A 115343-nucleotide genomic window follows, 5' to 3' on the forward strand; every position below is an offset into this window, starting at 1 on the left:
CGGCCAATGCTCAGCGGACCAATTTCCCGAATCGACCTGTTAACTCTGACAGGTCAACTCCATGTTGTAGAACCATCCGCTGTCAGCGCGATGGTAAATCTTCGTTAATTTGGCCGCCATTTGTCTCAGCCTTGATAAAATAAACGCTCCGTGAGGAGCGCCTCAATCACATCACGAATCAATGCTCCTCCAATTCGAATCCAAGCAGAAACCTGAGAGTCTTCCGTGACCAATTTGAACGATACGCTACGGGGTTTCGCGTCGGGGGCGGTCGACTGGAATAAACGTCCGGTCGCGTTGCACTTCGGCGCCGCGCAGGCCGCGATCGGCCATCTGCTGGCGCTGCAGCACGCGAGCGTTCAGGAAGGCTTGATGTCCGGGATTCGCGGGAGTCTGACCTGCGTGTCGACCCGCCACGACCTGCCGCCCGGCGTGTTGCTCGGCATTCCGGTATCGATCCGGCTCGTGACCGACCGCGGACAACCGCATATGGTGAACGCGATCATCAGCGACGTCCAGATCGGACAAAGCGACGGCGAACTCTGCGTGTACCAGTTGACCGTGTGCGATGCGTTGTCGCTGATGGACAAGCGCACCAATTCGCGCGTGTTTCGGAAGCGGAACGTCGTCGACATTCTCATCGCGCTGTTCAACGAGTGGCAGCAGCGCAGTCCGGCTCTCGCGCGCGCGTTCGAATTCGATCTTTCCCACCTGCGCGCCGACCGCTATCCGCCCCGCGAATTGACGCGGCAGGTCAACGAGTCGGACGCGTACTTCGTGCGTCGCCTGCTGCGTCGCGAAGGGATCACCGTGTTTGCGAAGGCCGGCCCGGCGAAGCGCATGCAGAACGTTCACGACGAAACGCCGGTGCATACGCTCGTATGCTGCGACGATCCGATGTCGCTGCCTCAAGCGCCCGCCGGCACGGTTCGATTGCATCCGCGTGACGGCGGCACCGAGCAACGCGACACGGTCACGCTGTTCGCGCTGCACCGGCAACTGGTTCCGGGCAAGGCCGGCCGTCGTGGGACTACAAGAAGGCGAGGATAGACGAATCGACCGTCGGCTCGAGTCTCGATCAGGGCGAGTCAGGCAACGACCTGGCCAAGTTGCTGACCGACGTCGCGATCGACATCCCGCACGCGGGCGATTCTTGGAGCGATCACGAGCGGCTCACCCGCGCGCGCATGCTCGCGCACGAGTTCGAAGCCGAACGCTATGACGGCGTCAGCAGTGTGCGCGATCTTGCCGTGGGTGCGTGGATCACGCTGACGGGCGCACCGGAATGGGACAAGCAACTCGACGACAAGCGCCAGTTCGTGATCACGTCGATCGACCACGCCGTCTGGAACAACCTGCCGAAAGGACTCAACGAACGCGTGCAGGCGCTATTCGCGGCGAGCCGCAATCTCGCGCAGGCAGCTCCTGCGTTACCGGCCGCGCTCGCGGAGGATGCCGATACGCGTTACGAGAACACGTTCAGTTGCGTGCGCCGCGGCGTGCCGCTTGCGCCCGCGTACGATCCGCGAACGGACTTGCCGCCCGTGCATCTGCTGACGGGCACGATCGTCGGCGCTGAGGGCGAAGAAGTGTTCTGCGACGAGGACGGCCGCGTGGGCGTGCGGATTCACGGCCTCGATCCGGCGGACCACGCGCACGCGCAGGGTGTGGGCACCAACGACAATGCGGGCGATAGCGCGCCGATTCGCGTCGCGACGAGTCTCGCGGGAACGAATTTTGGGGCATCGTTTCTGCCGCGCGTCGGCATGGAAGTCCTTCTCGGTTGTGTCGGCGGCGATCCGGACCGGTTGGTGATCATCGGGGTGCTGAGCAACGGCGCGCATCCGCCGGCGACGTTCAGCCACACGGGCCGGCTGCCGGGCAACCGTTACCTGTCCGGCATCAAGACGAAGGAAATCAAGGGGCAGCGGTACAACCAGCTGCGCCTCGACGACACGCCGAATCAGATCAGCGCGCAGCTGGCGAGCGAACATGCGCATTCGCAGCTCAATCTCGGGTACCTGACCCAACCGCGCGAGAACGGCCACGGGAACGACCGTGGCGAGGGCGCGGAGCTGCGTACTGGCGCGGCGGCGGCGCTGCGGGCGGCGCAAGGCATTCTGTTGACGACCTACGCGCGCACGCAGGCGAGCGGCGGGCAACTGGACCGCGACGAGCTGATTCGGTTGCTCGGCGAATGCTTGGCCTGCGGATCAAAACGCCGGCGCCGCCCGTCGCGTTCGAAGCCCGTCACCAGGCGTGACCTCAGATCGTCGCTGTGCTCTGTCATTGCGTCCACCTCCTCGTTCAAGTGGACACAATCGTCGCCCGTCTAGCCTCGCAGGAACAGGGCGTTGATCAATGATCGCTTACGGCGAAGGCGAGCAGCGTCGGGTGGAAACGAATGGCGTCGCCCTGGCGTTCAAGGACGGCGCTCTTCAGGTTATCGTAGAGGACGACCCTACCGAGGCCGCCCCAGCGCGTGAAGGCGCCGATATGGCCGCGCAGGAAGTTCTCCATACGCGCATCGAGGAAAAAGCGCAGATACAGTTCGCGCGAGTACGAGAGCACCATCACGAAGGCCATCAAGGGCCGGCGCGCACGGCCGATATGCAAGTGACCGAAGTGCCCCCAGTCGCATTGCATCTGTTCGCCGGGCAACGTGCGCAGCCGCAGGTACGCTTCGGCAGGCGGGCGTGGCCGGTGCAGAGAGATCAGATGTCGGAAGTGCGTGGGCCGGCCCTGATAGCCGCGCTCGCGCACCATGCCGTAAAGGCGGCTGGCGGTGAGCGTGGGATACTTCTCCAGCGTTTGGCGAATGAATGGCAGGTATGGCTCGATCATCGAAGGCCGCGGCGCCGGTCCATGACGCGGCAGACCAGCTTGTGCGAGCACCCGTTTGACGGTGCCGCGATGCACGTGCAATTGCTGCGCGATCGTGCCGCAGCGCCACTTCTCGACGTGGTAGAGCCGCAGGATATGGGCTTCGAGTTCAGCGTCAATCGTCACCTTTAGAGCCTCCTCGGAATCGGTAGATGCAGTGAGGAACTCGACGGCGCAACGGGCCAAGGCGCACGAATGGCGAACAGGCGCAGCCGCATCGATGGCAATGCGTTGTCGCCGGCGCCGATGCCGCGACACGACTGTGAGTGACAGCGGCGCGCATCGAGTCCGCTGGCAGTAGAGCACTGGGCCCCGTCGCAGGTGAACCGTGATGCGTCACTTTATTGTGTCGCGCTCGATAACGACGGGCGCGCTGCGCATGGGCAAGACGCCCGCGGGGAGAACTCTGGTAACGCTGAGCCGCTTCGCGCAAGCTCGCGCGCCGGGCCGCTTGCGCACAGCCGCCGGCGCAATAGATCTGGCCTCGATCGCAGCGGCGGCAAATGAACACCTGCGCCCGGCAGCGGGCGCACAGGAAGAAGCGGCCCGTGGGCAGCATCGGCGGTCCCCGTGGAACGCCGATGGCAGGTCGATATCGACAGGGTCCGCCCAGCCGTGGAATACTGCGGCTGCACGTGTCCCTGTGCTTGGCCCCGTGGCCCCGCACCTGTGTCCAGTGTGGCGCGACCCCGGGGTGAACTTGGCGGTTTGACCGGTGTCGCGCCGGTTGTTTCTTCGGCGGTGTGCCTTTCTACCGCAACCGATCCGCGCCGTCATCCCTCAACGCGCTTTGCGCGTCTGCACTCGCCCTACGGGCTCCCTCCGACGCGCAAAGCGTCAGGCATCCGCAGCGTCGCTACCCCGCAAACATCATCTTCCAAGCACGGCCACTTCAAACGCTCAATTCCAGAACGCCGTCGTTTAGTGTCGGATTTGGACCGGCGTTCACAATTGACACACAGTGCCGGCAATACCCGCTTGCGGCGCTGTGCGAGGTCCTTTGCGTGAGCGTCAACGGCTATCGTGCGTGGAAGCGCGGCGGCACGCCCGAGCGTCAGCGGCTGACGGCCAGGTACAACCAGCCTTCAGCCGTCGCCAAGTAGGTGATGTCGCTCGTCCAGACCTGATTCGGCGCCAGCGCCGTGAAGTTGCGCTCGAGCAGATTCGGCGCGACCGGCAGACCATGATTCGAGTTCGTCGTCGCGATGTACTTGCGCTTGTGCCGGGCACGCACGCCGTGCTGCGCCATCAGCTTGCGAACGCGCTCCTTGCTCACGCGTACGCCGCGCGCAACCAGTTCTTTCCACATGCGCGGCCAGCCGTATTCGCCTTTCACTTCCGCGTGAATCGCCTTGATGTGCGCCAGCAGTGCATCGTCGCCCACGCGACTGCGCTGCGGCTTGTCCTGAGCGGCGCGTTGCCGTCGCTGGTGAAAGCCGCTGGGGCTGACTTTCAGCACTTCGCATAACACCGAAATCGGCCAGTGACAGCGATTGCGTTCGATGAAGGCGTACTTCACGTTGAGTCCTTCGCGAAGTACGCACAGGCCTTTTTTAGGATGTCGCGCTCCATCTTCAGCCGCGCCACTTCGGCACGAAGTCTCGACAACTCCATCTGCTCCGGACTTACCGGCTTCGTGCCAGCTCCGCCGAGCTTGCCTTCCTGTTCAGCTTTGAACCAGTTGGAAATCGATTGTGTCGGCACGTCCAGCGTCGCGGCCACCGCGGCAACGCTCTGGCCTGCCTTGACCAGCCGAACGGCTTCTATCTTGAATTCGAGCGTGTAGCGCGCCCGCTTCGTCTTGTTCATCTTCTTGACTCTCATTGCTTGAGTTTAAACGCTCAGCAAGGGATTCGTTTTTCGGGGGCAAGCTCATCCTACGCGTCGCGCGAGGTGGCAAAGTGAATGCCGCCGCTAAATATCACGCCAATCAACATCATCACAATCCAACCCCACGACGACCACGCTATTGGGTCAGCCTTCATCCACTGGACGTTCGCAGCCGTGATTACTCCAATTGCGACTGCTAGAGTGAGCGATAGTGCCCAAAAGGCGATTTTCTTTCCCATGCGGATTTCCCAATTTAACGCGCTGTTCCTGTTTTGCTATTGGAAGGGGTTCAAGACGCGAGCGCCTGTTCCTGCAAAGTCGTCGACGTTGCGCGTAACGACCGTCAGGTCATGGATCAACGCGGTTGCCGCAATCAACTTGTCCAGTGCGTGCTCCGGCTGCGGTACTCGCAGACGCCCCCACACCTGACCAATCTCTTCATCAACCGGCAGGATGTTTTGTCCGAACTCTTGCAACACCGTGTTCAGCCACTTTTCGAGGCGCGTTGCCTGCGGTTCATCCCCTCGATGTCGAATCAGTTCGACGCCTCGCCGCAACTCACCGACCGTCACAACGGACAGGTACAGGTCGATATCGTCACGCGTCGCTGCATGGAAGAAACCCAACACGCCCTTGTTTGCCCGACCTTGTTTGCGAATCTCGCTGATGACGTTGGTGTCAACCAAATACATGCCCTGCCTCGCCGTCTTCCACTCGCACGAAATCGGCGTCATCACCCACATTCGGCATCGCCATCAGCACTTCCGCGAAGGTCTTGCGTTGCGGCCGGCGCAGGGCCTTCGCAAGAATCTCGCGATGCTCGGCTTCCGCGCTCCGGCCGTGCGCCGCCGCGCGCTCTTTCAGGCTCTGGACAAGCGCGTCATCCAAATTCCTCACCACAAGATTTGCCATGCTTACCTCTCCATCAACGATTGCTATCAATGATAGCATCATCCGGAGGAGATGCAAGCATTGCAATCACCTTGTTATCGGCCTCGGGGGCATTTTCTGAGTGGCTAGAGTGGCTGCACACGAACAACGTCGAGGCCGCGCGCTCGTTGCTCCAACTCCATGCAGCAAATGAGTTGCTGGCTGAGTCAGCATCGACCGGATTAACCCTCCGAGAATGCCCCCGTCAAGCTCGACCATCGTCTCGCGCTGACCCGCCCCTCACGGGGCGGGTCAGCGTCACAGCCAATGCTCGAGCACGAACTCGAGCACCTGCAGCACCGCGAGCAGCAAGCTCAGCCAGCGATCCAGGCGCTTCATGGCGGGTCTCCATTTTCGTTTCGGGAGACCGGCAGGGTGCTCGACGCTGCGCTTCAGGCGGACTTGACGACACGCTCAAAACCCGGCCGCAGCCGGGCGCGCAACCTGCCTATCCGGCTTCGAGCTCGCTGAAACTGACGCGAGCGGGCGCCCCCGGTCCGACGAACTCCGCTCGCTTGATCGCCAGATCGAACAGCTCGAATTGCGCCTGGAAGATTTGCAGGCCGACGAAGGCACCGCCGATATGGCCGCCGCCCCTGCGGTGACGCGGCCGGGTCGCGAAGGTGTAGGCCGCAAGCCGTTGCCCGATCACCTTGAGTGCGAAGTGCGCACTCATCTGCCCGCGGACGATGACTGCCCCGATTGCGGCGGCAGCTCAAGCCGCTGGGCGAGGACGTCGTGGAACAACTCGAATACGTGAGGGCGCACTTCCCCGTGATTCGTCACCGCCGCCCGAAGTTGGCCTGCGCGCGCTGCGATCGCATCGTGCAGGCCGCAGCGCCAAGCCGCCCGATCGATCGGGGCAGTCCAAGTCCGGCGCTGCTCGCACACATCGCCGTGTCGAAGTTCGCGTACCACATCCCGTTGCACCGCCAGGCAGTCATGTACGCGCGCGACGGCGTCGAGGTCGATCCGGGTGCGATGGGGTATTGGATGGGCAGCATCACGGTGCTGCTCGCACCGGTGGTCGACGCCGTGTCACGGATCGGCGTAATGGAGCCTGGGAAGATCGGCGTAAAGGCGCCACTTGGAAGGGTTGGGAAACGCAGTTTCGAACGCCGTCAAGAATGCTAGTTTTTGCCGCGTTTTTCAATGCCTGAAACAGGCGATTCCGGCATCGATTTGGGCACTCGATAACTGTCTGGGCACTCGATAACTGTCGCCGTCGAGGATGATCCGGTAGGCGCCGTGGCGCAGCCGGTCGAGGGTGGCGGCGCCGAGCATGCGGTTGGCCGGGAACGCGTCGCCCCATTCGCTGAAGTCCAGATTGCTCGTCAAGACCAGTGAACCGCGGCGCTCATAACGCTCGGCGACGAGGTCGTGGAACGCTTCGTCATGCGGCGCCGTGATGGGTTTGAGGGCGAAGTCGTCGACGATGATCAGCGGCACGCGCACCAGTTGCTGCAGCCGGCGCTCGTAGTTGCCGACGGCGCGCGCGGCATGCAGCGTGTTGAGCAGCTTGGTTTGCGTGAGGAACAGCACGTCGTGCCCCTGACGCGCGGCGCAGTGGCCCAGCGCCTGCGCCAGATGCGACTTGCCGACGCCGGTGGGGCCGGCGATCAGCACGTTGGCGTTCTCCTGTAGGTAACGGCCGGTGGCCAGGTCCTGGATGACGGCGCGGTTCAGTTTGGGCAGCCGATCGAAGTCGAACGACTCGAGCGTCTTGCCGGGCCGGAAGCTCGCGCGCGCCAGCCGCGTGCTCAGCTTCTTGTGCTCACGCCGGGCGATCTCGTCCTGGATTAGCAGCGCGAGAAACTCGGTGTAGGCGAGCTTGCCGTCGATGGCTTGGCGGTTACGTTGCTCGAGCGAGTCGAGGATGCCGGACAGGCGCAGTTGTTTGAGCATCGGGCTCAGTTCGGGAATCGGATTCATGTCGGGATCTCAGTGGCTCATCATGGAAGGCAGGTCACGGCAGAAGCGGCCGCCGCGGGCATAGGTGTCGGCGACGTCGATCAGATCGGGCTGGACGGGCTCGGCCAGTTGATCCAGGCCCTTGTCGAGGATCGTCTTGATGGTGCGGTAGCGCGGGCTGCTGAAGGACATCGCGCGCTGACAGGCGGCTTCCAGACGAGCGGCGCCGACCTTCGCTTCGAGCCGCAAGATGCCCTGCGCGCCCCGCAAGTTGACCAGCACTTGATCGTTGAACAACGCGAGGATCACGGCATGGCAAGCCGGGCCGATGCGTTTGGCTTCGGCCAAACACCATTGCGGGTCATGCATCTGCCAAGCCTGGGCTTCGGGCGGCAGATGATCACGCACGGTGGAGCGAGCGCCAGGGCGATGTAGCCGCGGGTGCGCGGCGACCAGCTCATGCTCACGAAACAGTTGCACCGTGGTGTCCGTCGCCTTGAGCCACAACGTCTGGCCCACGAGCTTGCACGGCGCCGAGTACAGCCCTTTATGGAACTGCACGTGGCAGTCGCGGTGCACGCTGACCTTGGTCCATTCAGCGAGCACCGGCGGCACATCGGGCAACGCCGCCAGTAACGATCGCTCGAGCGCAAAGCGCGCCAGCGGCTGTTCGCGCGTCGTGCCGTGTAGGCGATTGCCGGCTTCGCTCATGATCCATTCGCGCAATTGACGGTTGGCATCGGCGAGATCACGAAACTCGCGCAAAGGAGCAAAGGACTTCTTAATGTATTTGACTCCTGATTCGACGATCCCCTTCTTCTGTGGGTCACGCGGCGGGCATGCATCGATCTTGAAGCCATACCCTTCGGCCAGTTCGGCGTAGGAGCGTTGAACTTCCGGGTCATACATGCAGGCCCGTGTGATGGCGCACTTGGCGTTGTCGATCACGGTTCGCGCCGGGACGCCACCCCACCAGTCGAATGCTCGGCGGTGACAAGCAAGCCACGTCGCTACCGTTTGATCGAGCACGAGCTCTGCGTATTGGTGGCGTGACCAGCACAACGTAGCGACGAAAAACCAGGTCTTGACTGGCTTGCCGGCGGCGTCGAGCAGTTGCGGGCCGGCGCCGAAGTCGATCTGCACGGCGTCGGCCGGTGCGAAGTCGAGCACCGTGGTGGCCGGAACTCCGCGCTCGACGACCAGCGCTTGCAGGAAGCGCCGCACGGCCGAGTAGCTGCCGCTGTAGCCGTGATTGCGCTGCAGCGCGCTGTGGATCGTGGTGCCTTGGATGTCGGCGTGGAACCATTGCGTGATCAACTCGCGAAACGGCTCCAGCGTCGACACGCAGGTGCGCGGCAGTTGCGGATTGCGGCCGAACATGCCGGCCAGCACGGCGTCATCGGGCAGTGGCCGGGTGGGGGTGAGCCAATCGTGCTGGAGGGCAGCCTGGCGGATGGTCGCTAACTTCTTGCGGCCCATCAGCCCGGCGCGGGCGATGTCGCGATCGGAATCGCCCTGGCGCATGCGCGCGAGGACTTGGCGGTACTCAAACACTTCGAACCTCCGGTTACTCACGGCCCCTCCGAGCAAAAAGCTCGAAGGGTAACCAGTTGATGGAAGTTCGAAACGCGTTCCCGATTACGGCGGGGGTGGCGCCATTACGCCGATCATCGGCTGGCGCCTTTACGGCGATCCTGGGGTGGCGCCAATACGGCGATCATCCGCTGGCTCCATTACGCCGATCCTGAGGTGGCGCCAATACGCCGATCCCGGTTTGGCTCCATAGCGGCGATCATTGACATCGGCGGCTCGCAATTTCGCCAGCAGCACTGCGTGCAGTCGATCCCACACGCCGGCTTGCTGCCAATCGCGCAGCCTGCGCCAACAACTTACGCCTGAGCCGCATCCCATTTCGGACGGCAAGTCGCGCCAACGAATGCCCGTCTTCAGCACAAATAGGATGCCCGTCAAAGCCGCGCGGTCCGTTACTGGCTTGCGACCGGGATACTTGAAGCGGCGCGGCTTTGGCGGAGGTAGCAGTGGTTCGATCAGTGCCCACAGTTCGTCATCAATGATTGGCTTACCCATCTCCTTGGCCCGTCTATCACGACGACCAGGGTTAACAGAATGCTGAAAAAGTTAACAGCCACTTGGGCTCTTTTTGAAACCATCTCTTAGATGAGCCGTGGGAGTGGACTGACGGCCGCAATGCAGCGAATGGGAAAGTCGATCACCGGTTGCTGAAATGCCTGGGCTGCGAAACTGTTTTCTATTGGCGCAGTAGTTGGGATTCTGAGGACTGGGACATACGAATAGGTGTGGATGGGACACAAGAGATGTATAACCCCGTCACTGTAACGACTTACCCGATGCCCGACAAAAGCAACGACCGGCCAGACTGGATTTGGGATTTATCAAGCATAGACCCACAGCTCGCCACGATTTTGACGCAAACTTACGACGCGAAATCAACAGGGGCGCTGATTCTGGCTGCGGTAGGGCTAAGGACCGCGCTTGATCGAGCGACAGAGTTTCTAAAGATCGACCCGGGCTTGTCGCTGGAAAAGAAGGTCGACGTTCTGAAGAGCAACGGTTTCATTGGCGAGACTGAGGCGATTGTGCTGGCCACCGTAGCGAACGCTGGAAATGCGGCAGCTCATCGCGGCTGGTCGCCGAATGAACCCGAGTTCCGCGAATTGCTCACCGCGCTGGAGCAATTTGTCGCCCGGACGGTGGTGAGCGGAAAATCAGTCTATGAGATCGCGAAGCGCATTCCGCCGCGGCATCCGCGCCCCGGGAAGGCTCTGCCGGAATAGGTCGTGAGCATGACGCCACGAAAGTACGCCCATGTGGACAGGAACAAATTTACGCAAATTTTTAGAACAAATTCATGCAAACCAACGCAAAAGGAATGCCAGTTCCAGTTAGCTTCAGTGATTTGACATAACGTGAATTATCGACATAACTGGGATGTAGCCGCTAATTTGTACCGTCCACTTCTGGCTAAGTTCAAATGTTCGGCTAGTCGAACGACTGCGCGAACGCGGACCGGAAGGTCTCGTACGCTCGAAGCAAGGAAATGATGCGCCGGCTGATGACCGACGCGGGCCTGGTGGGTACTGCGCCGGCAGAGCCAAGTCCCCGGACCGCCTCCATCACTGGATTACGGGTTCTCCCCCGGCCACCAAGGCTCCGGCGCGGCCCGGATCAGATAGTCATCCAGATTCTTGCCCTCCAGCCATTTCGGGCAGGCGCCGCGGCCCGTCCACGATTTGCCCGATGACGGATCGTAGTATTTGGCCGGCAGCTTCTTCGGCTTGTCCTTCACGAAGCCCGCGGCCCTCAGCAACTCCAACTCCGTGATGCCGTACTGCTTCACCTGTTCCCGAATGGCGGCCAGTACATCCGCCTTCTCTTTCTTCCGGGCTTCCTCGAGAAGCAAGTTGACGTGGCCGAGCTGCTTCTGCAGCGAATGAATTTTGCTGGTTGTCACGTGATATGTGTCTTTATCGATACGCCGCCCGCGCTCCGACGGGCGTGCGGATTTCTATCGCTATTGTGGAGTCTGCTCGGACTTTGCCGGTTGTGACGGCGCCTTTGCCGGGCGACGCGCCTTCAACATTCGCGCGCGCTTCGCATCGGCCGGCGACACCCGCCCCGCTTCGCCGCCCGTCAAATCAACGCGCACAGCGCCGTCGACGAGGCACGTCCAGTAACGATTCCCGCGGCACCAGGTCTTCATCGCGTCCCGCAACTCCGCCTCGTTCGAGCCGAGCTCTTGCGCCCGATTGATCAAGTCTTCGAGTATGCCAACCTTGAGCGGAACCTTGGGCGCCGGATTTCTCGGGAAAGCCACGGGAAACCGCTTCTGGAGTTTCGCGATCGTCAACAGCACCGGATCCGTCGAGCTCGGCGAAGTCGCCTGCTTGGCATCCCGCTTCCGCGGTTTCTTCGCCGCGCGTTCCCGTTCGGCGTCTCTCGCAAGTTGATCGCGCAACGACGCAAGTTGCTCAAAGCCCATAACTTCCAGCCCACTAGAAAATAAGCCGAGATTGTAGCAGTCGACGGCGCGGCGTTCTCGCAATCCCATCGGCGAGCGTCCATATCGACATTGACAACCGCCTTCGATGAGGCGCATCCGAGACAGAGCTGGCGACGCCGCCGCCGGAACTCGTAAAGCTCACACCACGTATCGCAGCCATCATCCGACTTCCGGCACCCAAACCAGAAACAGCATAGTGAAGAACCGCAGCAAGCGCAGCCGAGCCTCGCAGCCATCGCCCGCGCATCGCGCGGCCTACCGACTGCGGACCGCATGCCCGAGGCGCGCGTGGCCACAGATAAGCACGCACGCGCAATGCTCGGCGCGCCGCGCGTGCCGCATCGCCTGCCACGCCGCCCGACGCACCGATCGTCGATGCCGCACGGTCGCCGCGTGATGAAATCACGATCAAAACGCTATTATCGCGTCCGTTGCCTCCATTCGGGCGCGCGCCCGCAGGCCGTCCGTTCATTCCGCAAAACGACACGACAACGACATGACAAACACTCTCGAACGCGTGGATGGCGCCGCGCGACATCTGGTTGCGGCCCGTCGCACCGGCGTCGCCGGCGCGCTTCTGCCGGACGCCTGCCGGCCCGACGACATCGAAACGGCCCTCGCGATCCAGAGCCGCGTCGCTGAATGGCTGGGCGAGCCGGTGGGTGGATGGAAATGCGCGCTGCCGCCACCGGGGCGCGTCGTGGTCGCGCCGATCTTGTCGTCGACGATCCACATGTTTCCCACGTCGGCCGGCCCGTTCCGGGTCGTCGCCGATACGCCGACCGTCCGGATCGAACCGGAAATCGCCTTCGTGCTCGACCGCGATTTGCCGCCCCGCGGCAGGCCGTACGACGAGGACGAGGTGCGCGGCGCGATTCGCGAGGTACGTCTCGCAATCGAAGTGCTCGGCTGCCGCTATGCGGATCCGTCGCACGCGACCGTGTTTGAATTGCTCGCGGACGGCCAGTTCAACCAGGGTTTGTGTGTCGGGCCAGCCGTATCCGACGGTCTGCACGCCGCGCTCGACGTCATTGCGCTCGAATTTCGAGGCGGGCTGAACTGGTCGATCGATGGCCGCCATCCGGACGGACATCCGTTCAAGCCGCTGCTGTGGCTCGTCAATTTTCTCGCCGCGCGCGGCGAATCCGTTCGGGCGGACCAGGTCGTGACGACCGGATCGTATGCCGGGGCGATTGACGTGCCGCTTGGCCAGGAGCTGACGGTGCGATTCGGCCAACTCGGCAACCTGTCGGTGGCGCTGGTCGCCTGAGCCGCAAGCCGGGCGCGAATGCGGCACGCCGGCGCACCGTTTGGCCGCCGCAACGACTTCAGGCGATTGCGGGCGCGTCATGCCGAGCAATGGCGCGCGACGCGTGCGTCGGCGTGCGCGTCCGCGGCGCGTGTGCCGCCCTTCGCCCGCATAGTACGCTACTCCAGTCGATATTCCGCCTGCGCACGCATCGTGCCCGACCATTGCGCCGCATGGCCTCCGACGCGCGATCGGTCGACAAAATTCGCAAAAAATGAACGCTCGCACGCGCGCGTTGGCCGGCTCCGGATCAGATCAAGGCAAAATACGGGTTTTGAGCCCGTCGGGCTCAGATACGTAATGCCGGAACAGGACCTTCGACGCCCGCCTGTGGCTCGTCCCGCGTCCGGGAGGATAGCTCGCCGTCCAGGCGGGCCCATTGGAGCTTTTCCCCATGACCGAACCGAACATTTCATTCGCCGGCAGACTCTCGCTTGCCTTCGGCCTGTTCTTTTCCGTGCTCGGCGACCGCGAACTCGCGATCCGCGCGCATCGGCTGCGTGAAGCCGATGCCCCACCGGCGCCGGCCGCGGCCCCCGTCGCGCCGCCCCAACCCGCCGCGGCGCCCGCGCCCGAAATCATCCGGGAAGCGAGCCCGGACGCCGCGCTCCAGCTGCTCGGGCTGCTCCAGCGCGACGCGCGCTTGATCGATTTCGTCGAAGAAGACATCGCCGGCTATGCCGATGCGGACATCGGCGCCGCCGCGCGCCTCGTGCACGACGGCTGTCGGGCGACGCTGCGCGAGCATTTCACGATCCGTCCCGTGCGCGACGAAGCCGAAGGCACCCGCGTGACGATCGGCGAAGGCTTCGACGCCACCGCTATCCGTCTCACGGGCAACGTCGTCGGCAAGCCGCCGTTCAACGGCAGCATCAGCCATCGGGGCTGGCGCGTCGACGCGGTGCGTCTGCCGAAGCTGAACAAGGGGCACGACGCGACGATCGTCGCGCCGGCCGAGGTGGAGCTATGAGCGAGCCGCGCTATTCGATCGGCATCGATCTGGGCACCACGCATTGCGCATTGTCGTACGTGGATCTCGCGGCCAGCGACGGCGAGAAAACGAGCCTCCGCGTGCTGCCGGTCGCGCAGCTCACCGCGCCAGGCGCGATCGAATCGTCCGATCTGCTGCCGTCCTTTCTCTACCTGCCGCACCCGAACGAACTCGCGCTGGGCGATCTCGCGTTGCCGTGGGCGGCCGAGCGCGATTTCGCGGTCGGCGAACTGGCGCGCAGCCGCGGCGCGGGCACGCCGATTCGTCTGGTGTCGAGCGCGAAGAGCTGGCTGTGCCATCCGGGCGTGGACCGTCGCGCCGGCATCCTGCCGAGCGACGCGCCGCCGGAAGTCGCGCGCGTGTCGCCGCTCGAAAGCTCGGTGCGCTATCTGACCCACCTGCGCGAAGCATGGAACCACGCGCATCCTGACGCGCCGTTCGATCAGCAGGACATCACCGTCACGATTCCCGCTTCGTTCGATCCGGCCGCGCGCGAATTGACGGCCGAGGCCGCGCAGGCGGCTGGCTACGCGCGCATGACGCTGCTCGAGGAGCCGCAGGCGGCGCTCTATAGCTGGATCGAGAAAAGCAGCGGCGCGTGGCGCAAGGAGGTGAAGGTCGGCGACATTATCCTGGTCGTCGACGTCGGCGGCGGGACGACCGACCTGTCGCTGATCGCGGTCGTCGAACGCGACGGCAACCTCGAGCTGCATCGCGTCGCGGTCGGCGAGCACATCCTGCTCGGCGGCGACAACATGGACCTGGCGCTCGCCCACGTCGTCGCGCGCAAGCTCGCCGGGCAAGGCACGCAGGCGGATCCGTGGCAGTTGCGCGCCCTCACCTACGCGTGCCGCAGCGCGAAGGAAACGCTGCTGAGCGATCCGGCGACGGATGCGGTGCCGCTCGTCGTGCCGAGCCGCGGCTCGAAGCTGATCGGCGGCTCGATCCGCACCGAGCTGACTCGCGCCGAACTGACGCAAACGATCCTCGAAGGCTTCTTTCCGCAAGTCGACGCGTCGACGCGGCCCGTGAGCCGCACGCGCGCCGGCCTGACGCAGCTCGGCCTGCCCTATGCGCAGGACGCCGGCATCACGCGGCATCTCGCGGCCTTCCTCGGCCGGCAGGTCGCCGCGCTCGCGGAGCTCGACGGACTGCAGCACGCGCAAGACGGCGCGGCGAGCTTCCTGCATCCGACCGCGGTGCTGTTCAACGGCGGCGTATTCAAGTCGCCGCTGCTCGTCGAGCGCATTCTCGACACGCTGAATGGCTGGCTCGCCGCCGACGGCGCGGCGGCGGCCCGTCTGTTGGGCGGCGCGGATCTCGACCTCGCGGTGGCCCGCGGCGCCGCGTATTACGGCTACGTGAAGCGCGGCAAGGGCGTGCGCATTCGCGGCGGCACGGCCCGCGCGTATTACATCGCGATCGAATCGGCGATGCCGGCCGTGCCGGGCCTCGAGCCGCCGATCCAGGCGCTGTGCGTCGCGCCGTTCGGCATGGAGGAAGGCACGGACGCCGCCTTGCCGCACCAGGAATTCGGCCTCGTGGTCGGCGAGCCGGTGCACTTCCGCTTCTTCGGTTCGTCGGTGCGCCGCCAGGATCAGGTCGGCACGCTGCTCGACTTCTGGTCGCCGGACGAATTGCAGGAGCTCGAGGAGATCGAGGCCACGCTGCCGCCCGAGGGGCGCACGCCCGGTGAAATCGTGCCGGTGAAGCTGCACGCGCGCGTCACGGAGGCCGGCACGCTGGAACTCGAGGCGTTGCAAAGCGGCACGAACGAGCGCTGGAAGGTGGAGTTCGACGTGCGCGGCAGCGCGAATGCCTGACCGATGAAACCGTTCATTGTCGGCATCGATCTCGGGACGAGCAATACCGTCGTCGCGTACGTCGAGACGGGCGGCGATGCGATCCGCGTGTTCGACGTCGACCAGCTCGTCGCGCCCGGCGAGGTCGGCGCGCGGCCGCTGCTGCCGTCCGCGCGCTATCACCCGGCAGCGGGCGAATTCGCGCCCGGCGATCTGCGGCTGCCGTGGCGCGACGCCGAAGGCAGCGAAGCCGTCGGCGCGCCGCCGCCCGCCGTGATCGGCACGCTCGCGCGCTCGCTGGGCGCGCAGGTGCCGGGCCGGCTCGTGGCCAGCGCGAAAAGCTGGCTGTCGCATGCATCGGTCGATCGACTCGCGCCGATCCTGCCGTGGGGCGCGACCGACGCCAACGGCAAGGTGTCGCCGGTGGCCGCGAGCGCCAGCTATCTGGCGCACGTGCGCGCCGCGTGGAACAGCCGTTTCCCGGATGCGCGGCTCGAAGATCAGGACGTGGTGCTCACCGTGCCTGCGTCGTTCGACGACGGCGCGAGCGCGCTCACGCTCGAAGCCGCGCGGATCGCGCAACTGCCCGCGCTGCGCCTGCTCGAAGAGCCGCAGGCCGCGTTCTACGACTGGTTGTTCCATCATCGGACGACGTTGCGCGAATCGCTTGAGCAAACGCGGCTCGTGCTGGTGTGCGACGTCGGCGGCGGGACGACCGACCTCACGCTGATCAAGGTGCACGTCGAGGACGGCGAGCCGCAATTGACGCGCATCGGCGTCGGCGATCACCTGATGCTCGGCGGCGACAACATGGATCTCGCGCTCGCGCGCCTCGCCGAGACGCGTCTCACGCAGGACGACGCGCGTCTGTCGGCCGCGAGTCTGTCCCAGCTCGTCGAGCGATGCCGAACGGCGAAGGAACGCCTGCTCGATGCGGCCCCGCCCGACACGGTCGGCGTCACGCTGCTCGGCTCGGGCGCCCGGCTCGTCGGCGGCGCGCGCAAGACGGAACTGAGCCGGGAAGAGGTCGAGCGGATCGTCGTCGACGGGTTCTTTCCCGCCAGCGGTCCGGACGACCTGCCGCGCAAGCCGCGGGCCGCGCTCGTCGAGTTCGGCCTGCCCTACGCCGCCGACCCGGCCGTTACGCGGCACATCGCGGCGTTCCTGCATCGGCTCGCCGCGCAGTCGCGCGATGCGCTCGGCGCGCCGGACGCGGCGAATCCGACGCTGCCGATACCCGATACGCTGCTGCTCAACGGTGGCGTGTTCCGCTCGAAGGCGCTCGCCGACCGCCTTGCGGACGTGCTCGGCGACTGGCGCCGACAGCCATTGCACGTCTTGCAAAACGATCATCCGGACGTGGCCGTCGCGCGGGGCGCGGTCGCATACGGACTCGCGCGCGCCGGGCAGGCGCCGCGAATCGGCGGCGGCTCGCCGCGCAGCTACTTTCTCGTCGTCGACGACGATGCTCAGGCGTCGCGAGGCGTGTGCGTGTTGCCGCGCGGCACTGCGGAGGGTCATGAGGTGCATCTCGACGATCGCGTGTTCGTGTTGCGGCTCGGGCATCCGGTGCGTTTCCATCTCGCGTCGACTGTCGCCGACAACGCGTGGCGCCCGGGCGAGCTCGTGGATCTCGCAGCGGGCGACTTCGTCCGCCTGCCGCCCGTGGCGACCGTCGTTCAGCAGCAGGACGCGGGCGGATCGCGCGAGCGGCGGGTCAAGCTGACGACGTCGCTCACGGAGGTCGGCACGCTGGACATGCACTGCATCGCGACGGACGACCCGTCGCAACGGTGGCTGCTCGAATTCCAGCTGCGGCGCGAGCGTGCCGAAGACGGGGCGGCCGACGCGCCGTCTCATCCGTCGCTCGACAAGGCGGTCGAACTGATCGACCGCTCGTTCGGCGCGCGCCTCGCGAACGTCGATCCGAAGGAGGTCCGGCGTCTGCGCGCGCAGCTCGAGCAACTGCTCGGCCCGCGCGAGAACTGGGACATCGCCCTCCTCCGCGAACTGTTCGGCGCGCTGTGGGCGCGCGTCGGCCGGCGACGGCGCTCGGCGGATCATGAGCGCGTCTGGCTGAATCTCGCCGGCTATTGCGTGCGGCCGGGGTTCGGCTACCCGCTCGACGATTGGCGCGTCGCGCAGCTCTGGACGCTGTTCGACGACGGCATCCAGTACGTGAACGAAGGGCGAGTCTGGTCGGAATGGTGGACGCTGTGGCGCCGCGCGGCGGGCGGACTCGTCGAGGAGGCGCAGCGCCAGGCGCTCGACGCGATGGCCTGGCTGCAGGAGGCCGCGGGCGCGAAGCGGCCGAAGCTGCCGTTCGATCCCGCGAAGATCGGCGATATGGACATGGTCCGCCTCGCGGCGTCGCTGGAGCGCGTCGCCATCGATCGCAAGATCGATCTCGGGGAACGGTTGCTCGCGCGGTTGCAGCGGCCGACGGAGAATCACCAGTGCTGGTGGGCGATCGGACGCATCGGCGCGCGGCGGCCGCTGTACGGCAGCGCGCACGGCGTCGTGCCGCCCGACGTGGCGAGCCGCTGGCTGGACGCGATCCTCGCGGTCGACTGGAAGAAGGTCGAGCCGGCCGCATTCGCCGCGGTACAGATCGCGCGCATGACAGGCGACCGTTCGAACGACTTGACGCTCGACGTGCGCGACAAGGTCGTGCGCCGGCTCGCGTCCGTGAATGCGCCGGCTGCGTGGAGCCAAATGGTGCGCGAGGTCGTGACGCTCGACAACGCGGATACCGGGCGCGCGTTTGGGGAATCTCTGCCGGCCGGGCTGAAGCTGGTCAAGCTGGTCGCCGGCTGATCGTCCGGGCGCGGGCCGGCCGACGTGCTATGCGGTTTGCGAGTTGAATTTCCCGGCGGCGGTCGGGGGAGCGGAACTGTTCGACTGCCATCGCCGTTTCATGCAGGCGTCGGGTTGGCCTGCCGGCGAGCACAACCGCTCCTCTAGGGCGTGTTCACACTATCGAAGGGCTTCGACAATCAGGGCGAAGTTGATAAAGGCAATGAACATCAGATCGAGTTTGTCGAAGCGCGAGAAGATGCGACGAAAGCCCTTCAATCGACGGAACAGCCGCTCGACTTCGTTGCGACGTTTGTACATTTCCCGGTCGTACTCCCAAGGCTCGACGCGCGTGCTCAACGGAGGAACGACCGGGATGAAACCGAGATCGAGCGCGAGCTGTCGGGTTTCGTTACCTTCGTACGCCTTGTCCATCAGCAGGTGCAGCGGCCGATTCGGCGGTCCCAGGCGCTCGAGCAGTGCACGTCCGTGCGGCGCATCGCCGGCTTGACCGGGCGACAGTGCGAACGTTATGGCTGTTCGAGCATCCGCGGCAACCATATGAATCTTGGTTGTCCATCCTCCACGGGACTTGCCGATAGCTTGGGGTCCATTTTTTTTAACGCACCGGTGCCGTCAGGATGAACCTTCACGATCGTGCTATCCAGCGATACCGCTTCAATTCGGACGCGAATAATCTGTGCGCGCTGCAACTCCGTGAACACTCGGTCCAGTACGCCGTTGCGAGACCAACGATTCATGCGCGTGTAGATCGTATGCCAGCGACCGAAACGTGGCGGCAGGCCGCGCCATTTACATCCGTGCTCAGCAACATAGAGGATCGCGTTGAGCACTTGCAGGTTCGGCAGGCTCACATTGCCTCGCTGTCGCGGCAGGCAATGTTCGATCTGTTTGTATTGGGCTTCGGAGATTTCCATCCCCGAAGCATAACCTTAAATCAATGTAGTGTGAACACGCCATAGGCGGCATCGCGGATGCCAATAGTGGTGGGCGCAATGATCGTATGCCGAATTGAACTGACTACCACTTCGCTAATTATTGTGTCACCCAGGCGGAGTTGACGCAGATATTTCAATCCACTTCGAGCACGGTACAGGTGGGTCGCGCGAGCAGTTTCAGGATGGGCCATCGTGCGGAGCTTGCACGACTTCTGCAATCCGAACTTCGAGCGCGTCCGGATGCGCAGGATTCAGCAAGTAGTGGTACGCGAAGGGCACCGTCCGTCTCCACGTGAATAACTTGGCTTCCGCCACGATGCTCGACATCTCTGACCTTGACGCGACACCCGTACAGCGGATGCCAGCGATAATGGACTTCGACTTCCTGCCCGATATGGGCAGAATGAGCGCGAAATATAGAGCTCGCGTAAAGGCAGGCGCGCTCGATCTCGAATTCGTGTTCAAATCCCAGCGGATCACGCACAACGACCTTCAGCCGGATGTCGAGCCGGTACCCGTCGAACCCGCCCCCTGGTACGGGCGGGTCGCGGCCGGACTTGCCACGTCATCGTCGCGACGGGGCAGCCCTTTCAGGTGCGAAGCTCCAGCCGAGCAGGCTGCGCTGAGTAAGGTTGCGTGGTGCATCGGGGAGCGATACGTGCGACTGCGGCGCGCCGCACGACGCGGGCCGTGGTCGCGGCCGCGCCGCACGGAAACCACCTCGCCGCCCGCTGCCGGAATCGCGCCGAAGCGTCGCCCACCCGTCCGCTACGGCGCGAATCGCAACGTATGCCGCGCGTCGCCCGGCAGGAACGGCGTCGGCTCCGCGCGCACCCAGGCATCATGGCCCGCCAGGAAGAACGGACTGAGCGGATGCCCGCTCTGTCCGCCCGGCATGTTGAAGATCCCGAATTCCTCGTGCCCCGGCGATACGACCATCCGCTCGGACTGTCCGAAATCCGGCGCGGCGACGCGCGGCATGTGCGAATCGCCCGGCATTTGCGCGGCCGGCGCCGTCAGCCGGCTGCCGAGCAGCGGCAGGCTGCCGGCGAACGGATGCGCGATCCGCAGTGTGTTGCGCGCGCCCCAGCTCGCCTGCGCGAGCGGCGCGCCGTCGGCGGTAAGCGCGGCGATGGTCCGGTCGATCGCCATCAATTGGACGTCGCGCCAGCTCGACGCGCCGGCCGGCAGCCAGCCCGGCGGCTGCGTGTCGAGCAGCCGCGCCACGACGGCCGGCCAGCGCGGATTCGCCAGTTCGTAGTCCGCGCCCGGATCGACTTGCTTCAGGCGTGCGTTGAGCCCGTCGAACGTGACGTCGTACAGCCGATACAGAAAGCCGCGCGCGAGCGTATACCCGACCGAATCGACGCTCGCCCTGCCCGTCCAGCCGTTCGCGAGCAGCCGGCGGAATTCCGCGCGCGACGGATGGCCGGCGAGCGCCGCGTCGTCGAGCACGCGCAGCGCACGGTCGCGCCACTGCGCGATGAACAGCGCGCGATCGTCGAGGTCGATGCGATACGCCGCTCGTTCGTCGGTGCGGCCGAGCGCCGTCAGCCCGTCGCGCAGTTGGGTCGCGCGCGCGCCGAGGTCCGTGCCGCCGTCGCCGATCAGCCGGTACGCGTCGCCCGCCAACTGCCGGTTGTTCGCGGTCCACAGCTGGCCGCCCGACGGATCGACGACGCGCGGATACGCGTCGGGCGGCAGCAGCGACCGCCACGCCGGGCCGTCGTTGCCGCCGCGCGGCGCGCGCCGATCCGGCAGCGCGCCGGCAATGGTCCAGCCGATCTGTCCGGCGCGGTCGCCGACCACGATGTTCTCGGCGGGGATGCCGAGCGTATTCGCCGCGCGGATCGCGCCGTCGACGTCGACGGCGTCCGCGAGCCGCGCGAGTCCCAGGTTCACCGCGCCGGGCGACTGCGCGACCCAGTGCACCGCATAGAGCCGGCCGTCGATTTCCCGCACCGGCCCGGCCGTCGTTTCCAGCACCGTCAGCGCGACGGGCGCGCCGCCCCGCACCCGGATCGATTCGACGTACCGGCGCGCGATCTGACGCGCGCCGCCCATCCGGAACGCGCGCGGATCGTCGCCGTCCCGCTCGAGCGGTACGAGGTCGAGACAATCCGCGTAACCGACCGTGAAGCCCCATGCGACATGCCCGTTGCTGCCGGCGACGATCGCCGGCAGCCCGGCGAGCGTCACGCCGACGGCTCGCCGGACGGGCGCCGCGCCGGCCGGATACGTGAAGGCCGCGCGATACCAGGTGTTCGGCAGGCCGAGCACGAGATGCATGTCGTCGCCGACGATGGCCGCGCCGCGCGCGCTGCGGCTGCCGGCGATCGCCCAGTTGTTGCTGCCGACCGACGACCGGAAGTCGAGCGACGCCCGCTTGGCCGCGCCGTCGCCTGCGGCGCGGAACCAGTCGGGCGCGGCATCGGGCAGCGGCGCGGGTTTTTCGTCGACGCTCGACGCATCGAGCGGTGCGTCGAATCCGCTCGACGATGGCAGCAGGAAGGCGGCCTGCTGCGACGTCGCGTGTTCCGCCAGCCAGTTGCGCGCGATGTCGCGCGATGCGAGCGTGCCCTGCACCTGGAAGTACATCGCCCAGATCACGAGCAGCGAATCTTCGGGCCGCCACCGCGTCGGCCGCTCGCCGAGCAGCGCGTATTCGAACGGGCGCGCGCGGAGCGCGGCGAGGCCGTCGTTGACGCCTTGCGCGTAGCGTCGCAGCAGGCGCTGCTCGTCGGGCGACAACTGCGCGAACGCGGCGGCCGCACGCGCGCGAAACCGGAACAGCCGGTGCTCGCGATCGAAATCCAGCGCGGCGGGCCCGAGCAGCGCCGCCAGCTCCCCTGCTCCGGTCCGGCGCAGATAGTCCATCTGGAAGAAGCGGTCCTGCGCGTGCAGGTAGCCGATGCCGTAGGCGGCGTCGAAGCGGTCGCGCGCGGCGACGGTCGGCACGCCGGCGGCGTCGCGCTCGATCGTCATCGGGCCGCCGAGCGCCGGCGCGCGCACGTCGCCGTCGAGCTGCGGCAGGCTCGCGCGCAAGAACAGCGTCGCGCCGGCCGCGACGAGCAGCACGCCGAGAATGATGAGGCCCGGCAGTATCTTGAGCCACCGCCGCAGGCGGTTCGTGCGAGAAGTCATGGGTACGCGAGTTCGTGAAATGGGACGGTGGGACGAGACGGCGCCGCGCCGCCCGTCTGCGCTGCGGAACAGGCAGGCGGCGCGACGTGCGGCGCCGGTCGGTGTTTCGGGGCGGCTCAGCGCTTCGAGATCAGATAGCTGCCGAGCGCCAGATAGTCGATGTCGGTTTTCATGAACGTGTTGATCGCGTCCTGCGGCGTGCACACGATCGGCTCCGAATCGTTGAACGACGTGTTCAGCAACAGCGGCACGCCCGTCAGCGCGTCGAATTCGGAGATCAGCCGGTGGTAGCGCGGATTGTCTTCGGCGTATACCGTCTGCGCCCGCACCGTGCCGTCGAAGTGCACGACGGCCGGAATCTGCTCGGCCTTCTCCGCGCGCACGCGCGACGTCGTCAGCATGTACTTGCCGGCCGCGACGCTCGCGCTGCCCTCGAACCATTCTTCCGCGCGCTCGCCGAGGATGCTCGGGCAGAACGGCCGATACAGCTCGCGGTGCTTGACCTTCACGTTCATCAGCTCGCGCACCGCCTTGTTGCGCGGGTCCGCGAGCAGGCTGCGGCCGCCGAGCGCGCGCGGGCCCCACTCCATCCGCCCGTTGAACCAGCCGACGATGCCGCCGTCCGCGATCAGCTTCGCGACTTCCTTCTCGATGTCGACTTTCCGGTACGCGAGGTTCGTGCGCTGCAGGACCGTCTCGATCTCGCCGTCCGAATACTCGGGGCCGAGATACGCGTGGTTGAACACGTATTCGCGCGGATTGCCGAGCACCTGATTCCAGATCAGGAACGCCGCGCCCATCGCGGTGCCCGCGTCATTCGACGCCGGCTGGATGAATACGTCGTCGAACAGCTTCTCGCGCACGATCACGCCGTTCGCCGCGCAGTTCAGCGCGACGCCGCCCGCCATGCACAGGTGCCGGTAGGTCGTGCGATCGAACTTGCGCAGGATGTGCAGCAGCACCTGCTCGGTGAGCAATTGCAGCCCCGCGGCGACGTCGACATACGCCTGCCAGTTGTCGGTATTGAAGTCGACGGGCTCGTGGCGGCGCGGCAGCCCGAACAGCGCTTCGAGCGTCGTGAAATCGGGCGATTCGTGGCGCAGCACAGCGAGATCGACCGTCATGTCCGCCTTGTCGGTGACGATCCGCGAGAACAGGTCGATGGTCTTCGCGCCATCGCCGTAAGCGGCGAGCCCCATCACTTTCGACGCGTCGTACTGGCTGAAGCCGAGATACTTCGACAGCTTCTCCCACACGAAGCCGAGCGAGTTCGGGAACAGGAAGTCGTGCACCTTCGTGAGCGTCGCGCCGTCGCCGTGATAGAGCGACGTGCTCGCCCACTCGCCGATGCCGTCGATCACGAGCACGGCCGCCTTGTCGAACGGCGACACGTGGAACGCGCTCGCCGCATGGCAGTCGTGGTGCGGCAGGAAATGGAATTCGCCCTTGAAGCCGGCGTCCTCGATCAGTTGCCGGCGCGACGACAGCACGCCTTCGGCGAAATTCAGCCCGCCTTCGAGCGTCTGATAGCTTTCCTTGTCGAGCGGCCATGCGTGCGCGCCGCCGTTCGCCGAGCGCCACGACGCGACGCCCTTCTGCAGGATGTCCGGGCTGAACGAGTAGCCGATGTGCGCGCACGCGTCGAGGCCGATGCCCGCCGCGTCGAGACACTTGCGGATCGCTTTCCACGGCAATTGCCCCGTCGTCTCCGGCGTCGACAGCTTGCCGTGCTTGATCCGGTTCAGGCGCTCTTCCTCGATCGCCATCACCACCTGGCCATCCTTGACGAGGCAGGCGGCGGACTCATGATATGCAGCGTTGATGCCTAGTATGTACACGTTGACGTCCTTTCTGGTTGTCTCGATGGTCCGCTTCTCGATGTGTGCGCGTTCCGGCCGGCGGCAAGCCGGAACGCGCCGTCATTCGCGTCAGGCACGCTCGGTCAGCAGCGCTTCCAGATAGCGAATGGTCGGGTTCTCGTAAAACTGGCGCAGCTGGATCTTCACGCCGTAACGGCGGCCGACCTCGGCGACCATCTCGATCGCTTTCAGCGACTGCCCGCCCAGCACGAAGAAATCGTCGGTCACGCCGATCTGCTCGACTTGCAGCAGGCGCGCCCACACGTCGATCAGCTCGCGCTGCAGCGCGGTGCTGGCCGCCTGCCTGCCCGGCCGCTCGTCGACCTCGATCACCGGCAGATTCCGCGCGTCGACCTTGCCGCTGTCGGTCAGCGGAATGGCGGGGATGAAGTGGACCTGATCGGGGATCATGTAGTCCGGCAGCGACTCGCGCAGCCAGGCGCGCACGGCGTCGCGCGTCAGGTACGCAAGGGGCGCGACGTCTCGTCCGGACGCGTCGGCTTGCTCGGCGGCGGCATCGCCGCCGGCGCTCGCGAGCCACACGCGCGCCAGCCCGAGCGCCGCCGCGAGCCGCCGCCACTGCGCGAGCCGCGCCGCGCGCGCGGCGGGCGACTTCGCCGGCGTGCCCGCCGCCGCATCGTCGAGCACGTACAGCGCGTTCGGCTCGACGCCGTCGTCCTGCTGCGCGAACGCGAGCCGCAGCGCCGCGTCGCGGCCGAGCACAGGCGCGGCGGACCGCGCATCGCCGCCCGCCGTCGCCTCGACTCGAAGCGGCACGGCCTGGCAGAACGCCGTCACCGCGCTCGCACGGTCCGTCACGACGAGCTGGCACGCCGGGAAACGGCGCGCGAGCTCGTGCGCCGAATCGTCCGGATTGCCCGAACCGTCCGGCGCCAACGCGAGCGCCGCCACGGCGAGTTCCGGCCGCTGCTCGAGCGTGAAGCCGTACTGCGGCGCGCCGCCCGGCCCGGCCGTCACCTGATGGTTGCTCGCCGTCTGCTCGACGTACGCGACGAGCCGGCCGCCATGCGCCGCATCCTCGCGATACTGGAGCGCGGCGGCCGCGATCGCCGGATGGCCGCGCAGCGCGCTGCCGATTTCGTCGAGCTCCACGCGATTGCCGCGGATCTTCAACTGCTTGTCCGCCCGGCCGTGGAAGTAGATGACACCCGCTCGATCGCCATGCCCGAGGTCGCCCGTCCGGTACAGCCTGAGCGGCGCGCCGTCGACGACGACCTCGACGAACGCGCGCGCCGTGCCTTCGTCGTCGTTCAGATAGCGCCGCGCGAGGCCCGGCGACGCGACGCAGATCTCGCCGATCACGCCGCGCGGCACCGGCTGCAGATGCGCGTCGAGCACGTGGAGGCTCGCGTTGCCGACGGGCCGGCCGATCGGCACGGTGTCGCCGGCGAACGGCTCGGCGCAGTCGAAGCGGCTTGCGTCGACGGTCACTTCAGTCGGACCGTAATGGTTCGCGAGGCGGCAGTCGAACGCGCGCGCGAAGCGCTCGGCCAGGCCGCGATACAACGCCGCCGCACCGCAGATGACCTGCCGCAGCGACGCGAGGCCCGAGATTTCGCCACGCTCGCGCGCGTCGACAAGCGTCTCGAGCATCGCCGGCACGAACTGGGCGAGCGTCACCTGCTCGCGCTCGATCACGTCGGCGAAGCCGTGCGCGCTCTTGAGCGCGTCGTCGCCCATCACGACGACGCGCGCGCCGGACGCGAGCGGCCAGAACACGTCCTGGATGAAGACATCGAACGTGAACGGCGTATGGAACAGCACGCGGTCGCGCGCGTCGAGGCGATAGGTCCGCTGCAGGTCCGCGAGCATGCTGACGACGCCGCGATGCTCGATCTCGATGCCCTTCGGCGCGCCGGTCGAGCCGGACGTGTGCAGGATGTACGCGAGCTGGCGCGGATCGACGGGCGGCGGATTGCGGTCCGAATAGCCGCCGAGCGCGCCCATCACGTCGTCGACGCACACGACGTCGTACGGGAACGCGGCGAACGCGCGCCGCTGGCCGCTGTGCGTGAGCGCCCAGCGCGCGCCCGCGCTGCGCAGGATCGCGTCGACGCGCTTTTGTGGATACTGCGGGCCGATCGGCACGAACGCGCCGCCCGCCTTCAGGATCGCGTACAGCGCGACGATCATCTCGACCGACGGCCGCAGCATCACGGCGACGTTGTCGCCGCTCGCCACGCCGAGCGACAGCAGATAATGCGCGAGCCGGTTGGCCTGCCGGTTCAGCGTCTCGTAGTCGTACTCGACGCCCTCCGCGACGAGCGCCGTGCCCGCCGGCGTGCGGGCCGCCTGCTCGGCCATCAGCGCATGCATCGTCGCCGTCGCATCGTAGTCGACGCGCGGGCCGTGCAGCGCCGCCGGCGGATTGCCGTTCGCGCCGACCATCGTGTAGCGATGCAGCGGCCGGTCCGGGTCGTCGAGCACCTGATCCATCAGCGCCGTCATGTTGTCGAGCATCTGCTCGATCGTCGACGCGTCGAACAGATCGGCGTTGTAGATGCAGCTGAACATGATGTCGCTGCCGAACTGGTCGACGACGAAGTTCAGATCGAACCGCGACGACTTGTTCTCGGTGTCGACGACGTTCTCGAGGCTGAGCGCGAGGCCGTCGAACTTCAGCCGGCCCATCAGGTCGCTCTTGTTGTTCTGCACGCCGTACATGATCGAGAACAGCTTCGGCCGCGACAGATCCTTCTCGTGCTGCAACTGCTCGATCACCTGGTTCGACGGATAGTGATAATGCTCGAACGCCTCGAGCGTGCGCTGCGACACCTGCGCGAGCAGCTCGCCGAACGTCATGTTCTCGCCGATCGTGCAGCGGATCGGCATCGGCGTCGCGAACAGGCCGAGCAGCGGCTTCAGCCGTTCGTCGGCACGCCCCGCGATCGGGCAGCCGATCACGAAATCGCGCTGACCGCTGATGCGGCTCAGATAGCAGTCGAGGATCGCGAGCTGCAGCATGAAGAGCGTCACGTCGTGCTGCTTCAGGTATGCCTCGATCTTGCGCACGACGCCGCGCGGCAGCCAGGTTCGCAGCGCGTCGCCGCGGTACGACATCAGGTTCGGCCGCGGACGGTCGGTCGGCAGGTCGAGCGGCGGCGGCAGCGTGCGGTACATGTCGAGCCAGTAGCGCTTGTGCTCGTCGAACGCGCCCGAGCGCAGTTGCTGGTGCATCCATTGCACGTAGTCGAAATAGCCGACTTCGAGCGCCGGCACGTCCGGCGCGCGCCCCGCCGCGTGCGCGTTGTACAGCTCGCTCAGCTCCAGCATCAGGTTGATCAGCGACGTTTCGTCCCAGATGATGTGGTGCACGACAAAGATCAGCTGATGGAAGTCGCCCGCGTAGCGCGCGACGTGCAGCCGGAACAGCGGGCCGTTCGCGAAATCGAACGGCGCGGTGCCGAACCGCGCGCCGAGCCGGTTCGCCTCGTCGATCGCGTCGGCGCCGGTGAGCGTCGTGCGATCGAGGAACACATCGTCCGCGCGGACGTCGATCGCCGGATCGACGATCTGGATCGGCATGCCGTCGCGATAGTCGAACTTCACGCGCAGCACGTCGTGCCGGTCGAGGATCGTCCGCCACGCGGCGACGAACGCGTCGCGATTCAGCTTGCCGGTGAAAAACAGGTCGGCGACGCTGATGTTGTAGACGGGGCTCGTCGGGTCCATCTGGTACGCGTACCACTCCGGCACCTGGCACGGCGCGAGCTCGTAGTGCGCGCGCGCGGGCAGGCGCTCGACGCGCGCGGGCCCGGCCGTGTCCGCCGACGCGCGCAGCGCGTCCAGCGCCGCCGCGACATCGCGAAGCTGAGGCGACTGGAACAACGCGCGCAGCGGCAGCGCGACGCCGAACAGCGTGCGGACCCGCAGCGTCAGTTCGGCCGCGAGCAGCGAATGGCCGCCGAGCTCGAAGAAGCTGTCGAGCGCGCCGATCTCGTCGACGTCGAGCAACTCGCGCCACAACTCGGCGAGCCGCGCCTCGGTCTGCGTCGCGGGCGCGACGTGCTCGTGGCGGCGGAAGACATCCTGATCCGCCGGCTTCGGCAGGCGCTTGCGGTCGACCTTGCCGTTCGCGTTCAGCGGGAATTCGTCCATCAGCACGAACGACGCGGGCACCATGTAGCTCGCGATGCGGCCCGCGACGAACGCGCGCAGCTCGGGCACGGTCGGCGCCGGATGGCGATGCGGGATCACGTAGCCGAGCAGATACAGGCGATCCTTGCCGTCGCGCGCGGCGACCACCACCGCCTGACGCACGTTGTCGTGATCGCCGATCGCTTTTTCGACTTCGCCGATCTCGACCCGCTGACCGCGGATCTTCACCTGGAAGTCCTCACGGCCGAGGAACTCGAGGGTGCCGCCCGGCCGGTAGCGCGCGAGGTCGCCTGTTTTGTACAGGCGGCGGCCCGGCTCCGGCGAGAACGGGTCCGGCACGAACGCGCGCGCGGTGCGCACCGGATCGCCGAGATAGCCGCGCCCGACGCCGACGCCGCCGATGTAGACCTCGCCCGTCACGCCGACCGGCACCGGCTCGAGACGCTCGTCGAGCAGATAGGTCGTCAGGTTCGGCAGCGTGCCCTGGATCGGCACGTACGGGAACGCGGTCGACATCGGCTCGCGGATCCACAGGTGGCTCGTGTCGTCCGAGCACTCGGTCGCGCCGTATGTGTTGACGACGGGAATGTGCGGCGCGCACGCGAACCAGCGCGCGCACAGCGCGGGCGTCAACGCTTCGGCGTTGCTGACGTACACGCGCACCCGGTCGAGCCGGTGATGGCCCGGCCGCGCTTCGAGCTCGTCGATCAGGATCTTCATGTGCGACGGCACCGATTCGAACACGGTGACGCCGTCGGCGTCGAGTTGCGCGAGCAGCTGCTGCGGGTCCCACGCCGCGTCGCCCGGCATCACCGCCGTGCGGCCGCCGGCCAGCAGCGCGACGAGGTATTGCCAGATCGACACGTCGAAGGTGGTCACCGCCATCTCGGCGACGACGTCGTCCGCGCCGATCGCCAGGTCGTCGATCTTCGCGAGCAGGTGATTCAGCATCCCGCGCTGCTCGATCATCGCGCCCTTCGGCTGCCCGGTCGAACCCGACGTATAGATCACGTACGCGAGCGACGACGGCGCGAGCGGCAGGAAGTCGATCGCCGCCGCCGGCTCGCGCAGCAGCGCGTCGAGCGCGATGCGCGCCGCCTGCGTCGCCAGCGCGTGCGCGCGCTCGGCGCTCGCCGCGTCGTGCACGACGTAGCGCACGTTGCCCAGCTCGGCGATCCGGTCGAGCTTGTGCGCGGGATCGTCGGGATTCATCGGCGTGAACGCGACGCCCGCCTTCAGCACGCCGAGCATCGCGACCAGATAGTCGAGATTGCGGCCGACCAGCAGCCCGACCAGATCCTCGCCGCGCGCGCCGGCCGCGAGCAGATTGCGCGCGACGCGATCGGTCGCGCGGTCGAGCTCGCCGTAGGTCAGCGACGCATCGCCGCAGGTCGCCGCCACGCGCGCCGGATGCAGCGCGGCCTGACGCGCGAACAGATCGCGCACGTAGACGCCGTCGGGCAGCGGCAGCGACGCCTGGTTCAGCGTGCGCACCTGGTACGCGCGCTCTTCGTCGCCGAGGAGCGGCAGCGCGTGGAGCGCGCCGTCCGGATGCGCGGCGACGCCGCCGAGCAGGTTCCGGTAGTGATCGGCCATGCGCCGGACCGTCGCGGCCTCGAACAGGTCGGTGCTGAACTCGAAGCCGCCGTGGAGCCGCCCGTCCTGCGCCCAGGTCGCGAGATACAGGTCGAACTTCGCGGTCCGGTGCTCGGGCTCGACGCTCGTCGCGGCAAGGCCGTCGAACGCGGCCGGTTCGAGCGCGTCCGCCTCCTGGTACGAGAACATCGTCTGGAACAGCCCGCTGCCGTCGCGTTCGCGCCGCGCGTTCACGCCGGCCGCGATCTCTTCGAGCGCGACGTCCTGATGATCGAACGCGTCGAGGCAGGTCGCGCGCACGTGCTCGAGCAGGCTCGCGAAGGTCGTCGACGGATTCGCCCGCACCCGGATCACCAGCGTGTTGACGAAGAAGCCGACGACCGACTCGAACTCGGGCCGCGTGCGGCCGAGCGCGGGCACGCCGATCAGCAGATCGTCCTGCCGCGCGTAGCGCGCGAGGAGCGCCGCGTACGCCGCGAGCAGCAGCATGAACATCGATACGTGATGCCGTTGCGCGACCGCCTGCAGCCGCGCGGCGAGCGCCGCGTCGAGCTCGAACGAGAACGCTTCGCCGCGGCCGCTCGCTTGCGGCGGGCGGTTGAAATCGGTCGGCAGTTGCAGCACGGGCAGCGTGCCGTCGAGCTGCGCGAGCCAGTAGTCGAGCTGGCGCTCACGTTCGCCGCCGTCGAGCACGCGGCGGTGCCACGCGGCGAAGTCGCGGTATTGCAGCGCGCGTGGGGACGCATCGGCAGCGGCGCGCGCCGATGCATCGCCGCCGCGCGCCGCGTTGTAATGGCGTGCGAGGCTGCGCTGGAACAGGCCCGCCGACCAGCCGTCGACGACGATGTGATGAAACACTGACAGCAGCACGTGCTCGTCGTGCGCGCGCTTCACGAGCGCGAACGTCGCGAGCGGGCCGCGTTCGAAATCGAACGGCGTGTCGAGCGCGCGGCGCACGAGCGCTTCGAGCGCGGCGTCGCGCGCATTAGGCGCGAGCGCCGACAAGTCGTGCGCGTCGAGCCGCGGCTCCGCTTGCGCGGCGACGACCTGCATCGGCGTCTCGCCTTCGACGACGAAGGTCGTGCGCAGCGATTCGTGCTCGTCGAGCGTGCGCGCGAGCGCCGTGCGCAGCGCGGCGGCGTCGAGCGGCCCGGCGAGCTTCAGAAGGTCCGGCAGATGGTACGCGGTGCTGTCCGGATCGCGCTGATGCAGATACCAGAGCCGGTATTGCGCGCCGGACAGCGGCGTCGCGCGCGCGTCGATCCGCTCGATCGGCTCGATCGGTTGCGCGGCTTCGTCGGGCGCGGCGTCGCGGCTCGTGCGCAGCCGCTCGACGAGTACCGCGAGCGCGCGCACCGTCGGGCAGTCGAACAACGCGGCGACAGGCAGCCGCACCGCATACATCGCCTCGACGCGGCTATTGATGCGGATCGCGAGCAGCGAGCTGCCGCCGAGGCTGAAGAAATTGTCGTCGACGCCGAACGTGCCGTCGCCGAGCAGCTCGTGCCAGAGCGCGAGCAGCGCCGCTTCGGTCGCCGACAGCGCGGGCGCGGCCACGACCGAATCGTTCGCCGCGAGCAGCAGCGCGCGGCGGTCGACCTTCTGGTTCGCCGTCAGCGGGAACGCGTCCATCACGACGACCTGGGCCGGCACCATGTGCGCGGGCAGCCGCGCGCGCAGGAAGTCGACGAACGCCGCGCCGTCGGTGCCGGTGGCCGCGCGCGCGCCGGCCGGCGCTTTGTCGAGGGTCACGTAGCCGATCAGCGGATTGCGCGCATGCCGCGCTTCGCCCGCGAGCACGACCGCCTGCGCGACTTGCGGATGCGATTCGAGCACCGCCTGGATCTCTTCCGGCTCGACGCGGATGCCGTCCACCTTCACCTGGAAGTCGGTGCGGCCGAGGTAATGGAGGCGTCCTTCGAGGTCGTAGCGGACCAGATCGCCGGACCGATACAGCCGCGCGCCGGGCACGACGGCGAACGGATCGGCGACGAAGCGCTGCGCGGTCAGCGCGGGCCGCCCGTGGTAGCCGTGCGCGACGCCGACGCCGCCGATCCAGAGCTCGCCCGGCATGTCGGCGGGCACCGGATTCAGGCATGCGTCGAGCACGTGCAGATGCGCGTTCGCGACCGGCCGGTGCAGATAGACTTCGCCGTCTTCGAGCGCGCGCTCGACGTCGATCCGGTCGACGATGCTGCCGATCGAGCATTCGCTCGGCCCGTAGATGTTATAGAGCGCGATGCGTCCCGCCGTCGCGCGATGCCATTGGCGGATCGCCTCGAGCGTGACCTTTTCGCCGCCGATGCTGACGAGCCGCACCGCGCCGAGCCCGGCCGCGCCGCCGCTTGCCGCGAGATGCTCGCTCAGCACGCGCCAGTACGCGGTCGGCAGCGTGAGCACGCTGATCCGCTGCGCGCGGCACGTATCGACGAGCGCCGGCACCGAACGCTTGACGCTTTCGTCGCCGACGTACAGCGACGCGCCCGCGCACAGCGGCGTGAAGATCTCTTCGAGCGACGCGTCGAACGTGAGCGGCGCGAACAGCATCGCGCGATCGCCATGCGTATAGCCGAAGCGCTCGACGACCGTGCCGATGTAATTGACGATGCCGCGATGATGGAGCACCGACGCCTTCGGCGCGCCCGTCGTGCCCGACGTGTAGGTCAGGAACACGCCGTGGTCGGGCGTCGCATCGACGGCCGGCGCGGCCGCGGCGCGCGCGCGCCACGCCGCGCCGTCGAGCGCGAGCCGCTTGCCGTCGAAGCGCCCGAGCGACACGCCCGCCGACGCGAGCACGTGGCGGCAGCCGCTGTCCGCGATCACCGCGTCGAGCCGGTCGGGCGGCAGCCGGACGTCGACCGGGAAGCAGATCGCGCCCGCCTTGATCGTCGCGATGATGCCGAGCACGGCGTCGACGCTGTGCTCGGCCTCGACGCCCACCACCATCCCCGGCCGCACGCCCGCTTCCCACAGGATGCCGGCGAGCCGGTCGGTCCGGCGCGCGAGCTCCGCGAAGCTCAGCGTCTGCCCCGGCGACACGAGCGCCGGGTTCGCCGGCGCGACCGTCGCCCAGCGGTCGACGAGCCGGTGCAGCAGCGCCGGGCCGGTCGCGCCGCCCGCCTCGGCGAGCACGTCGCGGTGGTCGACGGGCGCCGCGTTGCGCAGCCGGTCGACGATCGCCTGCTCGTCCGCCGTCAGGAACGCGAGGCGCCCAACGGCCTCATCGGCGTCGGTCGCCACGCCGTCGAGCAGCGCGCGGAAATTGTCGAGCCAGCGCGCGACGGCCGGCGCATCGAAGCGGTCTGCCGCGTACACGCACGACAGCGTGAGCCCGTCCGCCGCTTCGCGGAACGTGACCGACAGGTCCGCGACCGGCGCTTCCGGCGCGCCGTCGAGCAGCTCGGCGCGCAGGCCGTCGCTGTCGTTGTCACCGTCCGCCGCGCGCGCGTCGTGCGCGAGCGGCTCCGACTGCAGGTCGAACATCGTCTGGAACAGGCTGCCCGTCGCGTCCGTGCACTGCTCGGCGATCCGGTCGAACGGCAGCGCGTGATGCCGGTACACGCGGCGCAGATCGTCGCGGACCTGCCGCAAGAGCGCCGCGTAGGACAGATGCGGCCGCACGCGCGCGCGCACCGGCAGCACGTTGACGAAGAACCCGACGAGATTCTCCAGCTCCGCGCGTCCGCGATCGTTGTACGGCATCCCGACGACGAGATCGCCCTGCCCGCTCAACCGGTGCAGCCATGCGAAACAGGCGGTGATCAGCACTTCGTACAGCGACGCCTGCTCGCGGCGCGCGAGCGCCTTCAGCCGCGCGAGCGTGTCGGCCGGCCACGCGATCGACAGCCGGCGGCCCGCGCGCGCCCCGGCGTCGGCGCCGTGACGCGCGACGGGCAGCGGCGCGCGCGCGGGCAGCCCGCGCAGGTAGTCGCGCCAGAACGCGCGCAGCGCATCTTCCGAGCGGGCCAGCTCGCGCTGCGCCCAGACGCTGTAGTCCTGGTACTGGATCGGCAGCGGCGCGAGCCGCGGCGCACGCTGCGCGCGCTGCGCCGCGTAGCATTCGAGCAGATCGCGCAGGAACACGTTCGCGGACCACGCGTCGACGACGATGTGATGAAAGCTCACGGCGAGCACCGCGCTGTCGGCCGCCGTCTGGATCAGCACGAGCTTGAAGAGCGGCCCCGCGGCCAGATCGAACGGCTCGACGGCCATCCTCGCCAGGTAGTCGCGGACGAAACCGTCCTGCATCGACGGCGGGTTGCCCGTCAGGTTCATCTGCAGCAGGTCCGCTTCGCGCGCGTCGCTGTCCGGCGCGTGCTGACGCGGGCCGTCTTCCGTATCGACGAACCGCGTGCGCAGGATCGCGTGCCGCTCGACCACCGCCGACACGGCCGCGCGGAACCGCGCCGGATCGAGCGCGCCGGTCACGCGCAGCGCGCCGACGACGTTGTAATCGACGCTGCCGCGATCGAACGCCTGCACGAGCCAGAGACGCTGCTGATACGGCGACAGCGGAATCGGCGCGCCGGCCGGCGCGCCGGGAATGCCGACATGGACGCCGGCCGCGTCGAGCGCGCGCGCGAGCGCCGCGAGATCCTCGGCCGCGAAAAAGTCCTTCAGCGCAATCTCGCGCGCGAGGCGCGTCTCGATCAGCGCGACGGCCCGTGCGGCTAGCAGCGAATGCCCGCCGAGCGCGAAGAAGTTCGCGTGCGCGTCGTCGACGGGCTCGCCGAGCAGCTCGCCCCAGATGTCGGCGAGCGCGCGCTCGGTTGCGGTGCGCAGCGGTGTGCGCGGCGCGTCCGCGTCTGCGTTCGACGCGCGCGGCGCGGGCAGCGCCGCGTAGTCGACCTTGCCGTTGCTCGTCAGCGGCAGCGCGTCAAGCTCGACGACGTGCGCCGGCACCATGAACGCCGGCAACTGCGCGGCGACCGCGCGCTTGACGCGCGCCGCGCGATCCGGCGCGCTGGCCGTGTTCGCGCCGGCGCGAACGGCCGGCGCGAACACGACGTACGCGACGAGTTGCGGGCCGGCTTGCGGATGATCGACCGTGGTGACCACCGCGTCGTACACGCCGGCGTCCGATTTGACGGCATGCAGGATTTCGCTCGGCTCGATCCGGTGGCCGCGAATCTTCACCTGATCGTCGGCGCGGCCGACGTAGTCGAGCTCGCCCGCGTCGTTCCAGCACACGAGATCGCCGGTGCGGTACATCCGCGCATCGGGCGCGCCCGCGAACGGATCGGCGACGAGGCGCGCGCGCGTCAGCGCGTCGTTCGACCGGTAGCCGCGCATCAGCGATGCGCCGCCGATGTACAGCTCGCCGGGCACGCCGCGCGGCGCGAGCTGGCCGTGCCGGTCGAGCACGTAGATGCGGACATTGTCGAGCGCGGCGCCGATCGACGGCGGCTCGCCGCTGGCGCCTTGCGCGACTTCGCCAGCCGTCGCGACGACGCTGTTCTCCGACGGCCCGTAGTGATTGAACAGCCGGTAGCGGGCGCCGGCGGGCGCGCGGCGCGTGAGCCGCTCGCCGCCCGTCAGCAGATACGCGAGGCTCGGCGAGCCGGGCCAGCCGTCCGCGAGCACCGCGTGCGCAAGCGGCGTCGCGACGAAGCAATGCGTGATGCGCTGCGCGGTCAGCCAGTCTTCGAGACGGCGGGACGACTGCCGCGCCGCGTCCGGCGCGAACCAGACGCTCGCGCCCGTGCACAGATACGGCCAGATTTCCCACACGGCGGCGTCGAAGCCGATGCCCGCCGTCTGGCTCGCGCGGATCGACCGCGGCGCGTCGTGCAGCCCGTACGCGCGCGCATGCCATTCGCACAGGTTCGCGAGGCCCCGGTGCGGGATCTCGACGCCCTTCGGCGCGCCGGTCGTGCCGGACGTGTAGACGATGTACGCGAGATCGTCCGGCGCGGTTTCGATATCGAGATCGCCGTCCGGCAGCATCGCGGCTTCCACCGCGAGCGCGTCCCACCAGACGGGCGCGGCGGCGTCCGGCGTCTGCGCGGGCGCGGCGTCCGGCTCCGTGACGACGAGCCGCGCGCCGCTGTCCGCGACGATGCGCAGCTTGCGCGGGTCCGGATAGCGCGGGTCGATCGGCACGTACGCGGCGCCCAGCTTCAGCACCGCGAGCGCGGCGAGCGCGAACGACGGGCCGGGATGCATGCACAGCGCCACCGCGTCGCGCGGCGCGACGCCGAGCGCTTGCAGCCGGCGCGCGAGCCGGTTCGCGACCGCGTTGAGCACCGAATAGCCGATGCGCGCGCCGTCTTCGCCCGCGATCGCGAGCGCGTTCGGATCGGCGTGCGCGATGCGTTCGATCTGCCGATGCACCGGCGCGCCGGACCACGGCGCGGCCGGCCCGGCGCCGAGCCGCAGCAGCGCGTCGGCTTGCGCGTCGCCGACGAGCCGCGTGCGGGCGGGCGTCAGGTCCGGCGTTTGCAGCACCTGTTCGAGGATCAGCCGGTATGCGTCGAGCAGGCTTCGCGCCCGCTCGACGCTCAGCGCGGCGCGCCGGAAATTCATCGCGATCCGCATGCGCGCGTTTGCGTCGGGGCTGCAGCGCAGCGTCAGGTCGAATTTCGCGCTGCGGTCGGGACGGCGCTCGACGCCGAGCTGCGCGTCGCCGAATGCGCGCGGCGGCAGCCCGCGCTCCTCGAAGTCGAACATCGTCTTCACGAGCTCGCCCGCGCCGTCGCGACGGTCGCCGCCCGCGAGCGCCACCATCCGCTCGTAGCTGACATGCGCATGCCGGAACGCGCCGACGCACGCGTCGCGCCATCCGCGCACCTGCTGCTCGAACGCGTCCGCGTCGCCCACCTCGACGCGAATCGGCAGCACGTTGACGAACATGCCGATCATGTCCGCCGTGTCCGGCAGATCCCGGCCCGCGTATGCGATGCCGATCAGCACGTCGGCGTCGCCGCCGAATTTCGCGACGAGCAGGCCGTAGGCGGCGAGATACACCGTCGATTCGGTCACGCCCCAGCGCGCCGCCGCATCGCGAATGTTCTCCGCGAGACCGGCCGGCAGCGTGTCGCTGACTTCGTCTCCGGACCGCGCGCCGGGCGCGTCTTGCGTGTTGTGCGTGTTGTGCGTGTTGTGCGTGTTGTGCGCCGCGCCCGCGCGGGTCGTGCGCAGCGCGGCGATGCCCGCCGGCAGTTCGCCCGCAAGCTGCGTCCGCCAGAACGGCAGCGACGCGGCCTCGCGTTCGCGCGCGGCCTCGGAGCGGCTCCACACGCAGTAGTCCGCATAGTGCGGGGCGTCCGGCGCGTCGAGCGCCGCCGCGCCGGCTGTCCCGGCGTGCAGGCCCGCATAGCGCGCGGCGATATCGTCGAGCAGGATCGCAATCGAGCGTCCGTCCGCGACGATGTGATGAAGATTCAGCAGCAGATAGCCGTCGTCATCGGCGAGCGGCAGGTATGCCGCCCTGATGAGCGGACCGGTCTCGAGATCGAAGCGCTGCGCTTCCCACGCATCGATCCGCGCCTGCACGGCCGCGTCGCGCGCCGCCGCCGATGCGCCGCCGACGTCGGCCGACAGCCGCTCCACGTCGACGGGGAACGGCGGCAAAACGACCTGACATGCTTGGCCGTCATGCTTCGGGAAGCACGTGCGCAGCGCTTCGTGGCGCGCGACGGTCTGCGTGAGCGCGGCCGCGAGCCGGTCGAGATCGAGCGCGCCGCGCACCCGGAGCGCGCCGCAGACGTGGTAATCGGCGCTGTCCGGTTCGAGCGTCTGCAGCAGCCACATCCGCTGCTGCGCGGGGCTGAGCGGCGCGCGCGCGGGCCGTCCGGCGCGCGTGAGCCGCTCGGGCGGACGGATGAGCGCGGCGGCCTCGCCGCGCAGGTGCGCGGCGAGCGCCGCCACCTTTGAATGCGCGAACAGGTCGGCAATCGACACCGTGATGCCGAGCCGCGCGCGAATGCCCGACGCGACGCGCGCGACCAGCAGCGAATGGCCGCCGAGCGCGAAGAAATCGTCGTCGGCGCGCACCGGGCCGCAGCCGAGCACATCCCGATAGACGCTCGCCACCGTCTGCTCGACCGGATCGGCAAAGACGGGCTCGTCTCCGGCTTCGAGCGTCGGAGACGGCAGCGCGCGCCGGCTGATCTTGCCGTTCGCATCGAGCGGCAGCGCGTCGACGATCACGAACGCGGCCGGCCGCATGTACGACGGCAGCCGGCTATCGACGAACGCGCGCAGCGCCGCTTCGGTCAAGCTCGGATCGCCCGCGACGTATGCGGCGAGCAGCTTGCCCGACGGTTCGCGCTCGAACGCGATCACCTTGCATTGCGCGACGCCCGGATGCGCGGCGAGCACCGCTTCGACCTCGCCCGGCTCGACCCGGAAGCCGCGGATCTGCACCTGGTCGTCCGCGCGGCCGACGAAATGCAGCCGCCCGCTTTCGTCGAGCCGCACGATGTCGCCTGTCGCATACATCCGTGCGCCGGGCGCGTCCACGCCGGACGCGTCCGCGTCGGGGGCCGGCACGAAGCGCTCGGCCGTCAACGCGGGCCGATTCAGATAACCGAGCGCGAGGCCCGCGCCGCTCACGTACAACTCGCCGCTCACGCCGAGCGGCGTCGGCCGCAGTTGCGCGTCAAGGATGTGCAGCGACTGGCCGCGAATCGGCGCGCCGATGTCCGGCAGCGGCGCGAGGCGGTCGTGCGCGTCATCGCCGTGAGCCGACGCGGGCGCCGGCTCGACCGCGCCGCTCGTCGTGACCACGGTGTTTTCGGTCGGGCCGTACGCGTTGATCAGCCGGAAGCCGTCGTCCGCGCGGCCGCGCGCCTTCAACTGGTCGCCGCCCGTCAGCAAGAAGCGCAGCGCGCGCGGCCGTGCGGCCGCCGCGATGAATGCCTCCGCGAGCGGCGTCGGCATGAAGCAATGGCTGATCGCGTGCGCGTCGAGCCAGCGTGCGAGCTCGGCCACGTCGTGCCGCGCGTCCGGCGCGGGCTCCGCGAGACTCGCGCCCGCACACAGCGCAGGCCAGATTTCCCACACGGCCGCGTCGAAGCCGGGGCCGGCGAGCATCGCGGCGCGCGCGCCGGCGTCGAGCGCGAATGCGTCGACGTGCCAGTCGACGAGATTCGCCAAGCCGCCGTGCGTGACGAGCACGCCTTTCGGCTGGCCGGTCGAGCCGCTCGTGTAGATGCAATACGCGGGCTGGCCCGCATTGAAAGCGATGCGCGGCAGCGGGCGGCTCGCCTGTCCTGCGAGCGTCGCGTCGTCGAGCTCATCGAGCTCGTCCGCGCAGACGATTTCCGCGCCGGCCGCGGGCAGGCTCGACCGGTCGCGGCGCGTGGTCAGCACGAGATTCGCGCCGCAATCGTTCAGCAGATAAGCGAGCCGCTCGGGCGGATTCGCGAGGTCGACGGGCACGTAGGCCGCGCCGACCTTGAGCGTCGCGAGCGCGAGGAGCGTCTGCGTCGCGCGCTCGCCGACGGCGACGACGACCCGGTCGCCGGGCGCGACGCCGTTGTCGAGCAGCACATGGCCGAGCGCGTCGGAGGCGCGCGCCAGTTCGCCGTACGTGAGCGTGCGTGCGGTGCCGGCAAGCGCGATCGCGTCCGGCTGCCGGGCGGCCGTGCGGCGGAATCGATCGACGACGCTGTCGCCGCCTGCGCCGGCCGCCGCCCCCTGCGCAAGCGCTCGATGGGTCAGGTTGCGGCGCAGCAGCTCGCGCTCCGCGGCCGACACGTGCGGCACGTCGCCGAGCCGCGCGGGCGCGGCGTGCGTGAGCGCCTCCAGCACGCAGCGGTAGTTCGCGGCGAGCCGCTCGATCATCTCGGCCGAGTGGCGATCGGCGCGGTAGCCGATCGACGCCGCGAGCTCGCCGTCGTCGTCGATCAAGGTGAAAGCGATGTCGAACGGCGCGCGGTCGTGCCGCGATTCGCACGACGTCAGCGTCGCGCCGCCCAGCGCGAGCCGGCCGCCCGCGTCGCCGAGCGCGAACGGCGACAGCCGGTCGCCGGCGTCCGCTGCGTGATCCGATGCGCGTGCATCGGCGCGCGCCGCGCTCGGCGCGAGCAGCGAGATCACGGTTTGCACGAGCGCGCCGTCCTGCGCGCCCCGCTCGACCGCGAGCGCTTCGGTCAGCACGGGCAGCGGCAGCGCCTGATGCCGGAGGCCGCCGACGATCGCGTCCTTGACATCGTGCAGCCAGTCGGCGAGCGGTTTGCGATCGTCGAGCGCAATCCGGATCGGCAGCACGTTCGCGAAATAGCCGATCGTGCGTGCGTCGGCCGCGCGCGGGCGGCCGTGCGCGGGCATCCCGACGACCACGTCGCGCTGGCCGGCGTAGCGGCCGAGCAGCAGCGCGCCGGCCGCAAACAGCACGTGATAGGTCGTGAGGCCGTGCCGCTGCGCGAGCGTGCGCACGGCATCCATCGTCCGCGCGTCGATCGCGAAGCGGTGGGCGCGCGCGCCGACGCCTGCGGCGGGCGCGGGCGTCGAAATCGACGTCGAGGTCGACGTCGACGGAAACGCGGAGCGCGCGGGCATCCCGCGCAGCCGATCGCGCCAATACGCGGCGTGCCCCGCCGCTTCCGGCGAGTTCAGCCAGCCGCGCTGCCATGCGGCGAATTCGCGGTAGCCGCCGGGCGCGGCGAGCGACACGTCGGCGTCGCGCGCGAGCGCGTCGTAGAGCTGCTTCAATTCGGCGACCAGGATATCGAACGACCACATGTCGACGACCGCATGATGCAGCGCCAGCGCGACATAGGTCGCGCTCGGCCCTTGCGCGAGCACCGCGCGCCACGTCGCGCGGCTCAAGTCGAACGGCGCGGCGAGCGCGTCGCGCGCCGCTTGCAGCGCGGCCGCGTCGTCCGCGCAGCGGACCGTCGATTGCTGCAATGCGTCCGCTTCGCGCGCGACCGGGCGGCCGTCGATTTCGGCGAACGTCACGCGCAGCGCGTCGTGGCGCGCGGCGAGGCGCGCCAGCGCGAGCATGAACCGCTCGGGATCGAACGCGCCGTCGACGGCGGCGACGAAGCCCTCGTTGTAATCGCGCGATTCGCGATCGGCCTGCTGGATCAGCCACAGCGCCGCTTGACCGGGCGTTGCGTCCCAGCCGGCCGCCACCGAGGTCGACTCGAATCCGGCCTCGGCAGTCCCCGAAGGCGCGGCTACTGCTTCCGATGGCACCTGCGCTGCCCGCGCCGCTTCATCCAACGTGGCCATCGCCCCTGCCGACCCCGCCGACTCTACCCACGCGCCCTGCGCGAGCGCGCCGATCTGCGCCGCCAGCTCGCCGAGCGTCGCGTCGCCGAACAGCAGCTCCGCGGGGGCATCGATCTTCAGCGCCGCGCCGAGTCGGTGCTGGACGTTGACGAGCGCGAGCGAATCGAGCCCGAGCGCGGCGATGGGCCGCGTCAGGTCGAGCGCGTAGAACGGCGTCTTCATGATTTCGGCGAACTGGCTCAGCACGAAGCCGTCGACGATCCGCGCGAAGCCGTCGCCGCGCGCGGCGGCAAGCATCGCGTGCAGCTCGGCGAACGGCTGCGCGGCGGCGCGCACGCCGGTCTCGCCGGGACGCACGTCGTGGAGCGTCTTCAACTGCCCGTCGTCGAGCTCCGCGCGCACGGCGCCCCGCTGCACCTTGCCGCTCGACGTCTTCGGAATCGAGCGCTCCTTGATCAGCACGAGCCGTTCGAGCGCGAGCCCATAGCCCGCCGAGATCCGTTCGACGATCGCCGCGGCGATCTCCGCGCACTGCGCGGCCGGCGTGTTGCGCCGCACCTCGGCGACGACGGCGAGCGCCTGCGTCGCGGCGTCGTCCGGCCCGGCGTCGTCGCCCGCGAGCGTAAACGCCGCCGCGCCATCCGGCACGAGCGCCGGATGGGCCGCGGTCGCGGTCGCTTCGAGATCCGACGGGTAATAGTTGTCGCCGCGCAGGATGATCACGTCCTTGCAGCGCCCGGTGACGACGAGCGCGCCGTCATGCAGGAACCCAAGGTCGCCTGTCGCGAGATACGGCCCCGCACCGTCCGCGGTGTGGTTGCCGAAGGTCTGCGCGGTCTGCTCCGGATGGTTCCAGTAGCCTTGCGCGACGTGCGGCCCCTTGACCCAGATCTCGCCGACTTCGCCGTCGCGGCGAACCGCGCGGGTGTCGCGGTCGACGATCGCCACTTCGCAGCCGGCGGCGGGCCGGCCGCAGCCGACCCGCTGAAACACCGTCCGGCGGCCGGCCGACGACATCATCGTTTCTTCGATCACGCCGCTCGGCGCGTGCCCGCTCGATCCGGCGACGAGGAGCGTCGCCTCGGCGAGACCGTAGCTCGGCCGGAACGCTTCGCGGCGAAAGCCGCACGCGCCGAAGCGCGCGACGAAGCTGTCGAGCGTGCGCACCGAGATCGGCTCCGACCCGTTGACCGCGGCCGTCACGCTCGACAGATCGAGCCCGTCGAGCTGCTCGGGCGAGATTTTCTCGACGCAGAGCTGCCACGCGAAGTTCGGCGCGACGGTCAGCGTCGCCCGGAAACGCGACACCGCCTGCAGCCAGCGCAGCGGATTCGCGAGGAAATCCATCGGCGCCATCAGGTACGTCGGATAGCCGACGTAGACGCCCTGCAACAGCGTCATCAGCCCCATGTCGTGGAACAGCGGCAGCCAGAACACCGCGCGGCTGTCGGGCGTGTTGCCGCAGGTCGTGCGGATCATCTCCTCGTTCGCGAGCAGATTGCCGTGCGACACCATGATGCCCTTCGCCTGCCCCGTCGAGCCGGACGTGTATTGCAGGAACGCGACGTCGTCGCGCGCGGCCGCGTGCGGCCGGCAGCCGGCCGGATCCACGTCGCCGAGCGCGTCGACGACGACGAGCTCGACCGCGCGAAGCGGCGGATTCCGCTCGATGAACGCGTGAACGGACGCGTACTGCTTGCGGCACAGCATCACGACGCGCGGCTGCGCGTCTTCGATGATCTTGCTGAGCCGCTCGAAGTGGTGGTTGTTGCGCGGCGCGTACGCGGGCACCGCGATGAAGCCGCCGTAGAGGCAGCCGAAGAACGCGGTTACGTAGTCGAGGCTCTGCGGGCAGACGATCAGCACGCGATCGCCCGGCGCGCCGCTCGCGGCGAGCCGGGCCGCGATGCGCCGCGCGGCGAGATCGAGCGCGCCGAAGCTGAGCGTGCGATCCTCGTCGTGCGGGCTCAGATAGCGGTAGGCGAGCGCGTCGCCGTTCGCGGCGGCGCGGTGCGCGCACAGGTCGACGAAATTCTCGAACGCCGTCATTGCGCACCTCCCGCCGCAGCTTGCCGAAGGGTCCGCCATTCGCGGTTCAGCAGCGCATAGCCGTACTCGTCGGACCACGCTCCCTTGAAGAAGATGTTCTCGCGATAATGCCCTTCGCGACGAAAGCCCTGCCGTTCGAGCAGCCTTTGCGCGCGCGCGTTGAGCGCGTCCACCGTCGCGACGATGCGGTGCTTGCCGAGATCGGCGAACAGCAGCTCGATCACCCGCGACACCGCTTCGAGCGCGAAGCCCTGCTGCTGCGCGGCGACGTCGAACGTCACGCCCAGCTCGGCCTGGCGGCCTTCGTCGAAGAAATGCACCGCGACGTCGCCGATCAGCGCGCCGTCGGCCTTGTGCTCGGCCGCGATCTGGAACCACGTGTCGTCGGTATCGAACGTGAGCGCCTGTTGCTCGGCGAAGAACGCGTCCGCTTCGTCGTGCGTGTACGACGACCAGCTCTGGTAGCGGGCCACGTCGGGGTGGTTCCGGTACACGGTGAACGCGGCCAGATCGCCGCGCCTGAACGGCCGCAGCACGAGGCGCGGCGTGGAAATGGGAAAAGTGGTCATGCGGGTTCCTTCATGGCCGAAATCGAGGTGCGCGTGGGTCAGCGAGAAGGCGCTCATCATTGCGCCTCCGGCGCGGCGGCCGGCTTGGACGCCGGTGCGAACGGACGGAGAATCGCCCGCGCCGCGTCGACGGTGCGGTTGATCGCGTCGTCGTCGATCATGTAGTGCACGACGGCCCGGATGACCCCGTCGCCGAGCACGCCCATCCGGATGCCTGCGCCGTGCAGCGCGGCGAGAAAAGCTTCGTTGCCCGGCTCGGCGACATCGAAGAACACCATGTTCGTCTCGACCGCCGCCGAGCGCAGCGCGACGCCCGGGATCCGCGACAACTCATCCGCGAGGCGCGCCGCGCGGCGGTGATCGTCGGACAGCCGCGCGACCATCGTGCGCAGCGCGACGAGCCCGGCGGCCGCCATGATGCCGGCCTGCCGCGTGCCGCCGCCGAGCAGCTTCCGATAGCGCTTCACGCGATCGATCAGGCCGGCGCTGCCGCACACCATCGAGCCGTACGGCGCGGCGAGGCTCTTCGACAGGCAGAACTGGACCGAATCGACGTGCGCGACGATGTCGGCCGCGCTCACGCCGAGGCTCGCTTGCGCGTTGAAGAGGCGCGCGCCGTCCATGTGCACGGCGAGCCCGTGCGCGTCGGCGAGCGTGCGCACCCGCCGCAGATAGTCGAGCGACAGCACGCGGCCGCCGGCGAGGCAATGCGGATTCTCGAGCGCGATCACCGCGGCGGGCGCGCACTGGTAGTCGGTCTTGTCGCGGATCGCCGCGCGCAGCCGCTCGACCGGCAAGCTGCCGTCGTCCGCCGTCGCCACGGGATGCAGCACCGCGCCGCCGACGAGCGACACGCCGCCCGCCTCGTAGTTGTAGAGATCGGAGCGGTCGCCGAGGATCACTTCGTGCCCGCGCGGGCACTGCGCGAGCAGCGCGGTCAGGTTGCCGAGCGTGCCGCTCGTGACGAACGCCGCCGCCTCCTTGCCGGTCATGCCGGCCGCAACCGACTCCAGCTCGTTGACCGTCGGGTCCTCGCCGTAACAGTCGTCGCCCACGTTCGCCGTGAACATCGCGTGCCGCATCTCGGCGGTCGGCAGCGTCACCGTGTCGCTCAGGAAATCAATCATCGCCTCGGTCCATGTGTTGGGTCGTCCGGCCTGGCTGCGCCGGTTCGTCGTCGAGACCGCCGCCTTCGCGGCCGTCGTCGCGCGTGTCATTGCATGTGCGTGTCGCATGGCGCATACGCGTGCCGTCCCACTGTCGCGCCGTCGCGTCAGGCCGGCGTCGCGTCGAGCAGGTCGGCGACGCGCGCGCGCCGCTGCGCATCCGCCGCGTGCCATGCGGCGCGGCGCCGCCACTGGTGGTCCGCCGACTGCCGCAGCAGCGTGCGCGATCGCGCGAGTCCCGCGCCCGCCGCGCCGGGCCCGCCGCCGTAGGCGAGCCGTTCGGCCGCTTCTTCGATCGACGCGCCCGGCTGCCGCACGAAGCTGCCGAGCGCCGCAGCCGGATCTTCGTGCGCGTCGAGCGCCTGCGTGATCAGCGCGCCGATCTGGCGATGCGCGGCGTGGAAGCTGATGTCCGTCTCCCGGACCAGCGCGTTGGCGACCTGCGTCGCGATCACGAGCCCCTCTTCGGCCGCCGCGCGCATCTTCGCCGGGTCGCCCGTCACGCCGGTCACCATCAGCCGCAGCAGATCGCAGCTTTCGCCGAATGCCAGCACGGCGTCCGCGCACGGCGCGAGCATCTCGGTGCCGATCTCGACCGAATTGCTGAACGGCGTGCGCTGCGACGCGAACACCGCTGCGTTCAGCGCGCCCGCGACGTGCGCGAGCTTGCCCTTGACGATTTCCAGCAGGTACGGATTCTTCTTCTGCGGCATCAGCGACGAGCCGCCGCTCAGCTCGTCCGGCAGCGCGAGGAAATCGGTCTCGCGCATCGTCCAGAGCTGCAGGTCGTGCGCGAGCCGGCTCAACGTCGTCGACGCGATCGCGATCGCGGACAGGACATGCAGCACGAGATCGCGGCTCGCGACCGCGTCGAGCGCACTGTCGAAGCTGCGCGCGAAGCCGAGCAGCGCCGCGCTCACGTCCGGACGGATCGGAAAATCGGTGCCGGCGCCCGCGCCCGCGCCGAGCGGGCAGACGGCGAGATCGTCGTCGAGCCGGTCGAGCGCCGCCTGGTCGCGCCGCAGCGCGGTTTCGACCGACCACAGGTAGTAGCCGAAGCTGCCGGGCTGCGCGGCCTGGTACTGGCTGTACGTGGGCAGCGGCCAGTCGAGCGTGTGCTGCGCCTTGTCGATGAGCGCCGCCCGGACGCGCCACAGCTTGCCGCCGCACGTATCGAGCCAGTCGCGCGCACGCAGCTTCGCGACGCACGCGTTGATGTCGTTGCGGGACCGCGCGGTATGCACCGCGCCGCCCGCGTCGATCCCGACCCGCTCGATGATCAACTGCTCGTACAGCGCATACGCGCCGCGCGGCGCGACGGCGTCGGCGATCGCGGCGAACTCCGCGTCGCGCTGCCGTGCGATTTCCGCGAGCACCGTCGCGGCCCGCGCACGGTCGCAGATGCCCGCATCGACGAGCATCAGCAGATGCGCCTCGTCGATCGCCGCGAACGCGTCGAGTTCGGCGAGCCGCTCCGCGCGCGGCGCCGGCTTGCGGACGATCGAGAGCGCCTCCGGTTGCAGCGTGCGGCGCAGCCGGCCGGTGCTCGCGCCTTCGCCGGCCGCGTCGGCGTCGTCGAGCACGACCGTCACACGCCGCTCGACGCCTTCGAGCGCGTGCGCGAGCGTGTCCGGATCGGCTGCGGACGCGATGACGAGCGCGAGACGGTCACGGAAATCGCCGGTCAGATCGACGCGCTGGCCGGGCTGTTTCAACGGCATGAAGCGCATGCGCACCGCAGGGAAGCGGTCGTCCGGCTCGAACGACAGCGCCTTCAGCTCGCCGCGCCGCGCGGGCAGCACGAAACGGATCGCTGCGTGGTCGCGGCGGCGCGGGCCCAGGTCCGGCGGCGTGCCCGCGTGCAGGTCGATCATCGCGCCGAGGACGTCGACGCCCGTCGCCCATTCGACCGCCTGCGGGATCATGCCGCCCGCGAGACGCGGATTGATTTCGATCACGACGACCTTGCCGCCGCTCACGCGGCATTCGACGTGGGCCGGGCCGAAGCGGTGGCCGGTCGCGTCGAGCGCGCGCAGCGTCTCGGCGACGATCGCATCGCGCTGCGCGGCGGATATCCGCGCGGGAAAATCGTGACCGCGCTCGACGAAGAACGGCAGCGGCCCGAGATGCTTGCCGGTCACGCCGAGCACCGCATAGCCGTGCGCCGCGCCGAGTCCGACGACTTCGACCGAAAATTCCGTGCCGTCGACGAACGATTGCACGAGCAGTTGCGGCGCGACCGCGATGCCGCGCTCGTTGCTGCGCGCGTCGAGGATCCGGTCGCCGTGCGCGAGCATGTCGGCTTCCGTCTGCACGAGCCGTACGCCGACGCTGCCGGAGCCGAACGCCGGCTTCAGCACGCGCGGATACGTGAGGCCGCGCGCCAGATCGCGCAGTTGCGTCCGATCGGACACGATCTCGGTGTCCGCCGTGCCGACGCCCGCGTCGCGCAGGCACCGGTAAAGCCGGCCCTTGTCGCGGCAGGCGCGGATCGCGTCCGGGTCCGCCGCGGGCAAGCCGAAGCGCGCGGCCACGGTCGCGGCGGTTTCGATGTAGTACTCGGACGTCGAGTAGATCCCGCCGATCGCCGGATACGGCGCGAGCGCGTCGACGATCCGCTGCGGATCGGACGTGTCGGCGACGAGCGGCGCGACCCTCTCTTCCTGCAGGAACGGATAGAGCTGCGGCCGGCTCGTGACGAACAGCACGTCGAAGCCGCGCAGCAGCGCCTTTTGCAGACAGAGCCGGCCGGTGCCGGTGGTGTTGCTTTCGATGAATACGAAGGTCTTCACGATGAATGTGGCCGCCAAAGGAAAATCGAAACGCGCCGCTCGCGGCGTCATGCGACAGGCGCGGGCCGGACGTCGCGGATCTGCTCAAGCACGCTGCCCGCCGGACGCGAGCGGCCGGTCGCCTGCTCGAACGTGCGGCGCCCCCATTCGACGTACGCCCACGGGCCGGACGCGGCGTTCGGACTCACCGCGCGCACGGGCTCGGCGTCCGGCGCGGCATCGGCATCGGCGTGCCCTTGCTCGCGCAGCCATGCGTCGTCATAGACGGTGTCGATGTAGCGGTGCCCTTCGTCGGGCGCGATGAACACGATCGTCCTGCCGTCGTCGCGCTGCGCGCGCAGCCATTCGGCGACCATGAATGCCGCGCCGGACGTCGGCCCGCAATACAGCCCGTGCCGCCGGTGCAGCCGGCGCGTGCTCGCGAAGGCCTCGGCGGCCGACACCCAGTGCACCTGGTCGAAGCACGTGTGGTCGAGGTTGTTCGGATAGATCGAGTTGCCGAGGCCGCGCAGCGCGCGCGGACCGACCGGCAGGCCGAACAGCACGCTGCCGAACGTATCGACGCCGACGAGCGGAATCGACGGATCGACCTCGCGCAGCGCCCGGATCGTGCCGCACGTCGACGCGCCCGAGCCGACCGTGCCGACGATCGCGAGATGCGTGCCGAACGTGCGGATCAGCTGCGCGGCGAATGCGCGATACGCGCGTTGGTTGTCCGGGTTGTCGTACTGCCGCGGCCAGAAGCCGCCGGGGTTGTCGCGCAGTTGCTCCTGCAACGCTTCGAGCCGCAGCACCTGAACGTTCGAGCCGGTCGCGTTCGCCCCGACGATCTGCACGCGCCCGCCGAGCTGCCGCAGGCGCGCCTGCAGCCGTTCGTCGATCGCCGCGTCGCTGACGATGTGAAACGGGATGCGCTTTTCCGCGCAGACGATCCCGATGCCCATCGCGAACGTGCCGCTCGACGTCTCGAGCACGGGCATCCCCGGATTCAGCTGCCCGCTCGCGATCGCGTGCTCGATGATGTACTTGGCGGGCACGAGCTTCATCAGGCGGAACGCGGCCGCGACGAGTCCCGGCCCGAGCCGGATCAGGTCGGGATGGTCGAGCGAGCCGGAGACGCTGTCGTACACCTGGAAGGCGGGTCTGTCGATGGTGTGGGTCATGATGTCGTTCGTGCGATCGATTGTTCGAGCATCCGCAAATAGGCATCCGTCTCGGGGCTCGCGCCGCGCACCGCGCGCGGCCAGCGGGCGTCCCGCCATTCGTCCGCGAGCGCGGCCTTCGTGCGATCGTCGGCGCTGCGGTAGCGCCGGTAGACCCACTCGACGCCGCCCGCGATCGCGGCTTTCATTTCGTCCGCGAACTTGCTCGGCTCGAGCGAATGGCGCGGCAGCTCGACGTGCGACGGCGACGCGCCGCTTGCCGGCGCAGGCGACACGCCGAGCAGTTCGAGCCGGCCGAGCGCGTTCTTGCGGATCTCGGTCAGGAAGGCCGCGCCGGCGGGCGACGTGATGCTCACGCGGTAATTGCCGGCGGCGACGCGCCCCGTGCCGCCGACCTTCGCGCCCGGCAGCCGGTAGTACGAGACCGTGCCGCGCTCGACGAGCACGAACTCGAGCCCGCGATAGCGCAACATCGACGGATGGAAGAAGTCCGTGATCAGCCAGCGCACGCCGTCGATCCGGTGAATCCAGTAATAGATGAGCGGATGGCCCTCGACCATCTCGCCGAACGCCGCCTCGAGGCGGCGCAGCTCGGCGTCGGTCAGCGGCTCGAACGGGGCTTCGCGGTACAGCAGGCGGCGCAGCAGCATCATGCTTCCTCCTTCGTGTCGAAGCAGCGCGCGACGACGAAGATCGCGCACGCGCACGCGGCGATCAGCGACGTCGCCGCCATCACCTTGTAGATCGCCAGGTACTGCGCGAGATAGCTGTAAAGGAAATACATCACGGCGATCGTGAGCGACATGCACAGCCCGATCAGCGACAGGAACGACGCGCGAATCCGGCTCGGCAGACGCTTGTTGAAGTACTCGTTGGCGACGACCGTGACGATCGGATTGATGATCATGACGAGGAAGAACCCGGTGAAGTCGACGGCCGCGACGTTGAAAAACATCGACGCGAGCACGACCGCGGTCAAGAGCGTGCTCGCGAGCACCACCGGATAGAAGCCGAGGAACGACATGGTCCGCTGCATGACGAGATAGACCATGCCGATCAGCATCTGCGCGGCGAAAAAGAACCACGTGATGTGCTCGACGCTGAATCCGTTCTCCTTGAAGAGCGCCTGGCTGAACGTGAAGAACGGCGTCGTGCAGGCCGCGAACACGGTGAAGCCGAGGATCGGCAGCGCGACGCTTCTCCAATGTCCGCGGATGAACGCGAACAGCTCCTTCGTCACGTCCTTGCGCCCCGTGTGTTTTTCCGTCGGCGCTTCGGGCGGCTCCATCGCGAAGCACCACGCGGCGAGCGCCGCCGCGTAGATCGCGAAATACGCGGCATAGACCGCGTTCCAAGACACCTTCTGGAGCAAGCCGCCCGCGAGCACGGCGAACGCGCCGGAGATCAGGCCGAGCGCGTTCGCGCGCAGCTGCACCCGGTTGAAATGCGAGACGCGGCCGTCGACGACGAGGCTGTCGTAGAGGAGCGCGGTGTCCGAGCCGTACACGAGCGCGAGCGCGACGCCGAGGAGCGCGTACAGGCAGACGAACGGCGCGAAGCCGTCGCTGACGATGACGCCGAGCGCGTACACGCAGTACGCGACGAGCCCGAGCAGCACCGAGCGCTTGCGGCCGAACGCATCGCCGAACATGCCGGCGGGCACTTCGGTCACGATGTTCGCGAGAAAGAACACGCCCTGCAGGATGCCGATCTGATACGCGTCGAACCCCTTGTGCATCAGGAAGATCACGAAAATCGCGCGATCGATGATCGCGAGCGTCAGCACCCGGTACGCGAGATAGATGCGCTCGTTTCGCGCGCTGAGCGCGTACCCGGTCGCGACGGCGCTCGGCGCTTCAGCGACGGATTCAGAAAATGGCATGGTCGTCCTTGCCGAAGCGAAGCGGGAGCGGTTCGGCCGCGCGTGCGCAGCGGCTATTGGATCGTGTCATAGACCTTTACGGTTCCGTATCCCGAGAGCGCATCGATCGCCTGCGCGAGGTTGTCGCGGTGGCCCGGCCGGCCGGTGTCGTACAGGATGCCGATGCACGTGCCGCTGTGCGCCGTCACGAGTCCGATCCCCCGCGTCGCCTTGCACACGTCGTGAACCGCGGCCAGATGGCGCTTCGGATTGATCTTCTGGTTGATGTACGCGCTGCGGGTCGACACGCTGCCGATCTCGTCCAGATCGCGCGCGCCGAACGCCGCGACGATCCGATCGAGCAGCTCGTTGAACTCGCTGCGATGCTCGACGTTGTGCCGATGCGCGCGGTCGCGGCGGTGATACTCGAGCGTGTCGATCGTGCCGCCCTCGTCGAGCGACAGGATCTGGATGCCGGACAGACGCCCGAGTTTCGACCACAGCATCCCCTTGCGCTGCAGGTAGACGACCGACTCCGCGAACATCACGCCGTCGGTCGGCTCGATGCCGCTCATGTCGCGGCACAGCTCGCCAAGCGGCAGCTCGCGGCCCATGTAGACCTCGATCGCGCGCGCGGTCGCGAGCAAATCGGCGGACGAGCTGCTGAGCCCCTTGCCGATCGGGATGTCGCAATCGATGTAGAACGTCCCGCCGACGTTGTGCCCGTAGCGCCGGAGGATCACCTTCGCGAGCGCCGCGGCCTTCGTCTTGCCGCTCGGATGCGTGACGATCTCGGTGCTGCCGTGGTCCGGCACGAACGTGCTCACCGAATACTTCTGGATCGGCAGCGTGACGAGAAAATCGGCGTCGTCCTCGTGCAGCACGCCCTGCAGCAGTTCGCCGAACGAGCAGTACGAGATGCCCGACGCCGTTCGGGCGGCCGGGATGAATGAACGCATGGGCTCCGACATGGTCAGTGCTCGCTCGGTCATCGGCCGGGCTGATGCGCGTCCAGCATCGAGCGAAGCCGCGCGAGCAGTTCGCCGAGCGCCTGGACGCCGCACGAGCCGTACGAATTCTTGCGCGCCACCATGTCCTCGACGGTAATGCCGCCGATGTCGTCGCCGAACAGCGGGCTCGCCTCGGCGAACGTCGCATGAGGCAACGCCGACACGTCGACGCCGCGCGCATCCGCCGTCTTCACCAGCTCGCCGACGACCCGATGCGCTTCACGGAACGGCATTCCCTTTCGGACCAGATAGTTCGCGTACTCGGTCGCGATGATGTGCCCGCCGAGCGTCGCCTGCCGCATCCTGTCGGGCACGGGCGCCATCGTGCGGACCAGCTCGGTCAGGATCGCGAGCGACGTCATGCAGTTGTCGAGCGCGGCGAACCACGCGGTCTTGTCCTCCTGCAGATCCTTGTTGTAGCCGAGCGGCAGCGCCTTCAGGAGCGCCATCAGGCTCATCGCATTGCCGATCACGGACGCCGCCTTGCCGCGCACGAGCTCCGGCACGTCGGGGTTCTTCTTCTGCGGCATGATCGAGCTGCCGGTGCAGTAGCCGTCCGCGAGCGCGATGAAACCGAACTCCTGGCTCGTGAACGAAATGAGTTCCTCCGACAGCCGGGACAGATGGATCATCAGATTCGCCGCATGCGCGCCGAATTCGACCAGATAGTCGCGGTCGGACACCGAATCGATGCTGTGCAGCGTCGGCTCCTTGAAGCCCAGCAGCGACGCCGAGCGCCGGCGGTCGATCGGCAGGCTCGTGCCGGTCGACGCGCATGCGCCGAGCGGGCACTGATCAGCGCGCGCGAGCGCGTCGACGAAACGGCTGCGGTCGCGATCGAGCATCACCACGTAAGTCGCGAGCCAGTGCGCGTAATACGTGAATTCGGCGCGTTGCAGATGCGTGTACGACGGCATCACGAGCCCGCCATGATGCTCGCCGTGCTCGAAGAGCGCGCGCTGCAGCGTGTCGATCGCGTCGACCAGCTCGCGCGTCGAGCGCATGAAGTAGATGCGCTGCGCGCTCGCCTGCTGATCGTTGCGGCTGCGCGCGGTATGCGTCTTCTTGCCGAGCTCGCCGACCTTGTCGACCAGCAGCGTCTCGAGGTTCATGTGGATGTCCTCGAGCGCGGGCGACAACTGGATCTCGCCCGCGCGCCACGCGGCGCGGATCTCGTCGAGCGCGCGCGCGAGCGCCTCGTGCTCCGCCGTCTGAAGCAGGCCGACGGCATGCAGCATCTCGATGTGCGCGGCCGTGCCGTCGATGTCGGCTTCGAAGAGCCGCGCCTCGAGCGGCAGGCTCGTGTTGAACGCCACCAGGCTGTCGGTCATCGACTGGCTGAAGCGCCCGGCCCACGGATTCGCCATCGGATTGCTCATGCGCCGGCTCCCGATTTCGCGGCGCGCGCGGCTTCGATGCCGATGCGCAGGCCGAGCGTGTTCAGGAAACCCGTCGCGTCCTCGCCGCTGATCGCGCGGCCCGCGTGCAGCGTCACGAAATCGCGCGAATAGAGCGACTGCTCCGATTCGACGGCGGACGCCGTACATGAACCCTTGTAGAGCTGAACCTTCACGTCGCCGCTCACGTATTTCTGCGATGCGTCGATGAGCGCCTGCAGGCACAGCCGCTCGTCGCTGAACCACAGACCGCGGTAGACGATGTCGCCGTAGTCGTCGGACACGAGGTTGCGCAGGCGCTCGACGTCGCGGCCGAGCGTGATCTTCTCGAGCTTGCGATGCGCGGCATGCAGGATCGTCAGCGCGGGATTCTCGAACACGCCGCGCACCTTGAGGCCGTTGATGCGGTTCTCGATGATGTCCTGGAAGCCGACGCCGTTGCGGGCGCCCACCTCGTTCAGCCGCTCGATCAGCTCGACCGGCCCGAGCGCCGCGCCGTCGACGGAGACGGGCACGCCCTGGCGGAAACCGACCGTGATCGTCTCGACCGCATCCGGCGCATCGGTGGGCGGCGTGATCCAGTTCACGTCGAGCCAGTTGAACTCGTTCGCGACGCTTTCCAGATAGTCGCCTTCCGTCGTGATGTGCACGAGGTTCTCGTCGTGGCTCAACAGATTGTCCGGACGGCTTTCGACCGGAATGTCGTGCTGCTGGCAATACGCGAACAGATCCTCGCGCGATTGCAGCGACCAGATGCGCCACGGCGCGACGGTCGGCAGATCGGGCGCGAGGATCTTCGCGGCCATCTCGAAGCGCACCTGATCGTTGCCCTTCTGCGTGCAGCCGTGCGACAGGCAGTCGACGTCATGCTTGCGCGCGTACTCGATGAGCCCCTTCACGATCGCCGGCCGGGCGAGCGGCGTGCCGAGCAGATAGTCACGCTCGTACGAGGCGTTCGCCTTCAGCGCGGGGAACACGAAATCACCGATGAACGTCTCGCGCAGATCCTCGATGACCAGATCGTCCGCACCGGCGATCGCCGCGCGGCGCTTCATCCGCTCCCAATCCTCTTTCTGCCCGAGGTTCGCGCAATAGGCGGTGACGCGGCAATCGAAATGCTGCTTCAGGAAATGCAGCGCGGTGGACGTGTCGAGACCGCCGGAATAAGCGAGGAGAATGTGTTTGGGTTTCATGTCGGATCTTCCGTGATGGATGGGTTCGCCGCCTCGTCGACTAGCCGACGAGGTAGTTGTCGCGCTTGCCGCGAATCTGGTTGACGTTGTCGGCCAGTTCCGAGAATTCGATGCCGATGCTGTATTTCTTGCCGTCGATCTTCATCACGCAGCCGCCGCTGCCTCGGAAGCAGAACACGCGCAGGAGATCGATGAGCTCGCGCGCGACGTAGGTCGCGTTCGGATCGATCTCCATCGCCTCGTTGGTTTCGGTGATCTTCTTGCGCGTGCCTTTGTGCCGCTGCCGGAATAGCTGATAGGTGCCGCTTTCGATGCTCGGCCAGGTCGTCTGGAACAGCTCGACCGACGCGTCCATGTGCTTGTCGTAGATGACGTCGCCCGTGTCCGTTCCATCGATCAGCACGCGCTTCTGGCTGATGACCGGCCCCGCGTCGACCGCCGACACGATCCGGTGAATGCTGACGCCCGCCGGCGTGCCGTCGAGCACGGCCCACGCGTAGTAATAGAAGCCCTTGTTGTACGGCAGATAGCCCGGATGCAGATTGATCGAATCCTTCGTCGGCAGCTCGATGAAGCGATCGTCGAGGATGTAGTCGAAGTAGACCGAAACGATGAAGTCCGGCGCGAGCGGCGCGATCAGCTCGTCGAAGCGGGCGCGCGCATCGAGGATATCGATCGGCGGAATGCCGTGCCGCTCGCACACCTCGACGATTTCGTCGAGGTGCGTCGCGTTCGCTTCCGGATGGACGATTGCGCCGACGACCTCGACGCTCGCCCTCTTTGCCAGATATGTAAGCGTTTCCAGCCCTGCGACGTTGTCAATGCAGAGCAGGACTTTCTCGCGAGTCATGTCATTCATGTAGGAATCCTATTCGGATCGCGCACGAAAGCGCGTCGAGCCGTTGATCGGATCAGTCAGCGATCCGCGCCGCGATACTTGAGGACGTAGCAGATGCCGAAACCGGACGGATCCGCCTTCGGGCTCGTGACCTCGTCCCGGACGACGTCGTAGCCCGCTTCCGCGAAGATTACGTCCCACTCGCGCTTCGGCAGCAGCAGCTGATTGGTGAACGGATGCAGCAGGAAATACGGGTTGTAATACCCACGGCCCATCGGCGACTGCATGACGCCGCGATTGTCGATGTCATAGTCGACTTCCATCACCATCAAGTAGCTGTCGGCGAATTTCCGGCCCAGCTTGCGCAGATACTCGATGAACGCCGGCCGGCCGATCTGCGCGATGATTTCCTGCAGCACGAAGCCGAACAAGATGAAATCGGGCTGCTCGTCGATCTCGTAATCCAGCGCATCGACGTTGACGAGACGCACCTGCTCCTGCAACCCCATTTCCGCAACCTTCTTCAGGCCGGCTTCGTACGCGCTCGTATCCGGCTCGATGCCGATCGCCTTGATGTCGCCCAGTTCTTTCGCGAGCGTGCACAGGTAGAGCGCGTTGCCGCAGCCAAAGTCGACGATCTGCTTCGCATCCGGCTTCACCGACTCGATGAAAGCCTTGGTGATCGGAATCGTGTCGTACTTCGAAATCTGGCAACTGCCGATGCCAACCCACTTGCCGTCGCGCTTGTAGCCGCCGATGCCTTCCTTCAGCATCGCGCCGATATTCGAGAAGATGCTGTCGTAACCGCCGATCAGGATGTTGAACCACCCTTCGTAGTGTTTGATGCGGGAGCCGTAATCGGACAGCCGGAAAGATACCGCGTCCTCGCGCCCTTCCTTGACGAGCAGTCCTTCGACGGTCAGATACTCGAACACGGTGCGCAACAGGTACGGATCGAGCGAACGGCCGCTCGCGATTTCGTCGATGGACTTGCCCGCGAGCAGATCGTCGAACACGCCGAGCTTGAGCATCTGGAAGATCACCTTCGCACCGACGAAGCCTTTCACATAGTCGAGCGTCTTGAACATTTCGGGCTGGAACCAGCGCGAATCCAGAATTTCTTCGACAGACAGGTCTTCTTCGTGCGCTTGCGCACGAACGAGCGTTGCAGCGGTCATGGAGTCACCTTATGAGTGGTCGGAATATTCGGCCAGCGCCGCGAGCAACCGATCGTTGTCCTCTTCACGGCCGATGCTGATCCTGATGTGATGATGAAGTCCGAACTGGCCGGCGTCCTTCACCTGAATGCCCCGCTCGCGCAGGAACTGCAGCGTGCGCTCGCCGACGGCGTTTTTGACGAGAATGAAATTGGCTTCGGATGACGCGACGCGGTAGCCGAGCGCGCGCAGCGCATCAGCGACGCGGCGACGCTCCGCGAGCGTCATCGCGATGTGCGCTTCACGCGCATGATCGTTGTCGAGCGCGGCTTCGAGCGCATGCAGATCGAGCGTGCCGACGTTGCAGAACCACTGCTTGCGTTTCATCGACGCAATCAGCTCGCGTGGCCCGAACAGTGCACCGAGCCGCAAACCGGCGAGACCGTAGGATTTAGAAAACGAGCGAAACACCAGTTCGTTCTCACCGTAAGCCAGGCCGCGTGTGCGAAACGACGAATAATCGACGTAGGTTTCGTCGATCAACAGCTTGCCCGCGCGCCGCCTCAATTGATCGAGCTCGCCGGCCGTCAGCGCCTGGCCGGTCGGATTCGACGGATTGGCGAGTACGACGCAATCGTTGCTCGACACTCGCGCGAGATCGTCCGGTTTCAACAGCAGATCGTCGGTCAGACCGATTTCGAAGTGCCTGAGCCCGCTGACGGCAATCCGCCCGCGATAGCCGTCGAAGCCCGGCCACGCGGTGACGAATCGCATCGACGAAAACTCAGCGCTGACTCGATCGAAGCATTCGTCGATGCCGCGCACCAGCATCAGGTTGTCCTCGGGACAATCGAAATGCTCCGCGAGCTTTTGCATGATTCTCGGTTCGGCGTCGAACGGGTAGCGATTGATTCGTGCGGCCGCGACCGCGATCGCGGCCCGCACACGCGGCTCCACCGCTTCCGGGTTTTCATTGAACGCCAGACAGACAGCTTCCGCAGATGCCCGTTCTTCCATCAGTACTTCGGTATCCTTTGCTTCACCAACGCTCACGATTTCATCCTTGCCGATTCTAATGATTGTCGATTCTTGCCTGATGCATCGTGCGGATGGAATCAGCGGGGTGGGGGATTCAGACCGGCCCGCTCGTTTTCCATGCCCTTCCAGCGCCAGCCCTCGAACGCACGCTTCATGTACTCGGTGAAGAACTCGGGCACCAGTCGGAACAGTTGCGGATACGTGATGAAGAACGTGCTGATGGAAATCGAAATGTCCATCGAGATCACACAGTGCCCCCAGTTGCGCGGAATGTGCAGCGTCTCGCCCGGTTCGATGATCGCCCGGTACGGCGTGCAGTGCCGATAGTTCGGATAGCGCTCGAGATCCGGCTTCTCGAAATCGACCGGACTGAACGTCTCGCGCTCGAACTGGCCGATATAGAGATTCTTGCTGACCTGGTCCGGCGGAAACAGGTACACCATCTTCCGGCCCACGACCTGCGTCAGGAAATTCGGCATCGGATCGGTATGGGTCGGCGTGTGCGTGCCGGCCGGTCCGATCCACAGATACGAATCCATGTGCGCGCCGGGAATGTGCTCGATATGCCCCTGCACATACGGATGCGGCGCGAGATCGGCGCGCAGGTTCGGAAAGCTCTTGCGGAACGGATGCGACGCCATGTAGTACATGTGATCCGGCTTCGTCCGCAGGATGTGGATCAAATCCTTCAGCTTGAGCTCCTGGAAGCGCAGGTGCTTGACGTAACCTTGTGGGCTGTTGTTGCCGGGTCCGCGCTCGTCAGGCTGAAAGCTCTCGACGCCGATGGTCTCGTCGCCGAAATTGCGCTCGAAGTAGTTGAGCGACCATTTCTGCATCGCCGGCCACGCGTCGAGCGCCCTCGCGATCTTCACCGGACGCTCTTTTTCCAGGTAATGCTTGCGGAAATCCGACACTTTGGGTCGAACCAGCGTTTCGATAGGCAGAATTTCATCGTACGGCATAGTCGATTCCCGAGCCCGAATGTTGATTGAGATGCTCGCGGACGCTGGCAGGAACCATGTCCGTCCATAGTTGCTCGATGCGTTGCAGGCACTGCTGCTTCGTCGCAGGTTCGCCGACCGTTTCCCAGCCGGCGGGAAGGCTTCGCCCATCCATCCAGACCGAATACTGGCCCTCATTATTTCGCACCACGAAGTGCAATTCGTCGTCCATAGCTGATTCCCAGGGAAAGCAAGGTGATGTGCCGGTTTTTTGCCGTGGCGGCACGCAGGTGAAATCGCGCGAAGCCATTGGCTGGAAAGACGCACCGGATGTACTGCCTTGGCATCGCTCGGATGCAAGTCCGCGACCACGCCCAACGCATTAAGTACTTCAGCGAATTAAGTATTTCTGCTGCGTGAATTGTCCCCTGAACTAACCTGATATCTGGTTATTGGGCATGCATTTTTCAATGCACTTTCATCTTCAAGGCACGAATAGAATTGGGCATAACTTCTCACGTGTCAAGCAATTTTGCGGCAAGGTGTCCTGCTTTATTTCAAACAGCAACGCATACCTGACAAATATTACAGGCGCAAAATTTACACACGGATGGCGCAAAGATTTCATTAACGGATGACAACCAGGAGGCGCGGCGCTTGCGGAGACCGATGCTTATGTTGCTCGCCGTCTGCTTCGAGGATTCAGCCAGCGCTTACTTGCCATCCGTTATCCCAGATATCGAAGGGGCGATCTATATCCATGAATCAAAACGTTATTTCCACGTCGCACACGTGCCAAATCAATCTTGCCGACTGGACTTCAGATTCGCGTGCCCGCTTATTAATTAAGCACGCACGTTATGCAAAATGTTGAATTTCGTTATGCCGATGACGCCCAGAAATTTTTACCGAACAAGCGTTGGTTTAAAAAACATGCCAATTTCAAACGGATATACAAATCTCATCGACATCACCAGAGTCATCTGAAATTCACTTGTATGAAATAGTTTCCACAAAACAAATAGATTGACCGATTATTTTCCGGTCGTTTTATCATTGCAATGAAGGCAACTAATTGCGCATTCGAAATGGGGCGGCTCCACTCGGGGCCCCGCTGCCCGACTGCAAAATGGGACGCGCATTTCGCGACATCGAACCCTGGAGCTCTTACACGCATGCACGTTTCGATCGATACGTCCACCGAAGCCAACTCGCAGACACCGGATTGTCACGATGTCGATTCAGACGTAAGCACGCTCGATATGCCGAGAAGCGCCGATCTGAATCGGATTGCCGGAACTGTCGACGGCGGTGCGGCGAACGTCGAGCGAACCGCTCCGCTCACCCGCACGCTGGAGCGGATGCTGGCGCGCCATCTGCTCGATCGATGCGGCGACGGCCCGTTGGCGGCGGCGCACGTCACGCTCGACTCACGGGCCCATCTCGATGCGTTGCTGGAAGCACTGCAGCGCGCAACGGATCGGCACGCGAGTCTGCGAACGGGCATCTTTTGGGAACGCCTGCGGCGGCCGATGCAAGTCACGCTTCGCAAGGTTCGCCTGCCGGTGCACACGGCCCTGCTCGATCCCGACCTCGATCCCGCCGCGCAGTTGGCGGCGCTGGCCGCCCTGCCCGGCATGCGGATCGACGTGCAACGTCCGCCGTTGCTGCTCGCGTGCATCGCTCGCATCCCCGGCAGCGGGCAATGGCTGTTGCGGCTCGTGGCGGCCCCGATTGTGACCGGTTTCGACACGCTCGATGCGCTGCTCCGCGAAGCGGCGATCGACGTCGAACGAGCGCACGGATCGGCGCCGTTTCACTGGATTGCCGAGACGGGCATCGAAGCGCGCGGACGCGAACCTGCGTCGTCGCCGACCGCAAGCGCGGTTTCGCCGTCGAACGACGTATCGCGCGATTCCGATGCGGGTTGCGAGTCGCCCGTCGAAGCGCGCATCGCCGCGATCGCGGCCGATCTGACAGATGTCACGCATTGCGGATCGCAAGACGATTGCTTCACACTCGGACGAACGTCGTTGCAAGCGCTTCAACTGGCGCTCCGGATCCGCGATGCGTTGCACATAACCGTGCCGATCGAGCAGATCTTCGCATGTCCGACCATCGTCGGGTTTGCCGCGTGCGTCGAACGACTGCGGTCGCGGGACGCACGCGACGACGTCCCGCAGGTGCCGACCGGCGAAAAGCCGGCGGGCGCGCACGCCCAGGCGCGCGCAGATGCGGATCGAACGGATTGCCTGCTCGTCATTCAGGCAGGCTGCGCCGGGCAAACGCCGGTGTTCTGCATCCCGGGCGCTGGCGCCAGCGTCGCATCGTTCGTTCCGCTCGCGAGCATGCTGCGCGCCGACGTGCCGGTATATGGCCTGCAGCCTCGCGGCCTCGACGGCCAGCGCCAGCCGGACCGGTCGGTCGAAGCAGCCGCGCGCCGGTACGTGCGGGCGATTCTGAATGCAAATCCGCCAGGACCGCCGCGCATCGTCGGTCACTCGTTCGGCGGCTGGGTCGCGCTCGAAACGGCGCGGCAGCTGGACGGCATGGGAAGGCGCTGCGCCCCGCTCGTCCTGCTCGATTCGATTCCGCCGCCCGCCCTGCAGGCATGGCGCGCGCCTTCCGATGCGGACATGCTGCGCACGCTGATCGGACTGCTGGAGCAGGCGGCCGGCGCGCCATCCGGGATCACCGACGCAGAAATCACTCATTGCATCGCCGCGGGCGACGATGCACAGGATGCGTTCGTCCATGCCTACATGGTGAGGGCCGCGCTGCTGTCGCCGCGCGCGCCTGTCGCATCGGTGCGGCATCTGCGGCAGGTGTTCGATGCCAATTTGAGCACCTGCTACGCGCCACGCGGACGATACGCAGGCGACGCGACGGTGCTCGTCGCCAACGGCGATCGCGATGCAGGCGAGATGGTGCCGGCGTTCGGATGGACCGTGCTGATCGAGCGAGTCGACGCGGTCGTGACGCCGGGCAATCACATGAGCATGCTCGCGGCGCCATATGTTCGCCACGTCGCGCTGACGATGAAGGACGTGTGGCGAATGATCTGAATCTGCGCGGCAGTGCGCGCCGATCGATGCAATGTCGGTTCGTGGACGATATTCGTCGGTCGATATCGGCGCGCCGCGATTTGCGCCGGCCCGCTCGATCGGCACTCGAAATACGCGACCGACCGGCACCGGGAATGGATGTCGCCAGCATCGGGGCGAACGGCGGACGATCGCGACGCAACCGCCCAACGATCGCATCGAAGCTCGGCCGCGCGGCCCGCCCATGCGCAGCTCGACACGCCCGCGACGCACGTCCATCGAAACCGTCTCACCAATGCAGACGCAACACGTCGGCATCGCATGCCGACACATGCGTGCCGAATCTCCGGCTTTCGCGCTCGAGCACCGCGTGCAGCCAGGTCTTCGCCTCGGCGCTCGCGTGCTGCAGCCGCAGGTTGCGAATCTGCATCGGCACCACCGACAGTTCGACGAGCGCCCCGCTGTCCGCGTCGAGCACCGGAAAATACATCAGCGTGAGATCCGGCCGAAATTGCTGATGGCCGTGGATGCCTTCATAGTCGTTCAGAAAATCGCCGCAGCCGTAAAGAATCAGCCGCCCGCGGTATATCTCGATCCCTTTGACGTGGTGCGACGAATGGCCGTAGACGATGTCGGCCGCGCCCGTGTCGATCAGCCGGTGCGCGAATGCGTGCTCGTCGTCGCCGATCTCGAATCGCCAGTTGCCGCCCCAATGCAGCGAAACGACGACGAGATCCCCCGCGCGCCGCTGCGCCGCGATCCGTTCGCCGATCAGCGTCGCGCGCTCGGACGACAGATTCGCAAGATAGTTCAGGCCGCTGCGCCGTGCAGTCGCGGCCCACGACGGCGGAACGCCGCTCGTCTCGACCGCATACGCGTAGACGCGGATTCGGCGCCCGTTCGGCAGGTCGAGCGTGGCCGGCTCGGCGGCGCGCGCGTCGTCGTCGCCGGCGCCGGTGGTCCGGATGCCGGCCTGATGCAGCGTCTCCAGCGTGTCGGCGAGGCCGGCGCGCCCCCAGTCGAGCGAATGGTTGTTCGCAAGCACGCAGCAGTCGATGCGCGCGCTCGACACGCAGTCGATGTTGCGCGGATGCATCCGATATAGAACCGATTTGTCCGGCCAATGGTCGTCGCTCGTCGTGACCGCGGTTTCCAGATTGATGATCCGTGCGTGCGGCCGCATACGGTCGAGCTCCGCGAGCGCCTCGCCCCACGGGTATGCGTAGTCGACGCACGCGGGCAGCTTGCCGTTTGCGAGCTCGGCCAGGCGCACGTAGTCGCGCGCCGACCGGCAATAGCATTCGTATAGCTGAGGATCGCACGGGTGCGGCAGGATCTGGTCGATGCCGCGGCCCGTCATCACGTCGCCGCAGAGGAAAAGGCGCACGCGATCGTCGCGCGTGTCGTCGGCTTCATTCATCGCATCAACGCGCGAACCGATCCGGTTCGCGCTCCTCCCGTGAAACGGTCCTTTGCCGCTCGTCAGGCGATGCGAGCCGTCGCGCAGCGATCGGCTGCGCATCTCCCGCATCGGTCAACTTCAATCGGCCTGCTTCAATCGGCCCGCGATCAGCCGATCGATTCGATGATTTCCTTGAACGCACGCCACTCGGTCGCGGCCCATACTTCAGCGTGCGAGCGTCCGAGCGTGCGCAGGATCGCCGACACCTTGAACGCCGTCTCGATGTCCGGCGCGGAAAACACGTCGAGATAATCGTATGGCCCGAGGATCGCGTAGCTGTGCCGCCATTCGATGCCCGGGCACGCTTCCTCGATTTCCTTGACCGCGCGCTTCTCGAGCGTCTCCATGCTCGACGGCGATTTCAGTCCCTCCGGGGACAAACGCGTCAACAGTATGAAGTCCGGCATCGTCGTCTCCTTGCGCGCTGATCGATATATTCAAGCATTGCGCATCGGATCGCGCATCCATTGATTACGATCAAGGTCCGGACATGTCCGGGCATCGTGCGCCGTCCATCCGGGATCCCGTCCGCCCGTCACGTCTTGACTGACGATAGCAGGCCGAAATCGCGCAGCTCGCGATACGACAGTTCGCGCTTGCGTGCGCCGTATACCCCGCGCCGGCCGTAAATGTGCTCGAGGTCGAAGCGGTCCGACGCGTCGACGACGCGGCTCAGCACCGCGTCAAACACGGTTTCGTGCTCGTGCGCGTGGCGCGCGCCCGTCTCGGCGGTTTCACGGCGCGGGAACGGCAGATAGTCGAGTTCGACCAGATACCATGCGGGTCCGATCTTGTGCGCCTGCGTATGCGCGGACACCGGACGCATCCGCGCGTGCAATTCCTCCGCACGTCGCGCTTCGCGCTCCTTCTCGTGCTGCACGCGCGACGCGAGCGCGGCGTTGCGCATCAGCGTGCCGAGCTCCGGATGGACGTAGAACGCACAGTTCGCGTCCTCGAGCGCGACGACGCCGTGCGGCGAGTGAACGCGAACACGCCCGTGCTTCGACGACGTATGCGTCGCCACGAGATCGGCCGGAACGTCGGGCTGCTCGGGGAAGCGTCGCGCGAGTTCCGCGCGCACCGAAGTCCATTCGGCGCCGACGCGCGCGGACAGGAACGCCCGCAGCGCCCGCTGACGCGGCGGCTTGCCGGGCGCGCGCCCGCGGGCAACGGGAGGCGTTGCCGGCTGTGCGGCGGACGTGGTCCGAAAGTTGCGGTTCGCCTTGACCATGACGATTCGCCTGCCTGTTTCCGACGATGACTGACGTAGTCGCAATCGCAAACGCGTTCGTGCGGCGCGGGCGCGGTACGCTTGCGTCCATCGCACCCGCGCCGCTTTCGAATGTGCGAATTCACGGGCGCATGTCGTCGCCGTCCGGCTCCTCGCGCTCCAGCACCTCGAGCACGCGCGCGGTCCGGCCGTGCGGTTCGCGATCGAGGCGGAACTGCAGGCGTTCGTCGGATCTGAACCACGTGTATGCATCGAGCACCTCGGTACTCGTCGGTTCGATTTCGAGGATCTTCGCGATGACGTCGTCTTCGATCGGCCCGACGATGTCGCGAATTTCGGTCGCAGTGGCGGGGTGCGATGCGGAATTGAGCTTCATGGACATGGTTTTTCTCCCGTTCCGGTTGAGGCCGCTCGTTTCGCTCCGGCTCGACGCATCGCGTCAACCCTTGATGCAGACGATCGGCACGAGCCGCGCGACCTTGCGCGCGAGCCCGGCCTCGGCGGCCGCGTCGACGACCGCGCCGACATCCTTGTACGCGCCCGGCGCCTCTTCGGCGACGCCGCGGTCCGACGGGCTGCGGATCAGGATGCCGCGGCTCGCGAGCTCGTCGACGAGCGCCCGGCCGCGCCAGCGCCGTGCAGCCGCGAAGCGGCTCATGCTGCGGCCCGCGCCGTGGCACGCGGAGCCGAATGCACGTTCGCCGCCCGCCGCGTCCGCGCCGGCCAGGATGTACGACGCTGTTCCCATGCTACCGCCGATCAGCACCGGCTGGCCGGCGTCGCGCAGCGCGTCGGGCAGCGCCGGATGGCCGGGCCCGAACGCGCGCGTCGCACCCTTGCGATGGACGTAGAGCTGCCGGCGGCGGCCGTCGATCACGTGCTCTTCGACCTTGCAGGTGTTGTGCGAAACGTCGTAAAGCAGGGTCAGTTGCGCGGCCGGCAGCACCTTCGCGAACACTTCCCGGGTCAGATGCGTGAGGATCTGACGGTTCGCGAGCGCGCAGTTGATCGCCGCGCGCATCGCGCCCAGATAGCGCTCGCCGAGATCCGACAGAATCGGCGCGCACGCGAGCTCGCGGTCGGGCAGCGCGATGCCGTAGCTTGTCGCGGCGATCACCATCTCCTTCAGGAATTCGGTGCCGATTTGGTGACCGAGCCCGCGCGATCCGCAGTGAATCGTCACGACGACTTGCCCGCGCCGCAGTCCGTAGCGCTGCGCGCACGCCGGATCGTATATATCGTCGATTTCCTGCACTTCGAGATAGTGGTTGCCGGAACCGAGCGTGCCCATCTCGTCGCGCTGGCGCTTCTTCGCGAGCGCCGACACCGCGGACGGCTTCGCGTGCGGCACCATGCCGCCCTCCTCGATGCGTTCGAGATCGAGCGGCGTCCCGTAGCCCTGCTTGACGGCCCACGCGGCGCCGCCCGTCAGCATGTCGTCCGTTTTCGCGGCGGACAGCCTGAGCCGACCGGTGCTGCCGACGCCCGCCGGGATGTGCGTGAACAGCGCATCGGCGAGCTTTTTTTTCACTGCATCGACGTCCGCGCGCGCAAGCCCCGTATGCAACGTGCGCACGCCGCACGAGATGTCGAAACCGACCCCGCCCGCCGAGATCACGCCGCCCGCTTGCGCGTCGAACGCCGCGACGCCGCCGATCGGGAAGCCGTATCCCCAGTGCGCGTCCGGCATCGCGAACGACGCGGCGACGATGCCCGGCAGCGTCGCGACATTGCAGACCTGCTCGTATACCTTCTGATCCATGTCGCCGATCAGCTTGCGGTCTGCATAGAGAATGCCGGGCACGCGCATGCCGCCCGTCGGCGGAATGTGCCATTCGAACTCGCCGTGCTGCTTCAGCAGAGTCAGGTCCATCGGCATGCTCCGTTCAGACGTCGACGACGCATTCCGCGATCCACGCGCCGTCGTCGAGCCGATCCACGCGCAGCGCGGTGTAGGTCGCGCCCTTCGGCTCGACGGCCGGACGATGCCGCGCGACGTCAACCGGCTCGCCTGCGATGTGCGCGTGCAGGCCGTCGTCGGCGAGCGTCACGTCGAAACGGCTGAAGAGCATCTTGCGCACCGCCATTTCGTAGACGATTGCGTTGAGCCAGTCGACGAGCAGCAGCTCGCGGTCGGTCTCCGCGCAGGCGATCTCGAACGCGCGCAGCGGCCGGACCGACGCGGGGTTCGCGACGATCGCCGTCAGCGCGAGCGCGGCCTGCTCGTAGGCCTGCGCGAGCGTCTCGCCGACGCCGCGCACGCCGACATCCGCGTCATGCTGGAAATGCTCCCAAAGTGCGGTCATTTCGCTTCGCTCCTTGATCGACGCGCCACGCCCGATGTTCGCCGGATCGCCACATCGATCGCATGCGAAACAAGCCTAGGTGTTGCGCCCGGACGGGCCTTGACCTGCGTCAATCGCCGCACCGTGGCCGCGTTCGGAACCGAACCGTGACGACGGGCCGTCGGCCGGGAGGTCGTCTTGCAAACGCGCGAGCCGAATATCGAGATCCTGCTGCCGATCGCGTTCGCGAGCCGGCCTTCGCGTGTCGGCCGCGCGGTGATGCGGCGGGCCGGCACGTCGTCGATTGCGGTCCGATTCGTCGTCGCGCCGGGCGTGGTGACGCGACGAAGCGTCGGCACTCGCCGTTGGCCTGCGTTCGGCCGCAGTGCATGCGGTGCGGCGGGGCGTCGATCGACATGGACGTGATTCCTCGGATCGGTTCCGAAACGCCACGGGTCCGGACATGCGCCGTCAGTGCGCGAGCAGCGGCACGAGGCCGAACAGCGACGCCAACTGCGGAATCGCGAGCAGCGACAGCAGCCCGCACGCGGCGAACGCGAGCACTGCCCACAGATACCGGTTGCCCGCGAAAGGCATCTGCGCGCGCGTGCCGCCCGCGAGCGCCCGGACGACGAAGATCAGGCCTACGTTGACCGCGACGAGCGCGACGTACGCGCAGGTGCGCGCGAACGTCGGATCGCCGTTGCGCACGAGCAGCAGCGCGTACAGGCCGACGACGCCCGCCGCCGCGAGCGCGCCGGCCACCGCGCCCTGCATGACGAGCGGCGACGACCACAGCCGCACATGACGCGGCCGCGGCGGCGCGCGCATCGCGTCGGCGCGGGCGGGCTCGTTTTCGAACACGAGCGAGCATGCCGGATCGATCACGAGCTGCAGCGACACGATGTGCAGCGGCGCGAGCAACGCGGGCCAGCCGAGCAGCGCGGGCACCATCACCGCGGCGATCATCGGAAGATGGACAGCGACCGTGTAGCCGAGCGCCTGCATCAGATTCGCGTAGATGCGCCGGCCTTGACGGATCGCCGATACGATCGGCGTGAAATCGTCGCGCAGCAGCACGAGCGCGGCGACCTCGCGCGCGACCTCGGCGCCGTGCAGCCCCATCGCGATGCCGACGTGCGCGGCCTTCAGCGCGGGCGCGTCGTTGACGCCATCGCCCGTCATCGCGACAACCCGCCCGCCGCGCTCGAGCGCCGCGACGAGGCGCAGCTTCTGGTCCGGCCGCACGCGCGCGAACACGTCGGCATGCTCGACGACCTCGTCGAGCGCCGCGTCGTTCATCGCGGCGATCTCGTCGCCCGTGACGACCGCATGGACATCGATGCCGACTTCGCCCGCGACCGCACGCGCAGTCGACGGATAATCGCCTGTGATCATCACGACGCGGATGCCGGCAGAGCGGCAGGTGGCAATGGCGTCGGCCACTTCGGCGCGCACCGGGTCGATCAATCCGACGAGGCCGACGAAACGGAAGTCGAAGTCATGCTGCTGCGCGGGCCACTCGCCGCGCGCGTGCGCGGCCCGCGCGACGCCGAGCACGCGCAGCCCGCGCGCGGCCATCCGCTCGGCCTGCGCGAGCAGCGCGCGCGCCGGCGCATCGTCGAGATGGCACAGCGAAAAGATCGCCTCGGGCGCGCCCTTGCACGCGACCGGACAATGATCGAGCCGCGGCGCGCGCCACACGTGCGACATCGCCGGCAGCGCCGGCGTCAGCGCGTATTCCTGGACGAGCGACCAGTCCTCGTGCAGATGCTCGGTGCCCGCCAGGCATTGCCGGCCCGCGCGCTGAAACGCGCGCTCCATCGGATCGACGGGCTCGATCTCGCTCGCGAGCACCAGATATTCGAGCAGTTCGCGAAATGGCTCGCCGATGTCGACCGCATCGTCGCCGAGCGTCCATTGCTCGCCGTTCGCGAACAGCGCGCGCACCGTCATCCGGTTCTGCGTCAGCGTACCCGTCTTGTCGACGCACAGCACCGACGTCTGCCCAAGCGCTTCGATCGCGCTCATGCGCCGCGTCAGCATCCCTTCGTCGGCAATGCGGCGCGCACCGAGTGCCATGAACACGGTCATCACGACCGGAATTTCCTCGGGAAAGATGCCCATCGCAAGCGTGATCCCGGCGAGCACGCCGGGCAGCCATTCGCCCGAGCGCCAGCGGTAGACGGCGACGAGCACGATGCACAGCGCGAGCGCGACGAGCGCGATCCGGTTCGCCAGCGTTCTCGCGTCGCGCTGCAGCGGCGACGGCGCGCTCGCAATGCCGGTCAGCGCCTTGCCGATCCGGCCGAGCGCCGTGCGCGGCCCGGTGTCGGTCACGATCATCCGCCCCTGCCCGCGCACGACCATCGAGCCGAAGTACAGACGGCACGCGGTTCCGTCGGGCATCGGCGCGCCGGGCCGCGCGGCCGCCTTGTCGACTGGCGCCGATTCGCCCGTCAGCAGCGATTCGTCGACGCTCAGCTCGTGCACGTCGACGAGCCAGCCGTCGGCCGGTACGCGCGCGCCTTCGGCAATCCACAGCAGATCGCCCGGCACGAGCTCGGCCGCCGAGACGAGCCGGCGCTCGCCGTCGCGCATCACGTCGGCGCGCGGCGCGGACAGCGCGCGAAGCGCGGCGAGCACGCCCGCCGTGCGCTGGCTCTGCACGATCGTCAGCACGGCGATCGCGGCGACGAACGCGAGCAACGTCAGCGCGTCCTGCAGCTCGCCGAGCGCGAGATAGACGGCCCCCGCGCCGAGCAGCAGGAGCAGCATCGGCTCGCGCAGCACGTCGAGCGACGTGCGCCACCAGCCGTGCCGACCGCCCGTATCGATCGCGTTCGGGCCGAAGCGCTCGCGCAGCTCGGCCGCCTGCGCACTCGACAGGCCGTCTGGCGGCGCGCGCCGCCACGCGTCGCCGGTCGGCTCGGGCGCATCGGGCGCGCCGGCCCGTGCGCGATGCGCGGCCGGATCCGTGCTCATGCGGACGCGGCCCGGCGCGCGCTTGCAGGCCGGCCCGTCGGCGCCGACCGGGCGCCGCTCACGGCTGACGCTTGCCAGGGCACGGGTCGCATATCTGCATCGCGCCGCGGCGATCAGGTTCGGCCCAGCGGAAATCGACCTGGACGCCGCCGCGCGCGGGCACGCGCACGCTGCGGCGCTGGTCGGCGCCGCCGTAGTGTGCGTCGATCCGGTACTGCCCCGCCGGCAGCCGCGCATACAGGAACGGGCCTGTCGTGTGGACGATCAGCACGGGCTGAGCCGATGCCGCACGAATCGTGACGTCGACGTCGGACAGGTATTCGCCGTTGCGCGACACGAACCTGACGCGCAGGTTGTATTTCGGCGCGGCCGCGCGGAACGCGTCGACTTCGTCCTGCCCGACACCGCCCGTCAGATAGGCGATGCCGTTTTGCGTGGCGGGTTCGAGCGTTTCGTTCGCGACGGCTGCCGAGCCGAATGCGGCGACGGCGGCAACAGTTACGACCGTTGCGACCGTTGCGACGACGCGCATCGATCGATGAACAGCGTTTCGCATGGCGGTTCCTCCGTTTGGGCGGCGAAGACGCACACGTCCGCTCGGCGCGCACTGTTTCGCTGATGCAAAGAATGCGGTTCGCTGGTGATTGACGGGTTGATGCAGGTCAAGGGGGCCGGAAGCGCGGTTGCGGCGGCGCGACGTGCGGCGGCGCCGGGTTGGCGGGTCGTCCGCCTTCGTCTGCGAGGCTCGCGCGGAGCGGAGCGAGCCGGCAGCGGCGCGCTCGCATCGCATTCGTTTGGCGTTCGCCGCGTCGTTGAGCTCCCCTGGCCACGCGCGCGAGGTTCGTCTCATTCGCTACATTCGTCGATCGTGACGATAGGCGACTCGAATGTCCGCAATGGCATGCAAGCCGGCAGCGACGCCAGCCGTCAAGGTGCCGAAACAAATCCTGCGCATGTTGACCGCAGCGTCGATCGGCATTGCCCATTGCTCAACGCGTGCGTTCGCAGCCGCCGCGTCGATGGTTCGGATGACGCGCGGCCTCCGAAGCTTCGTGCTTTTCGCCAAGGAAACTGCGTGCTATCAAAGCAGGATTCGCTGTGAATCGCATGGGCTCCGATGCGCGTTTCGCGGCGAATACGCACAGTATCGGAAAAGAACGGTCGCATCGATTCGGAAGCTGTACCACGCACATTGGCGTGCCTGAAATGTGATCGGACATCGAACGATCCCGGTCGCCGTTTCGCGAAGTCCCGCCGATCAGCCGACCAGCAAATCGAGGCGTCCGTGTGCGTCGCGTTGCTGTCATGCACGAGCGTCTTGCCGCGCTCCGCCCGCCAACAAGCATCACGAACGCGTGTCGAGCACGTGCGGTGCGCTCGCGTATCGCGTATCGCGTATCGCGTATCGCGTTCGACGCTGCCGCCGCATGGCCGATCGCTTGCGCAGTTGCGACGGCCTTCGTGACGCCGTGACGCCGGCCCGCCGATTACGCGAGCCGGCTTCGCGCAGCGGCATCGGCCACGCGGCACGGGCGCCATCCGCCCAATGCGCGCGTCGTCACTGGCCGTTCGCGGCGAGTGCGCGCGTCGCACAAGCGACATGCGACGCCCGACGCGCTTCCGCCACCGACTACGAATCGTCAAGAGGAGATCAAACGAACAATGTCCAAATATGTATTGGGCCATTCCCCGATAGAGCTTCGCCGACTGGACTTCCAGTCGGAGATGCTGAAGCCGATCACGCGGCGCCTGCTCGAATCCACGCACCTCCGGTCTTCGATGCGCGTGCTCGACATCGGCTGCGGGACGGGCGGCGTCAGCATGCTGGCGGCCGAGATGGTCGGCCCGGCCGGCGCCGTCGTCGCGATCGACCAGAGCGACATCGCGATCGACGCAGCGATCGCCAACGCGGAGCGCGCGCGTCTGCACAACGTTCGCTTCCGCGCATGCGGTCTCGATCAGGTCGAGGGCGCGCACAGCTTCGACGTCGTGGTCGCCCGGTGCGTGCTGATGCATCAGCTTCACGTCGCGGAGTTCATCCGCCACGCGGCGCGCTTCGTGAAGCCAGGCGGATTCGTCGCGTTCCACGAGCCCGACTTCTTCCGCAAGCCGATATCGATGCCGCCCATCAACCTGTGGGACTCGGTTGCGATGGAGATTCTCGATCGCTGCAAGCGGATGTTCCCGTCATTCGACGTCGCGCACCGGATGGTCAAACTGTTCGCGACCGCGGGGCTGCCGCTGCCGAAGATGTCGTATGAGATTCCGGTCGACGGCGGAACGGCCACGAAGCTCAGTTCATGGCATGCGGAAATCCTGCGGGCGCTGTCCACCGATCCCGAATGGACGCTGCTCGGCAACGGCAAGCGAATCGAGTTCGACCGGCTGAGCGGGGACCTGCAGTGCGAAATCTACGAATCCCGCGCTCAGGTCGAATCCTTCGGGCAGATGTGCGCGTGGGCGCAACTGTAGACGCGCGCGCCGGCAAAAGGCCGGCGCTGCGCGCGTCGGGCGTCCGGCCCGCCGTTTCGGCCTGGCCGGACGCCGCCCGTCACGGCTTCGCGCGGCCGGCGCGATCGGTGCGGGTCGCGAGCACACTCGGCTATTTCGCGGAGGCCGGCGTCGCGCACGCGTTGCAACCGCACGCGGACGCGCCGGCGGGCGCCGCGGGCGACTGATTGGTCCACTGGCCGTTCCAGCCGCCCTGCGTCGCGCAGACGGTCGGACACACGGCCTGCGCGCCGCGATAGTCGGCAATCGGCAGCGTGGTGTCGACGTCGCAGCCGCACGGATAGCCGGTGCGCGCGCGCTGCGCGATCGGTCCGCTCATCGACGCGAGCCAGTTGCGCGACTGCGCATCGATCTTGAACATCACCGGCTCGCGCGCATCGAGCAGCGCGACCATCTTCCGATAGAGCGGATAGCGCTGCGCGAGCGTCTGCAATACGCTGCGCCGCGCGGAGAACAGATACTGCGGCACGCCGCTCTGGTCCGGCCCGACGCTTTGCACCATCGTCGACGACGCGGCGATCACGTTCGCGAGCTGCACGGCGAGCGCCCGCGTACCGCGCGCGTGCGTCGTCGTGTTCACGCCGATCACGTCCGCATAGAAGAGCGGCGGCTGAGGCTCGTCCGACAGCGGCAGGAACTTGAAGTCGAGATTCTGCCGCGCCGCTTCGCTCATCGCGGACATCGATTCCGAATAGCCGATCACCGCGCGGCCTTCGCCGTCGCTGAACCACGTCGACCGGTCATATTGGCCGGGCAGCTCCGCCGTCGCGTTCAGCCAGCTCGACATCGCCATCAGCGAGCGCAGGCTCGCGACCGCCTCGCCGTTCAGGTCGTTCGCGCTCCACGGCAGCGGCAGCGGATACGCGCCCGTCCGGCTGTGCGCGGCGTCGAGATACAGCGCGGCGTTCGTCGTCCGCCCGGACATGTCGATCATCAGCCCGCGCTTGTCGGGCGGAATCTCGCTCGTGAACGTGCACTGCTTGAGCGCGCCGTGCACTTGCGTGAGCGTCGTCGCGGCCGCGAGCGCCGCGTCGTCCTTCCGATAGAACAGCACGTTCGCGCAGCCGAGCTGCGGGATGCTGTAGTACCGGTCGCCCGCCTTCACGCCGTCGATTGCGTACGGCAGGAAATCGCCGATGTTCAGGATCTCGTTCGCCGCGAGCGGCTCAAGCCAGTTCTGGCTGCGGAAGTAATCGAAGAAAATCGCGTCGTACACATAGACGTCGGCGTTCGCGGGCGGATTGTTCCGGTAGCCGCCGTCCCATTCTTCGGTGGACATGAATTGCAGTGCGACGGCCGGCTGCACCTTCTTCCATTCGGTCTCGATCGCGGATTTGAACTGGTCGACGCGCGGCACCCACGGATACAGCGCGACCGTCAGTTGCTGGACGGCGGCCACGCTGCCCGCGTGCGACGGCGCGGCGGCCAGGAAGCCCAGAACGATCGTGATACAGCACAAGAGGCGACGCATGATGAATCCTCGTCGAATGAGTCGTGGGCGTGGATGCGCTTCGGCGCTGCGAGCGGCGGAAGCGTCAATTCCATAGCGCGTGGAAATGATGGACGGGCCCGTGTCCGCGGCCGACATCGAGCTTGCCGGACGCGGCGAGCGCGTCGCCCAGATACGCCTTCGCGCGGCACACGCTGTCCTCGACCGAATGGCTCGGCAGCAGCGCGGCGATCGCGGCCGACAGCGTGCAGCCGGTGCCGTGGTCGTTTTTCGTCGCGACGCGCGGCGCGGACAGCTCGACCGTCGCCGCCGCCGGGCCGCGCAGTACGTCGACGCTGCGCTCGCCCGCCAGATGGCCGCCCTTCAGCAGCACCCAGCGCGGGCCGAGCGCGTGCAGCTCGGCCGCCGCCGTATGCATCTCGTCCAGCGTGCGCGGCTCGCTTCGATCGAGCAGCACGCCCGCTTCCGGCAGATTCGGCGTAATCAGCGTCGAGATCGGCACGAGCCTGTCGCGAATCGCGTCGACCGCGTCCGGATCGAGCAGCCGGTCGCCGCTTTTCGCGACCATGACCGGATCGAGCACGATCGGCGCGGCGCGATGCCTGACGAGCGCCGCGGCGACCGCCTCCGCGATCGCCGCCGTCGCGATCATGCCGATCTTGACCGCGTGCACGGCGACGTCGTCGAACACCGCGTCGATCTGGTCCGCGACGAACGCCGGATCGAGCGCGCGGAAACCGCGCACGCCGGTCGTGTTCTGCGCGACGACCGCGGTGATCGCCGACATCCCATACGCGCGCATCGCCGAAAATGCCTTGAGATCGGCCTGAATGCCCGCTCCGCCTGTCGGGTCGGTGCCGGCGATCGTCAGTACGTTCGCGATCATGTTCCCTCGTGATTCATCTTTTTTAATGGATATTCGAGCGATGCGGCGCCCGTCGGCGAACCGCATCGCCCGTTCGTGCGACCGGTCGCACGGGAAACGCCCGCGTGCTTTCCCGCTCCCGTGCGGCGATCGGCGGGCGCACGGGCACTGCGGCGGCGTTCGGTCGCCCGCGCGCATCGCGGGGCGAACGCCGCGCCGCGCACGACCGCCGCTTCAGCGCCGCGGCTTCGTCGCCTTGAACAACACGAATGGCTTGCTGCCTTCGGCGTCCGCATATGCGCGGGGAGCGCCGTCCGCTTCCGCCGCGCTGAAGCCGAGCTCCGTCGTCGCGGCAAGCGCGAAGCCTGCCTCTTCGAGCGTGCGGCGGTACGTCGGGATGTCCCAGTGAGTGTCGACGACGTCGAACACGCCCATGCCGGGCACGTCGAGATACACCGGACGCGTGTCGCCGTCGCGATAGACGACGCCCGGCTCGCCGTTGCGGAACGTCGGGAACTGCACGCCCGTCGTGCGCGGGTTCGTATCGAGGACGTAATACGTGCCGCCCGGCTTCAGCACGCGCAGCACCTCGGCGGCGACGCGCACGAGCTCCGCGCGATCCGGGATGTTGACGAACAGGAAGCAACTGATCGCAGCATCGAAGCTCGCGTCGGCGAACGGCAGCGACGGCCCGTCGATGTGCGCGAACTGCAAACCCGAGTCGGCGCCGGCCGCGTTCGCGTTGTCGATCATCGTCGTCGCGATGTCGACGCCCGTCACGTGCGCGACGCCCGCCGCCTTCAGCCGCCGCGACACCTTGCCGCCGCCGCAGCCGTAGTCGAGCACGCGGATCGCCGTGCCGTGCGCGCCCGTCAGCTCGGCGATGAGCGGCCGGTAGCCGAAGCGGTCCTCGATCCGGTCGTCGTATGCGTCGAAGCGTTGCGAAACCTGCTGTTCGGTCCAGTCGGTCTTCATCGAGATTGTTGGTCCTTGTGCGTTATTGAGGCGAGGCGGACGCCATGTCCCAGCGGTTCAGGAGATAGGCGCGATGGAACGGGCCGACGAACGCGAGCGCGTCGTCGGGCGGCGGATTGCCGGACTTGATCTCGCGATAGATCCAGAACAGGCCGAGCACGTCGCGCCAGTACGGGTGGAAATCGACGTCCTGCAGCGCGGCCAACGACATCTGCCCCGCGCGAATCCGGCCTTCGTGGTCGAGCACGCGCCGGATCGTCGCGGGGCCGGTGCCCGCCGGCATCCGCGGCGGCGCTTCGGCGGTGACGATCGCCGCTTCGACGTCGTCGAGGAGCGCCTGCACGCGCGGCAGGTTGTCGTCGTACACGTGGATCGAGCCGACGTGGTGCGAATACGCGCCGACCTCGCATCCTAGTCGCGACGCAACGTACTCCTGCAGGAACGTGAACGAAAAGACGTCGTTCAGGAGCCCGATGTACGCGTCGTTCGCGCGCATGAAGGCCACCGTGTGCAGCCGGCCGTCGCGCAGCAGCAATTGCAGGCCGAGCGTGCAAGACACGTCGATGTTGCGCCGGTACAGATCTTCGTCGGCGCTGAAGATCTGCAGCACGACGCGCTTGCTCTCGGCGTCGTCGCGCGACAGGATGTCGACCGCGCGCTCGATCTGGTCGAGCGCGCCCTCGCCGTAATGCAGCAGCCGCGCGCCGTAGCCGGTGCCGGGCAGATGCTTGCCGTCGGGGCTGTAGCGCGCCATCGAAGGCGCGTAGTGCTCGATGAACTCGAGATCGTTGCGGCCGGACAGATACCACAGCGCCTCGGCGTAGTTGAAGACGACGTTCTGCCTGCGAGCGGCGTGCCGGCAGAAGCGCGCGCGCGGATCGTCGATCCGTGCGCCGTAGCCGATGATTTCGCGCTCCGCGTGCCCGCGCGGCGCGCTCCGGTATTCGTACGCGCCGCAGACGTCCCTGAGCGTGGCGAGATAGAGCTCGCTGAGACCCGGATAGCGCCGCATGTCAGCCCCTCGCGTCGAAGCGGCCGATCGCGGCTTCGATCGCGGCCGGGTCGATCCGCCCGTCGCTGTATTCGACGCGTTCGATGTGCGTGATCTCATCGAGCCCGCGCACGAGGTACGCGTATTCCCTGCCGGTTTCGAGCAGCAGCACGATCCGCTTGCCGAGCGCGGACGCCCAGCCGAGCTCGATGTGCGTGCCGGGCGACGCGGGCGCGCCCGGGAACGCGACGAAGTAGTCGCACAGGCTGATCTGCTCGTAGTCCGTCTTCGTGCACACGGCGGGCGTCATGAATTCGCGCCCCCAATGCTCGCGCCGGTGCGCGCAGTGCACATTCCAGCCGCGATCCTCGAAATGATCGATCACGCGGCGAAACAGGTCGATGCTGTCTTCCGGCATGATGCCGGTGTGCTTGTCGACCAGGGATTTGAACGGTCCGCCCAAGAACATACGCTTCATCGGTTATTTTCCTTTTGGTTGGAATGACAGATGGCGTGCGCTCGCAGCGCCACGCGCGTGACGTGGTCTGCGAGGACGCCCGGGAATTCGAGCACGCCGTCCGGCACGCGGACCCAGCGGCAGTCCGCCGCGTCGTCGCCCGGCCGCAGCGCGCCCTCGACATAGCGGCACGGCATCGCGATCAGCACGTAGTGGTGGTGCTGGCCGCCCGGATCGAAGCCGATCACCTCGACGACGTCGATCGGATCGCCGACCTCCGCGCGCACGCCGGTCTCCTCGAACAGCTCGCGCGCGGCCGCGTCGTGCAGGCGCTCGCCAGGCTCGACCGAGCCGCCCGGGAAGCCCCACGTGCCCTTCTGCGGCTCCTTGCCGCGCTGGACGAGGATCACTTCGTCGCCGCGAAACGTGACGGCGATCACCGCGACGCGCGGTGTCGCGAGCGCCGCAGGTTCACGTGGCGCGGCGCCCGCGCTTTTCGGGTCAGTCATCGTTGATGCTCCGCATCTTCGTCTCTCTCCGCGCGCGCTTTCGTTCGGCCCCGACGCGCAAATCGACGGTAGTTGGCCGCCTCTATGATTAATGAAGAAACAATCCGGACGAATTCGCCAGGATTTTGCGAGCGCATATTTTCGCTTCGCGATTCAGCGGTCTCCCCGTTTTCGGAAATTTCGCAGAGCGCTTAGCCTAACACAATCCTATCGATTCGCTCGAATGCGATTTGCTTAACGAAATTGCCGATCCTCGTATATTCGTGAGTATTCAACAAATATTGCGCCGACCGATTGACAAATGAAACAGGGCGTTGCTATACCTATTAACCATCGCCGATTCAATACGTCTTTCGGCATAGCGCCGCCGCATGGGCCCAACCGGTCCGTCTGGCCGCCCGGCGGTATTTCCGCCGCACGCCCGGATGTAGTCGGCGTATCCGGTTGCGCATCAGCCTGAATTTGCCGTAATCCGTAACGTTGTTCCACTCCGTGCCGTCATCCGGCACGGAACATCTCATCGTCACGCGACTGCAAACTAAAAAAGGTGATCGATTATGCAAACGCATCCGATCGAGCTGTCCAGCGAATATGAAGCACAGCGCTATTCAAACGAGCACAATATTCTTCGTTCTGAAATTATCTACGGCGACGGTTTTCAAAGCCCGGGCGGCATCGAAGGATTCAAGACGATGCTCGCCGACAAAATGTCGATCGAGCCCGGCATGCACCTGCTCGACATCGGCTCGGGCCTCGGCGGCGCCGCGTTTCATCTCGCGAGCCGCTTCGACGTGACGGTCGTCGGGCTCGATACCGCGCCGCGGATGACGGAACTCGCGGCCGCCCGGCAGCCGGCGCTCGATCCGCGGCGGTGCGTGCGCTTCGTCAACGCCGACATCCATGACGACGCTCTCTCCGGCGAGCGCTTCGACATCGTCTATTCGCGCGACGTGCTGATGTACGAGCACGACAAGCCGTCGCTGTTCGCGCGCTGCCACGCGCTGCTCGCGCCGCAAGGCCGCCTGTACGTGACCGACTTCTGCCGCGGCCGCTCGTCGCTCGCGTTCGACGCTTACGCGTCGGTGTCCGGCTACGACCTGAAGACGATCGACGATTACGCGCGCATCGTCGCGAACGCCGGCTTCGATGTCGTGGCGGCGCGCGACGTCAGCGCCGACGCGCGCCGCCAGTTGATCGACGACCTGCATCGCTACGAGACGCGCGTCGCGACGCGCGATCCGTCGATCGACACGCCCGACGCCGAGCACATCGTCGAGCGCTGGCAGCGCAAGATCCGCTTCGTCGAGGAAGGATGCCTGCTGCAAGGGCTATTCATCGCGCAGCGCCGATAGTTCGTCCGTACGACGTGTATTCCGAAGGAGCTGACATGCTGACGTCGCATTCCGATCATCTGCAGATCGACTGGGAATCTGGCCGTTCGAGCCGCTATCACTGGGTGTGGCTGCGCCAGGCTTGCGAGTGCGCAGACTGCTTCAACGGCTACTGCCGGCAACGCCACTTCGATCCGGGCGCGATTTCGCCAGGCATCCAGCCCGAGCGCGTGTCGCTCGACGCGCACGGGCTGCGGATCGTCTGGCGGGACGCGCACGTCAGCACGTACGCGCTCGACTGGCTCGAGCGCAGCGACTACCGCGACGCCGCCCCCGTGACCGAGCGGCAGGCAGAGCGGCTGCGCTGGACGCCTTGGCCCGAGCGCGGCGCGCCGTCGGCGAGCCATTTCGGCATCGCCGACGTGCTGGAAAGCGACGCCACGCTGCGGCGCGCGCTGAATCAGCTGTTCGAATTCGGCATCGTCGTGCTGAAGGCAAGCGACGGCGTCGCGCCGCCGTTCGACGACGTCCGCAAGCGGCTCGCCGGCTTTCTCGACCCGTCGTACTTCGGCGACTTTTTCGATCTCGACGTGAAAGCGGACGACGTAACCGATAGCGTGTCGTTCAGCACGAAGGCATTGCCGCTGCACACCGACATCCCGTACTGCTCGCCGCCGCCCGATTATCAGTTCCTCTACGGTCTCGACGTCGATCCGCGCTGCGCGCGCGAGCAGGTCGGCTGCACGCGCTTCGTCGACGGCTGGGCGGTCCTGTCCGAGTTGCGCGACGCGTCGCCGGACATGTTCGAGCGGCTCGCGCACACCCGCGTCGTCTACCGCGCCGACTATCCGAATGCGCGCAAGCGCTACGAGCATCGGACGCCGATCGTCCGGCTGCGTCCGGACGGCTCCGTCGAGCGCCTCGTCAACAATCCGACGAAGATGTTCTTCGACGGCATCGGCTTCGACGATCTGATGCCGTTCTTCCGCGCATATCACGCGTTCAAGGCGCGCATCGTCGCGACGATGCGATCGTATCTGCATGTGTGGTCGCAAGGCGACATGGTCGCATGGGACAACCGGCGGATCTTTCACGGACGCGGCGATTTCGGCGCGCCCGGAATCGCACGGACGTTGCGCGGCGGGTATTTCAAGGAAGGCGAACTGCGGGCGCGGGAGGCGTTTCTCGCCGAAGCGGAGCGGCATGCGGCGGGTTGAGCGCGCGGCATTCGAAGCGCTCGACTGCTGGCCGGCCGAGCGCTCGACGACGGGCTCTCGCGCCTGCCCGGCCATTGCCGACAGCGCCGTCAGCGCGGGCGCGGTCGATCTCGACGACAGCGGGACATCGTACGGCCGCCATTCGGCGCAATGCCGCGGCCGCGGCGCACCGCTCCGGAGGATGCGCGAAGACCTGCCGTCAACGCAACGTCTCGATCGCCAAGAGAACGGCCATCGCGATCATCAAGCCCCCGCCCGCGATATTGATCAGCTTGAATCCTTTCTCATTGAAGAACGCGCGTGAACTGACGGCATGAGCGGTGGCGACCCACGCCGAATCGATCAACAAACCCAAGCCGATGGGCACCAGCGAAAAGAAGAGCAGCGACTCCACTGGACTTTCGACCCCTCTGCTCAGGAAACTCGGCACGATCGTACCGAACATGATCAGGGCTTTGGGATTGGTGATGCCCACGATGACGCCGGCGACCAACGTTTGCTTCCGCTTGGCAGGCGCCCGGACTTCCGCTACGGGCAGCGATCTGGTTAACAGATATTGAACACCGATGGCCAGCAGGACGACGGCGCCGAGCAATCGAATACCCGTCAGGACGCTGTCGGCGCGCATCAGCAAGGTGCCGATTCCCAGCGCAACGATCACTGCGACGCAATATGTTCCTATCGCGTTGCCGATGACGCCGCGCATCGCGCTGCGCCGCCCCGCCGTCATCGCCTGCCCGACAAGAAACATGATGCTTGGCCCGGGAACGGCGATCAACACTGCAGAGGTAAATACAAGCCCGAGCAGGCCATCGAGCGCCGTGAAGTTTCCAGACATTGAGCCGCCCTCATAATCGCCCCTGGACCGTCGCTAAACAGTCGGCATTCGTCATTTTCCAATGCCGTTCGCCGCCTGGCATGATCAATTGCCAAACCGTACGCCAGCATTCGGTTTTCCCCAATCGGTCGACAACAAACACCGGCTCATGCCGATTTGAATCGATCGGTGATGTACCGACGGCGGTTTACAGGGTGAGTTGGTGAATGAATATCAGTATTTATACAGTTACAGGTCTCGACACGCAATCAAGAACGGTTCGCGAGCAAAGCCAGCGTCGGCTGAATTCGAAGTGCCTCGGCCACCTCTTCTTCGCTCATCAACGGATAGCATGCGTCCACAAACTCCTCGAGCACGGGCAACATGCTGCGACGTTCATCCAGACCCAGCGCGCATGCACACGCATTGAATGCGACGTTCTTGTACTGGTCGAGATTGGTTTCCTCGTCGACATAATCGTCGAGATCCCAGCGGCTGATGAGGCTTTCCTGCATATGGAAAGAATCCACTTCGACGCCTTCCCGATAGACGTGAAACACCGGATGGATATATGCGCTCCGGGACGTATCGAAATGATCGGCGGGCAGCGCGAAATAGTGAGTCGGCAGTTCGCCGTTGCCGTATCGGCTGAATCCATACTCGAAAACGATTTCGAGCCTCGTCGGCTCCTTGCCCCAGCGTTCAAGGTTATATGCTCGCGGAAATGCGGGCCATACACGTGCTCGGATCAAGCCTTCGTCGCCGCTTGGCTCGAACGTCACCGTGCACCCGAAGTAGCCGAACAGTTCGAACAACGGCATGCTCGTGCTCACGAGTTCGACGAGAAATTCAGAAAGATAAATGAGCGGGTCGGAAGGGTGCGCTAGCGGAACATCGCATTCGAATACCGGTTCGAGCACCATGTCGTGATATTTTTCGGCGACGATGTATCCGAGTGCCTGAATGTTGCAGCGGAAGCCGTGAACAAATCCGGAAGCGGCATCCGGATCATTGACGCGCATCGGAGCGCCGAGAAAGTAGAGACCCGGCACGCTGACCGACTCCCAACTCGATGTCAGCAGGCAGTATTTTCCCTTTTCGTCAATGGCCGGCCGTACGGTTTCCATGTCGAAAACGCCGGGCAGCGTGTAATTGAAGCCACAACATACGATCACGTCGTCCACGATGCCGGTTCGCTTCATCCACCTTGGCGGAGACCAGTGGGGGCAAGGCGTTTCGTAGCGAACCAGCAAGCGGCCTTCGTATTTGCCGCTGGCGATTCGCCTGACTTCGACGATGCGATCGCTCACGATATTGTTGTTGGATTTGAGCTGCATCAGATCGAACACGTCGGAGACTTGTGCCCGCAAGTCATGCACGTTGTGTGTTTGCCGGGCGAACATGGGTAGAGACCGCGTGACGACGCGCGTCTCCGCCGTGATGTCGATGAGGTGGTGTGCAATCTCGAATGCGGAATTGCCGCGGCCCAGAATGATGACGACCTTGTTCCGGTAGCGTTCCACCGCGGTATCGGGCTCGAAGTCCCCGTAGAAAGTGCAGGTCTCGGCATTGAGCCCCTTGATATCCGGAACGATCGGCTCCGACTTGCCGGTAGCGCAGAAAATACGATCCGCGGTGATGCACGGCGCGTTCGATACGGCGAGAACGAAGTACCCGCCTTCGCGCGCTATGCGCTGCACGCGAGCACGCGTCCGAATGTGTTTCGACAGCCCCTTCTTTTCCGCGACGTACTTCAGATACTCGTTGTAAATTCTTGCCGACGGCCAATGCTCCGACGTCCACTCCGTGAATCGCAGCTTGGGATCGTTCGTCACATCATCGGCATCGATGGTGCTCAATGTGTGCCAGTCGTATCGCATCCGATAAGTATGGCTATCGCCGGGAACGTATCTTTTGTTTAGCGAAATAAGCTGTCCGCATACCGGAAATCGATCCCACTGCCCACCGACAGTCTCGTTCGCCTCGAGCAAAAGATATTCAATCCCCCTTCTCTCGAATTCGAGAGCCATGTTGATTCCCGCTGGGCCGCCGCCAATGATGACGTTAAAAAAATGTTCCATCGTTGCTGTCTCCTCATTCATGCCTTTGAGAATCGAGAGAGGCCTCGATCGACCTTTTTCATTCGGTTTTGCCAAATGCGTCGCGCGGATGCGGAGCGTCGGGCGGCTCCTACATCCTTCGAATGCGCTGAATCCCCAAGACGTTCTCGTCATCGATCGGATCGAGCCCGAGCGATACCGCGTTTATGAATCGCCAACCGATCTTCTCGTCAGTTTTCGGGGCCTCAAACGCGCGTCGAAATTCGATTCGCAAGGTCGGCGGCTGCCTGTAGCTGCACGCTCTCGCAGTTCGGCTTGCGCATCTCGTGGCCATGCCTCGATCGATGCCAGCCACCCCCGGTCGCCGATATGCTCCCGGGTGCCTGCGATTGCTCTCGAACGGTGGTGCGCAATCATCCCGTGGAAAAGACATCGGAAAGGCGCGAATCCGCGGTACGGTCGACGACGGTCAAGCAGCCGTCGACGGCACTCGGACCGGTTCGCGGCTGAAAGTAAATCGTCAGGATCAGCCGGAATATTTTGTCATACCAATATAGCTGAAAGTAACTGAAAGCGCGCTTCGATGGAAACCCGCATTTATGTTGTCGCGCCCTCGGCTTCCGCCATTCACGCACGCGTCGTCCGACCGCGCATCATGGGCCGCCGTCGCACGTCGCGCGAACACTTGCGTCTCAAGCGGGATACGTGAGGCAGGCGGCGCCGACCGCCACCGCCGCGCAGGCGGCGAAGCGCCGCCCGCTCGGCTTCTCGCCGAGCCACGCCCAGCCGATCAACGCCGAAAACACGATGCTCGTCTCCCGCAGCGCGGCGATCGGACCGACCGGACCGCGCGACAGCGCGTCGACGACCGCCGCGTAGCTGACGAGCGAGATCAGCCCGCCCGCCGCGGATTTCAGCATTTCGCCGCGCGTGAAGCCGTCGCTCAAACGGCGGCCGAACAGGAAGAACACAGCCGGCATCGCGATGCCGTAGACGATGAAGATCCACGCGGCGTACGCGAGCGGATCGCCCGCGATGCGCGAGCCGACGCCGTCGACCGTCACGTAGCCGCCGATGAAGAGCGCGGTGACGAGCGCGGCGGCGAACGAGCGCAGATGAATCCGCGACCGGCCGAGCGTGAGGCTCGCGATGCCGCCCGATACGAGCGCGACGCCCGCGAGCGACGCGCCGCCCAGGCGCTGGCCCGCCCATGCGTAGCCGCCCAGCGTGACGAGCAACGGCACCGTGCCGCGGACGACCGGATAGACCTGGCTGAGCGCCGCGCCCTGATACGCGTACGCGAGAAACACGCTGTAGCCGACCTGCAGCGCGGCGGACGCCGTCAGATACGGCCAGCTCGCACGCGCGGGCAGCGGCAGCAGCGCCGCGCAGACGGCGGCGGCGGCGGTCGTCGCGAAGCTCATCATGGTGATGCTCCACAGACGGTCCGCGCCGCTTCTCAGCAGCGCGTTCCACGTCGCGTGCAGGATCGCCGCGAACAGGACGAGCGCGATGACGGACGGCGTCATCGGCGCGCGCCGAGCGGAACGGGAAACACGGGAAACACGGAGAGCGCGGCCGCGGCGCGGCGACCGGCGAGCTTCGGACAAGCCATGGCGGACCTCATTCCTACGCCGGCATTACCCGGATCAGGTTTAGGGGTCGTTCCTTGCGCGGAACCTCTCAGCCGATCGCCCGGCTCCCCCTGATGGCCCGGCTATTATCGATAAGAACCCGGCGGCGGGCAAGCCGATGCGGGCGGTCCGGTCGCCCTATGCGGCACCCTCGGCCGGCGCGACGGAACGGCTGGCCGAAGCGGTTTGCAACGCCCGCTGTCGCGATGCCGGAACGATCCGATGCCGCGATGCGCGGCGCAAGCCGCTCACGATCCACGGTCGACGGGAAATGCGATCGCATCGATCGCGCCGCGCGCTGTCGCGCGTCGGCGGGGGCCGGGCGATGCCGGCATAATGACCGTCGACGCCCCACTTTTCCCGCCCGCGGCCGCCATGACGCTCGCCATCGTCGTCCTGAACCTGATCGGCTTCTTCATCGAGCTCGCCGATCCCGACCGCGTGCTCACGCTGTTCGCGCTGTGGCCGCCGCGGCTCAGCACGGGCGCCGCGGCCGGCGCGCCGGCGTTCCATGTCTGGCAAATCGTCACGTACAGCGCGCTGCATGCGGGGCTGTCGCACCTGATCTTCAACATGCTCGGGCTCGTCATGTTCGGCCGCGACGTCGAGCGCTCGCTCGGCCGCGCGCGGTTCGGCACGCTCTATCTCGCGAGCGTCGTCTGCGGCGCGCTCACGCAGCTCGTCGTCGCCCGTTATACGGCGACGGGCGCCGCGCCGACGATCGGCGCGTCGGCCGGCGTGTTCGGCGTGCTCGCCGCATATGCGCTGCTGTATCCGTCGCGCCGCGTCGTGCTGCTGTTTCCGCCGATTCCGATGCCCGCGTGGGTGTTCGCACTCGTCTACGCGGGCGTCGAGTTGCTGCTCGGCGTCGCCGGCGCGGCCAGCGGCATCGCGCATTTCGCGCATCTGGGCGGGATGTTCGGCGCGCTCGTGCTGATGCTGTTCTGGGCGCGGCCGCGAAGGGAATGGCCGATCGAGTAAGGGGTGGCGACGGGCGGCTTGCCGGCGCGCCGCCCGCGATCGATCGCGCGGCCGGCGGCGCGTGCGCGGCGTTGGCCGCACCGGCGCGGCGCACCCCGGGACGATTGCGGCGACGAGCGCTTCGTCATGCCGTCGACGCTCGCGCCGCGCCCTTTCCGTGTGACATCGCCGCCGCAGATATCCGCCGATCCGATCGGGCGCTCGCCTCGCTTCGCGAACCGTTGCCTCGCGAACCGTTTCGCGCCGCCCGACGCAAGCGATGAGCGCCCCGCCGCCGATACGGCTGCGTCACTGCGGCACCGAATGATCGGCCTTGTCGGCGCCTGTCGGCAGCGTCGGCGGATCGGGATCGTCTTCGCCCCGCTTCGCCGCGCTCCCGCCTTGCTCGCCCGATTTTCCCGTTTCGCCGGTTTCGCCTTCCAGCAGCGGCTCGTCGTTCATCAGTCTCACGAGCATCTCATGATCGACGACCTCGTGCTTCAGCAGATACTGCGCGATCCGTTCGAGCGCGTCGCGCCGCTCCTTCAGCGTTCGCGACACGCGATCGTGCGCTTCGGCGAGGAGCCGCTGAATCTCGTCGTCGATCCGCGTCGCGGTGCTCTCGCTGCAGCGCTCGCCTCCCGGCTGCCAGACGACGGGCAATAGCCCGCGGCTGTCGGCGTCGCCGAACGTCGCGAGGCCGATCCGCTCGCTCATCCCGTAGCGAGCGACCATGTGCCGCGCCATCTCGGTCGCGCGCTCGAGGTCGTTCTCCGCGCCCGTCGACACGTCGCCGAACACGATCTCCTCGGCGACGCGCCCGCCGAGCAGCACGTCGAGCCGGTCGAGCAGCTCGCTCTTCCTGAGCACGTAGCGGTCCTCGGTCGGCACCTGCTGCGTGTAGCCGAGCGCCGCGATTCCGCGCGGGATGATCGACACCTTCTTCACCGGATCGCTGTGCGCGCGGGTCTGCGCGATCAGCGCGTGCCCTGCCTCGTGATGCGCGATCGTGATCTTCTCCTGCTCGCTCATCACGCGGCTCTTGCGCTCCATGCCGGTCATCGCGCGGTCGATCGCCTCGTCGAAGTCCGACATGTCGATCGCCGGCTTGTCATGCTCGGCCGCGTGCAGCGCCGCCTCGTTGACGATGTTCGCGAGATCCGCGCCGACGAAGCCCGGCGTGCGCGACGCGAGCTCGCCGAGATCGACGTCCGGCGCGAGCTTCACCTGCTTCACGTGGACCGACAGGATCTGCCGCCGTCCGGTCACGTCCGGCCGGTCGATCGCGATGTGCCGGTCGAAGCGGCCCGGGCGCAGCAGCGCGGGATCGAGAATCTCCGGACGATTGGTGGCCGCCATGATGATGACGCCCGAATTCGCCTGGAAGCCGTCCATCTCGACGAGCAGCTGGTTGAGCGTCTGCTCGCGCTCGTCGTTGCCCGACGTGAGGCCCGCGCCGCGGACCTTGCCGATCGCGTCGAGCTCGTCGATGAAGATGATGCACGGCGCCTTCTGCTGCGCCTGCTCGAACAGGTCGCGCACGCGCGCCGCGCCGACGCCGACGAACATCTCGACGAACGACGAGCCGCTCGTCGAGAAGAACGGCACGCCCGCCTCGCCCGCCACCGCCTTCGCGAGCAGCGTCTTGCCGGTGCCGGGCGCGCCGACGACCAGCACGCCCTTCGGAATCTTGCCGCCGAGCCGCTGGTAGCGCGCGGGCGCGCGCAGGAACGAGACGATCTGCTGGAGTTCGGCCTTCGCTTCGTCGATGCCGGCGATGTCGTCGAAATCGATGCCGGTCTTCGCTTCCATGTAGACGCGCGGCTTGCTCTTGCCGACGCCCGACCAGTCCTGCAAGCCGCCGCGCGGGCGGCGCAGCATCAGGTTCCAGACGATCGCGAATATCGCGATCGGCACGACCCACGACGCGAGCGTGCCGATCCACGTGTCGTCCTCGGCGCCGCGGTAGCGGGCGCCCGTCGCGGCGAGCGTGTCGATCAGGTGGTCGTCGGTCACGCGCTTCGTCGTGAAGCGCCACGGCGCGCCCGCGCGCTTGACCGCCTCGGCGTCCGACGCCGGCAGCGCGGCCGCCGCCGCGCTGCTGCGCAGCACACCGGTGATCCGCGTCGGGCTGATTTCGAGATCGTCGACCTGCGCGGCCGCCACGAGCTTGCGGAAGTCGCTGTACGCGATCGGTGTCGCGGGCGCGGACAGCGTCGCGAGCTGCAGCGCGAGCAGCACCATGAACACCAGCACGACGACGAAGCCCAAGTATCCGGTTTCGCTCTTCATCGGGATTCCTCGGCGTGCGGTGGGCGATACGGGGGATCGGGAACGGCGGACGCGCTACGTGGCGTCGCGCATCCAATGCGCGCGCAGCACGTCCTCACCTTCACGATAGTCGATTGCGAGGTCGCCGCGATGCGCGTGCACGAGCGCCTCGCTCAGCCGGTGAACGAGATGCGAGCCCGCCGTGCGGACGACCGCGCGCGCCGGCAGCGCGTCGATCGACAGGATGCGTTCGAGCGGACGATCGTTGCGCTCGTCGCCCGCCCGATGGCGCAGCAGCGCGACGATGTCGTCGCGATGGCGTGCGAAATAGCCGCCTTCGAGCACGAGTTCGCCCGCCGGCGCGTGCTCGCGGATCCGCCGGCACGCGGGGCACGCGATCTGCGCGAGCGCGCCCGCCGCCGCATGCCAGGTCCAGCGGCCGTCGTCGTACAGCGCGCCGCATTCGCTGCAGCCCATCCCGCTCTTCAGGCGCGCCGGCGCGCCGTAGCTGTCCATCGCATGCGCGCGCGGCTCGTGATCGCGGTGCAGCTTCATCGCCGCATAGAGTTCGTTCGATCCGTAGATCATCGTCTTTCCTTGTCGATATGTCGGACGTTTCGCGCGCGGCGCCGGGCGGTCGGCGGCGGCATGCGCGGGCGTCGTCGAAATCGTCGGAATCGTCGGAATAGCGGCGCGCGGCATGCGCGCAGGCGCGCGATGTATCTCAGCGAGCATCGGCGATCGCCCGTGCCCGCGATTGACGCCGATCAACGGTCGGTGAAATCGTGCCGCTTCGCGCGCATCGATTGGTACGTATTCGTGGTCAATGCGTAAGGCACACGTGCGGTCCGCTCGGTTCCTGGCGTCGCGCGCGCAAATTGTCTTTCCACTTCCCATTACGCAGCCGGTTGGTCAGTCGTGCGGCGCCGCGCAAATCCCGGTCGTCGCGGCGCGCCAGGCGCTCACGGCTGCACCGGAATCGCCCGCCACGGCACGTCGCACGATGCGACGTACGGGAAATAGCCCTGCGGATCGTCGCAGTAGTACCACGCCGACGCGGGCGGCAGACCGCTCGGCACGGGCGGCGGCACCTGCACGATCACCGCGGGCGGAACGTACGTCGGATACGGATAGACGGGCTCCGGATAGATGTACCAGACGCCGTCGACGACCCACCACCACGCGTAGCGCCCGCTGTGCCAGCCGTGCGACCAGCGTCCGCCGCGCCATCGGACGCTCTCGCGCGGCGCGAAGCGGCCAAAGTCGCGGCCGTGGAAATCAGGATGGCCGCGGAACGACGGATGCCCGTGAAAACCCGAATGCCCCTGGAATCGAGGCTGCCCGTGGAAACCGCCCGCGCGGCCGCCGTGGTCTTGCGCGAGCGCCCCCGCCGCAGCCGCCACGCATGCGAGCGCGACGCCGGACGCAAGCATCGCGCGCCATATCGACGAGAGGTTCATCGCATCCACCGAAACGCAAAACGGGATACGGACAACGTAGCGCGCGGTCCGGCCGGCCGCTTGACGTGCGTCAACGGTCCGCGACACGCGCCGCCGCGCTAGTCGAGCGACTTCCGGAAACGCAGCACGCTCAGCGCCAGCATCGCGGCGCCGAGGAACGCCATCGCGGCGAGCTGCGGCCACAGCACCGCGAGTCCCGCGCCGCTCAGGAATGCGCCGCGCATCACGACGAGGAAGTAACGCAGCGGATTCAGATAGGTCAGCCACTGCAGCACGCGCGGCATCGCGGCGATCGGAAACGCGAAGCCGGACAGGATGAAGATCGGGTTCACGAGAAAGAAGTTGAGCGCGAACGCCTGCTGCTGCGTGCGCGAGAACGTCGACAGCAGCAGCCCGAGCCCGAGCGTCGCGAGCAGGAACAGCGTGACGCCCGCCAGCATCACGAGCCAGCTTCCGACGAACGGCACATGGAACCAGCCGATCCCGAGCGCCGCGACGAGCGCGACGTCGCCGAGCCCGATCAGGAAGAACGGCACCGTCTTGCCGAGAATGAACTCGACGGGCCGGATCGGACTCACCATGATCTGCTCGAGCGTGCCGACCTCGCGCTCGCGCACGACCGCGAACGCCGTGAGGCTCACGACCTGGATCAGCGTCAGCGTGCCGACGACGCCCGGAATGAAGAACCAGCGGTCGTCGAGGCCCGGATTGAACCACGGCCGCTCGCGCAGCGACACGCTGAGCGCGGGGGGCGCCGCGCCCGCGTTCGACGGCCACGCGCGCGCCGTCCAATCGGTCTGGAACTGCGCGACGATCTGGCTCGCGTAGCCGAGCGCGATCAGCGCGGTGTTCGAGTTCGTGCCGTCGACGATCAACTGCAGCGGCGCGGTCTGCCCGCTGCCGAGAGACTGCGCGAAGCCCGCATGGATCACGATCGCGAACTCCGCGCGGCCGCCGTCGATGTCGCGGCGGATCGCGTCGTCGCTCGCCGCGTCGTCGACGATGTCGAAGCGACCCGTCGCGACGAAATGCGACACGAGATCGCGGCTCGCCTGGCTGCGGTCGAGATCGAGCAGCGCGGTCGCGACGTGGTTGACGGTAAATGTCGCCGCATAGCCGTAGATGATCACCTGCAGCAGCAGCGGCACGACGAGGCGAAACAGCGCCCAGCGGTCGCGCTTCAACTGCAGGAACTCCTTGATCAGCATCGATTGCACGCGGTCGAACATGGCGGCTCCGTCGGACGCGGCGCGTCAATCGAGATGCTTGCGGAACGCCCGCACGCTGAGCCAGCCGATCACGAGCGCGTACAGCGCGAGCGCCGCGAACGGCGCCGCGACGTTCGAAAACGGCCCGCCCTTCAGGAACACCGAGCGCAGGATCGTCACGTAGTAGCGCGCGTAGACGACGAGCGTCACCGCCTGGATCGGCACCGGCATCTGCTCGATCGCGAACGCGTAGCCGGACAGCATCGTCGTCGGCAGCATCGTCAACAGCAGCGCGACCTGGCTCGCGCCGAGCTGGCTGCGGATGCGCACCGACATCAGGTAGCCGATCCCGAGCACGACGAGCGTGAAGAGCGCGGTCGTCGCGATCAGCGTCGGCACGCTGCCGCGAAACGGCACGCCGAACCAGTAGACGGTCGTCAGCAGGCAGAACGCCGCGTCGACGAAGCCGATCGCGAAATACGGGATCACCTTGCCGAGCATCAGCTCGATCGGCGCGATGGGCGTCGAGATCAGCTGCTCCATCGTGCCGCGCTCCCACTCGCGCGCGACGGTCAGCGACGTGAGCTGCGCGCCGACGAGCGCGAGGATCACCGCGACGACGCCTGGAATCACGAAATTGCGGCTGTCGAGCCCCTCGTTGAACCACACGCGCGGCTCCGGATCGACGGTCCCGACCGTCTGCGCGAGCTCGCCGTGCGCCGCCTGCCAGCGCGCGTTCAGGTCCGCGCCGAACTGCGCGACGATGCCGCGCGCGTAGCCGATCGCGATGTTCGTCGTGTTGGTGTCGGTCGCATCGAAGATCGTCTGCACCGATGCCGCGCCGCGCGTCGCGACGGTGCGCGAGAAGTCGACCGGCACGACGACGGCCGCGACGCACGTGCGCCGGTCGACGGCCGCGCGCAGCGCGGCCTCGCTGCCGAGCGTCCGCACGCCCGCGAACCAGCCGGACGACACGAAGCGGTCGATCAGCTCGCGGCTTTGCTGGCTGCGCTCTTCGTCGTGCACGCAAAGCGGCACGTGGCGAATGTCGAGGCTCACGCCATAGCCGAGCAGCGCCATCTGCATGAGCGGCATCAGGAGCGCGATCGCGAGGCTGCGCGGATCGCGCCAGATCTGCAGCGTCTCCTTGTACGCGATCGCGATCAGGCGCCTCACGCTCATGCCGCGCTCCGCTTGCGCCGCTCGACGCGCGCGACGAGCTGCACGAACACGTCCTCGAGACTCGGGCGGATCGGCTGCGGCTCGCCCGCTTCGATGCGCGCGGCGGCGAGCGCGTCGCGCAGCGCGCCCGCCTGCGCGCCGCCGGCGACGAGTACGTGCAGCCGGTCGCCGAAGATCGACGCGTCGAGCACGCCGCGCGTGCCGCGCAGCACGGCGACTGCCTCGCCGAGCGGCGCGCACGCGAGCTCGAACAGCGCGCCGCCCAGCTCGCGCTCGCGCAGTTCGCCCGGGCTGCCGATCGCGATCAGCCGGCCCGCGTCGATCAGCGCGATCCGGTTGCAGTACTCGGCCTCGTCCATGTAGTGCGTCGACACGAGCACTGTCACGCCGTCGGCCGCGAGCCGGTGGATCAGATCCCAGAAGCGCCGCCGCGCCTGCGGCTCGACGCCGGACGTCGGCTCGTCGAGAAACAGCACGGGCGGCCGATGCAGGATCGCGCAGCCGAGCGCGAGCCGCTGCCGCCAGCCGCCCGCGAGCGTGCGCACGAGCGCGTCCTCGCGCCCTTCGAGGCCCGCCATCTCGATCGCGAAACGGATCCGCTCGTCGAGCGCGTCGCGCGGCACCCGGTAGATGCCGGCGAAGAAACGCAGGTTTTCGCGGCACGTCAGATCGCCGTACAGCGAGAATTTCTGCGACATGTAGCCGATGTGCGCGCGCACCGATTCGGGCTCGGCGCGCACGTCGAAGCCCGCGACCGTCGCGCTGCCCGCGCTCGGCGCGAAGAGTCCGCACAGCAGCCGGATCGTCGTCGATTTGCCCGCGCCGTTCGGGCCGATGAAGCCGACCACTTCGCCGCGCGCGATCGACAGGTCGAGCGCGTCGACCGCCGTGAACGCGCCGAAGCGCTTCGTCAGGCCGCGCGCGACGACGACGCCGTCACGCACGGCCGCGTTCGCATGCACGCTTGCGTTCGCGTTCGCGGCGGCGTCGGCGCTCGGCGAGCCCGCTGCGGGCGGTTTCGTCGCGCGCGTCATCCCGCGTCTCCGACGAGCGCGACGAACGCGTCCTCGATGCCGGGCTCGATCGCGGCAATTGGCGCATGCGCGATCCCGCGCGCCGCGAGCCGCGCAGCGAGCTCGGGCGAACGTCGCTGCGCGTCGTCGACCCGCACGTGCACGCGATCGCCCATCAGCAGCGTGCCGAGCACGCCCGGCGCATCGGCGAGCGCGTCGCGGATCGCACGCGGATCGCCGCCGCCCACCGCGACGAGCGCGCCCCGCATCGACTGCTTCAGCCGCTCCGGCGTATCGCACTGCCGCACGACGCCCGCATGCAGCAGCGCGAGCCGCGAGCAGCGCTCCGCCTCGTCCATGTACGCAGTCGACATCACGATCGTCACGCCCTCCTCGCGCAGCCGGTACAGGATCGCCCAGAAGTCGCGCCGCGACACCGGATCGACGCCCGTCGTCGGCTCGTCGAGCAGCAGCACGTTCGGCCGGTGGATCAGCGCGCAGACAAGCCCGAGCTTCTGCTTCATCCCGCCCGACAGCTGGCCGGCGAGCCGCCGCCTGAACGGCTCGAGGCCCGCCGCGGCGAGCAGCTCGGCGAGATCGGCGCGATAGCGCACGCGCGGCACCTCGAACAGCTCGCCGTAGAAGAACACGTTCTCGTCGACGGTCAGGTCCTCGTACAGCCCGAAGCGCTGCGGCATGTAGCTGAGCGCGATCTTCGCGCGCTCGGGGTCGGCGATCACGTCGATGCCGTCGAGCTCGATGCGGCCCGCGTCCGGACGCAGCACGCCCGCGAGCATCCGCATCAGCGTCGTCTTGCCCGCGCCGTCCGGACCGACGAGCCCGAAGATCTCGCCGCGCGCGACCGCGAAGCTCACGTCGCGCACCGCGTCAACCGCGCCGAAGCGGCGCGCGACATGCTCGACGCGCACGGTCGGCGCGAACGAGGCTCCGGCGGCATCGGGCGCGCTCATCGGCCGCTCGCGATCGCAGCGATCGTCGCGTCGGCGGGCATGCCGGGCAACAGCTCGTGCGTCGGGTTGTCGATGTCGATGCGGATCCGGTAGACCTGCGTGATCCGCTCCTCGTGCGTCTCGACCGTTTTCGGCGTGAACTCGGCCTGCGGCGACACGAAGCTGATCCGGCCGCGGTAGACGGCGGACGGATACGCGTCGGTGCGCACGTCGACCGGCTCGCCGATCCGGATGCGCCCGACGTCGGGCTCGTTCACGTACGCGCGCAGCCACACGTGATCGAGCTCGGCGATGGTGAAGATCGCGACGCCCGGCCCCGCGAGCTGACCGAGCTCCGCGTGCCGCACCGAGATCACGCCGTCGAACGGCGCGGCGAGTTCCGTGTACGACAGCGTCGTCTCGTCGAGCTTGCGCTTCGCCTGTGCGGCCGTCACGTTCGCGGCGGCGAGCGTGACGTCGTTGCGCGCAGCGGCGAGGAGCGCCTGGTCGCGCGAGAGCGCCGCGGCGGACTGGCGCTCGGCTGTCTGCGCGAGATCGCGCGATTGCTGCGACACCGCTGATTGCCGAGCGAGCGTGTCGGCGCGCGCGAAATCGCGCTGCTTTTCGGCCAGATCGAAGCGGTCGCTGACGACGCCGTGCTCGAGCGCCGCGACGTTGCTGCGATTCGCTTCGACCTGCGCGGTCTGCACGTCGACGTTCGCGCGGTCGATATCGGTCTGGCGCCGGTACAGGCGATCGTCAACGCGCGCGAGCACGGTCCCGCGCGCGACGCGTGCGCCTTCGTCGAACGGCAGATAGACGATCGGCGCCTGGACCTGTGTGAAGCTCAGCACGCTTTCGTGCGCCTCGATGTTGCCCGACACGACGATCCGCGGCGGCGGCTCGCTCGGGCCGAACAGCGCGGGCCAACGCAGCGCCGCATAGCCGAGCGCCGCGACGGCGGCGGCAAGCGCGACGGCCAGCGTGAGGCGAAGGCGGCGGTTGTGCGACATCGTGAGAAGCGGCGGCGGAACGATGCGACTACTCTACGTTCGCGGTCGCGGCGTTCTTTGATGCGGGTCAACGGCCGCGCCGGCGTCAGTACGGGCGGCGAACGCACCGCCCGTCGTCCGGCGTCGCGGCAGAAGCGGCTCTGTGTGTTTGCGTCGATCGGGCGAATGGCGGAATGGCGGCGTGACCTGCCTCGCATCAGCGGCGGCATGCGCGTTGCGGCATGGGCGAACGTTCGCCGTGCATGCCGCGTCGCCACACGACATCACGCCCCGCAAAGCCATGCGAATGCCAACCGCGCCTTCACTGAACACGACGACGTGGACGGCAAAGGACGACAGGATGGCGCGCCGCAACATCCGAGCGCCGTGTCCGCCTTGCAGCCGCCCGCACCAGCACCTTTCGTCGCCGGCCGGTTTCGGCACCTGTGCTTCGGCCGCGCCGACTCGAAGCATCACTCGATTGCAATTCATCACGACATCAGTCAATGTAACGTTCTAGTGGCGCGCGACGGCCGCCGCAATTGATGCCGACCGTCCGGCGAACCGGCGGGCGGCCCACGTCGCCCGCGACACCGGTCCGGAACGCGCGCCGAGCCGCGACGCAGCGCAGCGCATGCGCCCGGCCCGCCAGAACACAAAACGGAGACACAGATGGCGCGTTACGACACGATCATCCAGAACGGCCTGTGGTTCGACGGCACGGGCGCCGAGCCCCGCGCGCGCGACCTCGGCATTCGCGACGGCCGCGTCGAAACGGTGTCGGACGCGCCGCTCGCGGCCGACGGCGCGAACGTGATCGACGCGGCCGGCAAATGGGTGATGCCCGGCTTCGTCGACATCCACACGCATTACGACGCCGAGATCCTCGTATCGCCGGGGCTGCCCGAATCGGTGCGGCACGGCGTGACGAGCGTCTTTCTCGGCTCGTGCTCGCTGTCGACGGTCCACGCGGACGCGCTCGACTGCACCGATCTCTTCAGCCGCGTCGAGGCGCTGCCGCGCGAGCAGATGCTCGCGGTGCTGTCGCGCGTGAAGACGTGGGACACGGCGGCCTCGTACGTCCGCCATCTCGAATCGCTGCCGCTCGGCCCGAACGTCGCCGCGTTCCTCGGCCATTCGGATCTGCGCACGTACGTGCTCGGACTCGGGCGCGCGGTCGACGACCGCGTGCGCCCGGACGAAGCGGATCTGCAACGGATGGAGCGGCTGCTCGACGACGCGCTCGACGCGGGCTTTGTCGGACTGTCGTCGATGACGACGCCGTGGGACAAGCTCGACGGCGAGCGATACCGGTCGAAGTCGCTGCCGTCGACGTTCGCGACGTGGCGCGAGTACCGTCGCCTGAACCGCTTGCTGCGCCGCCGCGGCCGCGTGCTGCAAAGCGCGCCGAACACGACGAATCCGCTGAACGGTCTGCTCTTCATGGCCGAGAGCTGCGGCTACTTCGTGCGCAAGCCGCTGCGCACGTCGCTCCTCGTCGCGGCCGACAGCAAGGCGGCGCCGCGCGGCACCATCGACGTGCTGCTCGGCGGCGTGCGGCTCGCGAACGCGCTCTTTCGCGGCGCGCTCGTCTGGCAGCATCTGCCGGTGCCGTTCGAGGTCTACGCGGACGGCATCGATTTCGTGATCTTCGAGGAATTCGGCGCGGGCCGCGCGGCGCTGCATCTGAACGACGCGCTCGAGCGCAACAAGCTGCTGCAAAACGAAGGCTACCGGCGCCAGTTCCGCAAGCAGGTCGCCAAGGGACTCGACTTGCGGCTCTGGACGCGCGATCTGTACGACACGCGGATCGTCGGCTGTCCGGACGAATCGGTCGTCGGCAAGTCGTTCGGCCGGGTCGCGGACGAGCGCGGGATCCACCCGGCCGATGCGCTCCTCGATCTCGTCGTCGCCTACGGCCAGAAAGTGCGCTGGTGCATGACGATCGCGAATCACCGCGCGGACGTGCTCGACCGGATCGCGACAAATCCCGCGTTGCAGATCGGCTTCGCCGATTCGGGCGCGCATCTGCGCAACATGGCGTTCTACAACGCGCCGGTGCGCTTCCTGCGCCGCGTGCGCGAGGCCGAGCGCGCCGGGCGGCCGTTCATGTCGATGCAGCAGGCGGTGCATCGCGTGACGGGCGAGCTCGCCGCGTACTTCGGAATCGACGCCGGCACGCTGCGCGCCGGCGATCGCGCGGATATCGCGATCGTCGCCCCCGAGCATCTCGACGCGTCGGTCGACGCGTATCACGAGGAAGACATGGCCGCGTTCGGCGGGCTGCGCCGGCTCGTGAACCGCAGCGGCGCGGCGATCGCGGCGACGCTCGTCAACGGACAGATCGTGTATCGCAACGGCGCGTTCGCCGACGGCTACGGCGAAACGCGGCGCTCGGGGCAGTTCCTGCGCGCGGCGACGCGCTAGGCGCGCACGAGCGCGTCGCCGGCCGGCGCGTTGCCGGTTCGCGAGAAGTCCTGCCGCTTCGTCTTTTTTCGTTCGGCGCGCCGGTCGCGCCCCTCGCTTAAACGCGACCGCTCAAGCCGGGCGGCGGGCGGGCGGCGCGCCCGGCGTTCCGGGCGCACCGCGTGCGCTATGCGGCTGCCCATCGAGCAGCGTCGTCCGCGTGCGCGCCGCTTGTTGCGGCGCAATGGCGTCAGGCATTCGCTTTCGGATCGAGTGAGCGGCGACCGCGGGCGCGCTCGACGAGCCGCGACGCGCTCGGTCATTCGTCGCGCGAAGGCGCGGCCGCCCCGTCCTGCCGCGCACCGCCGGCGCACGACCGAATCCGATACGCGCAGCGCCGCGCGCCGACCGGAATGTGCTCGATGCGCTCGATCGACAGCGCATCGCCGAGCATCTCGCGAAAGATCTCGAGCTCCGACCGGCAGAACCCCTGGCACGCGGTCGCGGCCGCGCAGATCGGACAGTGATTCTCGATGAAGAGCCAGCCGTCGCCGTCGGGCGCGCGCGACCATTCGGCGAAATAGCCTTCCCTGTCGCGAAGCTCCGCGAGCCGCGCGATCCGCGTCTCCGGGTCCGTCACGCCGGCGAGCGTCTGCGCGTACGTGCGGCGCATCTCCGTCTCGCGCGCGGAGATCAGGAGATCGAGCGTCGGCTGGCCGAGCGTCGTGCGGATGATCCGGATCAAGTCGACCGTCACGTCCGCGTGCGCGTCCGGGAAATGGCCGTGGCCGAGCGTCGTGAGCCGCCAGACCCGCGCGGGCCGCCCGACGCCCTGCGGCACGTTCTCCGCCTCGACGAGCCCGTCCGCCTCGAGCTTCTTCAACTGCTGCCGCGCGGCCTCGGCGGTCGTGCCGAGATACGTGCCGAGCTCGGCCGCCTGCAACGGGCCACGCCGCTTCAGCACGTTCAGCACGCGCTCGGAAACCGGAATTTCCTGCTTCGAAAAGATATCGTCCATCACCGCATTATCAAACGCGTAGCTTGCGCAATGCAACGGTCGCGCGGGCCGATCAGGCAAATCACCCAAATAAACCAAGGATATCCTTGACTTATTCTGTCATCAGACAAATCATGTCGCGATTCTTACAAAATGACTGAGAGATTTCCATGGGCCGTCGGCTATTGCTTGCATTGGCGCTGTTGGCGTTCATTTTCGGTGGGCTTGTTCTGTGGCGGGAAAGCCGCGTGCAGGCCGCCGATCATCCCCCCGCCCCCCCACCTCCGCTGACGGTCTCCGCCGTCTCCGTGCGCGCCGCGCCCGAGCGCGTGACGCTCGACGCGGTCGGCTCGCTCGACGCGGTCCGTCAAGTGACGCTCGCGCCCGAAGTAGCCGGCCGCGTCGTCACGCTGCATTTCGAGGCCGGCGCGACGGTCCGCAAGGGCCAGTTGATCGTCCAGCTCTTCGACGAGCCGGAGCGCGCAAAGCTTGCGTCGATCCGGGCGAAGGCCGCATTCGCGAAGCGCCAGCTCGACCGCTCTCAGGCGCTCGCGCAAACGGGCGCCGAGCCGCGCAACATCTTCGACCAGCACCGCTTCGACTCCGACGCGGCCGCAGCCGACATCCGCGAGACGCAGGCGGTGATCACGCAAAAGGCAGTGCGCGCGCCGTTCGACGGCGTGCTCGGCCTGCGCCGCGTGAACCTCGGCCAGTATCTGAACGCGGGCGATGCGATCGCGACGCTGACCGATCTCGATTCGCTGTACGCGAACTTCACGGTCCCGCAGAAGAACCTGAGCCAGTTGCGCCTCGGCCAGAACGTGTCGATCGCGACGGACGCGTATCCGGACCGGGCGCTCGCCGGCCGCGTGACCGCGATCGAGCCGCAGGTCGGCTCCGAGACGCGCAACGTCGCCGTGCAGGCGACGCTCGCGAACCCCGATCATCTGCTGCGCCCGGGCATGTATATCCAGGCGCGGCTCGAGCTGCCGCCGCGCGAGCGCGCGCTGACGGTGCCCGATACCGCGGTGCAGACGTCGCAGCGCGGCGAATCCGTGCTCGTCGTCGGCAAGCCGGGCCGCGACGGCCTCGGCGTCGTGCGGCTGCAGCCCGTTCGCACCGGCCGGCGCGCCGACGGCCGCATCGCGATCGCCGACGGCCTGCGGGCGGGCGACGTCGTCGTCACGTCCGGCCAGGTGCGCCTCGCGGCGGGCGACAAGGTGAAGGTCGCGCTCGAAGACGGCGCAGCGTCGGGAGCGGAGCAATGAACGCCGGCGCCCCGCACGAATCCGGCGCGACGCGCGCGCGCTTCACCGACATCTTCGTCCGTCGTCCGGTGCTGTCGCTCGTGCTCAGCCTGCTGATCCTGCTCGTCGGCCTGCGCGCGCTGATGTCGCTGCCGGTGCGGCAATATCCGGCGCTCGAGAGCGCGACGATCAGCGTCGAGACCGACTACCCCGGCGCGTCGCAGGACCTGATGCAGGGCTTCGTGACGACGCCGATCGCGCAATCTATCGCGACCGCTGACGGGATCGAGTACATCACGTCGACGACCACGCAGGGCAAGAGTGTCGTGAAGGCGCGGCTGCGCCTGAATGCGAACGCGGACCGCGCGATGACCGAAGTGATGGCGAAGGTCCAGCAGGTGAAGTACAAGCTGCCCGCCGACGCGTACGACTCGGTGATCACGAAGCTGACCGACGCGCCGACCGCGGTGATGTACCTCGGCTTTGCGAGCGACACGCTGTCGATCCCGCAGATCACCGACTACGTCGTACGCGTCGCGCAGCCGCTCGTGACGACGGTGCCGGGCGTCGCATCGGCCGAGATCCTCGGCGGCCAGAACCTCGCGATGCGGGTCTGGCTCGACGCGACGCGGCTCGCCGCGCACGGGCTGTCCGCGGGCGACGTGGCCGCGGCGATCCGCGCGAACAACGTGCAGGCGGCGCCGGGCCAGGTCAAGGGATCGCTCACGATCGCCGACATCTCGGCGAACACCGATCTGACCGACGTCGGCGCGTTCAACGAGATGGTCGTGAAGCACGATCCGAACGGCGGCGGGCTCGTGCGGCTGAAGGACGTCGCGACGGTCGAGATCGGCGGCGAGAACTACAATTCGAGTGCGCTGATGAACGGCCGCCGCGCGGTGTACATCGCGGTCAACGCGACGCCTGCCGGCAATCCGCTCGAGATCGTGCGCGGCGTCGACGCGGTGCTGCCCGCGATGGAGCGCAACAAGCCGGCGAGCATCCAGATCGCGAACATGTTCGACGGCGCGCGCTTCGTCAACGCGTCGATCGCCGAGGTTCGCTCGACGCTCACCGAGGCGATCGCGATCGTCGTCGTCGTGATCTTCCTGTTCCTCGGCTCGTTCCGCGCGGTGATCATCCCGGTGCTGACGATCCCGCTGTCGCTCGTCGGCTCCGCCGCGCTGATGCTCGCGGCGGGCTTCTCGCTGAACCTGCTGACGCTGCTCGCGATGGTACTCGCGATCGGGCTCGTCGTCGACGATGCGATCGTCGTCGTCGAGAACATCCATCGGCACATCGAGGAAGGCGAGCCGCCCGTGCGCGCCGCGCTGATCGGCGCACGCGAGATCGCGTCGCCCGTGCTCGTGATGATGGCGACGCTGATCTCCGTGTACGCGCCGATCGGGCTGATGGGCGGCCTGACCGGGTCGCTCTTCAAGGAGTTCGCGTTCACGCTCGCGGGCGCGGTGCTCGTGTCGGGGATCGTCGCGCTCACGCTGTCGCCGATGCTCGGCTCGCTGCTCTTGACGAGCAAGATGTCGGAAGGCCGCGTCGCGAAGGCGATCGAGCACACGCTCGAGCGCGCGACGCAAGTCTACCGACGCGGCCTGCAAGCGAGCCTCGCCGCGCGGCCGGCGATCCTGCTGATCGGCGTCGGCGTGCTGGCGGGCATCGTGCTGCTCTTCTCCGGCGTGAAGCGCGAGCTCGCGCCGCAGGAAGACCAGGGCTCGATCATGGTCGCGGTGAAGGCGCCGCAGTACGCGAACCTCGACTACATGGAGCGCTACGCGCCCGACATCGAGCACGTGTTCCGCACGCTGCCCGAAGCGGACACGAGCTTCATCCTGAACAGCTACGGCGGCAGCAATCTCGGCTTCGCCGGCGTGAACCTCGTCGACTGGGAAAAGCGCGAGCGCAGCGCGTCGACGCTGCAGGCGCTGATCCAGGCGCGCGGCGACCAGATCCAGGGCGACCGTGTGTTCGCGTTCCAGCTGCCGGCGCTGCCCGCGTCGAGCGGCGGCCTGCCGATCCAGATGGTGCTGCGCTCGCCGTCGGGCTTCGCGGACCTCTACGCGCAGATGGACCGGATCAAGGCGGCGGCGGCGAAGACCGGCCTTTTCGCCGTCGTCGACAGCGACCTGACGTTCGACAGCCGCGCGGTCGGCGTGACGATCGACCGCAATCAGGCGAACACGCTCGGCGTGACGATGAAGGACATCGCCGACACGCTTGCCGTCCTCGTCGGCGAGAACTACGTGAACCGCTTCAACTTCAAGGGACGCTCGTACGACGTGATTCCGCAGGTGTCGCGCGGCGAGCGGCTGTCGTCGGAGATGCTGAGCCGCTACTACGTGAAAACGGGCTCCGGCCAGATGATTCCGCTGTCGACGGTGATCCGCGTGACGAACGGCAGCCAGGCGAACGCGCTCAGTCAGTTCAACCAGATGAACTCGGCGACGTTCTCCGCCGTGCCCGCGCCCGGCGTGACGATGGGCGAGGCGGTCGCGTTCCTCGAGGCGCAGAAGCTGCCGGCCGGCTTCTCGATCGACTGGCTCGGCGAATCGCGGCAATACGTGCAGGAAGGCAACCGGCTCGCCGTCACGTTCGGCTTCGCGCTGATCGTGATCTTCCTCGTGCTCGCCGCGCAGTTCGAAAGCCTGCGCGATCCGCTCGTGATCCTCGTGTCGGTGCCGCTGTCGATCTGCGGTGCGCTCGCTCCGCTCTACCTCGGCTTCGCGACGCTGAACATCTATACGCAGATCGGGCTCGTCACGCTGATCGGCCTGATCTCGAAGCACGGGATCCTGATGGTCAGCTTCGCGAACGACCTGCAGCGCCACGAAGGGCTCGATCGCCGCGCGGCGATCGAGCGTGCGGCGGCCGTGCGGCTGCGGCCGATCCTGATGACGACGGCCGCGATGGTCGCGGGCCTCGTGCCGCTCGTGTTCGCGGCGGGCGCCGGCGCGGCGAGCCGCTTCGCGATCGGCATCACGGTGTCGACCGGCATGCTGGTCGGCACGCTCTTCACGCTGTTCGTGCTGCCGACCGTCTACACGTTCGTCGCGAAGGACCACGGCGCGGCCATGCGCAGCGAGCGCGCGCAACTCCTCGCGGCAACCCGATAACCATGAACGACACGATGCATCGCTTCTCTCACGAAACGGCGACGGCCTCGCGCCGCCGCCACCGCCGCACACGCGACGCAGCGGCTTCGGCCACACGCTCGGCGATCCGTTCGACCGCAATCGCGCTCGCCGTGTTCGCGACGGGCTGCACGCTCGCGCCGCGCTACGAGCGTCCGGCCGCGCCCGTGTCGGGCGCGTTCCCGACCGACGGCGTCTACGCCACGCAGCCGGGCGCCGCGTCCGGCGCGCGCAGCGCGAACGGCCAGGCGGCCGTCGACATCGGCTGGCGCGAGTTCTTCGTCGATCCGCGCCTGCAGCGCTTGATCGAGATCGCGCTGAAGAACAACCGCGACCTGCGCGTGTCGGTGCTGAACGTCGAGGCTTCGCGCGCGCAGTATCAGATCACGCGCGCGGGCCTCTTCCCGACGCTCGACGGCACGGGCACGGGTGCGATCCAGCGCTATCCGGCCGGCGTGTCCACCACCGGCGCGCCGCTCATCACGCGGGCGTACAACGTCGGCGTGTCCGCGTCATGGGAGCTCGACCTGTTCGGCCGCGTGCAGAGCCTGAAGGACCAGGCGCTCGCGCAGTACTTCGCGACCGCGCAGGCCCGCAAGGCGGCGGAGATCGCGCTCGTCGCGAGCGTCGCCGACCAGTACCTGACGCTGCTGTCGACCGACGACCTGCTGCAGGTCACGGAGAACACGCTGAAGTCGGCGCGCGCGTCGTACGACCTGACGAAGCTGCAGTTCGACAACGGCACTGGCTCGGAGCTCGATCTGCGGCAGGCGCAGACGGTCGTCGAGACGGCGCTCGCGAACCAGCAGGCGCAGGCGCGGGCGCGCGCGCAGGCGGTCAACGCGCTCGTGCTGCTGGTTGGCGAGCCGTTGCCCGACGATCTGCCGGCCGGCTTGCCGCTCAACGCGCAGAACCTGCTGACCGACATTCCGGCCGGGCTGCCGTCCGATCTGCTGACGCGCCGGCCGGACATCATGCAGGCGGAAGAGACGCTGCGCGCGGCGAACGCGAACATTGGCGCGGCGCGCGCGGCGTTCTTCCCGAAGATCTCGCTGACGGGCGCGTTCGGCACCGCGAGCCCGACGTTGGGCGGTCTCTTCAAGGCCGGCACGGCGGCGTGGTCGTTCGCGCCGAGCATCGCGCTGCCGATCTTCGAGGGCGGGCAGAACATCGCGAATCTCGATCTCGCGCACGTGCAGAAGCGCATCGAGATCGCGAACTACGAGAAGGCGATCCAGAGCGCGTTCCGCGAAGTGTCGGACGGGCTCGCCGCGCGCGGCACGTACGATCAGCAGATCGCGGCGCTCGAGCGCAACGAGCACGCGCAGCAGCGCCGCTACGATCTGTCGGATCTGCGCTACAAGAACGGCGTCGACAGCTACCTGTCGGTGCTGACCGCGCAGACCGATCTGTACTCGGCGCAGCAGCAGCTGATCAGCGCGCGGCTCGCGCGCTGGTCGAATCTCGTCGACCTGTATCGTTCGCTCGGCGGCGGCTGGATCGAGCGCGCGGGCGAGACGCCGCGTCCGGCCGACGCGCCGGCCGACTACGGCAAGGCGGCGGCCGCGGGTGCGGGTGCGGGTGCGGGTGCGGGTGCGGGTGCGAGTGCGGGTGCGGGTGCGAGTGCGAGTGCGGGTGCAATTACGATTGGTTGAGCACGCAACCAATCGGATGACGAAGACACGGATCGATCAATGATCGGCGATACCGTAATCGGTACGGATGCACAATCGGCGATGCTTTTGCACAATCGAACGCAGCAGCCAATCAAGAGCTCGCCTAGAACCCGAGAGACAGCAACAAACCGGAAGTCGATTCACCCCTTCGACATAACAACAAGCAGCAACGCTTCCGTGTTCTTCGCGATGCGTATCTCAATGTTGAATAACCTTGAGGCACAGCATGAATGATGGTCGAATCCCCCCAACGCTGAGCGCGTCCGTCCGTACGCGCGTGAACGTGCCCATTCGCCCGCGCACCGCTCAGCAGAAGTTCGAGCCCGAGATGGTGACGTTCCAGGGCCTTTGCGACAACGCGGAGCATCTCGCGCTCGTCTTCGGGCCGCTCGCCGACGCACCGCTCGTGCGCGTGCATTCCGAGTGCCTGACGGGCGACGTGTTCGGCTCCGCGCGCTGCGATTGCGGCGAGCAGCTCGACGAGTCGGTCGCGATGTTCGGCCGCGAAGGCGGCATCCTGCTCTATCTGCGCCAGGAGGGCCGCGGCATCGGACTGTACAACAAACTCGACGCGTACCGCCTGCAGATCTCGCAGGGCCTCGACACGTTCGCCGCGAACCGCGCGCTGAACTTCCCCGACGACTTGCGCGATTTCCGCGTCGCCGCGCAGATGCTGCAGGCGCTCGGCGTCGTCGACATCTCGCTCGTCACCAATAACCCGGACAAGATTTCGCAGATCGAGAAGTACGGCATCCGGATCAAGCGCGTGCTGCAGACCGGCGTGTTCGTCAACAGCACGAATCACGGCTACCTGCGCGCGAAGATCGATCACCACCGTCACGCCATCAACCTCAGCCAGGAACTTCAATGATCACTCACCGCGCACCGATCAGCGGGATTGCCGCGCATCGCGACAAATACGTCCTGACGGCGGGTTACGACAACCAGGTCATCCTGTGGGACGCGAAAACCCAACGGCCGCTCGCCCGCGCGATGCACGACCACCTCGCGAACCAGGGGGCGTTTTCGCCCGACGGCGCGTACGTCGTCACGTCGTCGTCCGATTACAGCGCCCGCCTCTGGACCGTGCCCGACCTGCGGCTCGTCGCCGTGTTCGCCGACCAGGAAGACGACGTCGAAATGAGCGCGTTCCATCCGGACAAGCCGCTCGTCGCGACCGCGTCGCGCGATCACCGCGTGCGGGTCTACGACTTCAGCGGCAAGCTGCTGAACACGTTCAGCGGCCACACCGCCGACGTGATCTCGGTCGAATGGATGCGCGGCACCGACGAGATCGTGTCGTCGAGCGACGACGGCACGATCAAGCGCTGGTCGCTCGGCCACGACGGCCTCGTCGCCGACATCGATCTCGACGGCATCGAGACCGACACGATCGCGATCGCCGCCGACGGCCGCATTTTCGCGGGCAACGACGAAGGCGAGATCATCGTGATCGGCGACGGCGAGCGCGCGACGCTGCCGGCGCACGACGCGGGCGTGAAGCGCCTCGTGCTCGACGGCGATCGCGGCCTGCTCGTGTCGCTGTCGTACGACCGCACGATGCGGCTGTGGAAGATCGGCGCGTCCGGACAGCCGGAGGCGCTCGGCGGCGCGGCGCTGCCGCCCGAAGTGTGGCCGCGTTCGTGCTCGTTCGAAGGCGATGAGCACATCGTGTTCTCGACGTTCCATTCGAGCTATCGCCGCTACAACTGGAAGGCCGAGCGCTGGGATGCGGCCGAGCTGCCGCCGACGCACGGCGTGAACGCGGCGCTCGCCGTGGACGGCCATCTGTGGACGATCGGCGACGCGGGCATCGCGCGCGTCGACCAGCGCGAGCATGCGCGCACGGGCAGCCTGTGCAACTTCCTGACGCCCGCGGGCGACCTGATCCTGACGGGCGGCCAGCTCGGCAAGGTGTTCGACGCGCGCAGCGGCCGCGAGCTTCACCAGCACCGCTCGCCGCTCAACTGCGGCGTGTCGTTCGCGCGCGACGGCGTCGCGCATGCGGTGATCGGCGCGTACACGGGCGAAGGCATCGTGCTGCGGATCGACGGCGCGAAGGCGACCCACGTCGCCGACCTGCCGCTGCACGCGAACGCGGTCAAGGGCATCGCAATCTCGGGCGACCTGATCTTCTCGGTCGCGGCCGACGCGTCGGCCACATGGTATCGCGCGTCGACGCTCGAGCCGGTGTTCACGCTCAAGCGCGCGCACGACAAGATCGCGAACGGCTGCGCGGGCCTCGACAACGGTTTCTTCGCATCGGTGAGCCGCGATCTGAAGCTGCGGATCTGGTCGCCCGACCATCACGCGGACGTGATCGCGACGCCGCACACGCACTCGATCAAGTGCGTCGCGGCGAGCGCCGACGGCCGCTACGTCGCGACGGGCAGCTACAACGGCCGCGTCGCCGTCTACGACCGCACCGACGCGCGCTGGGCGCTCGACGTGCGCGTGACGACCGCAGGCGTGTCGTCGCTCTGCTACGACCCCGCCGCGCATGCGTTCCTCGCGAGCTCGTACGACGGCGACGTCTACCGCATTCCGCTGGAGCGCGTATGAGCGCCGCCGAACCGCACTACATCGACGCGCAGCGCACGATCGCCCCCGTCGACGGACCGCTCGCTGCGCCGCACGAGTACGCGGCGGTGCTGCGCTCGGATTTCGTGTCGAGCTACCACGACGGCCGCGACGTCTGGACCGACGAGGCGGCGATGCGCCCGGCGAGCGCGATCCTGCACGAGCATCTCGGCAGCCCGGCCGACGTCCTCGACGCGGGCGCGGGCCGCGGCCGCGACACTGCGTACTTTCTCGAGCACGGTCACCGGGTGACGGCGGTCGACCTCGTCGAGCCGCCGGAGTGGGCGCAGCTCTCGCAGCGCTGGGGCGAGCGCGTGCGCTTCGTGGCGTGTCCCGTGTCCGAGCTCCAGGGTGAAGCCCTGTTCGACGGCGCGCTCGACAACGGTTGCCTGCACCACCAGCATCCGGACGCGTACGCCGCGTATCTCGCGCGCATCCATGCGTTGCTGCGGCCCGAGGGTCTCTTCACGATCTCGGTGTTCGAGGCCGACGGCGCGGGGCGGCTGTACGCGAACCACGCACAGCGCCTCTATCGCGAGTTCACCGAGCCCGAGCTCGTCGAACTGCTGGGCGCCGCGCATTTCACGCCCGTCAGCAGCCACCGGGTGCCGCGGCCGAAGGCCGGGTTGCACTATCTGGTGCTGACGGTCCGAAAATCCCGTCCCGACTGACGCGAGTTCATGCCCATGACACTCAAGCTGGCCGACAACCCGAACTATCTCAGCGACCGCGCGGCGATGGCGCTGCCGGAAGATCTGTTCGTCGCGCGCACGCCCGCGACGGTCTTCTCGACGCATCTCGACCTGCTGCGCCTCGCGCCGGCGCAGTGGGTCGCGATCGCGCAGGATCCGGGCGCACCGTTCGAGCGGCGCTACGCGGCGGGCGCGCTGCTCGGTTTTGCCGGCGACCCACGCATCCGTCCGCTCGATCCGGAGATGTGCGACGTGCCCGCCGCGCAGGCGCGGCTCGGCACCGAGCCGGAGCAAGTGCCGCAGGTGATCGCCGAATGGGAGCGCGTCGGTGTGATCGAGGAGTGGATCGCGAAGGAATGCCCACGCTACACGACCGAGCTCGCCGCGTACCGGATGATGCGCTACCCGGTCACGAACCTCGAATACCGGCGCTTTCTCGAAGAGACGGGCGCGCCGTGGCTGCCGACGTCGTGGGCGTTCGGCGTCTATCCGGTCGAGCGCGCGAATCATCCGGTCTGGTCGGTGCCCGCCGAGGCGGCCGACGCCTACGCGGACTGGCTGAGCGAAGCGACCGGCCGGCGCTTCCGGCTGCCGAGCGAGGCCGAGTGGGAATACGCGGCGTCGGGCGGCACGGGCGTCGAGTATCCGTGGGGCGACGCGTTCGATCCGCGAGCGGCGAACACGGTCGAAGCCGGGCCGCTGTCGACGACGCCCGTCGGCATCTTCCCGCTCGGCCGCAGCGTGTTCGGGATCGACGACCTCGCCGGCAACGTCGAGGAATACGTCGCGGACGACTATCACCCGTATCCGGGCGGTGCGGCGATCGACGACGACCTCGCACTCACGCAAGGCAGCTACCGGATCGCGCGCGGCGGCAGCTTCACGCGCTTCGGCGATCTCGCACGCTGCGCGCGCCGTCACGGCCGCTATCAGCGCGACATCTACGCGATGGGCTTCCGGCTCGTGGAGGCGCGATGAACGCGAAACGGACCGCCATTCGGCGCGCGCGCCGCACATCGGCTTCTCCGGCGCGCGGCCGCCCCGGGCATTCGGCACGCGCCGCGCACCGGGCGGACGGCAGACGATGAATACGTTTTCCGATATCGACCGCCTGCACATGGCCCATGCGCTGCGGCTCGCCGAACAGGGCCTTTACACGACGCGCCCGAATCCGCGCGTCGGCTGCGTGATCGCACACGGCGAACAGGTGCTCGGCGCCGGCTGGCACCGGCGCGCGGGCGAACCGCACGCGGAAGTGCACGCGCTGCGCGAAGCCGGCGAACGCGCGCGCGGCGCGACCGCATACGTGACGCTCGAGCCGTGCGCGCATTACGGCAGGACGCCGCCGTGCGCGAACGCGCTCGCCGCGGCGGGCGTCGCGCGCGTCGTGATCGCGGCGCGCGATCCGTTCGAGCAGGTCGCGGGGCGCGGCGCCGCGCGACTCGCCGACGCGGGCGTCGTCGTCGAACAGGGGTTGATGGAAGCCGAGGCGCGCGAGCTGAACATCGGCTTCTTCAGCCGGATCGAGCGCGGCCGCCCGTGGACGCGCGCGAAGCTGATCCTGTCGATCGACGGGCCGCTCGATGCGATCGACCGGACGGTGCTCGGCGCGACGGAATCCGAGTCGCGCGACGATGTCCGGCACTGGCGGGCGCGCAGTTCCGTCGTGCTCGCGCCGCACGGCGCGCCCTTCCCAGCGGCGCGCAAGGGCGCCGCGTCGCGCTACGTCGTCCGCTCGCGCGACTTCGCAGCGCTCGACGCGTCGCCCGCGGCGACGGAAAGCGTGCCGACGCTCGCGCTGCATCGGGAAGACGCGGGCGTCGCCGCCGGTTACGCAGCCGCGCATGCCGATGCGGCGGCCGCATCCGCATCATCCTCCGATGCCGACGCCGACCTCCGCTTGCCCGACGCACTCGTACGCCTTGCGGCGCGAGGCGTCAACGAGCTGTTCATCGACGCCGATCTCGCGCTATGCGACGCGTTGTTCGAAGACGATCTCGCCGACGAGCTGCTGCTGTACGTGCATCCGTCGCGCTGCGGCGTGCCCGTGCCGGCGCCGCGGCTCGTCGCGTCGATCGACGACGTCGCGCACCGCTGGGGCCTGCGGCCGTTCCACCATCGCGCGATCGGCTGCGGCCAACGCATCCTGCTGCGCCGTCGCGAGGCAACCCGAGCAGACAGTACGTCAATAGCCGCGCGGCGCCCGTCGCCGCGCACCGGTTTTTCCCAGGACCACATCGAACGAGGACCTCAATGAGCGCATCTGCAGTCGAGACCATCTACGAGTCGACCGAAGACAAGGCGGCACTGACTTCGGTCGTCGACTTGGTGAAGCTGTCCGACCAATACCGGCAATCGGCGATCCTGCATTACGCCGTCGCCGAAAAGCTGTTCGATTTGACGCAAACGAGCCGCACGCCGGCCGAAGTCGCCGCGAGCTTCGGCATGGTCGAGAGCAAGGTCGCGATCCTGCTGCACGCGCTCGTCGCGCTCGGCCTCTTGAGCAAGGACGGCGACGCGTTCCGCAACACCGAGCTGACCGCGCGCTACCTGACGAGCACGAGCGCCGACTACATCGGCCCGATCGTCGAGCACCAGCATCTGCAATGGGACAACTGGCCCCGCCTTGGCGAAATCCTGCGCAGCGAAAAACCGCTCGGCTTCCAGCAGGAGAGCCGCTTCGCGCACGACACCCGCGCGCGCGACGCGTTCAACGACGCGATGGTGCGCCTGAGCCAGCCGATGGTCGACGTCGTGAGCGGTCTCGGCGTGTTCGCCCATGCGCGCACCGTGATCGACCTCGCGGGCGGCCACGGCACGTATCTCGCGCAAGTGCTGCGCCGCCACCCTGAGCTGACGGGCCAGATCTGGGATCTGCCGACGACCCGCGACGCCGCGCAGAAAACGATCAACGCGCACGGCCTCGCCGGCCGCGTCGAGTTCTTCGAGAAGAACCTGCTCGACGCACGCAACTTCGAGGGCGGCGCGGCGGACGTGGTGATGTTGAACGACTGCCTGCACTACTTCGACGATCCGGAAGCGCGCGCGGTAATCGGCCATGCGGCCGGCCTCGTGAAGCCGGGCGGCGCACTCCTGATCCTCACGATGACGATGGACGACAACCGTGTCGCGCCGGCGCTGTCCGCCGATTTCTCGCTGCACATGATGGTGAACACGAATCACGGCGAGCTGCATCCGACGCCGTGGATCGCCGGCGTCGCGCGCGACAGCGGCCTGTCGGTCAGCGAGCGGTCGATCGGCCGCTACACGCTTCTCATCGGTCAACGCCCCGCCAGCGAGGTCTAACCATGCTCGTCTTCGAACTGATCAATCTCGACGTCAATCCCGCCGACGCGGAACAGATCACACGCACGCTGTCCGCGCAATGCACGGCGGCCGGCTACCGGCTGCGCGCGCCGCAAGCGGACGGCGCCGCACCCGACGGCGTGTTCGTGCTGTCGCGCTCGGCTGCCGCCGCGGCGAACGCCGAGCGCACCGGCCCGGCCGGCTGGGCGGCCGCCGCGCAGATCCGCATCGATCCGGCCGGCGCGAACGGCGAAGCGCCCGCCGTCTGGCAGGAAGGCCATTCGAGCGCGTTCTGCTATCCGCTCGCGCTCGAACTGACGGCGGCCGACGCATCGTCCGACGTCGCGCGCGACTGGCTCGCGAGCTTCGCGACCTTCACCGCTTGCATCAAGATGTGGCGCCGGCTGCGCGACGAGCCCGAGCAAGGCCGGCCGCACGAATTGCGCGTGAACCACATCAACATCCTCGCCCGCGATCTCGACAAATCAGTCGATTTCTACCGCCGAATCTTCGGAGCCGCTTACTGCTACAACCTCGGTCCGAAGAAGGTTGTAATGGAGCTGAACGGCTTCGATTTCTTCATCGAGCAGGCGGACGTGGTCGCCTACCCGCCTGGCTATCACTTCGGCGTGCGCTCGGATCCGGACGGCGTCAAGGCGATCGCCGAACTCGTCGAGGCGGACGGCGGCATCGAGATCGTCAAGGGCAACGGCCCGGCACCCGGCTATCACGCAGGGCCGGACCGCGTGCGCACCGCCTTCTACTTCCAGGACCCCGACGGGCTCGAAATCGAAGTCTATTCCCCGGAGATCGAAATGCTCGAGAGCAATCCGCACCTGATCTCGCAGCATCTGTCGCCGTCCTGACGCACACCCGACCCAGCAACCGACGAGGTAGTCCATGAGTTCCATCACCGCCCCTTCGTGGGGAGAACTGCTGTCCGGCCGCAACGGCTTGCGCTCGATCGCGCTCGCAGGAGGCGTCGCGCTGCACGCGATCAACATCTATATCGCGACGACGATCCTGCCCTCGGTCGTGCGCGACATCGGCGGACTCGAGTACTACGCATGGAACACCACGCTGTTCATGGCCGCCTCGATCATCGGCGCGCCGCTGTCCGCGAACGTGCTCAGCCGTTTCGGACCGCGCGCCGCCTATCTCGTCGCGCTCGTCGTGTTCTGCGCGGGCACGCTCGCGTGCGCGGGCGCGAAGGACATGCCGTGGATGCTCGTCGGCCGCTTTGCGCAGGGCTTCGGCGGCGGCATCCTGTTCGCGCTCAGCTATGCGCTGATCCGCATCGTGTTCGACGAGCGCCTGTGGTCACGCGCGATGGCGATGGTGTCCGGCATGTGGGGGGTCGCGACGCTGTGCGGGCCCGCGATCGGCGGGATCTTCGCGCAATCGGGCACCTGGCGGCTCGCGTTCGTCGCGCTCGTGCCCGTCGCCGTCCTGCTTGCGCTGATCGTGATCGTCCAGTTGCCCGCGCGCGAAGCGTCGGGCGCACGGGCCGGGCGGCCCGCAATCGGCAAGATCCTGCTGCTCGCGGTGTCGGTGCTCGTCGTGTCGGTCGCGAGTCTGTCGAAGGAGATCGTCGCGAATGTCGCGGGCGTCGCCGCGGGCCTCACGATCGCCGTGCTGATCGCGCGCTTCGACCGCGGCGCGACGATCCGGCTGCTGCCGACGGGCGCGTATGACGTGCGCGCGCCGCTCGGCGCGATCTACGCGTGCATGAGCCTGCTCGTGATCGGGATGACGACCGAGATCTTCGTGCCGTACTTCCTGCAGATCATCCACGGCTACCCGCCGCTCCTCGCCGGCTATCTGACCGCATTGATGGCGGCGGGCTGGACCGCAGGCTCGCTGTTCAGCTCCGGGCGCAGCGCGCGCACCGCGCAGGCGCTCGTGCGCGGCGGGCCGCTCCTCGTCGTGCTCGCGCTCGTCGCGCTCGCGATCGTCGTGCCGCCGCGGCATCTGCTGAGCGCGGGCCCCGGCCTCGCGCTGCTGTGCGCAGCGCTCGCGGCGGTGGGTTTCGGCATCGGCATCGGCTGGCCGCATCTGCTCACGCAAGTACTGACGAGCGCGCCGGCCGGCCAGGAGGATCTCGCGTCGACGTCGATCACGACCGTCCAGCTCTATGCGACCGCGATCGGCTCCGCGCTCGCCGGCCTCGTCGCGAACCTCGCGGGCTTCTCGGAGCCGGGCGGCCTCGCCGGCGCGCAGCACGCGGCCGCGTGGCTCTTCGCCGTGTTCGCGGCGGCGCCCGTGCTCGCCGCGCTCGTCGCGCGCCGCGTGCGCACCCGATGACCGCGGCGCACACCGCACACGCGGTGCGCGCCGCCCGGACGCGCTCCGCAACGGGACAAGCACGATGAGCCCGCCGACCGACATCGATCTGTTCAAGAGCCTGCACGCGTTCGCGATCGCCGGATGGGCGACGATCGTCACGATCAACAACGTGCAGACGTTCGCCGCGACGACGGGCGCCGTCGGCCGCACGATGAGCATGGCGCTGCTGAAGCAGGATCCGCCCGTCGACACGCCGCTGTTGCGCCGCGCGGCGACGTCGCGCGGCCTGCACCGGGCCGCGCTCGTGATCATCGTGCTGCTGCAGGCGATCACCGCGATCGCGATGTGGGGCGGCGTCTGCCTGCTGCTGACGACGCCGTCTCCTCACGCGGCCGCACTGCCATGGCTCGACGCCGGCGCGACCAGCTTCGCCGCGTGCGCGCTCGTGCTGCTGCTCGGCGGGCTGTGGTACGGCTACTGGATACGTCAGGAAGGCCTGCAATTGACGCATATCGCGCTCGTCGTCTGGTCGATCGCCGCCTACCTGCTGTTCCACCTCGGTACGACACCTTGATTTGACAGGATCCCTGCGATGACGACTCTTCTTCCCCTTCACGACGGCGATCGCGTCGTGCAGTTCGACGACGACGTCGCCGCCCGGCTCGATGGCTTCGAGCTGCGGCTGCTCGCGGGCCGCGTCGTCGCGATCCGCGACAACCAGTTCATCGATCTGCAAAACCTGATCGCGGGCGGCGGCGCCGTCACGCGCGACGGCAATCCGTGCGACCTGCGTCGCCGCAATCTCGGTGCGCTCCATTACGACTTCGGCGGCCACGGCGAGCTCGAACTGCGCGATGCCGCCACCGACGGCGCCGGCCTTGCCGCCGCGCTCGCGCCGCAGACCGCAGCCGCGCCCCAGGCTCCGGTTGAGGCGGTCCGGCTCGCATCCGGCGACCGCCTCGCGTTCCTGCCGTTCGAGCGCGCGCGCGACGTGCCGAACATCTCGGCGGACGCGACCCACAACGCGGCGACGCGAATCACGCTGTCGCACTGGCCGGCGAACCGCACGCCCGCGCGCTACAAGGCGAACCTGTCGACCGAGAGCGTGCTGCGTTTCGCGCCCGAGTGGGTCGACGATCTCGACGTGCGGCACGTGACGACCGATCACTTCGATCTCGACGGGCTCGCGTCGGTGTACGGGCTGATCGCGCCCGACCATGCGTTGCGCCATCAGGCGCTGCTCGTCGACGTCGCGCGCTTCGGCGATTTCGCGCGCGGCCGCTCGGACGCCGCCCGCCGGCTTTCGTTCGCGCTGAATGCGGTCGCCGCGCAAGCGTCGCGTGACATCGGCACGCCGCGCGACGAGAGCACGCGCATCGCGCGGGTCTTCCACGCGCTGCTGCCGGCGCTGCGCGACCTGCTCGACGCGCCGTCGATCCCCGACGCGCTGTGGCGCGACGCCGACCTGCACCACGCGGCGACGGAAGCGCTGCTCGACCATCCGGACGCCACGCTCGAGCAGCATCCGGAACTCGATCTCGCGGTGTTTCGCCTGCCTGCCGCGGACGCGCTGCGAGGACGCGTGTCGCAGCGCTACTTCGGTCTGTCGCCGATCGGCTTTCACAACCGGACGCCGCTGTCGACAGTCGCGCTCGTCGCGCACGGCGACGTCGTCGTGCATCAGCGCTACGAGGGATGGGTCGAGCGCGTATCGGCGGCGCCGCGGCCGCGGCGCGATCTGTCGATCTTCGTGCGCGCGCTGCAAGCGGCCGACACGCACGCGCGCCGCTGGCAATACGACGGCGTGCAGCACATCATGCCGCGGCTCGGCCACGACGGCGCCCGGCCGAGCGGCATTCCGGCGGAAACGATCGTGCGCGAGCTGAAGCACCTGCTCGCGGTCGCGCCCGCCGCGTGGCAGCCGACGCCCGCGGCCGAGCGAAGCGCCGAAGCGCCGATCGCTCGCGTCGCGGGCGGCGCGCTCGGCTAGAGCATCGCGACGACGGCCGGCGGCTTGGCGGCCGCCAGCACGTCGGCAGGCACCGGCGGCGCCGCGCGCTCGAGCACGACCGAAAGCTGATTGCGCAGCAGCGACTGCGGAATGCGGTTGCAATAGCCGGCGCCCGCCGCGAGATCGATCAGTTCGTTCTTGCTCGACGCGGAGAACTTGCAGCGCAAGCTTTCCATATATTGCTCGATTGTCCGCACCGACAAGCCGAGGATGTTCGCGACGTCCTTCGCCGTCTTGTTGCGTGCGAGGAAGAACAGCACCTGCCGTTCGCGCTCGGTCAGCGCGAGCGCGTCCTTCGGCGAATCGATCCGGTACGAGCCTTGCTCGACAGGATCGCCGATCCGCTTGCCCGCATACGAATCGCCGATCACGCGACCGAGCGTGATCATGTCGATCTGCGACAGCTCCGCCGCATGAAAAATCGTACCGACGATTTCCTGGTTCCTGTCGACGAGCGGAATCTTCGTGAAGACGAACGCCATCCAGACATCCGACGCATACGGATGAACGTCGAGCACCTTGATCGCCCGGCCGGTTTCGCGGACTTCGCTATCCTGCGCCTGGAATTGGTCCGCGCAATTCGACGAGCCGCACGGCAAATCAAATG

The 115343-nt window shown here is 67.7% G+C and carries 80 protein-coding genes, 6 pseudogenes and 1 riboswitch (1 of these 87 running past the window's edge); of the genes and pseudogenes, 28 read left to right on the forward strand and 58 right to left on the reverse strand.

Going from position 1 to position 115343, the window contains the following annotated elements:
• Window positions 1–225: 225 nt before the first annotated feature.
• Window positions 226–2201 (forward strand): annotated as a pseudogene (locus WS70_RS24800) (type VI secretion system Vgr family protein); the annotation flags it as partial.
• A 157-nt stretch (window positions 2202–2358) separates the two neighbouring features.
• Here WS70_RS24800 and WS70_RS24810 read toward each other — a convergent pair.
• The 5 genes and pseudogenes from WS70_RS24810 to WS70_RS24830 all read right to left on the reverse strand — a co-directional run bounded on the left by WS70_RS24810 (window position 2359) and on the right by WS70_RS24830 (window position 5625).
• Window positions 2359–3009 (reverse strand): hypothetical protein, encoded by a 651-nt coding sequence (locus WS70_RS24810; RefSeq protein ID WP_418230160.1) that lies wholly within the window; start codon window positions 3007–3009, stop codon window positions 2359–2361.
• A 937-nt stretch (window positions 3010–3946) separates the two neighbouring features.
• Window positions 3947–4692: pseudogene (locus tag WS70_RS24820) on the reverse strand (IS3 family transposase); the annotation flags it as partial.
• Window positions 4693–4760: 68 nt separating this feature from the next.
• Complete coding sequence (locus WS70_RS31860) at window positions 4761–4952, reverse strand: hypothetical protein (protein ID WP_059598346.1); 192 nt, start codon at window positions 4950–4952, stop codon at window positions 4761–4763.
• 36 nt (window positions 4953–4988) lie between these two features.
• Entirely contained in the window at window positions 4989–5405 is a 417-nt protein-coding gene (locus WS70_RS24825) for a type II toxin-antitoxin system VapC family toxin (RefSeq protein ID WP_059598345.1), read from the reverse strand.
• The gene (locus WS70_RS24830) at window positions 5392–5625 is read right to left on the reverse strand and encodes a FitA-like ribbon-helix-helix domain-containing protein (protein ID WP_082722426.1); all 234 of its coding nucleotides are present in this window, start codon (window positions 5623–5625) and stop codon (window positions 5392–5394) included. Before WS70_RS24830 ends, WS70_RS24825 begins: the two co-directional genes overlap by 14 nt.
• Before the next feature lie 532 nt (window positions 5626–6157).
• Between WS70_RS24830 and WS70_RS24835 the strand changes: the two are divergent.
• Window positions 6158–6687, forward strand: a pseudogene (locus WS70_RS24835) (IS66 family transposase); the annotation flags it as partial.
• Between the two features lie 105 nt (window positions 6688–6792).
• Here WS70_RS24835 and istB read toward each other — a convergent pair.
• The 3 genes and pseudogenes from istB to WS70_RS24850 form a co-directional block, all read right to left on the reverse strand.
• Window positions 6793–7575 carry an IS21-like element helper ATPase IstB gene (istB, locus tag WS70_RS24840; RefSeq protein WP_108034042.1) on the reverse strand — a complete coding sequence of 261 codons (783 nt, stop codon included), beginning with the start codon at window positions 7573–7575 and terminating at the stop codon, window positions 6793–6795.
• 9 nt (window positions 7576–7584) lie between these two features.
• Window positions 7585–9108 carry an IS21 family transposase gene (gene istA, locus WS70_RS24845; RefSeq protein ID WP_082722130.1) on the reverse strand — a complete coding sequence of 508 codons (1524 nt, stop codon included), beginning with the start codon at window positions 9106–9108 and terminating at the stop codon, window positions 7585–7587.
• Window positions 9109–9345: 237 nt separating this feature from the next.
• A pseudogene (locus WS70_RS24850) lies at window positions 9346–9642 on the reverse strand (transposase); the annotation flags it as partial.
• 281 nt (window positions 9643–9923) lie between these two features.
• Between WS70_RS24850 and WS70_RS24860 the strand changes: the two are divergent.
• Complete coding sequence (locus WS70_RS24860) at window positions 9924–10370, forward strand: DUF4145 domain-containing protein (RefSeq protein ID WP_159082961.1); 447 nt, start codon at window positions 9924–9926, stop codon at window positions 10368–10370.
• A gap of 347 nt (window positions 10371–10717) precedes the next feature.
• On the opposite strand, the gene WS70_RS24865 is transcribed toward WS70_RS24860, so the two are convergent.
• The gene (locus tag WS70_RS24865; protein ID WP_059470979.1) at window positions 10718–11047 is read right to left on the reverse strand and encodes an H-NS histone family protein; all 330 of its coding nucleotides are present in this window, start codon (window positions 11045–11047) and stop codon (window positions 10718–10720) included.
• A gap of 60 nt (window positions 11048–11107) precedes the next feature.
• On the reverse strand, window positions 11108–11575 hold the full coding sequence (locus WS70_RS24870) for a ProQ/FinO family protein (protein WP_059470978.1): 468 nt from the start codon (window positions 11573–11575) through the stop codon (window positions 11108–11110).
• Between the two features lie 517 nt (window positions 11576–12092).
• Between WS70_RS24870 and WS70_RS24875 the strand changes: the two genes are divergently transcribed.
• The 4 genes from WS70_RS24875 (at window position 12093) to WS70_RS24890 (ending at window position 18515) form a co-directional block, all read left to right on the forward strand.
• Complete coding sequence (locus WS70_RS24875; RefSeq protein ID WP_059596744.1) at window positions 12093–12866, forward strand: 2-keto-4-pentenoate hydratase; 774 nt, start codon at window positions 12093–12095, stop codon at window positions 12864–12866.
• A gap of 433 nt (window positions 12867–13299) precedes the next feature.
• Window positions 13300–13875, forward strand: coding sequence for a DUF2760 domain-containing protein (locus tag WS70_RS24880; protein ID WP_059470976.1), 576 nt, complete (start codon window positions 13300–13302; stop codon window positions 13873–13875).
• On the forward strand, window positions 13872–15719 hold the full coding sequence (locus tag WS70_RS24885; RefSeq protein ID WP_059596743.1) for an Hsp70 family protein: 1848 nt from the start codon (window positions 13872–13874) through the stop codon (window positions 15717–15719). Before WS70_RS24880 ends, WS70_RS24885 begins: the two co-directional genes overlap by 4 nt.
• Before the next feature lie 3 nt (window positions 15720–15722).
• Window positions 15723–18515: an Hsp70 family protein gene (locus tag WS70_RS24890; protein WP_059596742.1), complete on the forward strand. Its 2793-nt coding sequence runs from the start codon at window positions 15723–15725 to the stop codon at window positions 18513–18515.
• 159 nt (window positions 18516–18674) lie between these two features.
• Here the strand turns inward: WS70_RS24890 and WS70_RS24895 are convergent.
• The 20 genes and pseudogenes from WS70_RS24895 to WS70_RS33225 all read right to left on the reverse strand — a co-directional run bounded on the left by WS70_RS24895 (window position 18675) and on the right by WS70_RS33225 (window position 59947).
• Window positions 18675–19432, reverse strand: a protein-coding gene (locus tag WS70_RS24895) for an IS5 family transposase (protein WP_108033955.1) whose coding sequence is annotated in 2 segments (ribosomal slippage) — window positions 18675–19117 and window positions 19117–19432 — 759 coding nt in all. Because the reading frame shifts where the segments join, the coding sequence is not laid out codon by codon here.
• 451 nt (window positions 19433–19883) lie between these two features.
• Window positions 19884–20077 (reverse strand): annotated as a pseudogene (locus WS70_RS33220) (hypothetical protein); the annotation flags it as partial.
• A gap of 144 nt (window positions 20078–20221) precedes the next feature.
• A complete protein-coding gene (locus WS70_RS24900; RefSeq protein ID WP_059472037.1) occupies window positions 20222–22597 on the reverse strand; it encodes a penicillin acylase family protein in 2376 nt (791 codons plus the stop codon).
• 116 nt (window positions 22598–22713) lie between these two features.
• Window positions 22714–24435: a carbamoyltransferase family protein gene (locus WS70_RS24905; RefSeq protein ID WP_059472036.1), complete on the reverse strand. Its 1722-nt coding sequence runs from the start codon at window positions 24433–24435 to the stop codon at window positions 22714–22716.
• A gap of 90 nt (window positions 24436–24525) precedes the next feature.
• Window positions 24526–43404 (reverse strand): non-ribosomal peptide synthetase, encoded by an 18879-nt coding sequence (locus WS70_RS24910; RefSeq protein ID WP_059598167.1) that lies wholly within the window; start codon window positions 43402–43404, stop codon window positions 24526–24528.
• A complete protein-coding gene (locus tag WS70_RS24915; RefSeq protein ID WP_059598168.1) occupies window positions 43401–44033 on the reverse strand; it encodes a GNAT family N-acetyltransferase in 633 nt (210 codons plus the stop codon). The genes WS70_RS24910 and WS70_RS24915 overlap by 4 nt, the downstream gene beginning before the upstream one ends.
• Window positions 44030–45190, reverse strand: a complete 1161-nt coding sequence (locus WS70_RS24920; protein WP_082722408.1) for a GntG family PLP-dependent aldolase — start codon at window positions 45188–45190, stop codon at window positions 44030–44032. Before WS70_RS24920 ends, WS70_RS24915 begins: the two co-directional genes overlap by 4 nt.
• Window positions 45191–45246: 56 nt before the next feature.
• The gene (locus tag WS70_RS24925; protein ID WP_059598169.1) at window positions 45247–47949 is read right to left on the reverse strand and encodes a lyase family protein; all 2703 of its coding nucleotides are present in this window, start codon (window positions 47947–47949) and stop codon (window positions 45247–45249) included.
• A gap of 29 nt (window positions 47950–47978) precedes the next feature.
• On the reverse strand, window positions 47979–49094 hold the full coding sequence (locus tag WS70_RS24930) for a cysteine synthase family protein (protein WP_059598170.1): 1116 nt from the start codon (window positions 49092–49094) through the stop codon (window positions 47979–47981).
• On the reverse strand, window positions 49091–49744 hold the full coding sequence (locus tag WS70_RS24935) for a hypothetical protein (RefSeq protein WP_059472044.1): 654 nt from the start codon (window positions 49742–49744) through the stop codon (window positions 49091–49093). The genes WS70_RS24930 and WS70_RS24935 overlap by 4 nt, the downstream gene beginning before the upstream one ends.
• Window positions 49744–50976: an MFS transporter gene (locus tag WS70_RS24940; RefSeq protein WP_059472031.1), complete on the reverse strand. Its 1233-nt coding sequence runs from the start codon at window positions 50974–50976 to the stop codon at window positions 49744–49746. The genes WS70_RS24935 and WS70_RS24940 overlap by 1 nt, the downstream gene beginning before the upstream one ends.
• Window positions 50977–51029: 53 nt before the next feature.
• Entirely contained in the window at window positions 51030–51914 is an 885-nt protein-coding gene (locus tag WS70_RS24945; protein WP_059598190.1) for a GHMP family kinase ATP-binding protein, read from the reverse strand.
• A gap of 29 nt (window positions 51915–51943) precedes the next feature.
• Window positions 51944–53344, reverse strand: a complete 1401-nt coding sequence (argH, locus tag WS70_RS24950; RefSeq protein WP_059598171.1) for an argininosuccinate lyase — start codon at window positions 53342–53344, stop codon at window positions 51944–51946.
• Window positions 53341–54555: an argininosuccinate synthase gene (locus WS70_RS24955; RefSeq protein WP_059472029.1), complete on the reverse strand. Its 1215-nt coding sequence runs from the start codon at window positions 54553–54555 to the stop codon at window positions 53341–53343. Before WS70_RS24955 ends, argH begins: the two co-directional genes overlap by 4 nt.
• A gap of 40 nt (window positions 54556–54595) precedes the next feature.
• On the reverse strand, window positions 54596–55414 hold the full coding sequence (locus WS70_RS24960; RefSeq protein WP_059472028.1) for a formyl transferase: 819 nt from the start codon (window positions 55412–55414) through the stop codon (window positions 54596–54598).
• A gap of 56 nt (window positions 55415–55470) precedes the next feature.
• Window positions 55471–56571, reverse strand: a complete 1101-nt coding sequence (locus WS70_RS24965; RefSeq protein ID WP_059598172.1) for a methyltransferase domain-containing protein — start codon at window positions 56569–56571, stop codon at window positions 55471–55473.
• 9 nt (window positions 56572–56580) lie between these two features.
• A complete protein-coding gene (locus WS70_RS24970) occupies window positions 56581–57603 on the reverse strand; it encodes a pyridoxal phosphate-dependent aminotransferase (protein WP_059472026.1) in 1023 nt (340 codons plus the stop codon).
• 62 nt (window positions 57604–57665) lie between these two features.
• Entirely contained in the window at window positions 57666–58550 is an 885-nt protein-coding gene (locus tag WS70_RS24975; RefSeq protein WP_059472025.1) for a cupin-like domain-containing protein, read from the reverse strand.
• On the reverse strand, window positions 58537–58761 hold the full coding sequence (locus tag WS70_RS24980) for an MbtH family protein (RefSeq protein ID WP_059472024.1): 225 nt from the start codon (window positions 58759–58761) through the stop codon (window positions 58537–58539). Before WS70_RS24980 ends, WS70_RS24975 begins: the two co-directional genes overlap by 14 nt.
• A gap of 1009 nt (window positions 58762–59770) precedes the next feature.
• On the reverse strand, window positions 59771–59947 hold the full coding sequence (locus tag WS70_RS33225) for a hypothetical protein (RefSeq protein WP_226382859.1): 177 nt from the start codon (window positions 59945–59947) through the stop codon (window positions 59771–59773).
• Here WS70_RS33225 and WS70_RS24985 point away from each other — a divergent pair.
• The gene (locus WS70_RS24985) at window positions 59933–61594 is read left to right on the forward strand and encodes an alpha/beta fold hydrolase (RefSeq protein ID WP_226382860.1); all 1662 of its coding nucleotides are present in this window, start codon (window positions 59933–59935) and stop codon (window positions 61592–61594) included. The genes WS70_RS33225 and WS70_RS24985 overlap by 15 nt on opposite strands.
• 268 nt (window positions 61595–61862) lie before the next feature.
• Here WS70_RS24985 and WS70_RS24990 read toward each other — a convergent pair whose 3' ends face one another.
• From WS70_RS24990 to WS70_RS25030, 9 genes are all read right to left on the reverse strand, one after another.
• Window positions 61863–62993, reverse strand: coding sequence for a CapA family protein (locus WS70_RS24990; protein ID WP_059472042.1), 1131 nt, complete (start codon window positions 62991–62993; stop codon window positions 61863–61865).
• Between the two features lie 149 nt (window positions 62994–63142).
• Complete coding sequence (locus tag WS70_RS24995) at window positions 63143–63442, reverse strand: GYD domain-containing protein (protein WP_059472022.1); 300 nt, start codon at window positions 63440–63442, stop codon at window positions 63143–63145.
• Between the two features lie 128 nt (window positions 63443–63570).
• Complete coding sequence (locus WS70_RS25000; RefSeq protein WP_059472021.1) at window positions 63571–64266, reverse strand: hypothetical protein; 696 nt, start codon at window positions 64264–64266, stop codon at window positions 63571–63573.
• Window positions 64267–64387: 121 nt separating this feature from the next.
• Complete coding sequence (locus WS70_RS25005) at window positions 64388–64642, reverse strand: hypothetical protein (RefSeq protein ID WP_059472020.1); 255 nt, start codon at window positions 64640–64642, stop codon at window positions 64388–64390.
• A 63-nt stretch (window positions 64643–64705) separates the two neighbouring features.
• Window positions 64706–66139: an RtcB family protein gene (locus tag WS70_RS25010; protein WP_059472041.1), complete on the reverse strand. Its 1434-nt coding sequence runs from the start codon at window positions 66137–66139 to the stop codon at window positions 64706–64708.
• Window positions 66140–66152: 13 nt separating this feature from the next.
• Window positions 66153–66572: an archease gene (locus WS70_RS25015; RefSeq protein ID WP_059598174.1), complete on the reverse strand. Its 420-nt coding sequence runs from the start codon at window positions 66570–66572 to the stop codon at window positions 66153–66155.
• The gene (locus WS70_RS31865; protein ID WP_156438207.1) at window positions 66569–66910 is read right to left on the reverse strand and encodes a hypothetical protein; all 342 of its coding nucleotides are present in this window, start codon (window positions 66908–66910) and stop codon (window positions 66569–66571) included. The genes WS70_RS25015 and WS70_RS31865 overlap by 4 nt, the downstream gene beginning before the upstream one ends.
• 112 nt (window positions 66911–67022) lie before the next feature.
• Complete coding sequence (locus WS70_RS25025; RefSeq protein WP_059598175.1) at window positions 67023–69536, reverse strand: cation-translocating P-type ATPase; 2514 nt, start codon at window positions 69534–69536, stop codon at window positions 67023–67025.
• A 58-nt stretch (window positions 69537–69594) separates the two neighbouring features.
• The gene (locus WS70_RS25030; protein ID WP_059472017.1) at window positions 69595–70092 is read right to left on the reverse strand and encodes a hypothetical protein; all 498 of its coding nucleotides are present in this window, start codon (window positions 70090–70092) and stop codon (window positions 69595–69597) included.
• A gap of 1106 nt (window positions 70093–71198) precedes the next feature.
• Here WS70_RS25030 and WS70_RS25040 point away from each other — a divergent pair.
• Window positions 71199–72008, forward strand: coding sequence for an SAM-dependent methyltransferase (locus WS70_RS25040; protein WP_082716268.1), 810 nt, complete (start codon window positions 71199–71201; stop codon window positions 72006–72008).
• 130 nt (window positions 72009–72138) lie between these two features.
• Here WS70_RS25040 and bcmE read toward each other — a convergent pair whose 3' ends face one another.
• From bcmE to WS70_RS25075, 6 genes are all read right to left on the reverse strand, one after another.
• Window positions 72139–73518 carry a thiamine pyridinylase gene (bcmE, locus tag WS70_RS25050; protein ID WP_059598177.1) on the reverse strand — a complete coding sequence of 460 codons (1380 nt, stop codon included), beginning with the start codon at window positions 73516–73518 and terminating at the stop codon, window positions 72139–72141.
• Window positions 73519–73582: 64 nt separating this feature from the next.
• Complete coding sequence (gene thiD / locus WS70_RS25055) at window positions 73583–74383, reverse strand: bifunctional hydroxymethylpyrimidine kinase/phosphomethylpyrimidine kinase (protein WP_059472014.1); 801 nt, start codon at window positions 74381–74383, stop codon at window positions 73583–73585.
• A gap of 213 nt (window positions 74384–74596) precedes the next feature.
• The gene (locus WS70_RS25060) at window positions 74597–75337 is read right to left on the reverse strand and encodes a class I SAM-dependent methyltransferase (RefSeq protein ID WP_059472013.1); all 741 of its coding nucleotides are present in this window, start codon (window positions 75335–75337) and stop codon (window positions 74597–74599) included.
• Window positions 75338–75359: 22 nt separating this feature from the next.
• A complete protein-coding gene (locus WS70_RS25065; protein ID WP_059472012.1) occupies window positions 75360–76349 on the reverse strand; it encodes a thymidylate synthase in 990 nt (329 codons plus the stop codon).
• Window position 76350: 1 nt separating this feature from the next.
• The gene (locus WS70_RS25070; protein ID WP_059472011.1) at window positions 76351–76806 is read right to left on the reverse strand and encodes a nucleoside 2-deoxyribosyltransferase; all 456 of its coding nucleotides are present in this window, start codon (window positions 76804–76806) and stop codon (window positions 76351–76353) included.
• Window positions 76803–77294, reverse strand: a complete 492-nt coding sequence (locus tag WS70_RS25075) for an NUDIX hydrolase (RefSeq protein WP_059472010.1) — start codon at window positions 77292–77294, stop codon at window positions 76803–76805. Before WS70_RS25075 ends, WS70_RS25070 begins: the two co-directional genes overlap by 4 nt.
• 557 nt (window positions 77295–77851) lie before the next feature.
• Between WS70_RS25075 and WS70_RS25080 the strand changes: the two genes are divergently transcribed.
• Together WS70_RS25080 and WS70_RS25085 are read left to right on the forward strand one after the other, a co-directional pair.
• Window positions 77852–78646: a methyltransferase domain-containing protein gene (locus tag WS70_RS25080; RefSeq protein WP_059598178.1), complete on the forward strand. Its 795-nt coding sequence runs from the start codon at window positions 77852–77854 to the stop codon at window positions 78644–78646.
• Between the two features lie 35 nt (window positions 78647–78681).
• Window positions 78682–79842: a TauD/TfdA family dioxygenase gene (locus tag WS70_RS25085; protein WP_059598179.1), complete on the forward strand. Its 1161-nt coding sequence runs from the start codon at window positions 78682–78684 to the stop codon at window positions 79840–79842.
• Between the two features lie 199 nt (window positions 79843–80041).
• Here WS70_RS25085 and WS70_RS25090 read toward each other — a convergent pair whose 3' ends face one another.
• The 3 genes from WS70_RS25090 to WS70_RS25105 form a co-directional block, all read right to left on the reverse strand.
• Window positions 80042–80680 carry a LysE family translocator gene (locus WS70_RS25090; RefSeq protein ID WP_059472007.1) on the reverse strand — a complete coding sequence of 213 codons (639 nt, stop codon included), beginning with the start codon at window positions 80678–80680 and terminating at the stop codon, window positions 80042–80044.
• A 248-nt stretch (window positions 80681–80928) separates the two neighbouring features.
• Window positions 80929–82740, reverse strand: coding sequence for an NAD(P)-binding domain-containing protein (locus tag WS70_RS25095; RefSeq protein WP_082722410.1), 1812 nt, complete (start codon window positions 82738–82740; stop codon window positions 80929–80931).
• Between the two features lie 671 nt (window positions 82741–83411).
• Window positions 83412–84248 (reverse strand): DMT family transporter, encoded by an 837-nt coding sequence (locus WS70_RS25105; protein WP_059598181.1) that lies wholly within the window; start codon window positions 84246–84248, stop codon window positions 83412–83414.
• A gap of 80 nt (window positions 84249–84328) precedes the next feature.
• Window positions 84329–84435: riboswitch (TPP riboswitch) on the reverse strand.
• A 293-nt stretch (window positions 84436–84728) separates the two neighbouring features.
• Here WS70_RS25105 and WS70_RS25115 point away from each other — a divergent pair.
• Window positions 84729–85334, forward strand: coding sequence for a rhomboid family intramembrane serine protease (locus WS70_RS25115; RefSeq protein WP_059472040.1), 606 nt, complete (start codon window positions 84729–84731; stop codon window positions 85332–85334).
• A 288-nt stretch (window positions 85335–85622) separates the two neighbouring features.
• On the opposite strand, the gene ftsH is transcribed toward WS70_RS25115, so the two are convergent.
• The 8 genes from ftsH to WS70_RS25155 all read right to left on the reverse strand — a co-directional run bounded on the left by ftsH (window position 85623) and on the right by WS70_RS25155 (window position 94410).
• Entirely contained in the window at window positions 85623–87605 is a 1983-nt protein-coding gene (gene ftsH / locus WS70_RS25120; RefSeq protein ID WP_059472003.1) for an ATP-dependent zinc metalloprotease FtsH, read from the reverse strand.
• A 54-nt stretch (window positions 87606–87659) separates the two neighbouring features.
• A complete protein-coding gene (locus tag WS70_RS25125) occupies window positions 87660–88172 on the reverse strand; it encodes a BCAM0308 family protein (protein WP_059472039.1) in 513 nt (170 codons plus the stop codon).
• A gap of 374 nt (window positions 88173–88546) precedes the next feature.
• The gene (locus WS70_RS25130) at window positions 88547–89044 is read right to left on the reverse strand and encodes a hypothetical protein (protein ID WP_059598183.1); all 498 of its coding nucleotides are present in this window, start codon (window positions 89042–89044) and stop codon (window positions 88547–88549) included.
• A gap of 98 nt (window positions 89045–89142) precedes the next feature.
• The gene (locus WS70_RS25135) at window positions 89143–90273 is read right to left on the reverse strand and encodes an ABC transporter permease (RefSeq protein WP_059473347.1); all 1131 of its coding nucleotides are present in this window, start codon (window positions 90271–90273) and stop codon (window positions 89143–89145) included.
• Between the two features lie 24 nt (window positions 90274–90297).
• Window positions 90298–91434 carry an ABC transporter permease gene (locus WS70_RS25140; RefSeq protein ID WP_059473348.1) on the reverse strand — a complete coding sequence of 379 codons (1137 nt, stop codon included), beginning with the start codon at window positions 91432–91434 and terminating at the stop codon, window positions 90298–90300.
• Complete coding sequence (locus WS70_RS25145; RefSeq protein ID WP_197419311.1) at window positions 91431–92468, reverse strand: ABC transporter ATP-binding protein; 1038 nt, start codon at window positions 92466–92468, stop codon at window positions 91431–91433. Before WS70_RS25145 ends, WS70_RS25140 begins: the two co-directional genes overlap by 4 nt.
• Entirely contained in the window at window positions 92465–93418 is a 954-nt protein-coding gene (locus WS70_RS25150) for an ABC transporter ATP-binding protein (RefSeq protein ID WP_059598184.1), read from the reverse strand. Before WS70_RS25150 ends, WS70_RS25145 begins: the two co-directional genes overlap by 4 nt.
• A complete protein-coding gene (locus WS70_RS25155) occupies window positions 93415–94410 on the reverse strand; it encodes an HlyD family secretion protein (protein ID WP_059598185.1) in 996 nt (331 codons plus the stop codon). The genes WS70_RS25150 and WS70_RS25155 overlap by 4 nt, the downstream gene beginning before the upstream one ends.
• Window positions 94411–94470: 60 nt before the next feature.
• Between WS70_RS25155 and WS70_RS31870 the strand changes: the two genes are divergently transcribed.
• Together WS70_RS31870 and WS70_RS25160 are read left to right on the forward strand one after the other, a co-directional pair.
• The gene (locus WS70_RS31870; RefSeq protein ID WP_159082962.1) at window positions 94471–94935 is read left to right on the forward strand and encodes a hypothetical protein; all 465 of its coding nucleotides are present in this window, start codon (window positions 94471–94473) and stop codon (window positions 94933–94935) included.
• A 126-nt stretch (window positions 94936–95061) separates the two neighbouring features.
• Complete coding sequence (locus WS70_RS25160) at window positions 95062–96816, forward strand: N-acyl-D-amino-acid deacylase family protein (protein ID WP_059598186.1); 1755 nt, start codon at window positions 95062–95064, stop codon at window positions 96814–96816.
• A gap of 298 nt (window positions 96817–97114) precedes the next feature.
• Here WS70_RS25160 and WS70_RS25165 read toward each other — a convergent pair whose 3' ends face one another.
• Window positions 97115–97813 carry a helix-turn-helix transcriptional regulator gene (locus tag WS70_RS25165; RefSeq protein WP_059473352.1) on the reverse strand — a complete coding sequence of 233 codons (699 nt, stop codon included), beginning with the start codon at window positions 97811–97813 and terminating at the stop codon, window positions 97115–97117.
• A 149-nt stretch (window positions 97814–97962) separates the two neighbouring features.
• Here WS70_RS25165 and WS70_RS25170 point away from each other — a divergent pair, with 149 nt between their 5' ends.
• From WS70_RS25170 to WS70_RS25235, 14 genes and pseudogenes are all read left to right on the forward strand, one after another.
• Complete coding sequence (locus tag WS70_RS25170) at window positions 97963–99060, forward strand: efflux RND transporter periplasmic adaptor subunit (RefSeq protein WP_059598187.1); 1098 nt, start codon at window positions 97963–97965, stop codon at window positions 99058–99060.
• Window positions 99057–102167, forward strand: coding sequence for an efflux RND transporter permease subunit (locus WS70_RS25175; protein WP_059598188.1), 3111 nt, complete (start codon window positions 99057–99059; stop codon window positions 102165–102167). The genes WS70_RS25170 and WS70_RS25175 overlap by 4 nt, the downstream gene beginning before the upstream one ends.
• 2 nt (window positions 102168–102169) lie before the next feature.
• Entirely contained in the window at window positions 102170–103840 is a 1671-nt protein-coding gene (locus WS70_RS25180) for an efflux transporter outer membrane subunit (RefSeq protein WP_226382861.1), read from the forward strand.
• Between the two features lie 27 nt (window positions 103841–103867).
• A pseudogene (locus WS70_RS25185) lies at window positions 103868–104069 on the forward strand (hypothetical protein); the annotation flags it as partial.
• Window positions 104070–104087: 18 nt separating this feature from the next.
• On the forward strand, window positions 104088–104732 hold the full coding sequence (locus WS70_RS25190) for a GTP cyclohydrolase II (protein WP_059473070.1): 645 nt from the start codon (window positions 104088–104090) through the stop codon (window positions 104730–104732).
• Window positions 104729–106423, forward strand: a complete 1695-nt coding sequence (locus tag WS70_RS25195; protein WP_059473069.1) for a WD40 repeat domain-containing protein — start codon at window positions 104729–104731, stop codon at window positions 106421–106423. Before WS70_RS25190 ends, WS70_RS25195 begins: the two co-directional genes overlap by 4 nt.
• Window positions 106420–107112 (forward strand): 1,6-didemethyltoxoflavin N1-methyltransferase, encoded by a 693-nt coding sequence (locus WS70_RS25200; RefSeq protein WP_059473068.1) that lies wholly within the window; start codon window positions 106420–106422, stop codon window positions 107110–107112. Before WS70_RS25195 ends, WS70_RS25200 begins: the two co-directional genes overlap by 4 nt.
• Before the next feature lie 15 nt (window positions 107113–107127).
• On the forward strand, window positions 107128–108111 hold the full coding sequence (locus WS70_RS25205; RefSeq protein ID WP_059473067.1) for a formylglycine-generating enzyme family protein: 984 nt from the start codon (window positions 107128–107130) through the stop codon (window positions 108109–108111).
• A gap of 106 nt (window positions 108112–108217) precedes the next feature.
• Window positions 108218–109390 (forward strand): bifunctional diaminohydroxyphosphoribosylaminopyrimidine deaminase/5-amino-6-(5-phosphoribosylamino)uracil reductase RibD, encoded by a 1173-nt coding sequence (ribD, locus tag WS70_RS25210; protein WP_226382862.1) that lies wholly within the window; start codon window positions 108218–108220, stop codon window positions 109388–109390.
• Window positions 109387–110439: a methyltransferase gene (locus tag WS70_RS25215; RefSeq protein ID WP_059598348.1), complete on the forward strand. Its 1053-nt coding sequence runs from the start codon at window positions 109387–109389 to the stop codon at window positions 110437–110439. The genes ribD and WS70_RS25215 overlap by 4 nt, the downstream gene beginning before the upstream one ends.
• Window positions 110440–110441: 2 nt before the next feature.
• Window positions 110442–111305 (forward strand): VOC family protein, encoded by an 864-nt coding sequence (locus tag WS70_RS25220; RefSeq protein ID WP_059473065.1) that lies wholly within the window; start codon window positions 110442–110444, stop codon window positions 111303–111305.
• A gap of 34 nt (window positions 111306–111339) precedes the next feature.
• Window positions 111340–112743, forward strand: coding sequence for an MFS transporter (locus WS70_RS25225; protein ID WP_059598349.1), 1404 nt, complete (start codon window positions 111340–111342; stop codon window positions 112741–112743).
• A 64-nt stretch (window positions 112744–112807) separates the two neighbouring features.
• Window positions 112808–113299, forward strand: coding sequence for a DUF2165 domain-containing protein (locus WS70_RS25230; protein WP_059473063.1), 492 nt, complete (start codon window positions 112808–112810; stop codon window positions 113297–113299).
• An 18-nt stretch (window positions 113300–113317) separates the two neighbouring features.
• Window positions 113318–114715 (forward strand): DUF6687 family protein, encoded by a 1398-nt coding sequence (locus WS70_RS25235; protein WP_059598350.1) that lies wholly within the window; start codon window positions 113318–113320, stop codon window positions 114713–114715.
• Here the strand turns inward: WS70_RS25235 and WS70_RS25240 are convergent.
• On the reverse strand, window positions 114712–115343 hold the 3' portion of the coding sequence (locus WS70_RS25240; protein ID WP_059598351.1) for a helix-turn-helix transcriptional regulator. Its footprint extends 154 nt past the window's final position; only the last 632 of its 786 coding nucleotides appear in the window; its start codon lies beyond the right edge, outside the window; its stop codon occupies window positions 114712–114714. The genes WS70_RS25235 and WS70_RS25240 overlap by 4 nt on opposite strands.

The organism is Burkholderia mayonis (genome assembly GCF_001523745.2).
Taxonomy (GTDB): domain Bacteria; phylum Pseudomonadota; class Gammaproteobacteria; order Burkholderiales; family Burkholderiaceae; genus Burkholderia; species Burkholderia mayonis.

Coding starts and splice junctions, on each gene's coding strand:
- WS70_RS25150 (WP_059598184.1), bottom strand. CDS start 93,418: ATGAGCGCGCCCGATGCCGCCGGAGCCTCGTTCGCGCCGACCGTGCGC.
- WS70_RS24885 (WP_059596743.1), top strand. CDS start 13,872: ATGAGCGAGCCGCGCTATTCGATCGGCATCGATCTGGGCACCACGCAT.
- WS70_RS24860 (WP_159082961.1), top strand. CDS start 9,924: ATGCCCGACAAAAGCAACGACCGGCCAGACTGGATTTGGGATTTATCA.
- WS70_RS24995 (WP_059472022.1), bottom strand. CDS start 63,442: ATGCCGGACTTCATACTGTTGACGCGTTTGTCCCCGGAGGGACTGAAA.
- WS70_RS24980 (WP_059472024.1), bottom strand. CDS start 58,761: ATGGACGACGAATTGCACTTCGTGGTGCGAAATAATGAGGGCCAGTAT.
- WS70_RS24955 (WP_059472029.1), bottom strand. CDS start 54,555: ATGAAACCCAAACACATTCTCCTCGCTTATTCCGGCGGTCTCGACACG.
- WS70_RS25115 (WP_059472040.1), top strand. CDS start 84,729: ATGACGCTCGCCATCGTCGTCCTGAACCTGATCGGCTTCTTCATCGAG.
- WS70_RS25220 (WP_059473065.1), top strand. CDS start 110,442: ATGCTCGTCTTCGAACTGATCAATCTCGACGTCAATCCCGCCGACGCG.
- WS70_RS25015 (WP_059598174.1), bottom strand. CDS start 66,572: ATGACCGCACTTTGGGAGCATTTCCAGCATGACGCGGATGTCGGCGTG.
- WS70_RS25025 (WP_059598175.1), bottom strand. CDS start 69,536: ATGAGCACGGATCCGGCCGCGCATCGCGCACGGGCCGGCGCGCCCGAT.
- WS70_RS24990 (WP_059472042.1), bottom strand. CDS start 62,993: ATGAATGAAGCCGACGACACGCGCGACGATCGCGTGCGCCTTTTCCTC.
- argH (WP_059598171.1), bottom strand. CDS start 53,344: ATGAGCAATCCGATGGCGAATCCGTGGGCCGGGCGCTTCAGCCAGTCG.
- WS70_RS25145 (WP_197419311.1), bottom strand. CDS start 92,468: ATGACGCGCGCGACGAAACCGCCCGCAGCGGGCTCGCCGAGCGCCGAC.
- WS70_RS24940 (WP_059472031.1), bottom strand. CDS start 50,976: ATGCCATTTTCTGAATCCGTCGCTGAAGCGCCGAGCGCCGTCGCGACC.
- WS70_RS25230 (WP_059473063.1), top strand. CDS start 112,808: ATGAGCCCGCCGACCGACATCGATCTGTTCAAGAGCCTGCACGCGTTC.
- WS70_RS25170 (WP_059598187.1), top strand. CDS start 97,963: ATGGGCCGTCGGCTATTGCTTGCATTGGCGCTGTTGGCGTTCATTTTC.
- WS70_RS25190 (WP_059473070.1), top strand. CDS start 104,088: ATGAATGATGGTCGAATCCCCCCAACGCTGAGCGCGTCCGTCCGTACG.
- WS70_RS24890 (WP_059596742.1), top strand. CDS start 15,723: ATGAAACCGTTCATTGTCGGCATCGATCTCGGGACGAGCAATACCGTC.
- WS70_RS25065 (WP_059472012.1), bottom strand. CDS start 76,349: ATGCGGCGCTATCCGGGTCTCAGCGAGCTCTATCTCGCCACGCTCAGG.
- WS70_RS25040 (WP_082716268.1), top strand. CDS start 71,199: ATGTCCAAATATGTATTGGGCCATTCCCCGATAGAGCTTCGCCGACTG.
- WS70_RS24935 (WP_059472044.1), bottom strand. CDS start 49,744: ATGCTGCTGCGCCGCCTGCTGTACCGCGAAGCCCCGTTCGAGCCGCTG.
- bcmE (WP_059598177.1), bottom strand. CDS start 73,518: ATGCGTCGCCTCTTGTGCTGTATCACGATCGTTCTGGGCTTCCTGGCC.
- WS70_RS24920 (WP_082722408.1), bottom strand. CDS start 45,190: ATGACACGCGCGACGACGGCCGCGAAGGCGGCGGTCTCGACGACGAAC.
- WS70_RS24945 (WP_059598190.1), bottom strand. CDS start 51,914: ATGCGTTCATTCATCCCGGCCGCCCGAACGGCGTCGGGCATCTCGTAC.
- WS70_RS24960 (WP_059472028.1), bottom strand. CDS start 55,414: ATGAATGACATGACTCGCGAGAAAGTCCTGCTCTGCATTGACAACGTC.
- WS70_RS25175 (WP_059598188.1), top strand. CDS start 99,057: ATGAACGCCGGCGCCCCGCACGAATCCGGCGCGACGCGCGCGCGCTTC.
- WS70_RS25225 (WP_059598349.1), top strand. CDS start 111,340: ATGAGTTCCATCACCGCCCCTTCGTGGGGAGAACTGCTGTCCGGCCGC.
- WS70_RS25140 (WP_059473348.1), bottom strand. CDS start 91,434: ATGAGCGTGAGGCGCCTGATCGCGATCGCGTACAAGGAGACGCTGCAG.
- WS70_RS25070 (WP_059472011.1), bottom strand. CDS start 76,806: ATGAAGCGTATGTTCTTGGGCGGACCGTTCAAATCCCTGGTCGACAAG.
- WS70_RS25125 (WP_059472039.1), bottom strand. CDS start 88,172: ATGATCTACGGATCGAACGAACTCTATGCGGCGATGAAGCTGCACCGC.
- WS70_RS25135 (WP_059473347.1), bottom strand. CDS start 90,273: ATGTTCGACCGCGTGCAATCGATGCTGATCAAGGAGTTCCTGCAGTTG.
- WS70_RS25085 (WP_059598179.1), top strand. CDS start 78,682: ATGCTGACGTCGCATTCCGATCATCTGCAGATCGACTGGGAATCTGGC.
- WS70_RS25205 (WP_059473067.1), top strand. CDS start 107,128: ATGACACTCAAGCTGGCCGACAACCCGAACTATCTCAGCGACCGCGCG.
- WS70_RS24910 (WP_059598167.1), bottom strand. CDS start 43,404: ATGACGGCGTTCGAGAATTTCGTCGACCTGTGCGCGCACCGCGCCGCC.
- WS70_RS24825 (WP_059598345.1), bottom strand. CDS start 5,405: ATGTATTTGGTTGACACCAACGTCATCAGCGAGATTCGCAAACAAGGT.
- WS70_RS31870 (WP_159082962.1), top strand. CDS start 94,471: ATGCGGGTCAACGGCCGCGCCGGCGTCAGTACGGGCGGCGAACGCACC.
- WS70_RS25105 (WP_059598181.1), bottom strand. CDS start 84,248: ATGACGCCGTCCGTCATCGCGCTCGTCCTGTTCGCGGCGATCCTGCAC.
- WS70_RS24930 (WP_059598170.1), bottom strand. CDS start 49,094: ATGACCCACACCATCGACAGACCCGCCTTCCAGGTGTACGACAGCGTC.
- WS70_RS24975 (WP_059472025.1), bottom strand. CDS start 58,550: ATGCCGTACGATGAAATTCTGCCTATCGAAACGCTGGTTCGACCCAAA.
- WS70_RS24880 (WP_059470976.1), top strand. CDS start 13,300: ATGACCGAACCGAACATTTCATTCGCCGGCAGACTCTCGCTTGCCTTC.
- ftsH (WP_059472003.1), bottom strand. CDS start 87,605: ATGAAGAGCGAAACCGGATACTTGGGCTTCGTCGTCGTGCTGGTGTTC.
- thiD (WP_059472014.1), bottom strand. CDS start 74,383: ATGATCGCGAACGTACTGACGATCGCCGGCACCGACCCGACAGGCGGA.
- WS70_RS25075 (WP_059472010.1), bottom strand. CDS start 77,294: ATGACTGACCCGAAAAGCGCGGGCGCCGCGCCACGTGAACCTGCGGCG.
- WS70_RS25080 (WP_059598178.1), top strand. CDS start 77,852: ATGCAAACGCATCCGATCGAGCTGTCCAGCGAATATGAAGCACAGCGC.
- WS70_RS25160 (WP_059598186.1), top strand. CDS start 95,062: ATGGCGCGTTACGACACGATCATCCAGAACGGCCTGTGGTTCGACGGC.
- WS70_RS25180 (WP_226382861.1), top strand. CDS start 102,170: ATGAACGACACGATGCATCGCTTCTCTCACGAAACGGCGACGGCCTCG.
- WS70_RS25215 (WP_059598348.1), top strand. CDS start 109,387: ATGAGCGCATCTGCAGTCGAGACCATCTACGAGTCGACCGAAGACAAG.
- WS70_RS24830 (WP_082722426.1), bottom strand. CDS start 5,625: ATGGCAAATCTTGTGGTGAGGAATTTGGATGACGCGCTTGTCCAGAGC.
- WS70_RS25010 (WP_059472041.1), bottom strand. CDS start 66,139: ATGGACCTGACTCTGCTGAAGCAGCACGGCGAGTTCGAATGGCACATT.
- WS70_RS24870 (WP_059470978.1), bottom strand. CDS start 11,575: ATGGGCTTTGAGCAACTTGCGTCGTTGCGCGATCAACTTGCGAGAGAC.
- WS70_RS25060 (WP_059472013.1), bottom strand. CDS start 75,337: ATGAAGACCGACTGGACCGAACAGCAGGTTTCGCAACGCTTCGACGCA.
- WS70_RS25195 (WP_059473069.1), top strand. CDS start 104,729: ATGATCACTCACCGCGCACCGATCAGCGGGATTGCCGCGCATCGCGAC.
- WS70_RS24915 (WP_059598168.1), bottom strand. CDS start 44,033: ATGATGAGCGCCTTCTCGCTGACCCACGCGCACCTCGATTTCGGCCAT.
- WS70_RS25005 (WP_059472020.1), bottom strand. CDS start 64,642: ATGAAGCTCAATTCCGCATCGCACCCCGCCACTGCGACCGAAATTCGC.
- WS70_RS25000 (WP_059472021.1), bottom strand. CDS start 64,266: ATGGTCAAGGCGAACCGCAACTTTCGGACCACGTCCGCCGCACAGCCG.
- WS70_RS31860 (WP_059598346.1), bottom strand. CDS start 4,952: ATGGGAAAGAAAATCGCCTTTTGGGCACTATCGCTCACTCTAGCAGTC.
- WS70_RS25200 (WP_059473068.1), top strand. CDS start 106,420: ATGAGCGCCGCCGAACCGCACTACATCGACGCGCAGCGCACGATCGCC.
- istB (WP_108034042.1), bottom strand. CDS start 7,575: ATGAATCCGATTCCCGAACTGAGCCCGATGCTCAAACAACTGCGCCTG.
- WS70_RS25130 (WP_059598183.1), bottom strand. CDS start 89,044: ATGAACCTCTCGTCGATATGGCGCGCGATGCTTGCGTCCGGCGTCGCG.
- WS70_RS24900 (WP_059472037.1), bottom strand. CDS start 22,597: ATGACTTCTCGCACGAACCGCCTGCGGCGGTGGCTCAAGATACTGCCG.
- WS70_RS25155 (WP_059598185.1), bottom strand. CDS start 94,410: ATGTCGCACAACCGCCGCCTTCGCCTCACGCTGGCCGTCGCGCTTGCC.
- WS70_RS24965 (WP_059598172.1), bottom strand. CDS start 56,571: ATGACCGCTGCAACGCTCGTTCGTGCGCAAGCGCACGAAGAAGACCTG.
- WS70_RS25030 (WP_059472017.1), bottom strand. CDS start 70,092: ATGCGAAACGCTGTTCATCGATCGATGCGCGTCGTCGCAACGGTCGCA.
- WS70_RS25165 (WP_059473352.1), bottom strand. CDS start 97,813: ATGGACGATATCTTTTCGAAGCAGGAAATTCCGGTTTCCGAGCGCGTG.
- ribD (WP_226382862.1), top strand. CDS start 108,218: ATGAATACGTTTTCCGATATCGACCGCCTGCACATGGCCCATGCGCTG.
- WS70_RS24875 (WP_059596744.1), top strand. CDS start 12,093: ATGACAAACACTCTCGAACGCGTGGATGGCGCCGCGCGACATCTGGTT.
- WS70_RS25090 (WP_059472007.1), bottom strand. CDS start 80,680: ATGTCTGGAAACTTCACGGCGCTCGATGGCCTGCTCGGGCTTGTATTT.
- WS70_RS25235 (WP_059598350.1), top strand. CDS start 113,318: ATGACGACTCTTCTTCCCCTTCACGACGGCGATCGCGTCGTGCAGTTC.
- WS70_RS25095 (WP_082722410.1), bottom strand. CDS start 82,740: ATGGAACATTTTTTTAACGTCATCATTGGCGGCGGCCCAGCGGGAATC.